At 30.8% G+C, this 115,343-nt stretch carries 101 protein-coding genes (1 of these 101 only partly in view); 53 read left to right on the top strand and 48 right to left on the bottom strand.

What is annotated here, in order from left to right; translation table 11 throughout:
* From BTO16_RS10785 to BTO16_RS10750, 8 genes are all read left to right on the top strand, one after another.
* On the top strand, positions 1-820 hold the 3' portion of the coding sequence (locus BTO16_RS10785) for a 2-isopropylmalate synthase (RefSeq protein WP_105022889.1). Its footprint begins 356 nt before the window's first position; the window shows 820 of its 1,176 coding nt (coding positions 357-1,176); its start codon lies beyond the left edge, outside the window; it ends in the stop codon at positions 818-820.
* Positions 821-913: 93 nt separating this feature from the next.
* A complete protein-coding gene (gene leuB / locus BTO16_RS10780) occupies positions 914-2,035 on the top strand; it encodes a 3-isopropylmalate dehydrogenase (protein WP_105021695.1) in 1,122 nt (373 codons plus the stop codon).
* 334 nt (positions 2,036-2,369) lie between these two features.
* Positions 2,370-4,046, top strand: a complete 1,677-nt coding sequence (ilvD, locus tag BTO16_RS10775; RefSeq protein ID WP_105021694.1) for a dihydroxy-acid dehydratase — start codon at positions 2,370-2,372, stop codon at positions 4,044-4,046.
* A gap of 104 nt (positions 4,047-4,150) precedes the next feature.
* Positions 4,151-5,884: a biosynthetic-type acetolactate synthase large subunit gene (ilvB, locus tag BTO16_RS10770; protein WP_105021693.1), complete on the top strand. Its 1,734-nt coding sequence runs from the start codon at positions 4,151-4,153 to the stop codon at positions 5,882-5,884.
* 100 nt (positions 5,885-5,984) lie between these two features.
* A complete protein-coding gene (gene ilvN / locus BTO16_RS10765) occupies positions 5,985-6,515 on the top strand; it encodes an acetolactate synthase small subunit (protein WP_105021692.1) in 531 nt (176 codons plus the stop codon).
* Positions 6,516-6,637: 122 nt separating this feature from the next.
* Positions 6,638-8,113: a ketol-acid reductoisomerase gene (gene ilvC, locus BTO16_RS10760; protein ID WP_105021691.1), complete on the top strand. Its 1,476-nt coding sequence runs from the start codon at positions 6,638-6,640 to the stop codon at positions 8,111-8,113.
* A gap of 75 nt (positions 8,114-8,188) precedes the next feature.
* Positions 8,189-9,451 (top strand): threonine ammonia-lyase IlvA, encoded by a 1,263-nt coding sequence (gene ilvA / locus BTO16_RS10755; RefSeq protein ID WP_105021690.1) that lies wholly within the window; start codon positions 8,189-8,191, stop codon positions 9,449-9,451.
* A gap of 206 nt (positions 9,452-9,657) precedes the next feature.
* Positions 9,658-11,250: an NADP-dependent glyceraldehyde-3-phosphate dehydrogenase gene (locus BTO16_RS10750; protein WP_105021689.1), complete on the top strand. Its 1,593-nt coding sequence runs from the start codon at positions 9,658-9,660 to the stop codon at positions 11,248-11,250.
* Between the two features lie 218 nt (positions 11,251-11,468).
* On the opposite strand, the gene BTO16_RS10745 is transcribed toward BTO16_RS10750, so the two are convergent.
* The 5 genes from BTO16_RS10745 to BTO16_RS10725 all read right to left on the bottom strand — a co-directional run bounded on the left by BTO16_RS10745 (position 11,469) and on the right by BTO16_RS10725 (position 15,507).
* On the bottom strand, positions 11,469-12,422 hold the full coding sequence (locus tag BTO16_RS10745) for a Fic family protein (protein WP_105021688.1): 954 nt from the start codon (positions 12,420-12,422) through the stop codon (positions 11,469-11,471).
* A gap of 171 nt (positions 12,423-12,593) precedes the next feature.
* The gene (locus BTO16_RS10740) at positions 12,594-13,064 is read right to left on the bottom strand and encodes a GtrA family protein (RefSeq protein ID WP_105021687.1); all 471 of its coding nucleotides are present in this window, start codon (positions 13,062-13,064) and stop codon (positions 12,594-12,596) included.
* Between the two features lie 212 nt (positions 13,065-13,276).
* Positions 13,277-13,684 carry a large-conductance mechanosensitive channel protein MscL gene (gene mscL / locus BTO16_RS10735; protein ID WP_105022888.1) on the bottom strand — a complete coding sequence of 136 codons (408 nt, stop codon included), beginning with the start codon at positions 13,682-13,684 and terminating at the stop codon, positions 13,277-13,279.
* Between the two features lie 51 nt (positions 13,685-13,735).
* Positions 13,736-14,836: an alanine racemase gene (gene alr, locus BTO16_RS10730; RefSeq protein ID WP_105021686.1), complete on the bottom strand. Its 1,101-nt coding sequence runs from the start codon at positions 14,834-14,836 to the stop codon at positions 13,736-13,738.
* A 14-nt stretch (positions 14,837-14,850) separates the two neighbouring features.
* Positions 14,851-15,507, bottom strand: coding sequence for a thymidine kinase (locus tag BTO16_RS10725; protein ID WP_105021685.1), 657 nt, complete (start codon positions 15,505-15,507; stop codon positions 14,851-14,853).
* Between the two features lie 92 nt (positions 15,508-15,599).
* Here BTO16_RS10725 and BTO16_RS10720 point away from each other — a divergent pair, with 92 nt between their 5' ends.
* The 4 genes from BTO16_RS10720 (at position 15,600) to BTO16_RS10705 (ending at position 18,604) form a co-directional block, all read left to right on the top strand.
* Positions 15,600-16,406, top strand: a complete 807-nt coding sequence (locus BTO16_RS10720; RefSeq protein ID WP_105021684.1) for a hypothetical protein — start codon at positions 15,600-15,602, stop codon at positions 16,404-16,406.
* Positions 16,407-16,517: 111 nt separating this feature from the next.
* Positions 16,518-17,501, top strand: a complete 984-nt coding sequence (locus BTO16_RS10715; RefSeq protein ID WP_105021683.1) for a glycosyltransferase family 4 protein — start codon at positions 16,518-16,520, stop codon at positions 17,499-17,501.
* 12 nt (positions 17,502-17,513) lie between these two features.
* The gene (locus BTO16_RS10710) at positions 17,514-17,987 is read left to right on the top strand and encodes a hypothetical protein (protein ID WP_146105388.1); all 474 of its coding nucleotides are present in this window, start codon (positions 17,514-17,516) and stop codon (positions 17,985-17,987) included.
* Positions 17,988-18,127: 140 nt separating this feature from the next.
* Positions 18,128-18,604 (top strand): DUF4252 domain-containing protein, encoded by a 477-nt coding sequence (locus tag BTO16_RS10705; protein ID WP_105021681.1) that lies wholly within the window; start codon positions 18,128-18,130, stop codon positions 18,602-18,604.
* 119 nt (positions 18,605-18,723) lie between these two features.
* Here BTO16_RS10705 and BTO16_RS10700 read toward each other — a convergent pair whose 3' ends face one another.
* Entirely contained in the window at positions 18,724-19,071 is a 348-nt protein-coding gene (locus BTO16_RS10700; protein WP_105021680.1) for an arsenate reductase family protein, read from the bottom strand.
* A 130-nt stretch (positions 19,072-19,201) separates the two neighbouring features.
* On the opposite strand from BTO16_RS10700, the gene BTO16_RS10695 reads away from it, so the two are divergent.
* The 3 genes from BTO16_RS10695 to BTO16_RS10685 are packed head-to-tail and all read left to right on the top strand — an operon-like array spanning position 19,202 to position 22,095.
* On the top strand, positions 19,202-19,657 hold the full coding sequence (locus tag BTO16_RS10695; RefSeq protein WP_105021679.1) for a DinB family protein: 456 nt from the start codon (positions 19,202-19,204) through the stop codon (positions 19,655-19,657).
* Positions 19,658-19,663: 6 nt separating this feature from the next.
* A complete protein-coding gene (locus BTO16_RS10690; RefSeq protein WP_105021678.1) occupies positions 19,664-20,905 on the top strand; it encodes a cation:proton antiporter in 1,242 nt (413 codons plus the stop codon).
* 41 nt (positions 20,906-20,946) lie between these two features.
* Entirely contained in the window at positions 20,947-22,095 is a 1,149-nt protein-coding gene (locus tag BTO16_RS10685; protein ID WP_105021677.1) for a cystathionine gamma-synthase, read from the top strand.
* Positions 22,096-22,186: 91 nt separating this feature from the next.
* Here the strand turns inward: BTO16_RS10685 and BTO16_RS10680 are convergent, their stop codons facing one another.
* Together BTO16_RS10680 and BTO16_RS10675 are read right to left on the bottom strand one after the other, a co-directional pair.
* Positions 22,187-23,803: an Ig-like domain-containing protein gene (locus BTO16_RS10680; RefSeq protein WP_105021676.1), complete on the bottom strand. Its 1,617-nt coding sequence runs from the start codon at positions 23,801-23,803 to the stop codon at positions 22,187-22,189.
* 54 nt (positions 23,804-23,857) lie between these two features.
* Complete coding sequence (locus BTO16_RS10675) at positions 23,858-24,544, bottom strand: ComF family protein (protein WP_105021675.1); 687 nt, start codon at positions 24,542-24,544, stop codon at positions 23,858-23,860.
* A gap of 71 nt (positions 24,545-24,615) precedes the next feature.
* Here BTO16_RS10675 and BTO16_RS10670 point away from each other — a divergent pair, with 71 nt between their 5' ends.
* Both BTO16_RS10670 and BTO16_RS10665 read left to right on the top strand, forming a co-directional pair.
* A complete protein-coding gene (locus BTO16_RS10670) occupies positions 24,616-25,158 on the top strand; it encodes a class I SAM-dependent methyltransferase (protein WP_245892101.1) in 543 nt (180 codons plus the stop codon).
* A 45-nt stretch (positions 25,159-25,203) separates the two neighbouring features.
* Entirely contained in the window at positions 25,204-26,745 is a 1,542-nt protein-coding gene (locus BTO16_RS10665) for a glycine--tRNA ligase (RefSeq protein WP_105021673.1), read from the top strand.
* Between the two features lie 85 nt (positions 26,746-26,830).
* On the opposite strand, the gene BTO16_RS10660 is transcribed toward BTO16_RS10665, so the two are convergent.
* The 7 genes from BTO16_RS10660 to BTO16_RS10630 all read right to left on the bottom strand — a co-directional run bounded on the left by BTO16_RS10660 (position 26,831) and on the right by BTO16_RS10630 (position 38,104).
* The gene (locus tag BTO16_RS10660; RefSeq protein WP_105021672.1) at positions 26,831-27,334 is read right to left on the bottom strand and encodes a hypothetical protein; all 504 of its coding nucleotides are present in this window, start codon (positions 27,332-27,334) and stop codon (positions 26,831-26,833) included.
* Positions 27,335-27,407: 73 nt separating this feature from the next.
* Positions 27,408-27,992 carry a DUF3575 domain-containing protein gene (locus BTO16_RS10655; protein WP_105021671.1) on the bottom strand — a complete coding sequence of 195 codons (585 nt, stop codon included), beginning with the start codon at positions 27,990-27,992 and terminating at the stop codon, positions 27,408-27,410.
* 195 nt (positions 27,993-28,187) lie between these two features.
* Positions 28,188-29,324: an efflux RND transporter periplasmic adaptor subunit gene (locus BTO16_RS10650; RefSeq protein ID WP_105021670.1), complete on the bottom strand. Its 1,137-nt coding sequence runs from the start codon at positions 29,322-29,324 to the stop codon at positions 28,188-28,190.
* A 3-nt stretch (positions 29,325-29,327) separates the two neighbouring features.
* Positions 29,328-33,647, bottom strand: coding sequence for a CusA/CzcA family heavy metal efflux RND transporter (locus BTO16_RS10645; RefSeq protein WP_105021669.1), 4,320 nt, complete (start codon positions 33,645-33,647; stop codon positions 29,328-29,330).
* Positions 33,648-33,712: 65 nt separating this feature from the next.
* On the bottom strand, positions 33,713-34,102 hold the full coding sequence (locus BTO16_RS10640; protein WP_105021668.1) for a hypothetical protein: 390 nt from the start codon (positions 34,100-34,102) through the stop codon (positions 33,713-33,715).
* 63 nt (positions 34,103-34,165) lie between these two features.
* Positions 34,166-37,519 carry a hypothetical protein gene (locus BTO16_RS10635; protein ID WP_245892100.1) on the bottom strand — a complete coding sequence of 1,118 codons (3,354 nt, stop codon included), beginning with the start codon at positions 37,517-37,519 and terminating at the stop codon, positions 34,166-34,168.
* A gap of 81 nt (positions 37,520-37,600) precedes the next feature.
* Entirely contained in the window at positions 37,601-38,104 is a 504-nt protein-coding gene (locus tag BTO16_RS10630; protein ID WP_105021666.1) for a methylated-DNA--[protein]-cysteine S-methyltransferase, read from the bottom strand.
* Between the two features lie 212 nt (positions 38,105-38,316).
* On the opposite strand from BTO16_RS10630, the gene BTO16_RS10625 reads away from it, so the two are divergent.
* Positions 38,317-39,258, top strand: a complete 942-nt coding sequence (locus BTO16_RS10625; RefSeq protein ID WP_105021665.1) for a DUF4382 domain-containing protein — start codon at positions 38,317-38,319, stop codon at positions 39,256-39,258.
* Positions 39,259-39,433: 175 nt separating this feature from the next.
* Here BTO16_RS10625 and BTO16_RS10620 read toward each other — a convergent pair whose 3' ends face one another.
* Both BTO16_RS10620 and BTO16_RS10615 read right to left on the bottom strand, forming a co-directional pair.
* On the bottom strand, positions 39,434-40,528 hold the full coding sequence (locus BTO16_RS10620; RefSeq protein ID WP_146105387.1) for a hypothetical protein: 1,095 nt from the start codon (positions 40,526-40,528) through the stop codon (positions 39,434-39,436).
* A gap of 4 nt (positions 40,529-40,532) precedes the next feature.
* Positions 40,533-41,297 (bottom strand): TatD family hydrolase, encoded by a 765-nt coding sequence (locus BTO16_RS10615; protein ID WP_105021663.1) that lies wholly within the window; start codon positions 41,295-41,297, stop codon positions 40,533-40,535.
* Positions 41,298-41,397: 100 nt separating this feature from the next.
* On the opposite strand from BTO16_RS10615, the gene BTO16_RS10610 reads away from it, so the two are divergent.
* On the top strand, positions 41,398-42,750 hold the full coding sequence (locus BTO16_RS10610; protein WP_105021662.1) for a DEAD/DEAH box helicase: 1,353 nt from the start codon (positions 41,398-41,400) through the stop codon (positions 42,748-42,750).
* Positions 42,750-43,115, top strand: coding sequence for a Na(+)-translocating NADH-quinone reductase subunit F (locus tag BTO16_RS10605; RefSeq protein WP_105021661.1), 366 nt, complete (start codon positions 42,750-42,752; stop codon positions 43,113-43,115). Before BTO16_RS10610 ends, BTO16_RS10605 begins: the two co-directional genes overlap by 1 nt.
* A 281-nt stretch (positions 43,116-43,396) precedes the next feature.
* On the opposite strand, the gene BTO16_RS10600 is transcribed toward BTO16_RS10605, so the two are convergent.
* Entirely contained in the window at positions 43,397-43,984 is a 588-nt protein-coding gene (locus tag BTO16_RS10600) for a hypothetical protein (protein ID WP_146105386.1), read from the bottom strand.
* A complete protein-coding gene (locus BTO16_RS10595) occupies positions 43,977-44,483 on the bottom strand; it encodes an RNA polymerase sigma factor (protein ID WP_105021659.1) in 507 nt (168 codons plus the stop codon). Before BTO16_RS10595 ends, BTO16_RS10600 begins: the two co-directional genes overlap by 8 nt.
* A 276-nt stretch (positions 44,484-44,759) precedes the next feature.
* Between BTO16_RS10595 and BTO16_RS10590 the strand changes: the two genes are divergently transcribed.
* The gene (locus BTO16_RS10590; protein WP_245892099.1) at positions 44,760-45,056 is read left to right on the top strand and encodes a Na(+)-translocating NADH-quinone reductase subunit F; all 297 of its coding nucleotides are present in this window, start codon (positions 44,760-44,762) and stop codon (positions 45,054-45,056) included.
* A gap of 142 nt (positions 45,057-45,198) precedes the next feature.
* Here BTO16_RS10590 and BTO16_RS10585 read toward each other — a convergent pair whose 3' ends face one another.
* From BTO16_RS10585 to BTO16_RS10575, 3 genes are all read right to left on the bottom strand, one after another.
* Positions 45,199-45,783 carry a hypothetical protein gene (locus BTO16_RS10585; RefSeq protein WP_105021658.1) on the bottom strand — a complete coding sequence of 195 codons (585 nt, stop codon included), beginning with the start codon at positions 45,781-45,783 and terminating at the stop codon, positions 45,199-45,201.
* 18 nt (positions 45,784-45,801) lie between these two features.
* Complete coding sequence (locus BTO16_RS10580) at positions 45,802-46,395, bottom strand: GNAT family N-acetyltransferase (RefSeq protein WP_105021657.1); 594 nt, start codon at positions 46,393-46,395, stop codon at positions 45,802-45,804.
* A gap of 109 nt (positions 46,396-46,504) precedes the next feature.
* On the bottom strand, positions 46,505-47,233 hold the full coding sequence (locus tag BTO16_RS10575; protein ID WP_170064443.1) for a DUF6090 family protein: 729 nt from the start codon (positions 47,231-47,233) through the stop codon (positions 46,505-46,507).
* Positions 47,234-47,562: 329 nt separating this feature from the next.
* Between BTO16_RS10575 and BTO16_RS10570 the strand changes: the two genes are divergently transcribed.
* Together BTO16_RS10570 and BTO16_RS17860 are read left to right on the top strand one after the other, a co-directional pair.
* Positions 47,563-48,021 (top strand): helix-turn-helix domain-containing protein, encoded by a 459-nt coding sequence (locus tag BTO16_RS10570; RefSeq protein ID WP_105021655.1) that lies wholly within the window; start codon positions 47,563-47,565, stop codon positions 48,019-48,021.
* Positions 48,022-48,154: 133 nt separating this feature from the next.
* A complete protein-coding gene (locus BTO16_RS17860; RefSeq protein WP_245892098.1) occupies positions 48,155-48,367 on the top strand; it encodes a hypothetical protein in 213 nt (70 codons plus the stop codon).
* Between the two features lie 248 nt (positions 48,368-48,615).
* Here the strand turns inward: BTO16_RS17860 and BTO16_RS10560 are convergent, their stop codons facing one another.
* Positions 48,616-49,650 (bottom strand): serine hydrolase domain-containing protein, encoded by a 1,035-nt coding sequence (locus tag BTO16_RS10560; protein WP_105021654.1) that lies wholly within the window; start codon positions 49,648-49,650, stop codon positions 48,616-48,618.
* 155 nt (positions 49,651-49,805) lie between these two features.
* On the opposite strand from BTO16_RS10560, the gene BTO16_RS10555 reads away from it, so the two are divergent.
* Entirely contained in the window at positions 49,806-50,132 is a 327-nt protein-coding gene (locus BTO16_RS10555) for a Na(+)-translocating NADH-quinone reductase subunit F (protein WP_105021653.1), read from the top strand.
* Between the two features lie 58 nt (positions 50,133-50,190).
* Here BTO16_RS10555 and BTO16_RS10550 read toward each other — a convergent pair whose 3' ends face one another.
* Together BTO16_RS10550 and BTO16_RS10540 are read right to left on the bottom strand one after the other, a co-directional pair.
* Positions 50,191-51,144 carry a calcium/sodium antiporter gene (locus BTO16_RS10550; protein WP_105021652.1) on the bottom strand — a complete coding sequence of 318 codons (954 nt, stop codon included), beginning with the start codon at positions 51,142-51,144 and terminating at the stop codon, positions 50,191-50,193.
* A 569-nt stretch (positions 51,145-51,713) separates the two neighbouring features.
* A complete protein-coding gene (locus BTO16_RS10540; protein WP_105021651.1) occupies positions 51,714-52,565 on the bottom strand; it encodes an OmpA/MotB family protein in 852 nt (283 codons plus the stop codon).
* A 115-nt stretch (positions 52,566-52,680) separates the two neighbouring features.
* Here BTO16_RS10540 and BTO16_RS10535 point away from each other — a divergent pair, with 115 nt between their 5' ends.
* Entirely contained in the window at positions 52,681-53,676 is a 996-nt protein-coding gene (locus BTO16_RS10535) for an FAD:protein FMN transferase (protein ID WP_105021650.1), read from the top strand.
* A gap of 3 nt (positions 53,677-53,679) precedes the next feature.
* Here BTO16_RS10535 and BTO16_RS10530 read toward each other — a convergent pair whose 3' ends face one another.
* The 6 genes from BTO16_RS10530 to BTO16_RS10505 all read right to left on the bottom strand — a co-directional run bounded on the left by BTO16_RS10530 (position 53,680) and on the right by BTO16_RS10505 (position 58,482).
* Complete coding sequence (locus BTO16_RS10530) at positions 53,680-54,450, bottom strand: class I SAM-dependent methyltransferase (protein ID WP_105021649.1); 771 nt, start codon at positions 54,448-54,450, stop codon at positions 53,680-53,682.
* A gap of 49 nt (positions 54,451-54,499) precedes the next feature.
* Complete coding sequence (locus BTO16_RS10525) at positions 54,500-54,877, bottom strand: GxxExxY protein (protein WP_105021648.1); 378 nt, start codon at positions 54,875-54,877, stop codon at positions 54,500-54,502.
* A 203-nt stretch (positions 54,878-55,080) separates the two neighbouring features.
* On the bottom strand, positions 55,081-55,884 hold the full coding sequence (map, locus tag BTO16_RS10520; protein WP_105021647.1) for a type I methionyl aminopeptidase: 804 nt from the start codon (positions 55,882-55,884) through the stop codon (positions 55,081-55,083).
* A 177-nt stretch (positions 55,885-56,061) separates the two neighbouring features.
* Positions 56,062-56,676 (bottom strand): thioredoxin family protein, encoded by a 615-nt coding sequence (locus tag BTO16_RS10515; RefSeq protein WP_105021646.1) that lies wholly within the window; start codon positions 56,674-56,676, stop codon positions 56,062-56,064.
* A 2-nt stretch (positions 56,677-56,678) separates the two neighbouring features.
* On the bottom strand, positions 56,679-58,196 hold the full coding sequence (gpmI, locus tag BTO16_RS10510) for a 2,3-bisphosphoglycerate-independent phosphoglycerate mutase (RefSeq protein WP_105021645.1): 1,518 nt from the start codon (positions 58,194-58,196) through the stop codon (positions 56,679-56,681).
* A gap of 46 nt (positions 58,197-58,242) precedes the next feature.
* The gene (locus BTO16_RS10505) at positions 58,243-58,482 is read right to left on the bottom strand and encodes a hypothetical protein (RefSeq protein WP_146105385.1); all 240 of its coding nucleotides are present in this window, start codon (positions 58,480-58,482) and stop codon (positions 58,243-58,245) included.
* 200 nt (positions 58,483-58,682) lie between these two features.
* Between BTO16_RS10505 and BTO16_RS10500 the strand changes: the two genes are divergently transcribed.
* The gene (locus tag BTO16_RS10500) at positions 58,683-60,428 is read left to right on the top strand and encodes an aromatic amino acid hydroxylase (protein WP_105022887.1); all 1,746 of its coding nucleotides are present in this window, start codon (positions 58,683-58,685) and stop codon (positions 60,426-60,428) included.
* Positions 60,429-60,439: 11 nt separating this feature from the next.
* Positions 60,440-60,748 carry a rhodanese-like domain-containing protein gene (locus tag BTO16_RS10495; RefSeq protein WP_245892097.1) on the top strand — a complete coding sequence of 103 codons (309 nt, stop codon included), beginning with the start codon at positions 60,440-60,442 and terminating at the stop codon, positions 60,746-60,748.
* 127 nt (positions 60,749-60,875) lie between these two features.
* Here the strand turns inward: BTO16_RS10495 and BTO16_RS10490 are convergent, their stop codons facing one another.
* Together BTO16_RS10490 and alaS are read right to left on the bottom strand one after the other, a co-directional pair.
* Complete coding sequence (locus tag BTO16_RS10490; RefSeq protein ID WP_105021643.1) at positions 60,876-61,823, bottom strand: GSCFA domain-containing protein; 948 nt, start codon at positions 61,821-61,823, stop codon at positions 60,876-60,878.
* A gap of 195 nt (positions 61,824-62,018) precedes the next feature.
* Positions 62,019-64,637, bottom strand: a complete 2,619-nt coding sequence (gene alaS / locus BTO16_RS10485; protein ID WP_105021642.1) for an alanine--tRNA ligase — start codon at positions 64,635-64,637, stop codon at positions 62,019-62,021.
* 149 nt (positions 64,638-64,786) lie between these two features.
* Between alaS and BTO16_RS10480 the strand changes: the two genes are divergently transcribed.
* The 16 genes from BTO16_RS10480 (at position 64,787) to BTO16_RS10405 (ending at position 81,897) form a co-directional block, all read left to right on the top strand.
* On the top strand, positions 64,787-65,752 hold the full coding sequence (locus BTO16_RS10480) for a M23 family metallopeptidase (RefSeq protein WP_105021641.1): 966 nt from the start codon (positions 64,787-64,789) through the stop codon (positions 65,750-65,752).
* A 12-nt stretch (positions 65,753-65,764) separates the two neighbouring features.
* Entirely contained in the window at positions 65,765-66,094 is a 330-nt protein-coding gene (locus BTO16_RS10475; protein ID WP_105021640.1) for a MerR family transcriptional regulator, read from the top strand.
* A gap of 203 nt (positions 66,095-66,297) precedes the next feature.
* Positions 66,298-68,112 (top strand): acyl-CoA dehydrogenase, encoded by a 1,815-nt coding sequence (locus BTO16_RS10470; protein ID WP_105021639.1) that lies wholly within the window; start codon positions 66,298-66,300, stop codon positions 68,110-68,112.
* The gene (locus BTO16_RS10465) at positions 68,112-68,888 is read left to right on the top strand and encodes an SDR family NAD(P)-dependent oxidoreductase (RefSeq protein ID WP_105021638.1); all 777 of its coding nucleotides are present in this window, start codon (positions 68,112-68,114) and stop codon (positions 68,886-68,888) included. Before BTO16_RS10470 ends, BTO16_RS10465 begins: the two co-directional genes overlap by 1 nt.
* A gap of 79 nt (positions 68,889-68,967) precedes the next feature.
* On the top strand, positions 68,968-70,188 hold the full coding sequence (locus BTO16_RS10460; protein ID WP_105021637.1) for an acyl-CoA dehydrogenase family protein: 1,221 nt from the start codon (positions 68,968-68,970) through the stop codon (positions 70,186-70,188).
* A complete protein-coding gene (locus BTO16_RS10455; RefSeq protein ID WP_105021636.1) occupies positions 70,185-71,243 on the top strand; it encodes a phosphotransferase family protein in 1,059 nt (352 codons plus the stop codon). The genes BTO16_RS10460 and BTO16_RS10455 overlap by 4 nt, the downstream gene beginning before the upstream one ends.
* A 129-nt stretch (positions 71,244-71,372) precedes the next feature.
* The gene (locus BTO16_RS10450; RefSeq protein WP_105021635.1) at positions 71,373-71,753 is read left to right on the top strand and encodes a hypothetical protein; all 381 of its coding nucleotides are present in this window, start codon (positions 71,373-71,375) and stop codon (positions 71,751-71,753) included.
* Between the two features lie 189 nt (positions 71,754-71,942).
* On the top strand, positions 71,943-72,695 hold the full coding sequence (locus BTO16_RS10445) for an SDR family NAD(P)-dependent oxidoreductase (RefSeq protein WP_105022885.1): 753 nt from the start codon (positions 71,943-71,945) through the stop codon (positions 72,693-72,695).
* A 57-nt stretch (positions 72,696-72,752) separates the two neighbouring features.
* Positions 72,753-73,361: a LemA family protein gene (locus BTO16_RS10440; RefSeq protein ID WP_105021634.1), complete on the top strand. Its 609-nt coding sequence runs from the start codon at positions 72,753-72,755 to the stop codon at positions 73,359-73,361.
* Between the two features lie 5 nt (positions 73,362-73,366).
* Entirely contained in the window at positions 73,367-73,804 is a 438-nt protein-coding gene (locus BTO16_RS10435; protein WP_105021633.1) for a TPM domain-containing protein, read from the top strand.
* Positions 73,801-74,649: a TPM domain-containing protein gene (locus BTO16_RS10430; protein WP_105021632.1), complete on the top strand. Its 849-nt coding sequence runs from the start codon at positions 73,801-73,803 to the stop codon at positions 74,647-74,649. The genes BTO16_RS10435 and BTO16_RS10430 overlap by 4 nt, the downstream gene beginning before the upstream one ends.
* 100 nt (positions 74,650-74,749) lie before the next feature.
* A complete protein-coding gene (locus BTO16_RS10425; RefSeq protein ID WP_245892096.1) occupies positions 74,750-75,568 on the top strand; it encodes a hypothetical protein in 819 nt (272 codons plus the stop codon).
* Positions 75,569-75,583: 15 nt separating this feature from the next.
* The gene (locus BTO16_RS10420; protein WP_105021630.1) at positions 75,584-76,309 is read left to right on the top strand and encodes a VIT1/CCC1 transporter family protein; all 726 of its coding nucleotides are present in this window, start codon (positions 75,584-75,586) and stop codon (positions 76,307-76,309) included.
* 363 nt (positions 76,310-76,672) lie between these two features.
* A complete protein-coding gene (locus tag BTO16_RS10415; protein ID WP_105021629.1) occupies positions 76,673-78,541 on the top strand; it encodes a tetratricopeptide repeat-containing sensor histidine kinase in 1,869 nt (622 codons plus the stop codon).
* A complete protein-coding gene (locus tag BTO16_RS10410; RefSeq protein WP_105021628.1) occupies positions 78,538-79,287 on the top strand; it encodes a LytR/AlgR family response regulator transcription factor in 750 nt (249 codons plus the stop codon). The genes BTO16_RS10415 and BTO16_RS10410 overlap by 4 nt, the downstream gene beginning before the upstream one ends.
* A 96-nt stretch (positions 79,288-79,383) precedes the next feature.
* Positions 79,384-81,897, top strand: a complete 2,514-nt coding sequence (locus tag BTO16_RS10405; RefSeq protein ID WP_105021627.1) for a T9SS type A sorting domain-containing protein — start codon at positions 79,384-79,386, stop codon at positions 81,895-81,897.
* Positions 81,898-81,955: 58 nt separating this feature from the next.
* On the opposite strand, the gene BTO16_RS10400 is transcribed toward BTO16_RS10405, so the two are convergent.
* The 13 genes from BTO16_RS10400 to msrB all read right to left on the bottom strand — a co-directional run bounded on the left by BTO16_RS10400 (position 81,956) and on the right by msrB (position 99,951).
* Complete coding sequence (locus BTO16_RS10400; protein ID WP_105021626.1) at positions 81,956-82,333, bottom strand: DUF423 domain-containing protein; 378 nt, start codon at positions 82,331-82,333, stop codon at positions 81,956-81,958.
* Positions 82,334-82,341: 8 nt separating this feature from the next.
* Positions 82,342-86,025, bottom strand: a complete 3,684-nt coding sequence (locus BTO16_RS10395) for a metallophosphoesterase (RefSeq protein ID WP_105021625.1) — start codon at positions 86,023-86,025, stop codon at positions 82,342-82,344.
* A 10-nt stretch (positions 86,026-86,035) separates the two neighbouring features.
* Complete coding sequence (locus BTO16_RS10390) at positions 86,036-86,626, bottom strand: nucleotidyltransferase family protein (RefSeq protein WP_105021624.1); 591 nt, start codon at positions 86,624-86,626, stop codon at positions 86,036-86,038.
* Positions 86,627-87,649: an XdhC family protein gene (locus BTO16_RS10385; protein ID WP_105021623.1), complete on the bottom strand. Its 1,023-nt coding sequence runs from the start codon at positions 87,647-87,649 to the stop codon at positions 86,627-86,629. It abuts the gene before it with no gap.
* A gap of 119 nt (positions 87,650-87,768) precedes the next feature.
* On the bottom strand, positions 87,769-90,057 hold the full coding sequence (gene tamL, locus BTO16_RS10380) for a translocation and assembly module lipoprotein TamL (RefSeq protein ID WP_105021622.1): 2,289 nt from the start codon (positions 90,055-90,057) through the stop codon (positions 87,769-87,771).
* 7 nt (positions 90,058-90,064) lie between these two features.
* Positions 90,065-95,098 (bottom strand): translocation/assembly module TamB domain-containing protein, encoded by a 5,034-nt coding sequence (locus tag BTO16_RS10375; RefSeq protein ID WP_245892095.1) that lies wholly within the window; start codon positions 95,096-95,098, stop codon positions 90,065-90,067.
* Positions 95,099-95,336: 238 nt separating this feature from the next.
* Positions 95,337-95,609, bottom strand: a complete 273-nt coding sequence (locus BTO16_RS10370; protein WP_105021620.1) for a hypothetical protein — start codon at positions 95,607-95,609, stop codon at positions 95,337-95,339.
* Between the two features lie 2 nt (positions 95,610-95,611).
* Positions 95,612-96,142: a peptide-methionine (S)-S-oxide reductase gene (locus tag BTO16_RS10365; protein ID WP_105021619.1), complete on the bottom strand. Its 531-nt coding sequence runs from the start codon at positions 96,140-96,142 to the stop codon at positions 95,612-95,614.
* Positions 96,133-97,077, bottom strand: a complete 945-nt coding sequence (locus BTO16_RS10360; protein ID WP_105021618.1) for an aldo/keto reductase — start codon at positions 97,075-97,077, stop codon at positions 96,133-96,135. The genes BTO16_RS10365 and BTO16_RS10360 overlap by 10 nt, the downstream gene beginning before the upstream one ends.
* Before the next feature lie 12 nt (positions 97,078-97,089).
* Positions 97,090-98,646 (bottom strand): protein adenylyltransferase SelO, encoded by a 1,557-nt coding sequence (locus BTO16_RS10355; RefSeq protein ID WP_105021617.1) that lies wholly within the window; start codon positions 98,644-98,646, stop codon positions 97,090-97,092.
* Entirely contained in the window at positions 98,643-98,879 is a 237-nt protein-coding gene (locus tag BTO16_RS10350) for a glutaredoxin family protein (protein ID WP_105021616.1), read from the bottom strand. Before BTO16_RS10350 ends, BTO16_RS10355 begins: the two co-directional genes overlap by 4 nt.
* Position 98,880: 1 nt before the next feature.
* Positions 98,881-99,417 carry a peptide-methionine (S)-S-oxide reductase MsrA gene (gene msrA / locus BTO16_RS10345; RefSeq protein WP_105021615.1) on the bottom strand — a complete coding sequence of 179 codons (537 nt, stop codon included), beginning with the start codon at positions 99,415-99,417 and terminating at the stop codon, positions 98,881-98,883.
* An 87-nt stretch (positions 99,418-99,504) separates the two neighbouring features.
* A complete protein-coding gene (gene msrB, locus BTO16_RS10340; RefSeq protein WP_105021614.1) occupies positions 99,505-99,951 on the bottom strand; it encodes a peptide-methionine (R)-S-oxide reductase MsrB in 447 nt (148 codons plus the stop codon).
* Between the two features lie 261 nt (positions 99,952-100,212).
* Between msrB and BTO16_RS10335 the strand changes: the two genes are divergently transcribed.
* The 5 genes from BTO16_RS10335 (at position 100,213) to BTO16_RS10315 (ending at position 107,182) form a co-directional block, all read left to right on the top strand.
* Entirely contained in the window at positions 100,213-103,536 is a 3,324-nt protein-coding gene (locus tag BTO16_RS10335) for a CotH kinase family protein (RefSeq protein WP_105021613.1), read from the top strand.
* Between the two features lie 53 nt (positions 103,537-103,589).
* Complete coding sequence (locus tag BTO16_RS10330) at positions 103,590-104,354, top strand: polyphosphate polymerase domain-containing protein (RefSeq protein WP_105021612.1); 765 nt, start codon at positions 103,590-103,592, stop codon at positions 104,352-104,354.
* 2 nt (positions 104,355-104,356) lie between these two features.
* A complete protein-coding gene (locus tag BTO16_RS10325) occupies positions 104,357-104,974 on the top strand; it encodes a DUF4956 domain-containing protein (protein WP_105021611.1) in 618 nt (205 codons plus the stop codon).
* Complete coding sequence (locus BTO16_RS10320; protein WP_105021610.1) at positions 104,971-105,684, top strand: DUF2490 domain-containing protein; 714 nt, start codon at positions 104,971-104,973, stop codon at positions 105,682-105,684. The genes BTO16_RS10325 and BTO16_RS10320 overlap by 4 nt, the downstream gene beginning before the upstream one ends.
* A gap of 289 nt (positions 105,685-105,973) precedes the next feature.
* Complete coding sequence (locus tag BTO16_RS10315) at positions 105,974-107,182, top strand: Pycsar system effector family protein (protein ID WP_105021609.1); 1,209 nt, start codon at positions 105,974-105,976, stop codon at positions 107,180-107,182.
* A 2-nt stretch (positions 107,183-107,184) separates the two neighbouring features.
* On the opposite strand, the gene BTO16_RS10310 is transcribed toward BTO16_RS10315, so the two are convergent.
* Together BTO16_RS10310 and der are read right to left on the bottom strand one after the other, a co-directional pair.
* The gene (locus BTO16_RS10310) at positions 107,185-109,572 is read right to left on the bottom strand and encodes a GAF domain-containing protein (RefSeq protein ID WP_105021608.1); all 2,388 of its coding nucleotides are present in this window, start codon (positions 109,570-109,572) and stop codon (positions 107,185-107,187) included.
* A 77-nt stretch (positions 109,573-109,649) separates the two neighbouring features.
* Positions 109,650-110,960, bottom strand: coding sequence for a ribosome biogenesis GTPase Der (gene der / locus BTO16_RS10305; protein WP_105021607.1), 1,311 nt, complete (start codon positions 110,958-110,960; stop codon positions 109,650-109,652).
* An 81-nt stretch (positions 110,961-111,041) separates the two neighbouring features.
* Here der and BTO16_RS10300 point away from each other — a divergent pair, with 81 nt between their 5' ends.
* The 5 genes from BTO16_RS10300 to BTO16_RS17630 all read left to right on the top strand — a co-directional run.
* Positions 111,042-111,566 (top strand): GTP-binding protein, encoded by a 525-nt coding sequence (locus tag BTO16_RS10300; RefSeq protein ID WP_105021606.1) that lies wholly within the window; start codon positions 111,042-111,044, stop codon positions 111,564-111,566.
* Positions 111,567-111,885: 319 nt separating this feature from the next.
* Positions 111,886-112,356: a T9SS type A sorting domain-containing protein gene (locus BTO16_RS10295; RefSeq protein WP_105021605.1), complete on the top strand. Its 471-nt coding sequence runs from the start codon at positions 111,886-111,888 to the stop codon at positions 112,354-112,356.
* A gap of 2 nt (positions 112,357-112,358) precedes the next feature.
* Positions 112,359-113,276 (top strand): DUF1566 domain-containing protein, encoded by a 918-nt coding sequence (locus tag BTO16_RS10290; protein ID WP_105021604.1) that lies wholly within the window; start codon positions 112,359-112,361, stop codon positions 113,274-113,276.
* A gap of 18 nt (positions 113,277-113,294) precedes the next feature.
* The gene (locus BTO16_RS10285) at positions 113,295-113,855 is read left to right on the top strand and encodes a response regulator transcription factor (RefSeq protein ID WP_105021603.1); all 561 of its coding nucleotides are present in this window, start codon (positions 113,295-113,297) and stop codon (positions 113,853-113,855) included.
* 174 nt (positions 113,856-114,029) lie between these two features.
* On the top strand, positions 114,030-115,343 hold a 1,314-nt coding region (locus BTO16_RS17630), incomplete at its 3' end, for an immunoglobulin-like domain-containing protein (protein ID WP_170064450.1).

The following is a 115,343-nucleotide window of genomic DNA, read 5'->3' as shown; positions in this document are numbered from 1 at the left end:
TATAGAGCGTGCAGTAAAAGCAGTTTCCTATTCAAAAAGTTTTGTAGAAGATGTAGAATTTTATGCAGAGGATGCTGGTAGAACAGATAATGAGTTCTTAGCAAGAGTTTGTGAAGCAGTGATAAAAGCAGGTGCGACTGTTTTAAATATTCCTGATACTACTGGTTATTGTTTGCCAGAAGAATATGGCGCAAAAATGAAATATTTACGTGAAAACGTAAAAGGGATTGAAAAAGTAATTCTTTCTTGTCATTGTCATAATGATTTAGGAATGGCAACTGCAAACTCAATTGCTGGTGTTATAAATGGTGCTCGTCAAATTGAATGTACTATTAACGGAATTGGAGAACGTGCAGGAAATACCGCTTTAGAAGAAGTGGTAATGGTGCTTAAGCAACATCCATATTTAAACCTTGAAACAAGTATTAATACAAAGTTATTGTACGACACAAGTATTTTAGTGCGTGAAAGTATGGGAATGCCTGTACAACCAAACAAAGCAATTGTTGGTGCAAATGCATTTGCACATAGTTCTGGAATTCACCAAGACGGCGTTATTAAAAACAGAGAAACTTACGAAATTATGGATCCTGAAGATGTTGGGGTTACAGAAAGTGCAATTATTTTAACTGCAAGAAGCGGAAGAGCTGCGTTGGCTTATAGAGCAAAAAAAATAGGGTATGAGCTAACTAAAGTACAGTTAGATGTTGCTTATACTTCTTTTTTAGAGTTTGCTGATAAACAAAAAGAAATAAAAGATGATGATATTCACGCTATTATGAAAGTAGTGAATAAAATCTCTAAAATAGTAATGGCATAAAAATACGAAAGAAATTTTGTCTTCAGTAATAGTTATATTACTTTTGATTTAACTTCTATCTTTCAATGAGATAAGTTTTAATTATCAGATATAATGAAATTAACAATTGCCGTAATTCCAGGAGATGGTATTGGACCAGAAGTAACCGCACAAGCAAAAAAAGCTTTAAATGCAGTTGCAGAAGTTTATGACCATATTTTTTTATACAAAGAAGCTCAAATGGGCGCTTGTGCTATTGAAGCAACAGGAAACCCCTTACCAGATGCAACTATTAAAATTTGTAAAAAAGCAGATGCTATTTTATTTGGTGCAATTGGCGAACTTAAATACGATAATGATCCATCAGCAAAAGTAAGGCCAGAGCAGGGTTTGTTTCGATTGCGAAGAGAACTAGGTTTGTTTTGTAACATAAGACCAGTAAAGTCGTACGACAAGTTAATTAAAAATTCGCCTCTAAAAAAAGAAGTAATTTCAGGAACTGATATTGTTATTTTTAGAGAACTTACTGGCGGAATTTATTTTGGAAATAAAGAAATAAGTGAAGATGGTAAAACTGCTTCTGACGTTTGTTCATACACCTACGAAGAGATTTCAAGGGTTACACATTTAGCGTTTAAAGCAGCACAAGACAGAAGAAAAAAAGTAACTTTAATTGATAAAGCAAATGTTTTAGAAACTTCTCGTTTATGGAGAAAGACAGTTACCGAAATCGCTAAAGAATATTCAAATGTAGAACTAAATTTTATGTTTGTAGATAACGCCGCAATGCAATTAGTTTTAAATCCAACACAGTTTGACGTTATTCTTACAGAAAATTTATTTGGCGATATAATTTCTGCTGAAGCTAGCGTTTTTGCGGGTTCTATTGGTTTGTTAGCTTCATCTTCAATTGGAGATAAATGTGCGTTATTTGAACCAATACATGGTTCATACACGCAAGCAAAAGGTAAAGATATTGCAAATCCGTTAGGGTCAATTTTATCCGCAGCAATGCTTTTAGAGCATTTAGGTTTGCGTGAAGAAGCAGATGCAATAGTGCGAGCTGTAGAGAAATCTTTAGCTTTAGGTATTACAACGCAAGATATTAAAGGCAAAAATCAATATGCAGCATCTACGGCAAAAGTAGGAGATTTTATTGCTGATTACATTGCAAATCAAGAAGATAGTAATATGAATTTTCAAAATATTCATATGGGACAAAGTACCATTATATAAAAAAATTAGGATTTATAATTATAAATCCTCAACATTTAATTGATGAAAAAACAGTTAGTAAATATTATTTTTATTCTAGATGTCATCGTAATTAGTACGACATGATAAGGAAGTGATATTTATTTTTAATTTAAATAGAACCTTCCTGATAAACGGAAGGTTTTTTTTGATTTTATTTCAAAGATTGAGTGTCATAATTAAGTAGATTTAAATAGTTAATAAACAGTGGTTTAGATGTTTTTTTTAATGCCTGAATTTAAAGAGTCTCATTGAACTTTATTCAGTAAAAATAGCCAAATAGCCTAATTTAGACAACGAATTGAAGAATAGATACATGGAATTAAATAAACATAGCAAAAGATTAACACAAGATGAATCTCAGCCAGCATCGCAAGCAATGTTGTATGCCGTAGGTTTAACGGATGAAGATATGAGCAAAGCTCAAGTTGGTATTGCAAGTACAGGTTATGATGGTAACCCTTGTAATATGCACTTAAATAATTTGGCTGCAGAAGTAAAGATTGAAACAAAAATTGCAGGTTTAGTTGGTCTAGGATTCAATACAATAGGTGTTTCTGATGGAATTTCTATGGGAACTTCAGGGATGAATTATTCGCTAGTTTCTAGAGATATTATTGCAGATTCTATAGAGACAGTTATGAATGCACAAAGTTATGATGCATTGGTTTCTGTAGTTGGTTGTGATAAAAATATGCCAGGCGCAGTAATTGCAATGTTGCGTTTAAATCGTCCATCAATTATGATGTATGGTGGTTCAACAGCATCAGGAAATTACAAAGGGAAAAAATTAAATATTGTTTCTGCTTTTGAAGCTTTAGGTCAAAAAATGGCTGGAGAAATTGAAGAAGAAGAATATAGAGAAATCATAAAAAGAGCAATTCCAGGAGCGGGTGCTTGTGGCGGAATGTACACAGCAAATACAATGGCTTCTGCTATTGAATGTATGGGTTTTGCATTGCCTTACAACTCATCAATTCCTGCAGAAAACCCTAATAAATTATCCGAAGCAGAAAGAACCGCTTTGGCGATTAAAAACTTATTAGAATTAGATTTAAAACCTTTAGATATTATTTCTAAAAAATCGTTAGAAAACGCAATCGCAATTGTAAATGCATTGGGTGGATCTACAAATGCAGTATTGCACTTTTTAGCAATTGCGCATGCTGCGGATATCGAATTTACCCTAGAAGATTTTCAAAAAGTAAGTGATAGAACGCCGTTAATTGCAGATTTAAAACCATCAGGAAAATACTTAATGGAAGATGTTCATGGAGTTGGAGGTACGCCAGCAATTATGAAATATTTATTGCAAGAAGGTTATTTGCACGGTGATTGTATGACGGTTACGGGTAAAACATTAGCAGAAAATTTAGCAAATGTAAAAGCGATGGAATTTGATGAACAAGATGTTATTTATCCGAAGGATAAAGCATTAAAATCATCAGGAAACATTCAAATAATTTATGGAAACCTTGCAACCGAAGGAGCTGTCGCAAAAATTTCTGGAAACGAAGGTTTATTGTTTGAAGGAAAAGCAGTGGTTTATGACGGTGAACAAGCTGCAAATACAGGAATTGCAAATGGCGAAGTAGAAAGAGGCGATGTTGTTGTAATAAGATATGTTGGGCCAAAAGGTGGACCAGGAATGCCAGAAATGTTAAAACCAACCTCGTTAATTATGGGAGCAGGTTTAGGGAAGTCTGTCGCATTAATTACGGATGGTCGTTTTTCTGGAGGAACACATGGTTTTGTAGTGGGTCATATTACACCAGAAGCACAATCTGGAGGAACTATCGGGATTTTAAAAACGGGTGATATTATTAGAATTAGTGCAGAAGACAATTCTATTAATGTTTTAATTTCTGATGAAGAAATAGCAGAAAGAAAAGCAAAATGGATAGCACCAGCTTTAAAGCATACAAAAGGAATTTTATACAAATACGCAAAAATTGTAGCATCAGCATCTAAAGGATGTGTTACAGATTTATAAAATAAAAATTAAGAAACAAGAAATAAGAGCCAAGAAAAAAGAGAGTATAGAAAATGTTTATCCTTATTCTATAAATCTTTATTCTTTAATCTAAATAAGAAAGCATGGAAACAGTAACCATAAAAAACACAGAAGTAGCAACAAAAGTTACAGAAAGAATTTCTGGTAGCGAGGCAATTGTAAGATGTTTAATAGCAGAAGGTGTAAAAATAATTTATGGATATCCTGGAGGAGCAATCATGCCAGTATACGACGAATTATATAAATACAAAGACCAAATACACCATGTTTTAACGCGACACGAACAGGGCGCAACGCATTCTGCGCAAGGATTTGCAAGAATTTCTGGTAAAGTTGGGGTTGCTATTGCAACTTCTGGTCCAGGAGCAACAAACTTAATTACAGGTATTGCAGATGCACAAATAGATTCAACACCAATGGTCTGTATTACAGGTCAGGTTCCTTCTCACTTATTAGGAAGTGATGCGTTTCAAGAAACGGATATTGTTGGTATTTCTACGCCAGTAACAAAATGGAACTGTCAAGTAACCAAAGCTTCTCAAATTCCTGCTGCAATTGCAAAAGCTTTTTACATCGCTAAAAGTGGAAGACCAGGACCTGTTTTGGTTGATATTACAAAAGATGCTCAGTTTGAAGAATTTGATTTTGTGTACGAAAAATGTACAAAAGTAAGAAGCTATTTTCCTATTCCTAAAACAGATATTTCTACTGTTGAAGCAGCAGCAAAAATCATTAATGCTGCAAAAAAACCATTTATTGTTTGGGGTCAAGGAATCATTTTAAGTGAAGCGGAAGAGCAACTAAAAGCAGTTGTTGAAAAAGCTGGAATTCCTGCTGCATGGACAATTTTAGGTGCTTCTGCTTTGCCAACTTCACACCCATTAAATGTTGGTATGTTAGGAATGCACGGTAATTATGCACCAAATAAGTTAACAAACGAGTGCGATGTTTTAATTGCAATAGGCATGCGTTTTGACGATAGAGTTACTGGTAGTTTAAGCACATACGCAAAACAAGCAAAAGTAATTCACTTTGAAATTGATGCAGCAGAAGTAGATAAAAACGTAAAAACGGATGTTGCTGTTTTAGGTGATGCAAAAGCGAGTTTAGAGTTATTATTGCCATTATTAAATGAAAATTCGCACCCAGAATGGCATCAGCAATTTAAAGATTTGTATGCTATTGAATATGAAAAAGTAATTAAAGAAGATTTATATCCTACCAAAGAAGGTTTAACGATGGGTGAGGTTATAAAAGAAATTAACATTCAAAGTAAAGGAGAAGCTGCAATTGTAACGGATGTTGGTCAGCACCAAATGATTGCGTGTAGATATGCTGAATTTAATAAAACAAAAAGTAATATTACTTCTGGCGGATTAGGAACCATGGGCTTTGGATTGCCAGCTGCAATTGGCGCTAAAATGGCGGCTCCAGAGCGTGAAGTTGTTTCTATTTCTGGTGATGGAGGTTACCAAATGACCATTCAAGAATTAGGTACTATTTTTCAGCAAAAAGCGGCCGTGAAAATTGTTGTTTTAAATAACGAATTTTTAGGAATGGTGCGTCAATGGCAACAACTGTTTTTTGACAAACGATATGCCTCTACAGAAATGGTAAACCCTAATTTTGTAGCAATTGCAGAAGGATATTATATCAAAGCAAGAAAAGTTACCAAACGAGAAGAATTGGCAGAAGCGGTTGCAGAAATGATGGCAAGTAAAGAAGCTTATTTTTTAGAAGTGCGTGTAGAAAAAGAAGGAAATGTATTTCCGATGGTTCCTTCAGGAGCAAGTGTTTCTGATATAAGGTTAGAGTAATAATTTAAGAGGATAGACAATAGAATAAAGAAAAAAGATAGTTTTAGAGAAGTAGTAATGCCTACTTTATATCATCTTTCTCCCAAAATCTTTTAAAAACATGAGTACAGAAAAACAATTATACACAGTATCAATTTATACTGAAAACAATATTGGATTGTTGAACAGAATTTCGGCAATTTTCCAGAGAAGACACATCAATATAGAGAGTTTAAATACTTCTCCATCAGAAATTGAAGGTGTTTCTAGATTTACGATTGTTGTAAATATGACAGAAGTAAACATGAAAAAAATTATTGGTCAGATTGACAAACAAGTAGAGGTAATTAAAGCGTTTTATCATACAGATGACGAAACCATTTACCAGCAATCTTGTATGTTTAAATTCAGATCTAATTTATTATTTGAAGAACGTAATATTCAAAATATTATAAAAGATAGTAACGCAAGAATTGTTACGGTAAATAAAGAGTTTTTTGTGATTGAAAAATCAGGAAAAAAAGAAGAAATAGATCAATTATACGATGAATTAAGTGTTTTTGGTATTATGCAATTTACACGTTCAGGACGAATTGCTGTTACAAAAGACGAAATGAAAATAACAACATTATTAGAATCATTCAACAACTAAATACAGGTCAAAGAAAAGAGAATAAGGAGAAGAGACAGCATAAATATCTAATATAGTACGGTTTGTCTTTCTTCTTCTTTCTACAATCTTTAGTCTAAAATCATCAAACAAAAATAAAAACAATGTCAAATTATTTCAACACATTAACATTAAGAGAAAAATTAGAGCAGTTAGGAAAATGTAGATTTATGGATGCTTCAGAGTTTGAAGACGGCGTAAATGCATTATTAGGGAAGAAAATTGTAATTGTGGGTTGTGGAGCGCAAGGTTTAAACCAAGGTTTAAACATGAGAGATTCTGGTTTAGACATTTCTTATACGCTAAGAAAAGCAGCAATAGAACAAAAAAGAGAATCGTATATAAATGCAACTTCTAACGGATTTACTGTTGGAACTTATGAAGAATTATTGCCATCTGCAGATTTAGTAATCAATTTAACACCAGATAAACAACATACAAATGTTGTAAATACAATTATGCCTTTGTTAAAAAAAGGAGCAACATTAAGCTATTCTCATGGTTTTAATATTGTTGAAGAAGGGATGAAAATTCGTGAAGATTTAACGGTAATTATGGTAGCGCCTAAATGCCCAGGATCTGAAGTTCGTGAAGAATATAAAAGAGGATTTGGTGTGCCAACATTAACTGCAGTGCATCCAGAAAATGATCCGCAAGGAAAAGGTTGGGCAGAAGCAAAAGCATATGCAGTTGCAACTGGAGGACATAGAGCAGGAGTGTTAGAATCTTCTTTTGTTGCGGAAGTAAAATCTGATTTAATGGGCGAACAAACTATTTTATGTGGTTTGTTACAAACAGGTGCAATTTTATCTTTTGATAAAATGGTAGAAGAAGGAATAGAACCAGGTTACGCGGCTAAATTAATTCAGTATGGTTGGGAAACTGTAACAGAGGCTTTAAAACATGGAGGAATTACCAACATGATGGACAGATTGTCTAATCCTGCAAAAGTAGAAGCTTTTAGAATATCAGAAGAATTAAAAGACATTATGCGTCCGTTGTTTCAAAAACATATGGATGATATTATGACAGGTCATTTCTCTAAAACCATGATGGAAGATTGGGCAAATGATGATAAAAACTTATTAACTTGGAGAGCTGCAACAGGAAATACTGCTTTTGAAAAACAACAAGTTACCGACAAAGAAATTTCTGAACAAGAATATTTTGACCACGGTACTTTATTAGTTGCTTTTGTAAGAGCGGGTGTAGAATTAGCTTTTGAAGCAATGACAGAATCTGGTATAATTGCCGCTTCTGCTTATTATGAATCTTTGCACGAAACGCCATTAATTGCAAACACAATTGCACGTAAAAAATTATACGAAATGAATCGTGTAATTTCTGATACTGCAGAATATGGTTGCTATTTATTTGATCATGCTTGTAAGCCTTTGTTAACAGATTTTATGAAAACTGTAAAAACGAATGTTATTGGTCAGAAATTTACAAATTCGAATGATGTTGATAATAAAGAATTAATTAGAATTAACAGCATTATTAGAAATCATCCGGTAGAAAAAGTAGGAGAAAGATTAAGAGCTTCTATGACAGCAATGCAAGTAATAAAATCTGCATAATTCATAAAGATTTTAACTTTTATAGAAACCTGTCAGATTTTAAAGCCTGACAGGTTTTACTTTTATATCCAAATAATGAAAACCCAAGATATTTATTTTCCTAGTTTAGAAAACATTAAACAAGCTGCTTTAAATTTAAAAGACGTTGCTTATGTTACGCCATTAATTCAGAACCAAAATCTGTCTAAAGAGTTTCAGTCCACTATTTTATTTAAAAGAGAAGATTTACAAGTAGTTCGTTCTTATAAAATTAGAGGCGCTTATAATAAAATTTCTTCTTTAACTTTGGATGAAAAACAACGAGGAATTGTTTGTGCTAGTGCAGGAAATCATGCGCAAGGTGTTGCTTTATCTTGTAAATTATTAAAAATAAAAGGCACTATTTTTATGCCTTTACCAACTCCAAATCAGAAAATAGACCAGGTAAAAATGTTTGGTGAAGACTTTGTGGAGGTAGTAATTGAAGGCGATACTTTTGATGATGCTTTTAACGCAGCAACTTTAGAATGCAATTCTAAAAACAAGACGTTTATTCACCCTTTTAATGACGAAAAAGTAATTGAAGGTCAGGCTACGGTTGGTTTAGAAATTTTAAATCAAACAACCGAAAAAATTGATTACCTGTTTGTAGCTGTTGGAGGTGGTGGTTTATCATCTGGATTGTGTGGGGTTTTTAAAGAATTATCACCAGAAACAAAGATAATTGGGGTAGAGCCAGAAGGGGCGCCGTCGATGCTAACATCCATCAAAAATAAAAAAGTTACAGCTTTAGAAAATATAGATTCTTTTGTAGATGGCGCTGCCGTTAAAAAAGTAGGCGATTTAAATTTTGCAATTTGTGAGCAACGTTTACACGATATGATTACGGTTCCCGAAGGTAAAACCTGTCAGACAATTTTAGATTTGTATAATAAAGATGCTATTGTTGTGGAGCCTGCAGGTGCTTTAAGTATTTCTGCATTAGATTTTTTTGCTGATGAAATTAAAGGGAAAAATGTAGTCTGTATTGTTAGCGGTAGTAATAATGACATTACAAGAACAGCAGAAATTAAAGAAAGAGCCTTATTATATGCAAATCTAAAACACTATTTTATTATTAAATTTCCGCAAAGAGCAGGAGCTTTAAAAGAATTTGTAGCAGAGATTTTAGGGCCAAGTGACGATATTACGCATTTTGAATATACCAAGAAAAGTAATCGAGTTAATGGTTCTGCGGTTGTTGGTTTAGAATTAAAATCAGCAAAAGATTTAGAACCTTTAATCGTTAAAATGAAAGAAAGAAATTTCTTTGGCGTTTATTTAAATGATAAACCAGAATTATTTGATTTTTTAGTTTAAAAAAAATTAGGGTTTAATCTGCTTCACAAAAACGAATCGAATAAAATAGTTCTGTTGCTCAAAACCCGAAAACCATTTCGTTTTTTAAGATAGAAATACGGTATTTTATGTTTATTTTTAGTTAATTTTGATGGGTAAAATAATAACCCAATAGTTTATTAACTTTTAAGCAATGATGTTGTTTGTTTCATTGTAAAAATCAATTTATGAAGAATACATTTAAAGAAGTTCCGAACGAATATAAAATTATTTCATTAGTAAACCAAAACACCTATTTAGTAGGAGGTGAGTTAAAAGAGTGGAAAGGTGCCACTGCTGAGGTTTATTCAACAATTTCATCAACCGAAAATTACCAACCAACATTATTAGGAACCGTTCCAGATTTAGGAGAAAATGAAGCTTTAGAGGCTTTAAGTTCTGCTGTAAAAGCATACGGAAAAGGGCAAGGTTTGTGGCCAACAATGAAAGTTGAAGGAAGAATTGCAGCCATGGAAAAGTTTGTGGTTCAAATGAAAACCAAGCGTACAGAAATTGTAAAACTATTAATGTGGGAAATTGGGAAAGCCTTGGCAGACTCAGAAAAAGAGTTTGATAGAACGATAGAATATATTTACGATACGATTGAAGATTACAAACAAATGGACAGAGATTCTGCTAAATTCGAGAAAAATAGCGGAGTTCATGCACATATTAGACGTGGACCTTTAGGTGTTGTTTTGTGTTTAGGACCTTATAATTATCCTTTAAACGAAACTTTTGCTTTGTTGATTCCTGCTTTAATTATGGGGAATACAACCGTTTTTAAACCAGCAAAACATGGTGTTTTATTATTATCACCATTATTAGAAGCGTTTAGAAATAGCTTTCCAGAAGGTGTTGTAAATATTATTTACGGTAGAGGTAGAACTTTGGCTACGCCAATTATGAAAACTGGTAAAGTAGATGTGTTGGCTTTAATTGGTAACAGTAAATCTGCCAATGCAATACAAGCAAATCATCCACAGAAAAATAGATTGCGTTTAGTTTTAGGTTTAGAAGCTAAAAATCCTGCAATTGTTTTAGAAGACGCAGATTTAGACTTGGCAATTAGTGAATGTGTTTCTGGTGCAACGTCTTTTAACGGTCAAAGATGTACTGCTTTAAAGGTTATTTATGTGCACGAAAATATTGTAGAAGAATTTAACAAACGTTTTTCTGATAAAGTAGATGCATTAAAATTTGGGAACCCTTGGGAACAAGGAGTGCAATTAACACCTTTGCCAGAACCAGGTAAAACGGCTTATATTCAAGAATTAATTGACGATGCAACCAGTAAAGGCGCAAAAATTATCAATAAAAAAGGAGGCGAAACTACAGAAAATTATATTTTTCCAGCAGTTTTATACCCGGTTTCTAAAGACATGAGAGTGTATGAAGAAGAACAATTTGGACCAGTAACGCCTATTTTATCCTTCAAAAATATTGAGGAGCCCTTGGATGATATGGCGGAATCTAATTACGGACAACAAGTAAGTGTTTTTGGAAGTGATGTAAATACCCTATCGCCTTTAATAGATACACTTGTAAATTTGGTTTGTAGAGTAAACTTAAATAGTTCTTGCCAACGTGGACCAGATGTGTATCCTTTTACAGGAAGAAAAGATTCTGCAGTTGGAACCTTAAGCGTGCACGATGCGTTGCGTTCTTTTTCTATTAGAACCTTTTTAGCGTCAAAAGACACAGATTATAACAATGCTATTTTAAAAGAATTGTTAGATAAAAAATCGTCTAATTTTATTAGTACAGATTATATTTTGTAAAATAAATTAGAAATAGACTAAATTTTAAAAACCTCTTTTTACTGATGTGATTTCAGTAAAAAGAGGTTTTTTTTAGGGTTCGCTCGCGTTGTTGTGTATTAAATGTTGCGTGTTTTAAGCAATAAAGTTAGTAAATAAAACACGAACCAAGAAAATACGCTAGGATTTTCGTAAGTAAGCTATTACTAGTAATTTTTTTTATACGGTGTTGTGCCCAGTTATTTTAAACGATAGATTGTTTTGTTTTTTTCTCCTATTTTTTTAAACAAATCTAATTCAGTTCCTTTCTTTAAATCTCTACTGGCAGTTGCAGAAGAAATGTCTTTAAAAATATCCATATAATCTTTTCTTGTAAATTCAGTTTTATTTAATGAAACATAGTAATCTAATCTGTCTTTTTCATTTAACGTTCGATTATTAAAATTTAATAATTCACTTATTGAAATATCAATCACGTTTAACATATATTCAATAAATTTAGTTGATTTTCCAGATTTATCACTTTCAGCTAAAGCTTTGTAATATTTTTCTTGGTCTTTACTGATTAAAGTTTCAAAAGGCAAAAACTCAAAGATTGGATATTTTTCCATTAAAATTAAAGTTTGCCATAATCTTCCCATTCTGCCATTTCCATCCAAAAATGGATGTATAAATTCCATTTCGTAATGGAAAACACAACTTTTAATTAATTCAATTTCATCAGACTTTTTCAAATATTCAAAAAGGTCTTTCATTAAATATGGCATATTTCCAAAAGGTGGTGCTAAATGCTCAATTTTTGATCCTTTTACAATTCCGACACTTTGATTTCTATATTTTCCAGAATTTTCAATTAAACCATCCATTAAGTTTTGATGTGCTTTTAAAAAGGATTTTTCATTAGAAGGATTGTATTCATCTAAATTTTCATAGATTTTAATTGCATTTAAAACTTCAAGAACATCTTTTTTAGGACCAATAACTCTTTTGTTTTCAAGAAGTGCTGTTATTTGCTCTTCTGTAAGTGTATTTCCTTCTATTTTTAATGAAGAATGAATAGTTTTGATTCTATTCTGTTTTCTCAATTTAGGTGAAGGTTTGTCTAAAAAATTAGCATTTACTTCTCCAATTTTCTCCGAAATTGAAGTTATTAATTTTAAAATTGAAGATGTTATTTCGTAAGGTGGTTTCATTTTCGATACTATCATTTGATACTATCAAAGATACAATCATTTAATTTTAATTTTGTGATGAAACGGATTTTTTAATTAGCTACAATTTAACACTAAAGCGTTAGTGAAGTTCTATTTTTTTAAGTTAAGAATCAAACTAAATTGCTTTCTCAAATTTAATTTATTCTTGCATTATTCAACTTTAAAGCTAAATTTATTTTGCATGATGTAACTAAATATCACAGTTATTATAATTGTTATAAAACGAGATGGTGTTGGATAAAAATCAAATACATCTACCAGTAATTTCATGCAAATATAACTAAGCAACAACGCGATTAAAGCAACTGATAAGTATCTTAAAAATTGAGTTTTAAATGATAATTTTGATTCAGAAAAGACAATGAATCGGTTTAATAAGAATCCTATAAAAAAAGTGATCGGAAACACAAAAAATAAAGAAGCGATGTGCGGACTTAAAACCACAACAAATAAGTCTAAATTTTGTTTATCAAAAATAAACTGAAAGCTTATAAAATACAATGTAATATCTAACAATAAATTACTACCGCCACAAATTGCATATCTATACGTTTTAAGAGGAATAATTTTTTTAAAAATGAAATAGCCAGCGTCTATTATTTTAAGCAGAAAATCTTTCATAAGTACTTTACTAGAATCTAATTTTTTAAAGGAATTGTAAAATGCATATTTGGTAACCGTTCTAATACTGCGTTATACTTAGATTCACCATTAACGATAGGTATTGAATTTAGCTAGTTTATTTTTTAAATTAAGAAACAAACTAATTTACTATCCATAGTAAAACCCAAGCGGCTTGCTTGGGTTTATACTATATATACTAAAAACAGCTGTTATTTTTTAGCTAATAAGTCTCTTATTTCTGTTAATAAATCTTCTTGGCTTGGACCCGATGGTGCTGGTGCTGGAGCAGCTTCTTCTTTTTTCTTCATTTTGTTTATCCCTTTTACAATCATAAACATTACAAAAGCAACAATTATAAAATCGATAACATTGGTTAAAAAATCACCATACAAAACAGCAACTTCTCCAGAAACTGAACCAGTTGCATCTGCGACTCCTTCTTTAACAATAAGTTTCATGTCTTTAAAGTCGGCATTAAATAGTAAGCCAACAAGTGGCGAAACAATTCCGCCAGTAAAGGATGTAACTACTTGTTTAAAAGCAGCACCCATAACAAAACCTACTGCAATATCTATAAGGTTTCCCTTCATTGCAAAGTCTTTAAATTCTTTAACCATTCCCATTTTAAATTGATTTTTAATTTGTTAGGCTGTAAATGTACTAAAAATTTATTTTGTTAATATTTTCTTTACCCGAGGTGAAATTGCTGTAAGTGTTTCATAAACAATAGTTTCTGAAAGCATAGCGATATTTTTTATCATTTCTTGGTTGTTAAAAATAATCACATTGTCGCCTTCTTTGCACTCAATTTTAGTAACATCAACCATAATCATATCCATACAAACATTGCCAATAATTGGTGCTTTTTGATTATTAATTAGTACAAAACCTTTTTTATTGCCTAATCGTCTAGAAATTCCGTCTGCATGACCCACAGGAATTGTAGCAGATTTTACAGTCTCTGTGGCAATAAAAGCTCTGTTGTAACCTACTGTTTCACCTGGTTCAATAGAATGAATTTGAGAAATAATTGAAGTTAAATTATGTGTATTTTTTAATTGAGATGTTTCTTTTGCATCATTTCCAAAACCATACAAACCAATACCAATACGTACCATATTAAACTGAGCATCAGAATAATTTACTACGCCCGAAGTATTTAAAACGTGCAAAATAGGCTCATAGCTTAAGTTTTTGTAAAATTCTTGGGCTACATAAGTAAAATTAGCAATTTGATTAGTCGTAAAATCTCTTTCATTTAGATCTTCACTTGCTGCCAAATGAGAAAATAAAGACTGTACTTTTATGTGATTTGTTTCTTTTAAGCATGCTAAAATTTTAGAAATATCTGCATGTTTAAAACCCAATCTATTTAAGCCAGTATTAAACTTTAAATGAATGGGGTAATCGATTAAAGACTCTTCATCTGCTAATTTTAAAAAAGCATCAAAAACTTTAAAACAGTATAAATTTGGTTCTAATTTATATGTTACAATATCTGCTAAAGTTGGTATTTGTGGATGTAGCACAAGAATAGGAGTATTTATATTTGCTTCGCGCAAGGCAATTCCTTCAGAAGCATATGCAACTGCAAAATAATCTACTTTATCTTTTAAAAAATCAGCAACTTTAACACCATCACTTCCATATCCGAAGGCTTTAACCACGGCTAAAATTTTGGTTTCTGGTTTTAATTTTTGCTTAAAATAATGTAGGTTGTGTTCTAGCGCATTTCCATCAATCTCTAAAACGGTTACATGATTATTCATAGATATGTAGCACTTTATTCAATGTCTTTCAAGCCTAATTCAGGATCTTTTGAAGCCGATTTATTTTCTTCGGATGACAAGATATGTTTTTGTTTATTTTTGATAGCTTTATAGTAAGCTGCTCTGCTTAAAGGCTCATATTCTTGAGTTTCGCCTAACAGTACTAATTTGTCATTTTGCGCTTTTCTAAAACTATAATGCGCCAAATTACCTGTATGTGTACAAACAGCATGTACTTTTGTTACATATTCTGCTGTTGCCATTAATGCGGGCATTGGTCCAAAAGGATTTCCTTTAAAATCCATATCTAAACCAGCTACAATAACTCTAATTCCGCTATTTGCCAAATCGTTACAAACGGCAACAATTTCATCATCAAAAAACTGAGCTTCATCTATGCCAACAACATCTACATCATTTACTAACAAACGTATGTTAGAAGCAATTGGCACAGGCGTTGAACGAATTCTGTTATCGTTATGAGACACCACTTCTTCATCGTCATAGCGAGTGTCAACAGCAGGTTTAAAGATTTCTACGCGTTGTTTTGCAAACTGTGCTCGTTTTAAACGTCTAATTAGTTCTTCTGTTTTACCAGAAAACATAGAGCCGCAAATAACCTCAATCCAGCCAAATTGTTCTGTGTGATTTACTGTATTTTCAAGAAACATTTTGTAATTTTAAGCGTTCTAAATTTGCGTTACTTTGCATCTTGCAAATTTAAGGATATTTACTAGTAAAAAATAAAATCAAACAACAACTTATGCACAAAAAATTAGAGGCAGATTTAATAAGCTTAGCGCACAGTATTCTACAGATGAAGAATAAAGACAATGTGTTCTTACTAAAACAAAAATCAAAAGAAATTTATGAAAAATTATCTGTTCTGGCATTCGTTGAAGAATATGTAAACTCAACACCAGGATTAAAAGAAACAAAAGAAGAGTTATTAGAAAAAGTTGAACAAGCTTTTGAAGTAAAAGAAAATAGTTTTGTTGCTGAAATTACTACTAAAGAATCCATTTCTGTTGAGGAAAAAGTAGTTTACAGCCTCGTAGATGAGTTTGATGAAGAAGAAATAATTCAAGAAGTAAAACAAGAAGTAATCATTGAAGAACAGATAGCGGTTAAAGTTGAAGAAATTGTAGAGCAACCTTTTGATGAATTAGAAGAAATCATTTTTTCTGAAACTAAAACAGAGGATTTGTTTACAAGCGAAGTAATAACCGTTGAAGTAAATAAAACAAAAACCTTAGAACAAGAACTTCAAGATACTTTTTCTGTAGATTTAATGGCAGATTTTTTTGAAAATGCACAGCCAAAGTCTTTGAACGATAAATTTGCTGCAAATATTCAAATAGGATTAAATGATAGAATTGTTTTTGTTAAAAATCTTTTTAACAATCAGCAAGAAGATTATAACAGAGTAATTTCTCAATTAAATACTTTTAAATCTGTAGAAGAGTCAAAAGAGTTTATTAATAAAATGGTAAAACCAGATTATAATTGGTCTAAGCACGAGGAATTAGAAGCTCGTTTTTTAGAAATTATAGAACGTAAATTTGTTTAAATATGCGTAAAATGTTAATTGTGTAACTGTTGTTAGTTGCATTTTTATTGTCAATATTTTTTTAATGAGATGCAAAAATAAACAAGTATAACTTACTAAAAACACAAATCATTGAAACCATTTTTAATCCATACACATTTTCATAAACGAAAAACAGGACTTACAAGAAGCATAGAAAATGTGTTGCCTTTTTTTACGGATGAGTTTGAAACTTATGTATATGGTTCAAATATCGACGGATCTCAAATTACAAGTTCTAAGCTAAGATCAATTTTATTTTCTGATGTAAAAACCGTAGTTCATTGTCACAGAAATAATGAAATTATGAGAATGTTATTATTTCGTTTTTTAGGGGCGAAATTTACATTAATTGCCACAAGACATTCAGAAACCGCTCCGTCTGGTTTAACTAAATTTTTATTAAAAAAAGCAGACAAAGTTATTACGCTTATTAAGAGTATGAGCGTTAATTTAGGGATCAAAAACACAATGGTGGGCCACGGAGTTCGAGTTGATGAATTTGTGCCAAACTCAAAAAAAAAGGTAGAAAACGTATCACAAGAAAACATTATTTTAAATGCGGGTAGAGTTCGAAAAGCAAAAGGACAACTTGTTTTACTAGAAGCGGCAAAAGTATTAAAAGACCACAAAAATTGGGCCTTGGTACTTGTTGGTAAAGTTGATAAACCTGCTTTTTTAGAAGAATTAAAAGCAATTGCTAAAAAATACCAAATAGAAAATCAAGTGTATTTTGTGGATGAAACGAGAGACATTATTTCATATTATCAAGCAGCGAAAATTGTGGTTGCGCCAAGTTTCTCTGAAGGATTTTCTTTAGTTACCGCAGAAGCAATGTCTTGCGAATGTGCCGTAATTGCCACAAAAAATGTAGGAGTTCATTCCGATTTAATTGCTCATCAAAAAAATGGTTATTTGTTTGAAGCAGGAGATTCATCAGCATTAGAGAACCTTTTATTAAAAGCGATGAAAAATGAAATTCTGGATCTAGGAAAACAAGCAAGAGAAGAAATACTAAAAAATTGGAGCGCAAAAAAAGAAGCACAAAACGTAATAATGGTTTATAAATCAAATTAATTTTTTAAAAAAATGAAAAAGATAGTATTCGCAATGTTCGTTGCAATTTTTACATTTTCAAATGTAAATGCTCAAAAAATTGAACTTAAAAAATCTTTTGGAGAAAATTTATTTTATCAGAATGGAGAGAAGTTAACTAACAGACAACTTACAAATATTCTAAAAAGTAATAATGAAGCTTTCAATTTAATAAAATCGGCTAAATCTAACTATACATGGGCAACCATTTTAGGAGTCTCTGGAGGAGCATTAGTTGGTTTTCCTATCGGAACAGCCGTTGGAGGCGGAGATCCAAAATGGGAATTAGCAGGCGCCGGAGCAGCTTTAATTTTAGTTGCTATTCCTATTTTAAATAATTACAATAAAAAATCGAAGGCTGCAGTAGCACTTTACAATGCAGATTTGCCAACAGTAAGTTCAAGCTTTAAACCAGTATTTAACTTAAATTTTAAGGATGTAAACTTGGGGATAACGATGAGTTTTTAGAAGGGAAATTTGTTTTTCGAATTATTAATTTTTGTTGTTTAAAACAATAAAAGTTCCTAGTAATTTTTAAAACTTCGTTCTATAAAAACGGATATTTGTAACAAAATCTTTTTGTAGTCGTCTCAAAATAAACAAACCATATGAAACGACTTACAACAATTTTATTTGTATTTTTTATTGGAAGTGTAACAGCACAAGAAGTAGCTTTTCAAAAATTTTATACTGTAAATAAAGATAAATCTACTTTTTCAATCAATTTATCTGCTTCTTTAGCGGGGTCATTTTTAGATGACGAAAAAGACGGAGATTTAATGAATATCATAAAAAAATCGACCGATTTTCAAGTCATGATTTTTGATAATGAAGACAATAATATCTCTAAAGATTTTAAGAAATTTACTAAAAAAAATCAATTAAAAACCTTTGCACGCATAAAAGACAACGGTAGTAAAGCCGAAATGTATTTTATTGAAAAAGATAATTACATTAGAGAAATTATTATTAGAACAAATAGCAATAACGATAAACTTGTTTTATTTGGCTTAAAAACTAAGATCACTAAAGATGAATTAGCCGCTATGATTTCTTCTTCGGATATTAAGATTTCTTCAAATTAAAGTTGTCTGGTTAAATAGTATTACAAGTTTGTGAATTCGAGGAGGTTTCCCCCAACAATATACCATTTCCTCGAATTTTTATTAAAAGTATTTTAAATATTGACTTAAAATAGTAAATTTTATCCAATCTTCTTTTTCAATTCTTCAATAACTTTCTTACTATTTCCAATAAAAATTTCATTAGCAACTATAAAAACAGGGCGTTTTAAAAACGTGTATTCATCCAAAAGAAACTGTTTGTAATCCGTTTCAGACAAAGACTGGTTTTTCAAACCCATCGAAGTATACAACTTTGCGCGTTTGTTAAATAATGCTTCATAACTTCTAGAAAGTTGGTGCATTTCTTCTAATTGAGCCGCATTCACCGGATTCGTTTTTATTTCTTGACGCTCAAAACCATCTGTATTTACCTCCTTTAAAATTCTTCGGCAGGTATCACAAGTTTGTAAAAAGTAGACTTTCTTCATTTTATTAAATTATATTTACATCTTCAAAATTACACATAAAAAAGTAACATCCAAAACTTAAAATTTCATCAGAAATAAAAACGGTACTAATGTTTTTGTGTATGATAATTTTTAAAAAAATAAAGAAGATATGAAAACACAATTTGATATTTTAAGAGTATCTAGAGAACTTGTTGTAAAAGAATTAGAAGGTTTAACGTTGGCTCAAATTCACGAAATTCCAACAGGTTTTAAAAATAGTATTGCTTGGAATGTTGCACATTTAGTGGTAACGCAACAATTATTGCATTACAAATTAGCCGAGTTAGATTGTCTATGTCCAGATGAATTAATAGAAGGTTATAAAAAAGGAACAGCACCAACAACACCTTTTACAGAAGAAGAATTTGAGGAAGTAAAAGAGTTGTTTTTAGGTTTGCCAGATACGTTAGAAGAAGATTATGAAGCAGGTATTTTTGAGACTTTTTCAGAATACCCAACAAGTACAGGCTTCGTTTTAACATCTATTGAAACAGCAATTGCATTTAATAATTTTCATGAAGGAATTCACTATGGAATTATTAGATCAATCAAAAAATTTGTGTAATATTTTATGGATTATTTTTTAATAGCCACCGTTTTAATAGTGCTTTCAGCCATTTTTGGTTACATAAATACGCGGTTTTTAAAATTGCCAAATTCAATTGGCTTAATGCTGATAACTATTTTGTTTACGCTAGCAGTTTTTTTGTTAAGTTATTTTGATGATACGCTGCTTCTTAAAGAACGAGAATTGATTACAAGTATCGATTTTAAAACGGTGCTTTTAGATATAATGTTAAGTTTTCTGCTTTTTGCAGGCGCTTTACATACCAATTTTCAGCAGTTAAAAATCCAAAGAAAACCGGTACTTATTTTTGCAACTTTGGGAACTTTAATTTCTACCTTTTTAACAGGAATTCTCGTTTTTTATGCACTTAAAATTATAAATCTTGATGTAGATTTTATTTATTGTTTACTTTTTGGAGCCTTAATTTCACCAACAGACCCTATAGCGGTTTTAGGGATTATGAAAAAAGTAGGTGCTCCAAAAAAACTGGAAACAAAAATTGTTGGAGAATCTTTATTTAATGACGGAGTTGGCGTAGTAATTTTTCTAACTATTTATCAAATTGCAAGTGGCGGAACTGATGTTTCTGCTGGCCATATTGTAGAATTGTTTTTTGTAGAAGTTGTTGGGGGAATTATATTCGGACTAATTATTGGATGGATTACGTACCGTTTGCTTAAAAGCATCGATGATTATGATACAGAAGTAATTATTACGCTTGCAGCAGTTATGGGCGGAACTTTAGTTGCACAACATTTTCATTTATCTGCGCCATTAGCGATGGTTACAGCTGGTTTATTGGTAGGAACGGATACTGTTAGAAAGAATTCTATGAGCCAAGTTACAGAAATGTATGTAGATAAATTTTGGGAACTTATTGACGTTCTTTTAAACACGGTTCTTTTTGTATTGATAGGAATGGAAATTTTAGTTTTAACATTAGATACTACTTATATTTTAGCAGGATTTATGGTAATTCCTTTACTCTTACTAGCCAGATATGTTTCACTATTATTGCCGATTAAATTATACGCAGAGAAATTAGATTTTGTTCCGAAAACAAATTTAATTATGACTTGGGGAGGTTTACGGGGCGGAATATCGATCGCACTAGCATTGAGTTTAACGCAAGATATGGAACGTGATTTATTTTTAGTAATAACTTATATAGTAGTCGTTTTTTCAATTTTAGTTCAGGGTTTAACGGTTGGCAAATTGATAAAAAAATTCACGCAAGAGATTTAAGATTAATTGACAGTTAATTGATAATTCGTAAAAATAAAAAAATGAAATTTAACACTAAAACGATTCACGGAGGTCAAAAACACGAAGAAGCTACAGGTGCTGTAATGCCACCGATTTTTCAAACATCTACGTATGCACAATCGAGTCCTGGAGTTCATAAAGGATATGCATATTCTAGAGGTGCAAACCCTACAAGAACAGCTTTAGAAGATAGTTTTGCAGCTTTAGAAAATGGCACGCATGGTTTTGCTTTTTCATCTGGATTGGCGGCAATAGATTGCATTTTACGCACATTAAGTCCTGGTGATGAGGTAATTGCTGGTGATGATTTATACGGCGGAACCTACAGAATGTTTACAAGATTATTTATGAAATATGGCATAGAATTTTGTTATGTAGATATGAATGTTGCAGCGAATGTTGGCGCTGTAATTACAGAGAAAACAAAATTAGTTTGGATAGAAACACCTACAAATCCGTTAATGAAAATTGCAGATATTGCAGCGATTTCATCCGTGGTAAAAGGTACAAATTCTGATATTTTAATTGCAGTAGACAATACGTTTGCAACGCCTTATTTACAGCGACCTTTAGATTTAGGAGCAGATATTGTAATGCATTCTGCAACAAAATATTTAGGAGGTCACTCAGACTTGGTAATGGGTGCTTTAATTGTTAAGGATGCAAAATTAGCAGAAGACATACATTTTATTCAGTTTGCAGCTGGTGCAATTGCAGGACCAATGGACTCTTTTTTGGCTTTAAGAGGCATTAAAACATTGCATATTAGAATGCAAAGACATTGTGAAAATGGTAAAGTAGTTGCTAATTTTTTAAAGAATCATCCAGAAGTAGGAATGGTTTATTATCCTGGTTTTGAAAATCATCCAAATCATTTAGTTGCTAAAAAACAAATGAAAGATTTTGGAGGTATGGTTTCTTTTAAATTAAAAGATGATAGCAAAGAAGCGGCTTTTAAGTTCTTAGAAAGTACAAAGATATTTACGTTGGCAGAATCTTTAGGCGGCGTAGAAAGTTTAGTGAGCCATCCAACAACGATGACACATGGATCAATTCCGGAGCCAGAAAGATTAAAAATAGGAATTACAGATTCTTTAATACGTTTAAGTGTTGGTATAGAGGATGAAGAAGATTTATTGGCAGATTTAGAATATGCGTTAAATCAATAAAAAAACATGATTTAAGTTTTATCACAGTCGAAAACTTTTAACCAAAAAAAATCTGAAAGTTTTAAATTCTTTCAGGTTTTTTTAATAATTTTTACTCCACAATAAAATTTTCCTCTAGAAAATAATTGGCTCTTAAATCTGCATTATTGATTTCTTTATGATACAGAATAATTTCGGGAAGTTGCCTTTTTAGATAATTACCAGTATCCCATTTGTTGTTTTTATTTTCATCAATAATAACTCTAATAGTATACTTTTTGGGCTCTAGTAAATCAAAAATAATAGACTGAGACGTGGATATAAAGTTGCGTTGTACAACTTCAAATTTCTTAGTTCCTGTGAGCAATTCAATAATTAAATTTTTAGAATTTACATTAGTAACATTCATAGTGATTCTGCCATAATCTTCTTTCTCTTTGGTAGAGAAACGATATCTTAAGGTGTCATTTTTAACCAAATACACATCATTAAAGGCATCTGGTAAAGCAGTAAAAATATATTTTTCTACGGGTTTCTTATCAAAAATAAACGCTATTTTATTTTCCTTTTCAGAAAGAAATGCCTTATATTTTACAGCGATGGTATCTTTATCAAAAAGGCTTATTTTACTTGTATCAATCTTTATAATTGGGTTGTTGCTCTTTAAAAATAAGGTGTCTCTAAAATGTAAAACATTACTTACGGATGAGTTTATAACTAAAGAATCAATTTTATTTTTTCGCAATCTTACCGTCAAAGTGTCTAAAAAATTATTGTTTGAAACTGCAAAATTTAAAGAATCTGCTTCAAAAGGAGTAAACCAAAAGTTTAACGTGTCTTTTTCTACTTCAAATTTTGAGAAACTTTTAAAATTATCAGGAACTTTAGAAAGTACTTTTATTTGCATGTTTTTTGCAGCGCCTTCAAAACCAAATTCTATTTTTCCTTTACTAACTTCTTTGGCTCTTTTAAATTGATAAGGTTGTTCTTCTTTAAATAAAATAATCGGTTTTTTAACGACACTATCTCTTGGAAATTGGATGGTATCTGTGCTAAAACCAATTTTTTCTGTTACCGGATTAAAGATATAATCATTAACAGACTCTTGCAAAGCCAACATTAAATAGTTCCCTTTTCTAAGATTCGTAAACTTAAAAATAGTAGTATCTAAGGTGCTTGTAATATAATTAGGTTTTTTCTTATAAATAATAGAATCCGTAAAAGAACTGTCTAATCGATACAATAGAATATTAATATTTTTAGGAGCTTCAATAAGCTTAGCATCTTTAATACTGCCAGACGTTGTTAAAGAATCGATATACGTTCCTGTTGAAAAAACATATTTAAAATTCTCTAATTTATTACCTTCATTATTGTCTTGAACTGCGTTTCCAAAATTAAAAATATAGGTTGTATTTGTTTGTAAAGTATCTAAAATCTGAATTTTTATATATTCGCTGGATGAACCCTGCGGAGAAATTAACGGAGGATTTTTCATTGGCGGGGAAATTACCAATTGGCTGTTTAAATCTTTTAAGACGATGTATTCATTAAAGTTGATTTTAATTTCTTTTTTATTGAATTTTACAGTTTCGTAAGGCGGAATAGAAGTTACAAATAAAGGTGCTTTTTCATCCTTTGGGCCACCTTCTGGTCTACCTGTTCTTGCGCAATTGGCAGCAAAGAGTAGTAAGAGGGTTAATAAAAGAAATCGATAAACTATTTTCACAAAATTAAATTTGATACAAATTAACGATAATTTTTGAATATAAAATCATAAAAGTTACTCTGTATAGCCCATGGTTAAAATATTTATGGTACAGTTTTTAGATTTTAGAAATTCTTTTGCACAGGCCTCTAAAGTTGCACCAGTTGTAATAACATCATCAATTAATAAAATGTTTTTATGATCAAAAAAAGAAGGATTTGTTAAAAGAAATTTTGTTTCAATATTATTAAAACGTTCAAAACGTGCTTTAAAAGTTTGGGTTTTGGTTGATGAAATCCTGATTAAATAATTTTCTAAATACTCAATTTCTAAATGCTTACTTAGTGTTTTACCAAACCTTGTAACTTGGTTATACCCTCTTTCTCTTAGTTTTTTTGGATGTAAGGGCACAGGAATGATATAATCAATAGTTGCAAATTCGTTATTTTCTTTTAGAATTTCACCTAGCCAATCACCAAAGAAAACGCCAATTTCTTCATTTCCTTTGTATTTTAAGTCGTGAATTAATTTTTGAGTGCTTCCTTTTTTTCTGTAAAAAAGTAAAGAAAATGCTTTTTCTATAAGTATTCTGCCATAAAATGTTTGGGTAACTTTATTTTCTTTGTAATCTGTAAAATTAGTTAAAGGCAAATCGTGTCTGCAAAGTGTACAAATAGTAGTTTCGTTTTCTACTAAGTTATCTTCGCAAACAACACATAATTTAGGATAAAAAAGATGGAATAAGTCTTTTAAAAGTCTCATCTTTACACAACAATTTTTTAGAAATATACTTAATTAATAAGAAATAACAAGTGTCTAGCAGAATAAATTTTTTGAAAGAAGCCCTAAAAAACATCAACACATTAGGCACTATTACTCCCAGTTCAAGGTTTTTATCAAAAAGAATGTTGCGAGAAATTAATTTCTCTAAAGCAGATGTTATTGTAGAATTGGGCCCAGGAAATGGAGCAATTACTAAATATATTTTAGAAAACTTATCACCAAACGCAACCTTAATTTGTTTTGAAATTAATGATAATTTTTATCAGCAATTGCAAGAATTACAAAATCCACAATTAATTGTTTTAAAAGCATCCGCAGAAAAAATTGTTGGCGAATTAGAGAAACTAAACATCTATAAAGTAAATTATATTATTTCTAGCTTACCACTTACCATTATTCCAGATCAAGTTTCTAATCAAATATTAGAAAAATCTTTTGAAGTTTTAGAAGAAAATGGCAGTTTTATTCAGTATCAATATAGCCTAAGCTATTTTAAAAAATTAAAAAATGTGTTTAAAGAATCTATATCCTTAGAGTTTGAGCCTTTAAATATGCCGCCAGCATTTATTTATCGCTGTAAAAAAGTCGTTTAGATTTTTCTTGAAAAATTTCTCTAAACGTGTATCTTTGCGACCATTATGGCAAAACAAGAAGATCACTTTAAAAAAGTTTTATCGCACGCAAAAGAATACGGTTATGTATTTCAATCATCCGAAATATATGACGGATTAAGTGCGGTTTACGACTATGCTCAAAATGGAGTTGAGTTAAAGAAAAATATTAGAGATTATTGGTGGAAAGCAATGGTACAAATGCATGAAAACATTGTGGGTATTGACGCTGCAATTTTAATGCATCCAACAACCTGGAAAGCTTCTGGACATGTTGATGCTTTTAACGATCCTTTAATTGATAATAAAGACTCAAAAAAACGATATAGAGCAGACGTTTTAATCGAAGATTATTGCGCTAAAATTGAAGGTAAAATAAATAAGGAAGTAGACAAAGCTGCAAAACGTTTTGGCGATGCTTTTAATAAAGAAGAGTTTTTAGCTACAAATGCAAGAGTTGTTGGTTATCAAGAACAAATAACTACCATTTTAGCAAGAATGGGTTCGTCTTTAAGTAACGAAGATTTAGCGGATGTAAAATTGTTGATTGAAGAGTTAGAAATTGCAGATCCTTTAACGGGTTCTAGAAATTGGACAGAGGTTAAGCAATTTAATTTAATGTTTGGAACTCAAATTGGGGCATCCGCAGAAAATTCTACACAAGTTTATTTAAGACCAGAAACGGCGCAAGGTATTTTTGTAAACTTTTTAAATGTTCAGAAATCTGGACGAATGAAAATTCCTTTCGGAATTGCGCAAACAGGTAAAGCCTTTAGAAATGAGATTGTTGCAAGACAATTTATTTTTAGAATGCGCGAATTTGAACAAATGGAAATGCAATTTTTTGTAAAACCAGGCACTCAAAAAGAATGGTATGATCATTGGAAAGAAACGCGTTTAAAATGGCATTTAAGTTTAGGTATGGGTGCAGAAAATTATCGTTTTCATGACCATGATAAATTAGCACATTATGCAGACGCAGCAGCAGATATAGAGTTTAACTTTCCTTTCGGATTTAAAGAATTAGAAGGAATTCATTCACGTACAGATTTCGATTTAAAGGCACATGAAGAACATTCTGGTAAGAAATTACAGTATTTCGATCATGAAGAAAATAAAAGTTATACGCCGTATGTAGTAGAAACTTCTATTGGTTTAGATAGAATGTTCTTAGCTATTTTCTCTAATTCTTTGGTAGAAGAAGATTTAGAAAACGGAACAACAAGAACTGTTTTAAAATTACCATCAGTTTTAGCACCTTTTAAAGCAGCAATTTTACCTTTGGTTAAAAAGGACGGCTTGCCAGAAGTTGCCCGTGAAATTATGGAAGATTTAAAATGGGATTTTAATGTTTTTTATGATGAAAAAGACGCTGTTGGTAAACGTTATAGAAGACAAGATGCAAACGGAACGCCATTTTGTATTACGGTAGATCATGATACATTAGTAGATAATACGGTAACAATTAGATATAGAGATTCTATGGAACAAAAACGGGTTGCAATAGCAGATTTAAAAGGAATAATTAAAGAAGCAGTTGCAGTTAAAACTTGGTTGCAAAAGATGTAGAAACATTGTTCTTAAAGCATAAAAAAATCCGTTAGAAATTATTTCTAGCGGATTTTTGTTTTTTAGTAAAGTTTAAAGTGAGTGTTTAGAATCTCCAACCAATATTTAAACCAACTCTTGGCACTAAGACAGGAGAATTTGTGCCAAATAAATTACGACCAATTCCGCCATATAAATCAATAGTTAAACCACCAGTTGCAATGTATTTTGTACCAACAGCAACACCTAAAGCACCGTCTGTATATTTTTCATAGCTTATTTCTTGACTAGCTTCATCTGTAACCTCATACTTGCCAGAATTTATCCCAAAAAAACCTTCACCAAATAAATTCCATTGAGAGTTTGTTGTAAAATAATGACGATAGTAAGGCGTTATCATAGTGTTTTCATTGTATCTAAAATCGCTTGATTGTTTTGCTAAATTGAATAAAGCAGAAACTCCGATAGAAGATTCATCAGTTAAATATTTTTCGTAAGAAAACTCTAAGCTTTTAACAATTAAAGCATCTGCGAGGTCTAATTTTATTTCTTGTTGTGCAAAGCCAAAAGAACCAATAAGTAATGTAATAATTAAGATTGTTTTTTTCATGGGTATTATTTTTATTTAATAACGTTTTTTTTAAAAATTATGGTGCAAAAATACATAATTTTAGCAGGATTTTTTAAAATCTGTATCCTAAAGAAATTCCGCCTCTAGTAATTATATTATTTTCAAAATTGTTATTATTGTTGTCATTGTTGTTAAAAAGATTTCTACCAACACCTGCGTATACTTCTGCAGTAAAGCCAGATTTTATAGTAAATTTACCACCAACAGAAACACCTAAAGCAAAATCTGTTTCACTTATTGCTTTGTTGTTATTTATATAATTTCCATTATTGTCATAATAACCATAATTTATATCTTCATACGTGTTTAGCATTCCAAAACCTTCTACAAAGAAACCTCTTGCTAACGTTTTTTCAGTAAAAAACCATCTATAATAAGGTGTTAAAGAAAACTTTTTTGGATAATATAACTCATTATTTATGTCGTTAAAATTATAGAAAACACTTACCCCAAAAGAAGAATCTTTGTTTAATAAATATTCGTAAGAAACATCCAAAGAAGAAAATACAATTAAGCTAAATGCATTTAATTTTAATTCATGTTTTTTGTTAATATCCTGCGGATATTGTTCTGCTCTTTCTTGAGCAAATGATATTGTAGTTGTAAATAAAAAAAGTAGTAAAGCAATTTTTTTCATAGTTTATTATTTTAGATTTAATTAAACAAAAGTATACAAAAAGCATTCCAAGAAAATAAAAAAAGGTCTTTTAATTGTGTTTTTTTTGCTCGAATTGTTTAATTATCTTTTTTTTACTTAATTGGTTGCTAATTATGTTTAAAAAAATGAATCTAATTTTTTATTATATAATGAATCTAGTTTAAAATAGGTTTTTTATTCTTCAGAAAAATTATTCAACAGCATAAAAACACCTTTGGTAAGAACTTTTTTGTTTTCTAGTACCTCATAATTTTTTACTTGAACATAGTTTTCATCCTGCAAGCCAATAGTTAATTTAACCTTTTTAAATTGATACTTATTTTCCTTTTCATCCGCTAAAATTAAAGCAAAATAGTTGTTTTCATCCTGAATAATAGCACTTTTTGGAAGCGAGATTTCTTTTTTAGAATCGCAAATGATATCTGCTTCTACAAACATTCCTGTAATAAATTTCATTTTTTCTTCTTCATGTATATGACCATGAACTTTAATAGTTCTATCATTATTGATAGATGTGCCCACCAAATACACTTCTGCATCATACATTTTATTGGATGTTTCAGAAACTTTAAAAAGTATTTTTTGTTCCTTTTTAACCTTTAAAATATCTTTTTCAAAAACAGATAGTTCAAGATGAATATGATTGGTATTCACAATTTCTAACAGCTCACTTGCAGAAGATACAAACGAACCGTTACTAACATTTACCTTTGTAATATAACCACTTATTGGTGCGTAAATATTTATGGTTGATGTAATTTGTCCGCGATCAACAGCAGTAGGATTAATATTTAGCATTTGTAATTTTTGACGTAAACCATTATAAGTAGCTAAATTACTTTTGTATGCACTTTCTGCTCTTAAGTAGTTTTTTTGAGATGTAATTTGTTCGTCAAATAACGTTTTTTGTCTGATATATTCATTTTTTAAATACGCAAGTTGTTCCGAAATTTCTAAATATTGTTGTTGCATTTCTACAAATTCAATATTCGTTAAACTAGCTATTAACTGACCTTTTACTACTTTATCACCAATTAAAAGCGGAATTTTACTTACATATCCACCAACAAAAGTACTAACACTCGCTTTGTTTTCTGGCGGAACGTCTATCATTCCGTTTGTTTTTATTACCGTGTTAAAAGCTTGTTCAGAAATTTGGCCTATTTCCATTTTTTCGCTTTCAAACTGTGCTTTTGTAATAGTAATTTCACTTTTGTCAACGGTAGTTTCTGTCTTGGTATTCGTATTTTTTTCTTGATTTCCACACGCTAAAAAAGCGAATGAAAATAGCATTATATATAAGTTTTTCATTTTTTAAAAAGTATTTAAAATAAGATGATTAATGTTAATTACAGTTTGGTTGTGCGCATTTAGATTTTCTAAATAAGAAATTTCAATATCTTTTGCAGTTTCTAAACTTTGGATGTATTGAAAAAAGTCTATTTCTCCTTCTTTATATGTAAGGTTGGCAGTTTTTATTATTTCATCTTTAAGGATTTCTCCTTCATTTTCATAATAACTTACAGCCTGTTGATATTGTTTTAAGGTTGCTAAAAGCGCATTGTATTGGGTTTCTAACTTTGTTTTGTAATCTTGCTTTTGTTCAGAAACAATTTCTTGAGCAATCTTTGAAGCTTTAATTTTTGAACTATTACCAGAAAATAATAACGGAATTTTTAAACCCAATTGATACCCTTGTATATTTCTATTTAGTTGGCTATTCGTTCCTTGAAAATACTCTAAACTAATATCTGGCAATAAATTTTGTTTCTCTTTTTTAGTCAAAGCCTGTTGATAGTTTTTTACATCTTCAAAATAGCGCAAACCTAAATTGTCTGGCGTAGCAATAGTTTCAATTTTTAACTTTTGAAGCGGTTGGTCTATAATATGTAAAGAATCTATTTGTACTACTGCTTTTAATTGTTCCGATGAAAAAACAACCTCTTGCAATGCTTGATTATAGGCTGTTTCAAGTTGCTTTTGTTTTGATTTGGCAGTAATCATTTCTAAATAATTAGTTTCACCTAATTCAAATTTCCGTTTCGCTTTTTTAGCAAAATCAGCATATAAACTATCTAAAAAACGATAAGTTTTAACTTTATTTTTTGCATAACTAAGCTGATAATACTTACTGTAGACAGCCTTTTTAATTTGTAAAAACTGAATATTATAATGAGTTTCCTCGATACTTACTTTTGCTTCCTGCACTTTTTTATCAGCAAAATAAACTGTCGGAAATTTAAAATCTTGGGCTATCCCAAAAACTTTTAAAGGTTGATTATTTATAGCCAAGTTATTTTCGTCGTAACTATAATAAACAGCAGTTTTATCAAAATTAAATGCGTTTCCAACAAGTGCATTACTTTCTGCTACTTTTAGATTAGAAGCTTTTAAACTCGCATTATTTTTAATAGCTAACGCTAAAGTTTCGTCTAAAGTTAGTTTGCTTTGTGCAGAATTACTTAGGATAAAAAAGAAACCAAGAATAGTTAAAACAGCATTTTTATTCATTTTAATAGCTTTTTTTTCCTCGAACCACGCATATAAAACGGGTAAAACAATTAATGTTAAAATGGTTGCAGTTACCAAACCACCAACAACCACTGTTGCTAATGGGCGTTGTACTTCGGCACCTGCATTTGTAGAAATTGCCATTGGTAAAAAACCTAATGCAGCGGCAGCAGCCGTTAACAAAACAGGTCGTAAACGTTCTTTTGTTCCTCTTTTTATGCGTTCTTCAATATCTTCTACACCTTCTGCTTTAAGTTCTTTAAAATGTTCAATTAAAACAATTCCGTTAAGAACCGCAATTCCAAAAAGTGCAATAAAACCAACACCGGCAGAAATGCTAAAAGGCAAGTCTCGAATCCAAAGTAATAAAACACCACCAACTGCAGAAAGAGGAATGGCAGAATAGACTAGTAAAGCCTCTTTTACAGAACCAAATGCAAAGTATAAAAGCAGAAAAATTAAAGCTAAAGCAACAGGAACAGCTACCATTAATCGTGCTTTTGCACTTTGTAGGTTTTCAAATTGGCCTCCATAGGTTACTTTGTAGCCAACTGGTAATTTTAGTTTACGATCAACAATAGCTCTTACATCATTAACCACCGATTGTAAATCTCTATTTCTAACGTTTACGCCAATTACAATTCTACGTTTTGTATCGTCTCTTGAAATTTTGGCAGGACCTGTTGTATATTTAATTTCTGCTAATTCGCTAAGCGGAACTTTAGTTCCGTTTGGAGTATCAATATATAAATGTTGCAGGCTTTCTAGATTTTTTCTATTGTTTTCATCTAAACGAATTACTAAATCGAAACGTTTTTCACCTTCAAAGACGTTGCCAACTGTACTGCCGGCAAATCCCATGGTAATTATCTCATTTACATCCGCAATATTTAAACCATAGCGTGCAATTTTACTTCGGTTAAAGGTTACGCTCATTTGTGGCAAACCTTCTACTTTTTCTATAATAATGTCAGAGGCACCTTCAATATTTTTAATAAGCTCTTTTACTTCGTTTGCTTTGCTAGCTAAAACAGATAAATCATCACCAAAAATTTTAATGGCAACATCTGCTCTAACACCTGTAATTAACTCGTTAAAACGCATTTCTATTGGTTGCGTAAACTCTACTTCCATACCAGGTATTATTGATAAGGCTTCTTTAAATTTATCTGCTAATTCGTCTTTACTTTCTGCAGAAACCCACTCGTCTTTTGGTTTTAATTTGATAATAACATCGCTTTCTTCCATAGACATTGGGTCTGTAGGAACTTCTGCAGCACCAATTCTACTAACTACTTGATCAACTTCTGGAAAATTATCTAAAAGAATTTGTTCAATTTTAGTGGTAATTTCTATGGTTTTACCAAGTGATGTTCCTGTTTTTAATACAGGTTGAATCACAAAATCACCTTCATCTAGCGTAGGCACAAATTCGCCGCCCATTCTACTAAATAGAAACACGCTAGATGCTAATAAGAATATTGCAAAGCCGATCACGATTTTTTTGTGCTGCAATGCCCAATTAATTGATGGACTGTACCAAGAGTTTAAAGCTTTCATTAGCCGAACAGAAATGTTCTTTTCGCTTTGTTTTTGAGGTTTTAAAAAGAGTGAAGACACAACCGGAACGTACGTTAAACACAACAACATTGCACCAATTAAGGCAAAGCTAAAAGTAAGTGCCATAGGTCTAAACATTTTACCTTCTACGCCACTTAAAGATAAAATAGGAATGAAAACAATTAAAATGATTAATTGTCCAAAAATGGCAGAATTCATCATTTTTGAGGCGCTTTTAAGTGTAATTGCATCAATTTCTTTCTGTTTTACTTCTGTCGATAGCGATTTTAGTTTGTCACTTTCGCTAATTATCTTAAAGGCAATAAACTCGACAATAATTACAGCACCGTCAATGATAATTCCGAAATCGATGGCGCCCAAACTCATTAAATTGGCATCAACACCAAACACATTCATCAGTGAAATTGCAAATAATAAACTTAAAGGAATTACAGAAGCTACAACTAAACCAGAACGTAGATTTCCTAATAATAAAACGACCACAAATATTACAATTAATGAGCCTAAAATCAGGTTTTCTGATACTGTAAATGTAGTTTTATCAATCAGTTCACTTCTTTCTAAAAATCCGTTTATATAAACGCCTTCGGGTAAACTACTTTGTATTTCGGTAACGCGTTCTTTTACAGCGTCAATAATTGCTTTAGAATTTCCATCTTTCAGCATCATAATTTGGCCAAGCACTTTTTCACCTTCACCATTTCCTGTGATGGCGCCAAAACGTGTAGCGCTTCCAAAACCAATTTTAGCAACATCTTTAACGTAAATAGGTACGCCTTCATTTTTAACCACAATATTGCCAATATCATCTAAACTTTTTATCAAACCTTCGCCACGAATAAAAAATGTTTCGTTCGTTTTTTCAATATAACCGCCACCTGCAACACTGTTGTTTTTTTCTAAAGCATCATAAATTTCGACTACAGAAATTTGCATGGCATTTAGTTTATTCGGGTTTATAGCAACTTCATATTGCTTTAAAAGTCCGCCCCAAGTATTCACTTCTACAACTCCAGGAATGCCGGATAGTTGACGTTTAACAACCCAATCTTGAATGGTACGCAGCTCGGTAGTTGAATATCTATCTTCGTAACCTGGTTTTACATCTAAAATATATTGGTAAATTTCGCCCAAACCGGTTGTTATTGGTCCCATTGTTGGTGTGCCAAAACCTTGAGGTATTTTTTCGGAAGCCGATTTAATTTTTTCTGCAATTAATTGTCTTGGTAGATAAGTGCCCATATCGTCATCAAAAACAATAGTTACTACCGATAATCCAAATTTTGAAATTGATCTAATTTCTTCTACACCCGGTAAATTAGCCATTTCTAGCTCAACTGGGTAGGTTATAAATTGTTCAATATCTTGTGTAGATAAGTTACGCGATGTAGTAATTACTTGCACTTGGTTATTGGTAATATCTGGCACAGCGCCAATAGGTATTTGGGTTAATGAGAAAATACCAAAACCAATAATAAATGCTGTAAAAATGAAAATAAGCAGCTTATTTTTTAAGCTGAATTTTATAATGTTTTCTAACATAATCCATAAATAATTTAAGAAATAATAAAAGCCTATTTAAAAATAGGGTTAAAATCTAAAATAATTTAGGCATGTTTGGGTGGCTGAAAAATAGAAGGTTTTTCGAAAAATGAAAGTGATTCTTTGTAAGAATAATTGGGTTTAGCTTCTAAAACAATATTATTGCTTATTTCAAAAAGTAAATTATTGAAGCTAAAATCTGTAATGTGGTGCGTGCAATTGTGCGTGTGCTGCTTAAAAGGTAAGTCTTTATGTTCTTTATGATTTTTTTTAGCTACAAGATCTTGATCTCCATAATGTTCATATAAAAATTCAAAAAAACTATCACCATACTTTTCTTGATGATACTGCGCGTGTTCTAACAATACATTTAGTTTAGTAAATGATGCAACATCAATATTTAGACTCTGAAGTAGAATCAAATTTGATAATAGTATTGTTATTAATTTAGTCATTCACTGCAAATTTAATTATTTATTACATATAAATAAAATATTTCAACTTAGAAAATGGTTCGTTTAAAAATTTGCTCTTAATTGTACACTTCCAATATGGATAGTTTTAGAATTTTCGCTTTTTCTGCCTAAGTAATTCAGGTTTAAGTTTAAAAAAGAATTTAGTTTCTGATTAAATAATAAACTCCAGGTATAATTTTTTCCATTTTGCAATCCTTCTAACATTTGATAAGCAACGGGCGTATTTACACTTCCTGTAAAATCATTTAAAAACACATTAAGATTTGCAGAAATCTGATTTTGCTTTTTACTGATATAAAAATATTCCACTCCGAATTTTTGTTGCTTTAATACTTCGAAATCTTGCAGTTTGTTTTGCTTGTTTTTAAAGTGATAAAACGCAGAAAATCGGTTGTTATCATTGTATAAAAAAGTGAGTTTTGGCTGAATTTCTTTTGCATCAATTTCGTAATTTCTGTTGATAAAATTCTCAGTTTCTAACGTGTTTATAGCTGTTTTACCCAAAAGGTCTATCAACCAAAAATCTGCAAATTTATGAGCGTATTCTAGTTGATAAAGTTTTATGTTATTTTCTTGATTACCAATAAAATACTGTTGTTTTATTTTAGAATCACCGTAGGTCAAAGTTACACTGTTTTTTTGTAAATCTTTATTGAAAAACAAACTGTTTCTAAAACTTAGATTTAAGCCAATTAACGAGTTTTCATCAAAATTAAAAGGATTTAATTGAAACGAATTTTCTCCTCTTTCTTGTTCGTTTGCCACGGATAAAAAACTCTGATTGTAAAAATGAGAAATCAGTTTTTTAAAACCAGTTGTATTTGACCATTTTCTTGGGTTTACTGTTACATTTTGCTGAAATTTTGCGCGTTGTGTTGCCAGAAAACGCAAGTTTGGTTTTGGCAATCTAAGATAATTGGCTTGGTCTTGAAATTGTGCAATTTCAAACTCATTAAAATCTTGCACGCCGTCATTATTGTAATCAATCCATGTATAATAACCAAAGCCAGGCTCGGTTTTTACATACATATAATCTTGTCTTGGAACATTGCCCGAAGAGGTTTCATACACAGAACTTAAAAGAATAAATTCATTAAATAATTTCTGATTAAAAACAATTCTTGAATTCAAGTTTTTTTCGTCTTCTGTAAAGTTATTTTTTGTGATTCTGTAATTTGCAAACACACTTAAATCAGTATTTTTATTTTGGATGAGTTTACTGTTAATATAAAACGTTTTTCGGTTGTTAATTTCAGTAAATTCATTCAATTTGATGCTGTCATTATTTCTGTAATTAATCCCGATTTTTGCAAAAATTTTAGTAGAATCTCCAACGCCAAAATAACCTTCATATTCTTTAAAACGATGACTTGTAGCTACAAAATTTTGAGTATCAATATTTTTTCTGCTATTCGTTTCAAAATTTACAAAAGCGCCAATCCAAGATTTTTTTAAACTTTGCTCTGCTTTTGCGCTGGCTCTAAAAAAGGAATTGTCTTCTAGTGTAGAGGTGTTTTCTAAAAAACTTCCATCAACAAAAACAGCGGTATTATTTAACTTTAATTTCGATTTTAGTTCGTGTTTAGTTCCGTTAAAAACATCCGTATAATTTAGATTGTTAAAGCGATACAGTACAAAATCATCTTTTTTGTTTTGCAAACGTACTTCGGATTGAAAATAGTTTTTTGTAGCTGTATTGGTTAAAATATTCCAATCTCGATTAAACTCTACGGTTTCCCAACGCTGAATTGTTCTAAAATTTTTGTGTGCAAACTCATAATTGATGTTACTTTTTAACTGCCATTTTTTATCAATTAAAACTTGTTGCCAACCAACTTTTGCCGCCAATGCTTTATTTTGATTGTCATCTATGTTAGAAAATAAATTGGCATCGTTATTACTCAATGCAATTTCTGAATTAAACCGCGTTTTTTCTGTTGGATTATAATTTGATTTTACAATAAAAAATTGCGATTTTGTTGGCGCAATTAAATTTACAATAGGTTGGTAATCTCCTTGATTTACCCCAACAAAAACAAAAATATTGCCAATAGCGATGCTTCTATCTAAATTATAATCGCCATTATTTGCCCCAACATTTGTAAAAGTTACGCTGTACAATTCATCGGTTTCAATTTTGGAATATTCAAAGTTTTCTACAGCTCCTGTTGTTACTTTCTTATACAAAATTTTGTTCTCATTATAAGTGTCTAAAAAAGCACTTTCAGAAAACATAGCATCTGTATTGTTGCCAGCATTTGCTAAAATTTGTTTTTGTTCTATGGTTAAATTTTGTTGTATTGGCTGATTTTTAGCATCGTTTTCCGAATAAAAATAACCCGCAATAGTTAGTTTTTCACTTTCATAAGATACTTTATCATAAGTAATAAAACGGGTGTAATTTCTATCCGAATATTGAAATTCTACCGTAATTCTCATATCATTTGTAATAGGAAAAATAGTATTAAAAGAAATTTCTCCTAAATTATAGTTGACAGTAAAGTCTCCATTTTCTCCGCGCTTTAAAGGAATTCCGTTTACATAAACACTTTCACTGCCTTCAATAATTAAAATTGCAGCTTCATTATTTGCACCAAAAAGTTTATACGGCCCTTGATTTCCTTCGACGCCAACAAATCTAAAATTATTAAACTTTCCTCTAACAACTGCGCCAGATGCAGCAACTTTTAAGTTTTCGTTGATGTTTGCTTCAACCTCTAAACCAGCAACTTGTTTTGTAAAAGGTAAAAAGAAACTCTTGTTATTTTTAAGTGAAATATCACCTGCTTTTACACGCCAATTATCGCTGAACATTTCAATAAAAATTCGATCAAAATCTGTGATATTTTGCGAATATCCATTTTCTTGAATCGGAATATTAGTGTCAAAAATATTAGCTCTTAAAGTAACATCCTTAGAAAGTTTGCCAGATATTTCTAAATCTAAAGCCGAGTTTGTAACTGCATTTTGGTTGTTGCCAGAAGTAAGGCCTCTTGTAATAAAACCTTTGGTTTCTAAACCTTCAAAGAGCTTTACTTCGGATGCTTTTTTATTAGTGGTTAAACTATATAAAACGCCATTATTAGTGGTGTTTTTTATGATGAGTTTTTCATCAAAAGGAGCATAGGTTTTTGTAACAAAATCTGGTAATCTAAAATATTCTACGGTAATTTTTGAGTATTTTTTTGAGTTTATAATTAAGACTGCTTGGTTAAAATCTATTTTATAATCCGAAGAAAAAAGCTCTTTTTTTGAAACATCAAGGATTTTAAATCTTTGAGAATTGATAGGAACAGAATCTAATTGAATGGTATCTGTTTTTACTTCAATAACTTTTTTTCTAAAATCTTTAGATATTGTTTGCGATTGGATAGAAAATCCAATAAGAAAAATCAAAAAGAAAATATTTTTTTGAAACATATAAAACAATACCTAATGAACGTAAAAATATGTTTTTTATGTTTTAATAGATTTAATTTAAAAAAGAGATTGCTGTTTTACTGGATTTTCATGAGCTAATAACCATTTTTTACGCCAAATTCCGCCTGCATATCCTGTTAACGAACCATCCGAACCAATAACTCTGTGACACGGAATAATAATCCAAATTGGGTTTTTACCATTTGCAGAGGCAACGGCGCGTATCGCTTTTACATCACCTAAAGCCTTACTTTGTTCTAAGTAACTTTTGGTTTTACCATAAGGAATGTCTAGTAAAGCTTGCCATACTTTTATTTGAAATTTAGTTCCTTTAGGGTTAACTGTTAAATTAAAACTAGCCCTTTGTCCGTTAAAATATTCTTTAAATTGTTTAACGCATTCTTGTAAACACTTGTGGATTTCTGCATTAAGTAGTTCATCAGAAATTGCGTCATCATCTAAAACAGAAACAGACTGAATTCCGTTTTCATTGCCAATAATTTTTGCAATTCCTAAAGGTGTTTTGTAATAAGTGGTATGTGAATTCAAATTATAAGGCATTTTCAGCATCAAAAGTAATAAAAACTATTCGATTTCTTGTAAATCCTTTGTAAAACACATTTATTTTTTAAATATTCAAATAGCTTAAAATCAATCTATTAAATTTTTTTTCTAAAAGTTATTTATTTATTTGGTAGGGTAAAGCTAAACGAAATACATTAATAAACAGAAGCACGAATCAATAAGTAATAACAATTTAAAAATCAATAATTATGAATAATTCAATATTAAAAACAGGAATTTTAGCTTTACTACTATCATTTGCATCTTGTTCTGAAAACGGAGAAAGTATGGCAGATGATTCACAAACAAGAAACACAAAAGTTTCTATTACAGATGCACCAATTGACAATGCAGAAGTAAGTGGCGCTTTTGTAACGATTACAGATGTAAAAGTTGACGGAGTCTCTATTCAAGGATTTACAACGACTACAATTGATTTAATGACTTTGCAAAATGGAACAAAAAAAGTATTAGGCGATTTAGATTTAAAAGTAGGTGCAATGTCTAGTGTTAGCTTAATTTTAGATTGTGATATGGATGCGAATGGCAATGCTCCTGGAAGTTATATTAAAACAAAAAATGGTTTAAAACACAAATTAGAAGCTTCTAGTAACGAAATTAAGATTTCTGATAAAGTAGAGGTTTTAGCAAGTACTGCAAACGAAATTATTATTGATTTCGATTTAAGAAAAACAATAATTGCATCGAATAGCATTCAAAGTAATTTTGATTTTGTAACTGATTTTGAATTATCTAAAGGTGTAAGAGTGGTAAATAATGAAGGAGCTGGTACGGTTTCTGGTTCTGTTTCTGATAGCAATAATACAGCGGAAACTATTGTAGTATTTACCTATAAAGCAGGTGTTTACACAGAATCGGAAGCGAGTGGGCAAGGAGCAAGTAATGTACAGTTTGCAAATGCAACTACAAGTGCAATTGTAGCTTCAAATACTACTTATGAATTAAATTTTTTAAAGGAAGGCGATTATGAAATTAAGTTTGCTGCTTTTGAAGATTCTAATAATGATGGCAAGCTAGCGTTTAAAGGAATGTTAAACGTAGAAAGCACATTAGGACTAAATGTAAATAGTTTAAATGTATCCTCAAACGCTAACGTTAATTTATTGATAAATGTAAAAGGGATGAAATAATATAACCCCCAACTTTTATTTGATTGAAACCCGATTTAAAAATCGGGTTTTTTTGCTTTATTATAAAAGTTTTGTAGTTCTGTAGAAATTATTTTTTTATAAAATATTGAAATTTTGAACCTCTTTTTCTACAATTTTTAGAGTCACTACGGATGTTATATTAGATGATATCAAATTATTTTTTTGATAAAAAACGACCTTCAATACCATAAGACAAACCAATGTTTATACTGTAACCTTTTAAATTTGGGTTAAAATTAGAATTACTCATAAAAATACGTGCTCCAAAATAACTGTTTCCTTCTTCTCTTACATCAAAAAAGGTGGGCGTAAAATTGATGGTTTTTTTGTTTTTAAAGTCAAAGTTTACTCCAAAGATAGAAGTTGCTGCCGAAGTTTCTTGCTTGTTTTCTTGGTCTCCTACTTCTCCAAAAAAGGTAACACCATAGCCTGCAAAAGGTACAATTCTAAATTTTTTTGTTTCATAAACAGGATATCCGAAATAGCCATTTAAAAGTCCGATGGTACTTTTTTCTCCTTCAGGAATCATTAAAGAATCGTCCATTAAATCGGTATTTAATTTACTGTTCGTAAAGCTCATATTTAATCCCATAAATACTTTTTTATACGAAAACTCAAAACCAAGCGACATTGCAATTGTGTTGTTAAAAATTTCGCTGTAGGTATCGCCATAAAAACCAAAATCTACACCACCATACAAACCATAAGTCCAATTACTTTTTCTAAAATCGGGTAGTTCAAATGAGCTAGAAGCCGCTAATTCTTCTGTTGTTTTTAAAAGCCATTGATCTGTAACTTCTCTTTGAATTCCGTAATTTCCTTCTTCTTGAAAATCAAGAACCTCTCTTTCTAACTGACTTTTGCTGTCGCTAAATAAAGGGCTCATATCAAAAATATTATCTATAGTGTAAATTCGTTTTTGTAATTTTCTTTTATGAATTTCTACCAAGTTGAAAATTACTTGATTGTAATTTAAATGATAGTCATCTTTTAAATTTTGATGAACAAATGACAAAGACTTATCGATATATGCATCTGCAATAACACCAAAATAGGTAACGTCATCCACTACTTTTTTATCCGTTTGATATCGTAACACATATCCAAGATATGTTGGATTATTTTTGGTTGGTTTTGCCTGAAAATCATCCCAAGTTAGTTTGCCTTCATTCCAATATTTTCTATATTCTTGTGAATTAATTGTACTAGAAAATGCAAATAAGATTATAAATACACAGTATTTTTTCATAAAATTAAACATTAAAGATATCTTTAGAATTTTGAGTAGTAATTTTTGCAATTTCATTAAAACTGATGCCGTAAATGTCTACTAATTTATCAATAACATTTGTTATATAAGAACTTTCGTTTCTTTTTCCTCGAAAAGGTGTGGGTGCTAAATAAGGCGAATCCGTTTCTAAAACAATGTGTTTCAAATCTATTTCGTTTAAAAATGTATCTATTTTTCCGTTTTTAAAAGTAGCAACTCCGCCAATTCCTAATTTCATATTGTACGAAATAGCTTTTTCTGCTTGTTCTAAAGTACCCGTAAAACAGTGGAAAATCCCTCGTAAATCGTCACTTTTTTCAGATTCTAAAACTTCAAAAATTTCATCAAAAGCATCTCTACAATGAATTACAATTGGCAATTTTTTTTCTTTTGCCCATTTAATTTGAGTTCTAAAAGCCTCTTGTTGCTGTTTTAGAAAACTTTTATCCCAATATAAATCGATGCCAATTTCACCTATAGCAAAAAAATTTCTCTTATCAATCCAATTTTTTACATGCGCAAGTTCTTCTAAATAATTTTCTTGTACAGAAGTTGGATGCAAACCCATCATTAAAAACACAGCATCAGGGTTTTCTTTTTCCAACAAGAACATGCTTTCTGTGTAAGAAGAATCTATGGCCGGTATAAAAAAACGAGAAACGCCAGCATCTTTTGCACGCTGTATCATGGCTTTTCTATCGTCATTAAATTGTTCTGAATATAAATGTGTATGCGTATCTGTAATCATTTTTTAGTTTGATTTTCATCAACAAAACTACTAAATATTACTGTTTAGAATACTATTGTTGTACATTTTATAAAACGTACCTTTGCAAAAAATTAAAAGAATGACTTTTAAAGATTTAGACTTATCAAATCAATTACACTATGCGATTGAAGATTTGCGTTTTGAAAACCCAACGCCAATTCAAGAGCAAGCATTTTCTGTAATTAGATCTGGTAAAGATGTTGTTGGAATAGCCCAAACAGGAACAGGAAAAACATTTGGTTATATGTTGCCAATTTTAAGAGATTTAAAATTCTTAAAAACGCAGCATCCAAGAGTTTTGGTGTTAGTTCCTACGCGTGAATTGGTTTTACAAGTTGTAGATGAAATAGAAAAACTAGGAAAATACTTAAATATTCGTGTTTTAGGAGTTTATGGTGGTGCTAATATCAACACTCAAAAGCAAGGAATTGCACAAGGTCAAGATATTATTGTAGCAACGCCAGGTCGGTTATATGATTTAGCGTTGAGCAATGTTTTAAAGCTAAAAACGATTCAGAAATTGGTAATTGACGAAGTGGATGTCATGTTAGATTTAGGTTTTAGATTTCAGCTGATGAATATTTTTGATTTGTTACCAGAAAGAAGACAAAATATTTTATTTTCTGCAACAATGACAGAAGATGTAGATGCTTTGATTGATGATTTCTTTAAAAACCCAGAAAAAATTTCGGTAGCAGTTAGTGGAACTCCGTTAGATAATATTGAGCAAGTTTCTTACAATATTCCTAATTTTTTTACGAAAGTAAATTTATTACATCACTTTTTAAAAGACAGACAAACGTATCATAAAGTATTAATTTTTGTAGCTTTTAAAAGAACTGCAGATTTACTTTTTAAACATTTAGAAGAAGTTTTTGGAAGCGAATTGTGTATTATACATTCTAATAAAACACAGAATTACAGAATACGTTCTATTCGTCAATTTGATGAAGGAAAAAACAGGATCTTGTTAGCTACAGATGTAATGGCGCGTGGTTTAGATTTTGATAACGTGAGTCATGTTATCAATTTTGATACACCCGATTTTCCTGAAAATTATATGCACAGAATCGGTAGAACCGGTAGAGCAGAAAAAGCTGGTAAAACCATTTTGTTTTCTACAGAAAAAGAGCAGGAAAATAAAGAGACTATAGAGGAATTAATGGATTATAAAATTCCGGTTTTAGAACTTCCTGAAGCTTTAGAGATTTCAAAATTATTAACGGAAGATGAACGCCCTAAAGAAGATAGCCAACAGTCTAAAAACAGAACAGCTTTAGAGTTTGTGCCAGGAGCTGCTTTTCATGATAAGAGCGAAAAGAATAGTAAAACCAATCAAGGAGGTTCTTATAGAAGAGAAATTGCTAAAAAATACAAGAAGCCAAAAACAAGAGGAGATAAAAACTACAATTTACGTAATAAGAAAAAGTAATGCATATTTTAAAAGCGCAAGAATTGCACAATTTGGCAATGAACATCGTTGGCGAAAAGTTACAAGCGATGGGTTATGAGTTTCAAGCAATTAATAGCCAGTTAAAAAGGCATCCACAGTTTGTATTATTTAAAAAAGGAGAACCAACCATTTTTGTGTTGGTAAAAACATCCAGTAATTTGCAAGATCCAAATGAGTATGATACCGTTTGGATGGAAACTTTTAAAGAACACGCCAAAAAACAAAATGCCAAAGTTTGGTTTGCTGGCGTAGGTATTGCCAATGCAGAAAGTGTAGAAAATCCTGTTTTTAAAGACCAACCGTATTATGTGGCTTTTGAGGATTTTGTTAAGATTTTGGAGTAGGTTCGTTTAGCGCTGTTGTGTATGATTTGTTGTGTGTTTTAAGCAATAAAGTTAGTAAATAAAACAGAACCAAGAAAGTCCCAAAGGACTTTCTTAAATTGGCTAAAACCAGCAATAAATTATACACGTTGTTGCCATTAGTACTTTTTAGTCCCATTTTGACTTCTTTTTTGTTTGATTGTTTCTCTTCTTGTTTTTGAAGTTGTAAAACTCAAAATTTTTGACAACTGTTCTAATAAGTCTTTTGAAACTTTTGAAGGTCTATATTTGGATATCATTTGCTATTGTTCTAATTGATTTATTAATTCATTAACTCTAGATATTCTTGGGGTTATTTCTTTTTTTACTCTTTTTTTATTTAAGAAATATCCATAAACACCTATTCCGATTGTAGCCACATTAATAAGGATAATTAAGTATGCTGGAACTTTTCCCCAAATGCTGATAGTAAATAACAACATTATTGGGTAAACTGGCAAAATTCCCCAGTAAGCATATGTTTTAAGGAATTTCTTTTGCGTTTGAAGATATTCCCTGTTCTTTTTGAGATAATTTAGATAATTTTCTTCCAAGTCACTTGGCTTAAATTTTTTCACACCTTGATATTTGATTATTAAATAAATAGCACAAATTATCATTAATGCTAATGCTATTTTTATCAGAATGAAAGGAAGCTTGAAAAATAAAAGGATAGATAATAAAACTCCAAATACAGCTAAAATCGATTCTGAAAGTTCTAAATAGTTCCACCATCTGTGTAAACGTTTTAAACTTGATTGTAATTCTAACATCAATTTAGATTTCTCAAATTTAATAAGTTCCTGTTTACTGGACGATTGCCAGATTTTAATTAATTCATCTTCAATCATAATATTCATTTATACAGTTAAACAATTTTGATTTTATCCGCTTGATTTTTACGGCTAAGTGATTTTCAGATAATCCAAGTATCTCTGAAATTTCTCGGTATGCTAATCCCTCTAGGTACAGAGCAACTATTGCTTTGTCTCCTTCATTCAATTTTTTGACACACTTTCTTAAAGCTATTAGTTTTTCACTATCCGTTTCGGTAGTTTCTTCAGAACCTATATTAGAAATAGATATACTGTCTAATCTTATAAATCGATTTTGGTTCTTTCTGTGTTTAGATTTAAAACGAAGGCAAACATTTAATGCTATCCTAAACATCCAAGTATCAATAGATGAATTACCTTTAAATGAATTCATTGACTTCCAAATGTGAATTAAAACTTCTTGAAATAGATCTTTAGAATCTTCATTACTATCTGAATAAATAGCGCAAATTCTATATAACTTATCCTGATTTTCTTTTAATGCAGAAAGAAATGTGGTTTTCTGTTTTTTCATTTTTAATACTTCCCTTTACTACTTTAGTTACCAAAATTTCCTAAATATGACACTTTAGTCGTGTTTTTAGTAGAAAAAGATGATAAAACTGTTATTTAAGGTCGTTCGGTCAGTATTAATGGCAACTATTATAATATGACATCGTTTTAATGTTTTATATCAGGACTTAAACGAAGTTAATTGTTTTTTTTTGAGAAAGTCAAGTGTTCTCTAAATTAGCATATAAAAGAATTGCACAATTTAGCCACGAATATCTTTGGCGAAAAGTTACAATAAATGGGTTATGAGTTACAATCAATTAATATCCAGTTAAAAAGACATCCACAGTTTGTATTATTTAAAAAAGGAGAACCAACTATTTCTATGTTGGTAAAAACGTTTAGTAATTTGCAAGATCCAAATGAGTATGATACCGTTTGGATGAAAATTTTTAAAGAACATGCCAAGAAACAAAGTGCCAAAGTTTGGTTTGCTAGCGTAGGTATTGCAAATGCGAAAAGCGTAGAAAATCCTGTTTTTAAAGACCAACCGTATTATGTGGCTTTTGAGGATTTTGTTAAGATTTTTGGGTAGGTTTTAACAGTTAGTTTAAGTAAAGTAGGGCAATCGGTAAGCGATGATCTTTCGGTTAAGCACAAAGTTAGATACGAGCAAAAAACCTTTAATTTATTACTGTTTCACCTATTTTATATAGATTGTTAGCTACTGGTATTTTCTACTTTTCAATATTTGAATTAATTTTTTTTTCGGCAATAAATTTTGAATATCCCTCTACCATAGCACGGACACATGCTTTCGGTGTTGTACCGTCTTCCCAAATTCCCTTACAAGGCTCATTAATTAATTCGGGATAGTTTTTTCTTATCCATTCTTCTGCTTCATAAAAAATGGGTGGGTCATTAGATGAAGTAGTAATAGAAAATATTTTTTCGTTTTTTATAACAATATGAAAAGTATCAGTTACATTTAAATTTAGTTCGAGTGCCTTAATCAAATCATCTTTAACGGTTACAGGACAAATAATTAAAGTGTCATTTTTTACTTCACAAGGATATCTTTTAACAATCTCATAGTTACCGCCTTCTGCCCATCCTTGATAGTATAAAATTTCCGATTTAGAATTTTCTGCATATTTTAACATAGGCAACAATTCATTAGAATTGAAAGAATAAAAAGCATCGATAAAATTATTGGCAATAGTAAGTTGCTGTTCTAAATTGACCTTAGATTCTGGATTTGATGAATTCTTACAACTACAAAATGAAAAAATAAGCAGGAATAATAATGGCTTAACACTCATTGTTTTAAATATATTTGATTAGTCGGTTTTTTTAAGCGTCTCCCATTTGTCCCAAGATATCTCTCTTCCTGGATAGGCTACGTTTTTAAATGGCCATTCATTATCAACCCAATTTTTTACATTATCAAACAAGATTTTATCCATTCCTTTTTCTAATAAACCTGTTCTTACCCACATATAGATTACTGCATCAAAATTCCCATTGTTCTTTTTTGGTGTGCCAATATCAAAATCACTCATATAAAATGGTAAAATATATACGCAACCAAGTACTTCGCCTTCATCTAAACTGACTACTGTATAAGTAAAAGAACTTCTCATTTGAAATTCTGACTGATGCCACCCTAAATCAATTAAATCTTGTTCTAAAGTTAAATTTTTTGGCCATCCAGCCCAAGTTGGGAACATTTCCTGTAATTCTTTTGAACTTGACATAACAGCATCATAATCCTTAACAACATCATTAATTGTTAGGGCTCTTAATCTAAAATGTTCATATTCTTTTGATTTAGGAACAACAAAATCTGTTGGTACTAAAGGGGTAAATTGAGCAATGGTATTATTACAGTATCCAAATAGTAGGATGCAAATTATTAACTTATATTTTTTCATTGTTTATTCTTTAGTTTATTGAGTTTTGGTTTTTTTTCTTGAGGCTAACTGTTATGATATTAAATCGTTTATACACGGTGTTGTTTTTTAGTTGTTTTTATTTTATTTCTCATTTTTTTAATTCATTATTAATTTGAGAAATAAGTTCCATACATTTTTTTTTCATTTCAAAAAAAGTTCCATTCATACTTCCAAAATTAAGAGATGCAAAAGCAAAACCATTCTTTTGTTTTTGGTCATTAAATATATCTCCAAAGGATTCTTTGGTTAAATTTCCACGAACTCCCATTTTTCCGTTCGACAGTTGAAATACATAGTTTTTTGACATAGAATTGATATCATGTTTTTCATAACTTCCTGGATGAAGTGTTTGTTCAGCATCATTTCTCCAGTGGTTTTCATTGTTTTTTAATTTTTTATAGAGTAAATCTAAATTCAGTACACCATTTTTTATCGAATCATTTGAGATTATTGCAAAATTCCCTGAATACTTAAGCTCTTGGTAAGTGTTGTCTATTAAATAAAAACTTTGCCAAGTGTAGATGTCTACAAGATGTTTGTTGAATGAATTCCAATTATTTACTTGTTTGCCGTTAAAATGACCCATTACAGTGTTTGCTGAATTAATTAGGGAGTTTCGCCTATCAACGAACTGATCGATTTCTATAATTGATAGTTGCAAATCCCTTTTAATATTATTTAGATATACAACTTCGTTTTCTCTTATTTTTCTTTCTTCGTTCCAATTATTAATTGATAATGCAATCAAAATTCCAATAACAACAAGAATAATTTCTCCGATTGCATATTTAAAATATTTTCCAGTTTTATTTTCCATGAGCAAGTTTTGGCGAATTTTTCTAAAGAATTTTATCATTAGTTAGTAGTTTGTCAAAATGAAGTACAACGTGTTTTGTATGATTAATTGCGGTGGTTGGAACTAAATTAGTAAAAGAAAACGAACTAAAGCTAAATCCGTAGGATTTTCTTAGTAAACACAGAGCGAGCAATTAATTATACATATTGTTGTGCCTAGTTTTTATTTGAAGAATTAGTGTCACACAACTGTCATATAATTGTCATAGCAGCGTCTCATCGTTTTCAGTAATAAAGAATAGGCAATAGTTATCTTTGTTCAATAATTAATATTAAATACATAGAAAAATTATGAAGCCTGATGCAATTAATTTGAGAGATACTAAAAAAATGAGATTGGAGCGCCATTGGTCACAAGACCAATTGGCAGAAATGAGTGGGTTAAGTATAAGAACTATTCAGAGAATTGAAAATGGAGAGAATGCAGGTTTAGAATCTTTGAAATCTTTAGCAGCAGTTTTTGAAATCAATATTACTGATTCAGATAAGACAGAGGAAAAGGAACAGATTAGAAAAGAAGAAGAGTACCTTCAAAATGTTAAGGGGTTTTATAAGCTTGTTGCAATTTCAATTTTAAGTTTGGTAGCTCCATTTATTATTGCAGTTAATGATTCATCCAATTGGAGTGTTTTTTTATGGTTACTGCTTTCTTGGGGAGTAATATTGGGAATCTATTCTCTTAATGTTTTTGACTTCTTTGGAGAAGAATGGAAAAGAAAAATGATTGATAAGAAATTCAAAAAGAAGTAAGGATTTTTAATTAGGCACAACTATTATAATATGAAATCGGTTTTATGTTTTATATCAGAAGAAAAATGAAGTTAGTTGTTTTTTTTAGAAAGTCAAGTATTCTTTAGATTAGCATATAAAAGAATTGTACAATTTGGCAATGAACATCATTGGCGAAAAGTTACAAGAAATTGGTTATGAATTTCAAGCAATTAATAGCCAGTTAAAAAGACATCCACAGTTTGTATTATTTAAAAAAGGAGAACCAACCATTTTTGTGTTGGTAAAAACATCTAGTAATTTGCAAGATCCAAATGAGTATGATACCGTTTGGATGGAAACTTTTAAAGAACATGCCAAAAAATAAAATGCCAAAGTTTGGTTTGCTGGCGTAGGCATTGCCAATGCAGAAAGTGTAGAAAATCCTGTTTTTAAAGACCAACCGTATTATTTGGCTTTTAAGGATTTTGTTAAGATTTTGTAGTAGGTTCGTTTAGCGGTTACTGCATGTTTAGTGGCGTTTTAAAGAGTCGAAACTTTCAGTTTATTAAAGAATTTTGAAAAAAGAACTGAACTTCAAATTTAACACTATGTAGCCATTAACTATACAGATTGTTATGAGCTTTTTTTATTTCTAATTATTTTTACTATTCGGTTATATACAATTTCTGCCAAATTCCACATATATAGTTTAGAATCTGTTGTGTTATTAAACAGAACAACAACAGTATCAATATCTTCATGATATTCGGAAAAACTCTGATACCCAAGAACCCACCCCGAATGTTTGTACACATAAATTGAAGAATAGATTTCTTGTTCGCCTTCATCAAACACTGAACCATTGTTTAGTGCTCTTAAAAAAATTCCAACATCTTCTGCTGTAGCAAACATTCCACCATATTCCGCTTTTAAATCGGATTCATAGCCAACATGATAGCCACTCATAATATCATCTATATTTACTTCATTAAGAGAATTGAATGTATTGTTTAGCTGGAGTGGTGTCAAAATTTTCTCCTTAATATATTGGTTACGACTATAACCTAAGACCTTGTCCATGAGTTTCCGAAGCAATAAATAATTCGTGTTTGAATAACCATAATCTTCACCTGGCTCAAAATTGGCTGGCAAATCAAGTGCCAATTCAAGAGTTTCTTTACGACTTTTCGGTCGGTTATCCCAATAACCATAATCCGTATAATTTGGAATACCACTCCGATGTTGTATCATCAACCTCAGAGTAATTTTTTCTGCATTTTCAATTCTACCCACAAGTTCTGGAAAGTAATCAGCGAGCGTTTTATCTAAAGATAAATGTTTGTCTTTAACTAATTTCGTGATAGCAACAGCGACATATAGCTTACTGATACTGCCAATATTGAATAAGGCTTGCGGGTAGGTCGGTATTTTGTTTTTTCGGTCTTTCCAACCACTTGTATAAAATGCTGGCGGTTTACCTGCTTCGTCCACATAAACAATCATTCCATCAAATCCATAATCAATTGCCTTATTTACTTGTTCTTCAACAGTATCAGGTAGTGGTAATATCCAAGCTTTTACCAAAGTCCATGGTACGAGCCACAAAGAAGATATACTTACAATAATAAATATTATTCTGAGTATTCGTTTTGTTTGTTTTTTTGTCATTCTATTTCAGGTGAATGTTTTTTTAATTGCTCATAACTGTTATAATATGAAATCGTTTTAATGTTTTATATCAGGAGTTAAACGAAGTTAGTTGTTTTTTTTAGAAAGTCAAGTATTCTTTAAATTAGCATATAAAAGAATTGCACAATTTGGCAATGAACATCGTTGGCGAAAAGTTACAAGCGATGGGTTACGAGTTTCAAGCAATTAATAGCCAATTAAAAAGACATCCACAGTTTGTATTATTTAAAAAAGGAGAACCAACTATTTTTATTTTGGTAAAAACGTTTAGTAATTTGCAAGATCCAAATGAGTATGATACCGTTTGGATGGAAATTTTTAAAGAACATGCCAAGAAACAAAACGCCAAATTTTGGAGCGCTGGCGTAGGTGTCGCCAATGCAGAAAGTGTAGAAAATCTTGTTTTTAAAGACCAACCGTATTATGTGGCTTTTGAGGATTTTGTAAGGATTTTGGAGTAATTTAAAGATTAGTAGTTAATTTTTAAAGACTAAGTTTTTCTGCTATTCACAAAATATTTTATAGTTCTTTAGACACTAAATAGGTGGTGTATGTTAAATAGAAGGTAATTAATATGAGTGCTTCCCATCTATCTAATTTTCTTTTTTTACCTGTAAACATTGCTATTATCAAGAAAATTGTACCTCCAATCAATATTGCTAAATCTTGATTAAAAATCTGATTGTATTTTATAGGGTTTATTAAAGAACTAACAGAAAGAATTAATAAAATATTAAAGATGTTAGAGCCAATAACATTCCCAATTGCAATGTCGCTATTCTTTTTAAAAGCAGCTACTAACGATGTTACCAACTCTGGTAATGAAGTGCCGGCAGCAATGATTGTTAATCCAATTATTTTTTGACTAATTCCAAGTTCTGTTGCAATTTCAATACTATTATCTACCACTAACTTCCCACCAATAATTAGCCCAACAAAACCAATTAAAATTAAACTCCAAATTTTTGAGTTTGATTTTTTTTCATAGTGAATTACTGCTGGTTTTTCTGATTTCATTTGTTTAAACATATAGTATAAAAAACAGAAAAAAGAGAAAAGTAGAAGCATACCATCGAGTCTTGATATCTCTGAATTTTGATTCATAAAAAAATCGTTTGCAAGTGCGAATAAGACTAATGAAATTATTAATGAGATCGGAATTTCTCTCCAAGCAGTTGAAGACTGCACTGTAATTGGATACACTAAACCAGCGATACCAAGTATAATAAATAAGTTAAAATTATTACTACCAATAACATTTGCCAAAACGATATCTGAAAGTCCGTCAACAGATGCAACAGAATTCACTACCAATTCAGGTGCAGAAGTACCAAATGCAACGATTGTTAAACCAATTACAAGATCCGGAATATTGTTTTTTTTAGCCAAAGAAGAAGAACCTTCTACCAGCCAATTAGCTCCAAAAATTAATCCTAAAAAACCAACAGCAATTAACATTAACGAAACAATCATTGTAAATATTTTTTTTATAACTGTATCAAATGTAATACAAAACCAATATTGATTTATAGACTGTGCAAACTTTATTATTTCATTTTAATCATCTGTTTATCAAAATTTTAAAAATAAAATATCCTCTAAAATTAAAAATGAACAAGTAGCTGATTACTTTAATAATGCTAAGAATTACATAATTAGGCAGAGAACATCGTTGCCGAAAAGTGTAAGAAAAAAATAAGGTTTTAATAAATGGATAGTCAGCTAAAAAGACATCCAAAGTTTGTATTGTTTAAAAAAGAGAATTCACTGTTTTGTATTGATAAAAGTGTCTAGCAATTTGCAAAACCTAAATGAGTATGATACCGTTTGGAAGGAAACTTTTAAAGAACAACCATATTATGTGACTTTTGAAGATTTTAGAGTAAGTTTGTTTAAGAGTAATTTATAAGATGAGTTTCAATTTAGCAGCATTTATGAGAAACTAGCAGATTTTTCTCAGAAAGCCAAGTTTTTACCAAATAGAAAACAAAAAAAAACCAACTCAAAAAGAGTTGGTTTACTAATATAAAAAGTTTTAAAAATTATTTTTTAGTAGCATCTTGCTCTAACAATTCAAAGAATTGATTTAATTTAGGCATGATAATAATTTTCGTTCTTCTGTTTATAGATCTATTTGCAGCAGTATCATTTGGTCCTAAAGGAATATATTGACTTCTACCCGCAGCGATTAATCTTTCTGGTAATACACCATATTTATATTGTAAAATTCTTGTAATAGAAGTTGCTCTTAAAGCAGATAAATCCCAGTTATCTTGAATGATATCTCTTTTTATAGGAGTTGTATCTGTATGACCTTCAATCATAACTTCCATGTTTGGTTGGTCATTAATTACTTTTGCAATTTTTTCTAAAACAGTGTATGCTTTATCAGTTACGTTATAGCTTCCACTTTTAAATAATAATTTGTCTGAAATTGAGATAAAAACAACCGTTTTTTCAACATTAACTTCGATATCTTCATCTTGAATACCAGCTGTTAAGTTTTTAGTTAAATGAAACTTGATAGCAAGATTTAAAGAATCTTTTTGAGTCATTGCTTTTCTAATACCATTAATGTACTTGTCTTTTTCACTTAATTGAGAAATAACAGTTTTAATATTATCAGATGAAGATTGAGTTAAAACCGTTAAGTTTTCAACTTGCTTTAAAGCTGTTTTCTTGTCTTCTTGCAAATATTTTATTTGCTCTAATAAAGTAAAAACCTTGGTAGATTCTCTTTCATTGTCAATTAAACATTTTTGTAAATTAGCTTTTAAATCTACTAATTCTGTTTTAGCTAAATCGTGTTTTGATTCTAAATCAACAAATTTTTTCTTAGAAACACAAGAACTTACTAAAATAGCTGTTAATAATAATATTGATACTTTTTTCATCTTTATATTGATTAAATTCGTCTACAAATTTAACAAAATGAACCAATAAAAAGCGTGTTTAACAATAAATTATGAAAAATTTATAGACTATTTTTACTCAAAAATTAAGAAATTCATGAAACTTAAAAAAATAATCACTTTTCTTATCATTTTATTAATTTTAATAGCTTGTAAACAAGAAATCCGAAATAAAGATTTTACACTTCAAGGTCTTGTTTTTGGTACAACTTATAAAATAACCTATTTAGACGCGGCTACTAACTACCAAAACTCTATAGATAGTTTGTTTTTACTAATAAATACAGCAACATCAACGTATATTTCTACTTCAGATATTTCTAAAATAAATTCTGGTGATTCAACCATTGTTGTGGATGCAATTTTTTCTGAAGTTTTTCAAAAGTCAAAAAAGATATATAAAGAAACGGACGGTTTTTTTGATCCAACAGTTGGTAATTTGGTAAATGCTTACGGATTTGGGCCAAAAAATGAAAGAAAAGATTTAACGGAAGATGAAGTTAAAGAACAAATGCAATTTGTTGGTTTTGATAAGGTTTCTTTAAAAGATCGAAAGATTATTAAACAAGATTCAAAAATTTATTTAGATTTTAATGCTATTGCAAAAGGTTTCGGAATTGATGTAGTTGCTCGTTTTTTTGATGAAAAAAAAATAGAAAATTATTTAATTGAAATAGGAGGAGAAATAAGAGCAAAAGGGACAAAAAATAATCAGAAACCTTGGTTAATTAGAGTAGTCGACCCTACAAATGCAGCAGAAAACGAGGGTTTTAAAAACATAAATCTCTCTAACAAATCAATGGCAACTTCTGGCAATTATAGAAAGTTTAGAGTTACTGCGGATGGAAAAAAATATGTGCACACCATAAATCCTAAAACAGGTTTTGCAACAGAAAGTAATCTGTTAAGCGCATCTGTAATTGCTAGCGCAGATTGTGCAGATGTTGATGCGTATGCAACGGCTTTTATGGCGATGGGTTTAGAAAGAACAAAAGCTTTTTTAAAGAATCATCCAGAACTAGAAGTGATACTTTTATTTTCTAATACCGAAGGAATTATTGAAGAATATGCAACGTATACATTTCATCAATAGTTTTTATTCTTTGTAACAAACAGGAAGAATTTCGTTCTTCATTAAGCAAAATCGTTCTAGTTTTTCTGGAGCGATTTTTTTTGTATAATCAATTTCAGCTACCTTAAAACCTACAGAACGGAGTTTGTTAAAGTAATCTTTGCCATAAATGCGTACATGATCATATTGACCAAAAATTTTAGCACGTTCTTTTTTATCGGTAATAGAATCGTCTTCAAAAGTAGTTTCTCTTGATAGGTCTTGCGGAATTTGAAAAACACCAAATCCGCCTTTTTTCAGTACTCGAAAAAGTTCTTGCATTGCCTTTGTGTCATCAGAAATATGCTCTAAAACATGATTGCAAAAAACAACATCAAAAGAGTTGTCTTCAAATGGTAAATCGCAAATATCTGCTTTTACATCGGCAATTGGCGATTCTAAATCGGATGTTACATAATCAAGGTTTTTTTGCTTTCTAAAGATGTCTAAAAAACATTGTTCTGGTGCAATATGTAGGGTTTTTAGTGTGCTTTCTGATGTAAAGAAAGCAGTTTCATCCTTTAGAAAAAGCCACATCAATCGATGTCTTTCTAATGATAATGTTGAGGGAGAAAGTGCGTTTTCTCTTTGTTTTCCGTATCCGTATGGTAAAAATTTACGAAAACTTTTGCCGTCTATTGGGTCTGTAAATTTATCACCGCTTAAAGAAAGTGCAATTATTGGGCGCACTAAATAACTAGCTTTAATTAGCCAAGGTCTTGGGATGGTATTTAAGATGGATTTGAATATTTTCATGGTTGTTACACAGAGAATCGCAGAGTTTTTGCACAGAGTTTCTCGGAGTTTAATATGTATTTATAAATCTTTTAATTCCGTTTTTTAATAGTTTCGTATGGAAATTAACTAATAATCCTAGTGGATAATTTCCCAATTTCATATAAGTTAAAATTTGAGCAGAATGGACTTCTGTAAATTTTTCAACAGTTTTTAATTCTAACACAATTTTTTCTTCAACTAATAAATCAATTCTGTAACCATGATCTAATTTTATTTCTTTGTAAATAATTGGAAGTGAAACTTCTTTTTTTACGTTTAATCCAATTGATTTTAGCTCAAAAAATAAACATTCTTGATACGCAGATTCTAATAAACCAGGACCTAAAGCTCTATGTACTTCAATTGCAGCTCCAATAATTTTTTCCGTAATTTTATTATCCTCCATAATTTCTCTGTAGAACTCTTTAGCATTTCAATAAAATAAACTCTGCGAATCTCAGTGTAATAACTTTTTTTCTCTGTGAAACTCATTTATTAAGTCAACAAAATAACCTCCGTGGATCTCTGCGTAATAATTTTTTTTCTCTGTGAAACTCTTCAGAATATCATGAAATAAAACTCTGCGAATCTCTGTGTAATATGTAATAATTACTGTCTAAACTCATCCTCAATATCAGTTACAATCCCTAATGACTCGTTTACATATTTAAAAGTTGATAAAAGCTCTGGTTTACCGTTTACAATAGCCACATCATGCTCAAAATGAGCCGAAGGTTTGTTATCAAAAGTAGTAATGGTCCAACCATCAGAATGCTGTCTTATTTTGTGAGTTCCTAAGTTTGTCATCGGTTCAATGGCAACAACCATACCTTCTACAAATTTCTTTCCTCTTCCTCTTTTCCCGTAATTTGGCATTTCTGGATCTTCGTGCATTTCGCGTCCTAAACCATGGCCAACAAGTTCTCTTACAACTCCGTAACCATGTTTTTCTGTAAAATCTTGAATTGCAAAACCAACATCGCCTACTCTATTACCCGCTTTAAATTCTCTGATACCTACATATAAACTTTCTTTGGTAACGTCTAATAATTTTTGAACTTCCAAATCAATTTCTCCGATGGCAAAAGTGTATGCGTGATCACCATAAAAGCCGTTTTTTAAAGCACCACAATCTATCGAGATAATATCTCCTTCAATTAAAGGTTTTTTATTCGGAATGCCGTGAACAACTTGAGAATTAGGACTCATGCAAAGTGTGTTTGGAAAATCGTACAAACCTAAAAAACCAGGAATTGCTCCTTGTTCTCTAATAAATTCTTCTGCAAGTTTGTCTAAATATAAAGTAGAAACACCCGGTTTTACCTCTTTTGCAAGCATCCCTAATGTTCTAGAAACGACCAACGCACTTTCGCGCATAAGTTCTATTTCTTCTCTGGTTTTAATCTTTATCATTATAAAAAATTGAAATGCAAAGTTACCATTAATTATTAGGAATTAATTTTCTTGAGCAAACAAAGGTGGTTAAAATGGCTTTAAAAAAATAAGACACAAATTTCACAAAGGTTTACAGATTTTTTTCTGTGCTCGCCTGTGAAATCCGTGTCAAAAAAATTCTTGAAATCAAATAAATTATTCGCTTCTGTCGTAAGAATGTTTGTACGGTTTGCCCGTTACAATTTTTAAAATATCTTTCTCTAAAGTTTCTCTAGGATACTCTACATAACGGCCAACTTCTTCGCCATCTTTATAAAAAATAAATGTTGGCACTCTTATAATATTTAAACCTTCTTGAAGATTGTCAGGCGTTTTTTTACTTCTGTCCACTGTAATTAGTTCAAAATCATTTTGATTAAAACCAGTTTCATCTAAAAGTTTATAAAAACGAGGTGTTTCTCTTCTGCTATCTCCACACCAACTACCCATAAATCCTTTTATAGTATAGCCTTCAAGAGCTGTTTTAAGTTTGCCAATTGTTTCTTTATCAGTTGTGTATTCTTCATATCTACTGTTAAACCAACTTTTAAAAGCTTCATCTTGAAAAGTTTCTTTGTTAGCGATGCCTGTTAAATATCCATCTGCGTCTTTTTTAGCATTTATTTCTCTAGCAACTTGTTTTACTTTTTTAGGTGCCGCTTTTTGAACTTCAACTTTTTTGGTTTCAATTGTGTTTGTTTCTGTAACTTTTTTTGTTGAATTACAAGCAGCAAAAAGTGTTACTAAAGATAAGAATAGTATTTTTTTCATAATTATAAAAGTGATTTTTGTGTCATTTCTTTTGGTTGATCAACGCCCATTAATTCTAAAATTGTAGGAGCAATATCGCCTAAAACGCCACTATTTATTGATTTTATTTCCTCATCAATTAAAATAAAAGGAACAGGGTTTGTTGTGTGCGCTGTATTTGGAGAACCATCAGGATTCATCATCGTTTCGCAATTACCATGATCTGCAATTAACAAGATAGAATAACCGTTTTTTAAACCAGTTTCGATTACTGCTTTTGCACAAATGTCTACAGTTTCGCAGGCTTTTATAGCAGCTTCCATAATTCCTGTATGTCCAACCATATCGCCGTTTGCAAAATTTAAACAAACAAAATCTGCTTCGCCTTTTTCTAAATCTTCACAAATGGCATCTTTTAATTCGTATGCAGACATTTCTGGTTGTAAATCGTAGGTAGCAACTTTTGGTGAGTTTCTTAAAATTCGAGATTCACCTTTAAAAGGAGCTTCTTGACCGCCAGAAAAGAAGAAAGTTACATGTGGGTATTTTTCTGTTTCCGCAATTCTAATTTGCTTTTTCCCAGCTTTTGATAAAACTTCGCCTAACGTATTTTTAATATTATCGTTGTTGTAAATAACATTGATGCCTGTAAAAGATTCATCGTACAAAGTCATTGTTGTGTAATACAAATCTAACTTTTTCATGTCGAATTCAGGAAAATCATTCTGACTTAGCGCATTCGTTAATTCACGTCCTCTATCAGTTCTGTAGTTGAAGAAAATTACAGCATCTCCTTCTTTTATTTGTGCTTTTGGTGATCCATCTGCATTTGTAATTACAATTGGTTTGTGAAACTCATCCGTTAAACCAGCCTCATAATTTTGGTTGATGGTTGCTAAAATATCCGTAGTTTTTGTACCAACGGCATTAACAATTCCGTCGTACGCAATTTTAACGCGTTCCCATCTATTATCTCTGTCCATGGCGTAATAACGACCAGTAACTGTGGCTAATTCGCCCGTGCTTTCTTTCATATATTCTTGCACTTCGTTGATAAAAAAGGTACCCGATTTTGGGTCGCAATCTCTACCATCTGTAAACGCATGCAAGAAAACGTTTTTTACATTATTTTTTTTGGCAACATCTAAAATTCCTTTTATATGATCTATGTGTGCGTGAATTCCTCCATCGGAAACCAATCCTAATAAATGTACATTTTTGTTGTTTTCCTTGGCGTATTTAAAAGTATCTAATAATACTTTTTCTTGGCCTAATGTTTTTTCTCGAACCGCCTTGTTTATTCTTGCTAAATTTTGATACACAATTCTACCAGCACCTAAATTCATGTGGCCAACTTCAGAATTCCCCATTTGTCCTTCTGGCAAACCAACATGTTCTCCATCCGTCCTTAATTGAGCGTTTGGATATTTGTCATATAAACTATTAATAAATGGAATTTTAGCGTTGTAAATTGCGGATACTTTTGGGTCTTGTGTAATTCCCCATCCGTCTAAAATCATTAGAATAACTTTCTTGTTCATTTTTCTGTATTATATTGTAAAAATAAGAAATATTTTAAAGCTTTTTTTAAAATTTCACGAAACCGATACCGTAAATCACCATAGAAATAATGGCAATAATGATCAAAAGATTCCTTTTTAATAATTTTTTATTTTTTTCTTGAGGTTTCTCCTTAATTTTTTTGAGCTTATAGGGAGATCCTTTTTTATCAAAAGCAACTTGAATATTTTTTCCCTCCTTAAAATTTTTTAACTTATCAAAAGTTGAAACACGAGTTCTTTTATTGTTTTTTAAACTGATAATCATTCTGGAGATTGAACTCATAGTAGAAAGTCTTTATTCTGTAAGTAGTTGAAAATCAGTAAATATTACAAGATACTACTTTTTAATTTTCGATATTTCTTTCTGATGAATTTAAAGATACATAAAAGATCTTTTAACAAGAAAACAAGCGTATTAAATTGTAAAATTCGTAATTTTGTAGTGTAAATTTTATGAAATCTTTAATGGAAGCACATTTTGAACTTAATGAAGTAACAAGAAAGTTACCCAAACATTTGCACAAGTTTGTTGTAAAACAACCTTACAATGAATATACTCCTCAAAATCAAGCGGTTTGGCGATATGTAATGCGAATGAATGTAGCTTATTTAAGCAAAGTTGCGCACAAATCGTACATGACTGGACTTCAAAAAACCGGAATTTCTATTGAAAACATTCCGCATATGGAAGGCATGAATAGAATTTTAAAAGAAATTGGTTGGTCTGCAGTTTCTGTGGATGGTTTTATTCCGCCAAACGCTTTTATGGAATTTCAAGCTTACAATGTTTTGGTAATTGCTTCGGATATGAGAACCATTAACCATATAGAATATACGCCTGCGCCAGATATTATTCATGAAGCAGCAGGTCATGCACCAATCATAGCAAATCCAGAATATGCAGAATATTTAAGACGTTTTGGAGAAATTGGTAGCAAAGCAATTTCATCTTCAAAAGATTATGAAATATATGAAGCAATCCGGCTTTTATCCATCTTAAAAGAAAACCCAAGTTCTACAGAAAAAGAAGTAGACGAGGCGCAAGAAAAAGTAGAATGGTTGCAAAATAATATGGGCGAATTGTCCGAAATGGCACAAATTAGAAACTTACATTGGTGGTCTGTAGAATACGGTTTAATAGGTACCTTAGAAAACCCTAAAATTTATGGAGCAGGTTTATTATCATCAATTGGTGAAAGTGCTTGGTGCATGACAGATGAAGTTAAAAAAATGCGCTATTCAATAGATGCAGCAACTATAAATTTTGATATCACAAAACCCCAACCTCAATTATTTGTTACTCCAGATTTTGCTTATTTAAGTTTGGTTTTAGACGAATTTGCAAATACAATGGCGTTACGAACTGGTGGTTTAAAAGGTGCTCAGAAACTAGTAAATTCAGCCAATTTAGGAACGGTAGAATTATCAACAGGAATTCAGATTTCTGGCGTTTTCACAAAAGTAATTCAGTACAAAAACAACAAAGTTGCCTACTTGCAAACAACAGGTCCAACGGCGTTGTCTAACAGAGATAAAGAATTAATTGGCCACGGAATTACAACGCACGCAGGTGGTTTTGGAAGTCCTGTTGGAAAATTAAAAGGGATTAATTTGCCAATTGAAGACATGAGTCCGAGAGATTTAAGGGCGTACGGAATCTATGAAGGCGAATTTATGACCTTAGAGTTTGAAAGCGGAATTATAGTGAAAGGAAAAGCAATTACCGGAACAAGAGATTTAAGAGGTAAAATTTTAATTATTTCTTTGGATGATTGCACGGTAACTTATAAAGATGAGATTTTATTTCAACCAGAATGGGGAATTTACGACATGGCAATTGGTAAGGAAGTAATTTCTGTGTATTCTGGTTCTGCGGATGTTGATTCTTTTGCAGATACAAGCAAAGTATCCGAAGTAAAAACACATAAAATTACGTATTCAGAAACTGAGAAGGAATTATATGGTTTATACGACCAAGTAAAACAAATGCGCGAAGGGAATTCATCATCCGAAGAGAAAATAACAGCTATTTATAATCAGTTAAAAACAAAATTTGCGAACGATTGGTTATTGCTTTTAGAGCTGTATGAATTGGCGAAAAGAAATGATTTTTCTATCAAAATTGCTATTTTAAAAAGTCTAAACGATTTAAAATGTACTAAAAGTTACACAAAACTTATAGAAAATGGCTTAAATTTGCACGAACAATAAAAATAGACAACATGGGTTTTTTTGACATGTTTAAAAGAAAAGATATGAGTGCAGGTATTAAAGAATATTTAGAAAAAGACGCCGTAATTTTAGATGTAAGAACACTAGATGAATGGAATGAAGGTCATATAAAAAGTGCAAAACACATCGTTTTAAATTTAGTTCCTTTAGAAATTGAGCAGATAAAATCTTGGAATAAACCTGTAATTGCTGTTTGTAGAAGCGGTGGTAGAAGTGGTCAAGCGGCACAGTTTTTAAAACAAAACGGTGTTGATGTTATCAATGGCGGTCCTTGGCAAAATGTGGATCAACATTTATAGTTAGAACCTTTTATAAATAATTTTTTTAGCAATCATTATAGCTTTCAGTTTACTGATTGTTTATAATGATTTCTAGGTTTAAAATGTAGTGTTTAACCTAAGAAATAGATAGGTTGAATTGCGTATTTTAAAAGTGTATAAATGAAAATTCTTTCTGAATCTTTTCTTTTTTAGCTTCTAAATTTATAAGAAATTGTTGATGTTGCGCAGTGTTTTCTTGAAAAGGTCTGTGTAGAATTCCTTTTTGAATAACATCAATTTCTTTCATGGTTGCAGATGTATCATCAGAAAACCAAGTATCAACAAATCGTTCCCAAATATAATTGATCGCCGTTTTATTTGGGTGAATCATGTCTTCGGCGTAAAAACGATAATCGCGTAATTCATCCATCATAATTTCGTAAGAAGGAAAATAAGATACATTTTGGTGCTCGAGTACCTGATGAATTCCAGCAATTAAATGCGCTTTGCTTTGCGTATTTTCTACAAAGCCGTCTTTTAAATGTCTTACTGGCGAAACTGTATATAGTACAGAAATATCTTTATTTACAGATTTTAAAAGCACAATGATAGCTTCTAAACTTTCTGCGATTTCAGCAACAGTTAAAAGTTCTTTTAAGAATTTTTTCTGCGGAACTTTATGACAATTGGCAACAATAGTATCCGTTTCTATAAATCTATAAACCCAAGAAGTACCTAGCGTAATTATAATGTGTGATGCTTCTTTTAGTGCTCTATTTGTAATAGAAATCGATGCGTTTAATTTACTTAAAAGTTCATTTTCTTTTATTGCACTTAAACTAGAATGCGCATCAAAAGAATGCCAAGTTTCATTTTGGAAGATAAAATCTTCGCTACAATACTCCTTTTTATTGATGGTATTTGTAATAAAATTTTCTATCGCCTTTGGATGAAACAAAATACCAAACGGATTTTGAGCAGACTGAAATTTAAAGTAACTCAACTTATCGCCAATGTTTTCTGAAAAACAAGAACCTAGCAACAAAATTTTAGATTGATACGCTATTTGGTTTCTAGTTTCCTTTTTTAACGGAATTTGAGTTTGGAGTTTCATTTTGAAAAGGCGTAATTTTTAGTAATTTTAATTTGCATGTTTTTTCTCGAAAAGACGCTAATTCATCAAGTTTTTGTAAGTTGAATGTTTTAATTTATTTGAACTTTTTATTATTACCTTATTCTTTAAGTATAAATTTAAAAGAACAATTTCATTCCGTCTCCGCCTCTTTCCGAGATATTTTTTTGAGGTAAATTACACCAAATAATCTTGCGCTCTTTCTAAAGCTTTAGGAATTCCGCCAGGATTTTTACCACCTGCAGTTGCATAGAAATTCTGTCCACCACCACCACCGTGTATTAATTTACCTAATTCTCTTACTATTTTCCCGGCATCATAACCACGTTCGGTTGCTAATTCTTTAGATATATAACACGTTAACATTGCTTTGTCTTTATTCTCTGAAGAAGCAAAAAGCAAAAACAAGTTGGTGTGTTCTTTCCCAATTGTAAAAGCGAGGTTTTTAATTCCGTTTTGATCTAAATCAACTTTTGTTGCTAAAAATTGAACCCCATTAATTTCTTGCAATTCATTTTTTAAATCGCCAATTAAATTCTGTGCTTTATCTTTTAATAATTGCTCAATCTGTTTTTTAAGTGCCGTGTTTTCTTCTAGTAAAGTGCTTACCGCTTTTACCGGATTTTTAGCATTATTTAAAAGGTCTTTAACCTCAAACAAAGTGCTGTTATTTTCAAAATAAAAATCTTTTACAGCATCATTTGTAATTGCTTCAATTCTTCTAATTCCTGCCGCAACTGCGCCTTCCGATTTTATTTTAAAATGCCAAATATCACTCGTATTTTTTACATGCGTTCCTCCACAAAGTTCTATCGATTTACCAAATTTAATTGCTCTTACGGTATCACCATATTTTTCGCCAAACAAAGCCATCGCGCCATCATCAATTGCTTGTTGCATTGGTATGTTTCGTTTTTCAATTAAAGGCAGTTTACCTTCAATTCTTCTGTTTACAAAATCTTCTACTTCACGTAATTCATCCGCAGATAATTTAGAAAAATGAGAAAAATCGAAACGTAAATATTTTGAGTGCACAGCAGAACCTTTTTGCTCCACATGCGTTCCTAAAACTTCTCGTAAAGCTTGATGCAATAAATGAGTAGCCGTATGATTACACTCTGTTCTATGGCGTTGTTTTACATCGACAACCGCTTTAAAACTTTCGCTTAAATTTTTTGGTAAATTTTTTGTAAAATGGATAATTACATTGTTTTCTTTCTTGGTATCCAAAATATAAACAACATCACCTTGAGGTGTTTCTAAATATCCTTTATCACCAACTTGACCACCGCCTTCTGGATAAAAAGGAGTTAAATTAAAGACAAGCTGATACATTTCGCCATCTTTTTTAGAAGTTACTTTTCTGTATCTTGTTAATTTTACAGCCGTTTCTAGCGTATCATAACCAACAAATTCTTCAACAGCATCATCACTTAAAATCGTCCAGTCTTCGGTCGTCATTTCACTAGCTGCGCGCGATCTTTTCTTTTGTTTTTGAAGCTCAGCCTCAAATCCTTTTTCGTCTAAAGTATATCCTTTTTCTGATAAAATTAAAGCAGTTAAATCTATCGGGAACCCAAAAGTATCATACAATTCAAAAACTTTATCGCCAGAAATTTCTTTAGTTTCTGCGGATGAAATAATGCCATCTAACAAAACTAATCCTTGGTCTAAAGTTCTTAAAAACGAGGTTTCTTCTTCTTTAATTACGTTTTCTATTAATTGTTTTTGAGCTTTTAATTCAGGAAAAGCAGTTCCCATTTTATCACTTAAAACAGCTACTAATCTATAAATAAATGGTTCTTTTTTATCTAAAAAGGTAAAACCATACCTCACAGCTCTTCTTAAAATTCTACGGATTACATAACCAGCGCCTGTGTTACTCGGTAATTGACCATCTGCAATAGAAAAAGCGACTGCTCTTACGTGATCAGAAATTACACGAGTTGCAATATCTTGTTCTTTATTTGAACCATATTTTGTGTCTGTAATGGTTTCAATTTCGCTAATAATCGGTGTAAAAACATCCGTATCATAATTAGATTGAACACCTTGTAAAACCATACACAAACGTTCAAAACCCATTCCGGTATCTATATGCTTATTGGGTAAGTTTTCTAGAGAACCATTTGCTTTTCTATTGAATTGCATAAAAACCAAGTTCCAAATTTCTACCACATGTGGATGATCTTGGTTTATTAAAGTTCGTCCATCAACCTTTGCTTTTTCTTCTGCAGAACGAATATCAACATGAATTTCAGAACAGGGTCCGCAAGGTCCTTGTTCGCCCATTTCCCAGAAATTATCTTTTTTATTTCCTTTTAAAATGCGGTCTTCAGAAATAAATTGTTTCCACAAATCAAATGCTTCTGTATCCATTTTTAAATTATCGTCATCATCAGATCCTTCAAAAACAGTAACATATAATATGTCTTTATCAATTTTGTAAACATCAACTAACAATTCCCAAGCCCAAGCAATTGCCTCTTTTTTAAAATAATCGCCAAAAGACCAGTTTCCTAGCATCTCAAATAAAGTGTGGTGATAGGTGTCATAACCAACTTCTTCTAAATCGTTGTGTTTACCAGAAACACGCAAACATTTTTGAGAATCTGCAATTCTATTATTTTTCGGAGTTCCGTTTCCTAAAAAATATTCTTTAAAAGGTGCCATTCCAGAATTCACGAATAGTAAAGTAGGATCATCTTTGGTAACCATAGATGACGAAGGCACAATTAAATGGGATTTTTCTTGAAAATACTTTAAAAAAGTAGCACGAATTTCTTGAGATTTCATAAAAAAGAAGGTTCCAACAAGTTGGATTTTTGTTAATTTATTTTTAAAAAACTACTTAAAAAAAGCAGTTGTAAAACATTTTGTAAATTTGTGAGTTGTTGTAAATGTAAAAACCCAATTAAAAGAACAAAAATAGTATATTTAGCAATATGGCAAAAGTAAAATATTATTATGATGAGAATGCCCTTTCTTACAGAAAAATTACTGTAAAAAAAGGGGATAATTATAGAAGAATGTTTTTAATTTTTTTAGCTCTTATTTTAATAGCCTTTATTGGTTTTATAGGTTTTAGTCAAGTTATAGTTTCGCCTACAGCGCTTGCTCAAAAAAGAGAGTTAGATAATTTAAAGTTTAATTTTGAGTTACTAAATAAAAGATTAGAAGAAAGTTCTGTAATTTTATCGCAACTACAAGAACGAGATAATAATATTTACAGAAGCTATTTTGAGGCAAATCCTATTACAGAAGAACAACGTAAGGCAGGTTTTGGCGGAATAAATAGATATAAAATTTTAGATGGTTATGACAACTCTAAGTTAATTAAAACCATTACCAAAGAGGTTGATATTTTGTCTAAGCAAATGGTTGTACAATCTAAATCTTTAGATGAAATTGTTGCTTTAGCTAAAAAGAAAGAAAGTATGTTGTCTTCTATACCAGCAATATTGCCCATTAAAATAGAAGATTTAACGTCTGTAGCATCTGGTTATAAAATGAGAATGCATCCTATTCTTAAAATTAATAAGTTTCATAAAGGAATGGATTTTACAGCCCGAATAGGAACACCAATTTATGCATCTGGAGATGGTAGAGTCGTTATCGCAGAAAGAAGTAGCACCTATGGTAATGTTGTATATATAAGTCATGGTTATGGGTATAAAACTATTTATGCGCACATGAGTAAAATTAAAGCTAGGCGAGGGCAAATAGTAAAAAGAGGAGATTTAATTGGTTTTGTTGGTAATACAGGTTTATCAGTTTCTGCACATTTACATTACGAAGTTCAAAAAAACGGGATATCTTTAAACCCGATTAACTTTTATTATGGAGATTTATCTTTGGATGAATTTGCGGCGCTACAGAAAGCATCCGAAGAAAGTCAATCTTTTGATTAATCCTTATTATTTATGTACGTAGAATTACCCGAAAAAAGATACTATAAAATAGGTGAAGTAGCCAAGGCTTTTCAAGTAAATACTTCATTAATACGTTTTTGGGAAAAGGAATTTGCCATTATAAAACCCAAAAAAAATGCAAAAGGAAATAGGTTATTTACTCAAGAAGACATTACTAATTTTAAATTAATCTTTAATTTAGTGAAGGAGCGAGGATTTACTTTGGAAGGTGCGAAGCAAAAACTCAAGAAAAATCCCGAAGGAATGTTTAATAAACACGAAATTATTAGTAGACTAGAAGCTGTAAAAGCGGAACTACAAAAAATTAAAAATCAACTGTAAAACTTAAATTTTACAGTTTTTTTGATTTAGAAACTCTTCGGTATAGATATTAATAGTGCCAAGAAGTAAATTTTAACGTATTAAGTATGCATAGTTTTTATTATTTACTATGCATGCATAATATTTTTTGTTATATTTGGATATATGTAAGCTGTTTAATCAGTATACAAACTCATTAAAAACAACTATAAAATTTAAAAAAAATGCCAAAAAAGTATATAGACCTCGAAACACTTAAATATATACTTTATGATATTCATAAATTAGAAGATTTATTAACTAGAGAAAGATTTAAAGAACATGATTTAGAGTCTTTAGATTTATTTATAGACTCCGTAAAAGAATTTTCTGATAGAGATTTGTATCCCTATTTCAAAGAAATGGATCAAACACCTGCATATTATAAAGACGGAACCGTTATTGTTCACGAACAAGTAAAAACAGTAATGCATAAATCTGGCGAAATGGGCATCATTGCAGCCTGTTTTAACTATGAAGACGGTGGTTTACAAATTCCGTTTTCTGCTTTGCAAGCCGCTGCATATATTATGGATGCTGCAAATAATCAATTACCAGGATATCCAAGTTTAACGCAAGGTGCAGCTGAATTAATTGTAGAATTTGGAGCTGATTCTCTAAAAGAAACGTATGTACCAAATATGTTATCTGGCGTTTGGGGCGGTACCATGTGTTTAACAGAACCGCAAGCAGGAAGCTCGTTATCGGATATTGTAACCAAAGCAACACCAACTGACGAAGGATTTTATAAAATCTCTGGTCAGAAAATATTTATTTCTGGTGGCGATCATCAGTTTGCAGAAAATATTGTGCATTTAGTGTTGGCAAGAATTGAAGGAGCACCAGAGGGAACCAAAGGAATTTCTCTTTTTGTAGTTCCTAAAAACAGGTTAAAAGAAGACGGTACTTTAGTATATAATGATGTAATGACAATTGCCGATTTTCAGAAAATGGGACAAAGAGGTTATTGTACAACACATTTAGGTTTTGGAGATTCTGATGATTGTAGAGGTTGGCTTGTTGGTGAAGAACACAAAGGTTTAAACCAAATGTTTTTAATGATGAATGGCGCAAGAATTGCGGTTGGTAGAGGAGCGGCGGCAATTGCAATGGCGGCGTATAGAACGTCTTTACAGTATGCAAACGAAAGACCACAAGGAAGAAAATTATCTGCGGATGGAAAGAAAAATCCAACAGAAAAGCAGAGTTTAATTATAGAACATCCAGATGTTAGAAGGATGTTATTATTGCAAAAAGCAATTGTTGAAGGTTCTTTAAGTTTGGTGATGTTGGCTTCTAAATATCAAGATATTTTAACGACAGCAACATCCAAAGAAGAAAAAGAAAAGTACCATTTATTGTTAGAAACTATTATTCCTATTGTAAAAACATATCCTTCGGAAGCGGGAGCAGAAGCTGTAGATAACGGATTGCAAGTGCTTGGTGGTTATGGTTTTTGTACAGATTTTAGCTTACAGCAATATTATAGAGATATTCGAATTTTTGCTTTGTATGAAGGTACAACCGGAATTCAATCTCAAGATTTATTGGGTAGAAAAGTAACCATGGAAAATGGAAAAGGATTACAATTGTTGTACGCAGAAATTTTAATAACCATAATTGCAGCATCCAACGATGAAGATTTAAAGCCCTACGCTACTATTTTAGGTGAGAAATTAAAACTTTCCGAAAAAATATTGGGTCATTTAATGCCTTTTGCAATGAAAGGAAATTACGAGCGCTATTTAGCGGATGCAAATTTATTTATGGAGTATCTAAGTACTGTTGTTTTAGGTTGGTTGTGGTTAGAAATGGCTGTTGATGCAAAAAGAGAACTTGATCATGCGGATAGAAAATACTCAGAAACTTTCTATGAAAGTAAAATTCATACCATGAAATTTTACTTTAAATATGAAGTTCCGAAAACAAATTCATTGGCAGAATCTTTACTATCTGACGAAATGCTAACGATTAAAAACGAAAAAGAATACATTATATAATGACATATATTTCAGCACAATTTAATTTAGAACATAAAGTAGCCATTATTACTGGCTCTAGTAAAGGAATCGGAAAAGCAATTGCAAAAGGGTTAGCACAAAACGGAGCACAAGTTGTTATTTCTAGCAGAAACCAAGAAGCTTGCGATGCTGTTGTAAAAGAATTTACAGACGAAGGTTTAAAAGCGATTGGCATTGCCTGTCATATTGGCGATGAACAGCAACGTCAAAATTTGATTGCTCAAACAGTAGAAGCTTTTGGGCGAATTGATATTTTGGTAAACAATGCAGCAATAAATCCAACATATGGGCCAATTGAAAATGTAGATCCATCAATTTTTGATAAAATAATGGATATCAATGTAAAAGCTCCTTGGGCTTTATCCAACTTGGTTTTGCCACATCTTCAAAAACATAAAAACGGCAGTATTATAAACATTGCTTCGGTAGAAGCTTTAACTCCGGGTTTTGGTTTAGGAATTTACAGCACCAGTAAAGCTGCCATTTTAATGTTGACTAAAAATCAAGCAAAAGAATGGGGACAACACGGAATAAAAGTAAACGCAATTTGCCCAGGATTAATTAAAACTAAGTTTAGTGCAGCTTTGTGGCAAAATGAAAAAATGCTGAACAAGTTAGAAAAAACCATTCCTAGCGGAAGAATGGGAATGCCAGAAGAAATGGTTGGTTTGGCGTGTTTATTAGCTTCGGATGCAGGAAATTATATGACTGGTGGTGTTTATACTGCCGATGGTGGTTATATGATTGCAGGTTAGTCAATTAACATTTAACAATAATAAATTGTCAGTTTTTCATTTTCCGATAATTGATAATTGATAAAAGAACATTGAATAAATGAATTTCGAATACTCACAAAAATCAAAAGATTTACAACATAAATTATCTGCTTTTATTGAAGAACATATTGTGCCTATAGAAGCGGAATATATTGCTTTTCAAAGTGATGCAAATAATCAATGGACACGTTTTCCTAAGATAGAATTGCTAAAACAAAAAGCAAAAGAAGCTGGTTTATGGAATCTTTTTCTTCCAAAAGACTACGGAACTTTAAGTCCGGGTTTAACCAATTTAGAATACGCTCCTTTAGCAGAAATAATGGGAAGAAAAATCTGGGTTTCAGAAATTTTTAACTGTTCTGCGCCAGATACAGGAAACATGGAGGTATTAGCAAAATACGGAAATGAGGCTCAGAAAAAACAGTGGTTAATACCTTTAATGAACGGCGAAATCAGGTCTGCTTTTTTAATGACAGAACCACAAGTTGCTTCTTCGGATGCTACAAATATTGAAACTTCTATTGTTTTAGAAGGTGATGAATATGTAATAAACGGAAAAAAATGGTGGTCTTCTGGAGGCATGGATCCTCATTGTAAAATTGCTATTGTAATGGGGAAAACAGATACTACAAAACATAGACACCAGCAACAAAGTATGATTTTGGTTCCTATGGATACACCTGGGTTAAAAATAGTGAGAGCACTTTCTGTTTTTGGATATGTAGATTCGCCAGAAGGACATGCAGAAATTATTTTAGAAAATGTAAGAGTACCAAAAGAAAACCTAATTTTAGGTGAAGGCAGAGGTTTCGAAATTGCCCAAGGTCGCTTAGGTCCAGGAAGAATTCATCATTGTATGCGTTTGGTTGGTATGGCGCAATATGCGCTAGAACTCATGTCTCAAAGAACTTTAGAAAGAGAGACTTTTGGAAAAAAGTTTTACGAGTATAGCAGTATCCGACAAGAAATTGCAAAATCGGCTTGTGAAATTGAACAAGCGCGTTTGTTAACACTTTCTGCTGCTGATAAAATGGACAAAGAAGGCAATAAGGAGGCGAAAGATATTATTGCAATGATTAAAATTGTGGCGCCCAATATGGCGCAAAAAGTAATTGATAGCGCAATTCAAGTTTTAGGAGGAAAAGGAGTTAGTCAAGACACCTATTTACCACATTATTTTGCAATTGCAAGAATCTTGCGTTTGGCAGATGGACCAGATGAAGTGCACATGTATCAATTGGGTAAAAGTTGTATTCAAAAATATGGTAAAAACTCATGAGCAATCAAAAAGTAAGAGAGGGTGAAGCGTTACCAGAAGTAGCACTTAAAAAATATTTACAAGAGATAAAGCTTATAAAATCTGTTGAAAGTGACTTGTTTGTAGAACAATTTACACACGGCTTTTCTAACTTAACCTATTTGTTAAAAATAGAAAATAAAGAATTTGTTTTAAGAAAACCACCAAAAGGAGCCATAAAAAGAGGTCATGATATGCATCGCGAATTTAAAGTGCAAAGTGCGGTGCAAAAAGCATTTTCGAAGGTTCCAAAAATGTATGCTTTTTGTGATGACGAAACTATTTTAGGAAGTGATTTTTACATCATGGAAAAAGTAGAAGGCATCATTTTAAATTATAAAGAAGCACATAAAAGAAAGATTTCAAGTTCAGATTATAAAACCATTGCAAATTCTTGGCTAGCTACTTTAGTAGAATTACATTCTGTTGATTACAAAGCGATTGGTTTAGAGAATTTAGGGAAACCAGAAGGTTATGTAGAAAGACAAGTTGCTAACTGGGGAAAGCAATATGTAAAAGCTAAAACAGCCGAAGTTCTAGAGGCAGAAATGGTAATGAATTGGATGGAAGCCCATCAGCCAAAAAAATACGAACATTGTTTAATTCATAATGATTTTAAATACGATAATGTTGTTTTTAAAGATGATTCTTGGCAAGAAGTTGCGGCAGTTTTAGATTGGGAAATGGCTACTTTAGGCGATCCATTAATGGATTTAGGAACGTCTTTAGGGTATTGGACCGTTGCCACAGACCACGATTTTGTAAAACAAGGAATTCCGTCGCCAACTATTTTTGAAGGGAATCCAATACGAAGTGAAATTGCAAAAATGTATGCCCAAAAATCTGGTAGAAATACAGATAATTTAGTTTTTTATTATGTTTTTGGATTGTTCAAAATTGCAGTAATTGCCCAACAAATTTATTTTAGATATGCAAAAGGATGGACGACAGACCCTCGTTTTGCAAACCTGAATAAAGCATCAGAATTATGTTGTAAATTGGCTTTGAAAGCGATAAAAACGAAATCAATAGATTGATAAAATAATTGTTAAAATGTTAGCTCGAGTGATTTTTGAGGAACGAAAAAATTGTATTGAGAACTCATAAAACTTCTCGATACAAAATTCTTAAAAAAGAATTCTATTCGAAGTGATAAAACTAAGAAAATGCAAGAAAATCATCAAGAATTAAACAAAGAAGGATTGGTAATTTTATCAACTTTTGATGAAAATATGCCTGTTTTTATGATGAATTATCTCAGCTATAAAAAACGAGTTTCATCCACAGGAAAAACGGGGAAAGAAACCTATAACGAATATCTAAAAGCTGCATTTCCATTCTTTCAAAAAATTGATGCAGAAATTATTTTTAAAGGAAAACCAATGGCAGCAATAATTGGCTCATCCGAAGAAAAATTGTGGGACGAAGTTTTAATAGTAAAATATGCTACCAAAAACGAGTTTTTTAAATTGATGGAAATGAAAGAATATCCGGCAGAATTAAGAGCATCGGGATTATCAGATTCGCGTTTGATTTTTTGTAAATAATGACTTTTTTCTGCAAAGTTTTTAAAACACTTTAGGTGTAAAAGACGAAATTTATTCATAAAAAACGAATTTGCGTTAGGGATTGAAACAACATCCTTTTTGCTTTTTGCAAAAAGATATAGTGAAAAGCCCGGCCTTTATCCTGAATGCTTTCAGGATAAAGGAACGCCCAAATTAAAATTAAAAGATATGGAAGTAAAAAACAAAATAATCATTATTACAGGCGCAGGTTCTGGAATAGGAAAAGCAACTGCAATTCTTTTTGCAAAACACGGAGCAACTGTGGTTGTTTCTGATATCAATTTAGAAAGTGCTCAAAAAGTTGCTGATGAAATTGTTGCAAATAAATGGAAAGCGCTAGCTATAAAAGTAAATGTAGCCAAGTTTGAAGAAGTAGAAAATTTAATAAATACTACGGTCGAAAATTTTGGGTGCTTAGATGTAATTGTAAACAATGCAGGAATCGGTCCTAATTTATTAAGAACACACGATTCGCTTTTAAAAGATTGGGACAGAGTAATTGCTGTAAATCAAACAGGTGTTTTTTATTGTATGAAAGTAGCTTTGCAACAATTTTTAAAGCAAGGTCACGGAAATATTGTAAATATTGCTTCTTTGGCGGGTTTAAAAGCATCGCCAAATAACATTAGCTACAGCGCAAGTAAATTTGCGGTTGTTGGCATGACAAAGTCTGCCGCGATGGAGTATGCAACGAAAAATATTAGAGTAAACGCCGTGTGTCCTGGGTATACAGAATCTGCATTATTAGATCAATTATTAAATGCAAAACCAGAAATGGACGCAATTTTAAAAAGTGTCATTCCGATGAAACGCTACGGAAAAGCAGCAGAAATTGCAGAAGCAGTAGTTTGGTTGGCTTCGGATAGCACAAAATTTATAACAGGGCAAACGATTACTTTAGATGGCGGAACATCGCTTTAAAAGTGAATAATAATCCGTAAATTTGTAGAACAAAAATCAAATTAAAATTTAGAAATTATGAAAAAATGGTTAATTCCGGTAATAATAATAGTTATTGTAGTATTCGGATTCTATAACTGGGGAAAAGGTTTTAATAACACAGCAGTTGTTTTGCAAGAAGACGCAAAAACTACTTGGTCTAATGTAGAAAGTTCTTACCAACGAAGAAACGATTTAATTGGCAATTTGGTAAAAATTGTACAAGGAGCTGCAGACTTTGAGAGAAGTACGTTAACAGAAGTAATAGAGGCAAGAGCAAAAGCAACGTCTACAACTATAGACGCAAATAATTTATCTCCAGAAAATATGGCGCAATTTCAACAAGCGCAGAGTGGTTTAACTGGCGCAATGTCTAAATTGTTAGTTTCTGTAGAGCGCTATCCTGACTTAAAAGCAAATGCAAATTTCTTAGAATTACAAAGCCAATATGAAGGCAGTGAAAACCGTATAAATGTTGCTAGAGACCGTTTTAACGAAGGGGTTAATAATTATAACAAGCATATAAAAGTATTCCCAAATTCATTTTTAGCAGGTTTGTTTAATTTTGATGAAATGAATCGCTATACGGCGGATGCAGGTTCTGAGAAAGCACCAGATGCTAGCTTCGATTTTAATAAGAAAAAATAATAAAGATGTCTAAAGTAGAAGCGTTTCTTACTAAAGAAGAAGAAGAAGAAATTATTTCTGCTATTAGAATTGCAGAGAAAAATACTTCGGGTGAAATACGAATTCATATGGAAGCTTCTTCAAAAAAAGATCCTTATGAGCGTGCACTAGAAGTATTTCAGCTCTTGGAAATGCACAACACAAAAGACGCAAATGCCGTGTTAATTTATGTTGCTGTAGATGATAAAAAGTTTGTTATTTGTGGTGATACAGGAATTAATGATGTGGTACCAAAAGATTTTTGGAATACTACAAAAGATGTAATGCAGAACCATTTTAAAACAGGGAATTTTAAACAAGGAATTGTTGACGGAATTTTAAAAGCTGGTGAAGAATTACAAGATCATTTTCCGTATCAAAAAGATGATGAAAACGAACTTTCAAATGAAATTTCTAAAGGATGATATTCAGTAAACAGTTTTTAGTTGGCAATATTAAGTCTGTTGTTTTTAATAGAAAAGTATTGTTTTTTTTAGCTTTTATTTTTTCTGTAAATATTTTCTCTCAAGGATTTGACATTCCAGAGAAACCAGAATTTCAAACGAGTGTTTACGATTATGTAAATCTCCTTACAGCTTCTCAAAAAACAAGTTTAGAAACTAAATTAGTTCGGTATTCAGATTCTACTTCTACGCAAATTGTGGTTGCAATTATTGCATCCACCGAAGGTGAAAACATTAATTATTTAGCAGCCAATTGGGGAGAAAAATGGGGAATTGGTCAAGCTAAAGAAGACAATGGTATTTTATTTTTATTGGCTAAAGATGATAGAAAAATTGCAATTCAGGTTGGTAAAGGTGTCGAATACTTAGTAACCGATTTTCTGTCAAAAAGAATTATTGAAAGAGTTATTATTCCGGAATTTAAAAAGGGAGATTATTATAGCGGTTTAGACAAAGGATCTGACTATATTTTTAAAACTTTAAATGGTGAATTTAAAGGTTCTCGTAAAGAAGAATCTAAAGGATCTAATTTTTCAACAATTATTTTTATTTTAATCATTGTTGTATTTTTTATTTTAATTTCTAAAGGGAATAAAAATAATAAAGGTGGTGGCAGAAACAATAGAACAGGTTCTTTATCTAGTACTATTTTTGATGTTATACTTTTAAGTAGTTTAGGTAGAACTGGCGGTGGTTTTGGTGGTTCTTCTGGCGGTGGAAGTAGTGGCGGTTTTGGCGGCGGCGGCTTCGGCGGTGGTTTTGGTGGTGGAAGTTTTGGCGGCGGCGGCGCATCTGGTGGCTGGTAATAAAATCGATACTAACCTTTTGAAACCAAATAAATAAACAGCTTTTAAAATTTTAATTTAGATGTTGAAAAAAATAATTTACGCATGCATTTTTTTTCTTTTGATAAGCTGTCAAAATTTTGGACAATTAAATTTACTTGCAGATTTACCAAATGAATTAAAAGAAGTTTCAGGGACTGAAGTTTTAAAGAATTCAAACCTTATTTGGATGATTAATGATGGAGGAAATAAATCTACATTGTATGGAGTCTCTAAAAAAGGAAAAATAAAAAAAGAAATTGATGTAAAAGCTAAAAACACCGATTGGGAAGACTTAGCTGCCGATGAAAAAGGCGCTATTTATATTGGTAATTTTGGTAATAATACAAACACTAGAAAGAATTTAAGAATACTAAAAATTGATAAAAAGTATTTAAGTAAAAAAAATGCAGAGGTTGAAGAAATTGAATTTGAATATGAAGAACAGCATGATTTTCCTCCTAAAAAGAAAGAACTATTTTTTGATGCAGAGGCATTTTTTTACTTTAAAAAGCACTTTTATATTTTTACCAAAAGCAGAGTAGACAAGGAATTTGGAAAGACTTCAATGTATAAGTTTTCTGCAAAAAAAGGAAAGCAAATTGCTAAATTAATTGGTAAATTTGATAATGGGAATGATTTAGAAAGTTGGATTACATCTGCTGATATTTCTTCGGATGGAAAAAAAGTAGTGCTTTTATCACAAAAAAATATTTTAGTTTTTACTGATTTTAAAGGCGATAACTTTTTATCAGGAAAGGTTAAACGAATTGAGTTGCAGAATGCATCTCAGAAAGAAGGAATCTGTTTTAAAGACAATACAACTTTACTAATTACCGATGAAAAATCTCGTGGAGAAGGCGGCAACTTGTATGAACTAAAAATTGATGTGGACAATTAAAATCATAGCATACAAATGAAAGAAAAAGCAGAAAACAAAGCGGAATTAGATGATTATTTAGACAATCATTATATACATAGAAGTAATTGGTTAAGAGCTGCGGTTCTTGGTGCAAACGATGGTATTTTGTCAACTGCAAGTTTGGCAATTGGTGTTGCTGCCGCAAGCGATTTAAGAGAGCCTGTTATATTAGCCACTTTAGCAGGTTTAGTTGCGGGCGCATTGTCAATGGCAGCAGGAGAATACGTTTCTGTAAGTTCACAAACCGATGTTGAAAATGCGGATATAGAAAGAGAAAGAATAGAATTAGAAGAAACACCAGAATTAGAGTTGCAACGTTTGGCAGATATTTATGAATCAAGAGGTTTAAAAAAAGAAACGGCTCTAATTGTTGCGAAAGAATTAACGGAAAAAGATGCGTTGGCTGCGCATGTTAGAGATGAACTAGGGATAAATGAAATGAATCAGGCAAATCCAATTCAGGCAGCATTGGCTTCTGGTGCTGCATTTACGATTGGCGGGTTGCTTCCTTTTTTAGTGACTGTTTTTCTTCCTTTAAAAAGTATGGAATATTCTATTTATGGTTCTGCTATTCTCTTTTTAATAATTTTAGGTGCATTAGCCGCTAAAGCGGGTGGTTCAAAAATAGGAATTGCCGTTATGAGAATTACTTTTTGGGGAACAGTTGCCATGGGTTTAACGGCCGCAGTTGGTTATATGTTTAATGTAGATGTGGTTTAAAAGAGTTGTAATTAAACTTAATAAGTAGTTAAATATTTTGACAATTATTATTTTAAATATTAAAATTTAAGCTTTCAAACAAAAAGGCAAAAGAAGTAATCTGGTTTTTAGATATCATAAAGCTACTAATTATGATAGAAAACACAAGGAAAAAAATGGTGATTTCTATGAATTAAAAATTTAATTCTTTAACTTTATAAGTTCAAAAGCAATCTTCAGAAGTTCAATTTGCGGTATTATCAATAATTAAATGATATTTGTTGAGTCAAAAAACTACGTTTAGAAACTCAAAACAGCATTTCAGCAACTCATTTACAGTTATTCGTAACTTTAAAAGTATTTTTACAATATAACTGACTAGCTATGAGAAAAATAATTACACTTTTGTTTATTATCAATTTTCTGCAAATTTCTTTTGCTCAAGAAAAAGAGTTTGAACGGATTAAACAATTGGAAAAAACCTATAAGAAAAGAGATACAATAAGGGTTAATTTTTTAAACCAGTTAACTAAATTTTACACTACTCGAAATATTTTAAAAAATGAATCTATATTAAATGAGGCAATTGAAATTAGTAAAGAGATTGGTTATATTCAAGGTCTTACAGATTCTTACACAAATTTAACGTCATTTTATATACAGTCTGGAAATTATGATGAAGCATTAGTACTAGCGTTAAAAGTTAAGAAAACTCAAGATAGTATAAATGATGTTTCAGGTTTAATTTATACAAATAGCAGCATTGCAAGAATTTATAATCATTTAGAAGAATCTAATAAATCAATAGAAATACAATTAGAAAATTTAGAGCTTTTAAAAGAAAACCCTAATAAAAATATACAAGCACAGGTTCATTTTTATCTAGCTACAGCTTATTCTGAAGTTGAAAAATATGATGAAGCTGAAATACAGTATAAAGCAGCAAAAGCAATTGCTAGCGATGTTGACTTTAAAACAGGAGTAGCTATTGCAAATTCATCTTTAGGAGTTATTGAGAATAAAAGAGGTAATTATAAATCTGCAATTAATTATTTGAATCAATCTTTACTATTTTTTAAGGAGAAAAATCAACAAGCTAACATTGCTCATACAAATTTAGAACTTGCTGTAGCTTATGCAAATACAGGAAGAATAAATGATGCTATTGTGGCTAATAATGAAGCTATAAACATTTATAAAGAGCAGAATAATTTAAAAAATTTAAGTAGAACTTATTATGAACTAAGCAATTATTATAAACAAAAAAAAGATTACTTAAATTCTATTAAATATCTCCAAGAGTATTATAAATTAAAAGACAGTATTTTTTCTAAAGAAAAAATTTCAGTTGTTAAAGAAATGCAAACTAAATACGAAACTGAAAAAGCTTACAAGCAAAAAGAATTAGCAGAACAAGAAACTGCAATATCTAAATTAGAAAGCCAGAAAAACAAAGGTTTATTTATAGGTTCTTTAATTATAGGTTCTTTAATTTTTATAACATCGTTATTTTATTTTAGCAGATTAAAAGCCAAAAAGAAAGCAGAATTTATAGCTATAGAACTTAAAGAAACCCAAAAAAGATTAGCTTTAGAAAAGCAATATAAAGACTCTGAACTAAAGGCATTAAAAGCACAAATGAATCCTCATTTTATATTCAATGCACTTAATTCTATTCAAGATTATATTGTTTTAAATCAGAAGAATTTAGCAAGCGATTATTTAGGGAAGTTTGCTGATTTAATTCGTAATTACCTTCATTTTAGTGATACTGGTTTTATTTCTATTCCAGAAGAAGTACATAATTTAAACTTGTATTTAGAACTAGAAAAATTACGTTTCGAAGAAGAATTAGAGTATACTTTTAACGTAGATGAATCTATTAATTCTGATATAATAAAAATACCTACAATGTTGATTCAGCCTTATGTAGAAAACGCGCTAAAACACGGTTTGCTGCATAGAAAAAAAGATAGAAAATTAATGGTTTCTATGCACAAATATTCAGATGAAATTATAGAATGTATTATAGAAGATAATGGTGTTGGAAGAGAAAAAGCGAAAGAAATTAAAGCTAGAAAAGTAGTGCAACATCAATCATTTGCATCTAAAGCAACAAGTGAGCGTTTAGACTTATTAAACTTTGGAAAAGAACAAAAAATAGGAGTTTCAATTTTAGATTTAAAAGAAGGAGACATTGTTTTAGGTACAAAAGTAGTTTTAAAAATCCCCATTATTAAAAAGCAGATATGAAAGCATTAATTATTGATGATGAAAAAAAAGCAAGACAAGTTTTACATATTTTGGTAGAAGAGAATTGTCCAAAAATCACCCAAATTTTAGAAGCTGACAATTTATTATCTGGTGTAGAATTAATCAAAAAAGAATCACCAAATATTGTTTTTTTAGATATAGAAATGCCTGAACATTCTGGTTTAGAAATTTTAAATTTTATCGAAAAAGAAGTCTATAATTTCGAAATAATTTTTACAACAGCTTATAGTGAATATGCTATACAAGCGTTCCAATTATCAGCCATAGATTATTTATTAAAACCAGTTAGACCCAATCAAGTTAAAGAAGCTGTAGATAAGGCAATTGCTTTTTTAGGCAATTCTCAAATAAACAAAAGGCTATCAGAATTAAGAGAAAGTTTACAGAATGCTAATTTCAAAAAAATTGGTTTGCCAAATGCAGATGGCATTAAATTCGTTAATTTTAATGAAATCATATCTTTAGAAGCAGATGGTATGTACACCAAAGTTTCTACTGTAAATGATAGTACTATTTTAGTTAGCAAACCTTTAAAGTTTTTTGTTGATTTACTTCAAAATATGAAAACTTTTTATCGACCACATCGTTCTTTTTTAATCAATTTAATGTACATAAAAGAATACATCAAAAAAGATGGAGGTTATATTTTAATGGAAAGTGATAAAACTATATCGATTTCTAAAGATAAAAAAGACGAGTTTTTAACCATTGTTCAAAATATTTAAGTGCTTTAGCAACTCAAAACGGCATTTCAGAAAGTTGCCTCTAAATTATTTATGATTTAGAGGCATTTTTGTTTTATAATTATAAAAAAAAATATTATGAAAACAAGATTATTTTTAATGCTACTTTTTGTGAGTAGCTTCGTATTTTCACAAAACTGGACTCAAGTTGGAGTAGCTCAATTTTCAACAAATTCTGCATTAAATGGAGAAATTGCTTTTAAAAACTCAGGTGTCCCTTACGTACTTTATGAAGATCCAACTGTAAGTAAAGTATTTGTGATGACTTTTAATGGCACAAATTGGTTAGATGTAGGTTCAGGAGCAATTTCAAACGAAAATTATAATAACCTAGCAATTAAAATTAACCCTGTAACAAACCAACCTTGGGTTGCTTTAAAAGCACAAGCTAATGGTGCTGCAAGTAATATAGATGTATTTAGTTTTAATGGTACAAACTGGGTTAGTGAAGGATCGAATGTTGGAGGTAGTTTTTATACCTATGGCATTCAATTACAATTTAGTACTACAGGAACCCCAAGAGTTGTTGGTGTAATAAGTTCAGGAGGTTCTGATAGAAGACCGCAGTTTTATTCTAAATCTGGTTCTAATTGGACATTTATTAATGGAGAAGAAGGTTTAAATGCTAGAGTAGATTTTAATGATTTTGAATCTTATACTTTGGCAGATTCTAATGGAAGAGTCAGAAGATATAATATTGGATCAGCTGCTAATGCTACTCACACAAATTCTTCTGTTGACTATAGAGAGGTTACAAGTGCTTTTGGTACAGATTATTATGCTGCAAATAATGTAACAAATAATACAATTGAAGTAGGTAAATTTAATACTTCTATGACACAACCATCAGGAGTTACCAATAATACAAATAGTATTATCAAGTTTAGCGAAAGTAAAACAGATAATCAATTTTACTTAATGTATTCAGACAATTCAGACAATTTAGTTTTTCAGAAATATAAGAAAACAGATTCTTGGTCTGTATTACCATCTATAGGGGTAGCTACAAATACAACAGATTTTTTTGTAAAAATGGAAATGAATTCTACAGATGGTAATATGTATGTATTGTATAAAGATGGAGGTAAAATGTCTGTAAAGAAATTTACTGTAGAACAACCATTAAATTTACCTATAATATATGTTGATGCAAATGCTTCAGGAACTGGAGATGGTTCTTCTTGGGCAAATGCTTACACAGATATAAATAATGCATTAGCAGATGTTTATACAAATACAACAGAAATTTGGGTTGCTGCAGGAACTTACAGTCCAGGTTCAGAAAGAGAAGATTCTTTTGATTTTAATATTGATGACCTTTCTATTTATGGTGGTTTTGACGGGACAGAAACAACTATTTCAGAAAGAGATATTAAAGGGAATCCAACAATTTTATCAGGAGACGTTAATGGTAATGATGCTGTTGTAGATTTTGCAACAACTGCTGGAAGTTCAAGAATAGATAATAATCATCAGGTTGTAAAAATATCTGCAGATAATGTAACTATTGATGGTTTTAAAATTGAAGATGGTGATGCAGTGCAAGCTACAAAAGGTTTCACACAAGGAGCAGCAATACTAATTAATCCTACAGCTTTGAATCCTAAAATACAAAATTGTGAAATTAATAATAATGTTACTTATAGCGGAGGTGCAATAGCTGTACGTTTTGAGGTAAGTACAACACTTTCAATTGTTAATTGTATTTTTAACAATAACGTTTCTAGATATGGTAGTGGTTTGTATATGTTAATTATGGCAAATGTTAGCATTGATTTGAATATAACAAATTCATTATTTATTAATAATTCCTCTAAAAACTATTATTCTACCAGTGATGGTTATACAGGAAGTGCTGCTTGGATAAGAGCAAATACAGCAGGTGCTAACTTAACTACTACAATAACCAATTGTACTTTTGCAAATAACAATGATATTGGCACAATATCTGGTGTTGCAGAAAGAGGCCCTTTAGCACTGGGTAGACGTGTAGATGGTTCTACCACACATAATGCTACAATTAATAATAGTATTTTCTATAATAATACAGGTACAAACGGATCTACAACAATAGCTATAAATAAAGGTCACGTATCATTACCAAACCTAACAACAGTTAATAACTCAATATCTGAAGATAGTTTTTCAAATCTTACTTATTTAACAAATACAAGTAGTGTAGATCCTTTGTTAACTTCAAGTTTTGAATTACAAGCAAGTTCTCCTGCAATAGATACAGGAGATAATACAAAAATTCCTACTGGAATTACAACAGATTTATTTGGAAACCAAAGAATATTTAATACAACTGTAGATATGGGAGCTTTTGAGTTTGGTTCAGTTCCTTTAAGCACTGAAAACATTTCTTTGTTAAGTGAAACAACTATTTACCCAAATCCTGTAAGTAATAACTTAACGATTAAAAGCAAAGAAAATATCCTAAAAATAGAAGTTTACAATCTATTAGGTAAAAAGCTCATTGAAAAAGAGAATAGTAGTTTTATTAATCTTTCTAATTTAAAACCAAATATGTATTTAGTTAGAATATTTTCTGCAAATAGCAGTATTTCTAAAAGAATTATTAAAAATTAGTTTTAAGAAGGATTTTGTAAAAATAAGAATCTCTAGAAATGCTATTTCTAGGGATTTTTTATTGTATAAACTTTAAAAGCAACAAAACCCAACCAGCACACAAAACCAAACCTCCTAAAGGTGTGATTGGTCCTAAAAATTTTAGTTTTTTATTTTTTGCAGATGACAAAACCAAACCATAAATAGAAAACGAAAATAGAAATGTACCAATAATAAATGCGTACACTATATACCCATTAACAGTAGCAGAAATATCTAGTTGAAAACCTAAAACCAACAAAACAATGGCATGGTACATTTGATATTTTACGCCAGTTTCAAAACTTTGTAATTGATCTGAAGTTAGTTTTTTCTTTAATAAATGTGCGCCAAAAGCACCAAATATTACTGCTGTACATCCAAATAAGGAACCGAAAATTAATGCTGTTTGTGTCATATAAATTATTAAAAAGTAAACCCGAAAGTAAAAGCAACTCTTAAACCGTCATCGCTATTGAATGTGGAAATATTTCCAGAAATCATATTTGCCGCGTTAAAGAAAACTCCGCCTCCAACAGAAGTATTAAATTTACTATTTTTAAAAGTTGAGTTTTGTTGTCCCCAAGTAGTTCCGTAGTCAAATCCTCCAAATAACCCAATATTTAAAGGAATTAAACTGGTTTTAAAACGGCGTAAATTTAAACGAATATCAGAACTGTGGTAAAAGGAGTTTTTATCCGTAAAACGCTGATTTCTAAAACCTCTTAAACCATCATTTCCGCCAATGCTTGCTGCTTGGTAAAATTGATACGAATTGCCAAAAGTATAATGAGATTTTAATTTAGTTGCGAATACTAATTGTCCGCTTGGAATTAATTTGTGTTGAAAGGATATAGACGGAATTAAATACCCAAAATCACCATCATTGTTTAGGCTTGATGTATAACCCATAATTAAATCGGTTTTCATTCCCATTGTGGAAAAAGCACTATTGTCTGTGTTTTTAAAATGATAACTTGCTTCTGTATTGATGAATTTCTGAGTATCAAAAATAGCATTAGTAGCGCCAAATTCATCGGACACGAATCTGCCAAGAGTATTATCAACTTTAAATGTTTGATAGTTAATGTCTAGTTTTATTTCTGCATCTAAATCACTTTTCCATTTTATAAAAGTACCTGCAATAAATTTGCTGATTTTTACTCTATTATAATCTTCTTCTTCTAAATCATCTGCTTCAAGATTTACAGAGTTGTTGCCGAATCCAAAATAATTCATTGCAAAATTAGGACTTGTAAACGTTGCGTTTACTCCTAAATTCCAACTTCCAAAAACATTTGCAATTTCTGAAGAATAATTAAACTCAAAACCATTGGTAGCAAAGTAATACGCTCCAGAGAATATATGCTGAGAAGTAAAAGGGTTCCTTTCAAAACCATATGCGGTATACATATTTGAAAGCCCTATTTTTACGCCGTCATCCGGATTGTAACCAACTATTGGATTTATGATGTTTTGGCTGCTTTTAAACTTCTTATAATCATAGACATTTGTTTCATAAGCATCGGTTAATTTCACTCTTACACTGTTGCCTTTGAAACTGTTTTTCTTTGATTTATAATCATAAATAATTATTTTTTTACCATTTTCTATTTTGTATTTATCATTGTTTTGACCGCCAATAATCCGAAGTTTTATAAGATCTTTTCCATCCCCTTTTACAACAAAAACATCTTCATCGTCTAGGCCATAAATCCAAATTTCTTTAGTTTCAGACTCATTGTATGTACGTTGATGAAAAACAGTGTCTTTGTCTCCATTTTTTATCCTATAGCCTGTAATTTTTGTTTGGCCGTTTTGTAATCTTTCAATTTCAAACCAATCATCTTTCTGAGTGCCTACAATAATTTGAAACTTGTTGATATGATAAAAATAAGCATCCGAAATTTTCTGCAGATTGCGCCTTCTTCCTTGTAATTTTCGTTTTATTTCTTGTATCGTTTCATCTTTTACTTCATCAGGGAATTCTGTAAAAGCATCATCAATTACAGCATTGGTTATATTGTCGATAATCAATTTAACTTGCGTATCCCAAACAATTTTTGTAGACCTAGAAATTAAAACCATGTCTAAAGGATACGGTTCTAAATTAAACCATTCTGGACTCTTTAATTCATCTTCATAAGACTGCATTAAACGCAACGCAGGCACTAATTTTGTTACAGTATTTAACAAAGCTCCATCACCAAAAATAGAAAATGCTTGATCTCGATCTCTAGGAACTGGCCTGTAAATAGTTTGTTTATTTTCTTTAAAAACCGCCCACCTCCATTGATCTTCATGTCGGTCCCAATCACCAATTAGCATGTCAAATAATCGTGCTTTTATATACGCTTCTTCATCTAAAACGTGGTTTTCATTCTTGTTTAAATTTTTTAATAAATCGTCTGTACTTACTAATTCATCAGAGAAACCAAAGCTGGCTTTATCTCCATGACCAGAATCTGTACGTTCTTCAATCATGTACAATTCATTGCCAAAATCATCATTAAACTGACCTAAGCTTTTCTGTTTAGGAACGTAATACAGCACCGGGTTTGTATGATAAACGCCAATAGCATCAGACAATTTAGCAATTGTAAAAGGAGCATATGGGTGCGAACCAGTAAAAACGTCTGACAATAAATTTTCTGCGGCAGTATCATCAAATTGCCCCTCTATATATTGATCTTTAAAGGCTACAGCTTGTAAATATTGCACCGCATTTTTACGCAAAGCACGCATTACATATTCGCGGCCTTTTTTATCGCGCAATCTTAACGATTTCGATTGATGGCCACCACCTTTGCGAACTGGTTTTAATCCGCCAAAAAGCGTATCTAAATCAACTGTTGATGCGTTTACTTTTGTGCCAAAATACTTTCGATATCGTTCTCCCCATAAATAACGATACAATTTACTTTTTGTAATTTCTTCTTGCGTATAAATTGATGCTTTTTTTTCTGTTATATCTTGTAAAGGAAATGAGGAGTAATTTTTCTTTTCATCTTCTGATAAAACTTGACTTTGATACACCATTTTATCATCTTTTACAGCATAAAAACGTACTACGGATGAACCATCTTTATACACATCTAGTTTTGCAAAGCCTTGTGCACCATAAGTAAATTTTGCGCCTCCAGATAATTTTGTAGCGGTTGTTTTAGAACCAGAACCACTCACAATTTGAGGAATATTATCTTGAATGATATATTGCAAATTATGATCATGACCAGAAACAAAAATGGTTTTATCATTTTCTTGCGCCAATGTTACGATGCGTTTTTTAAGTGCATTGTATTTTTTATTTTGAATGTCTGTATTGGAAAGACCAGATGTTTGTCTGATTAAATTTTTTAAAGAACCCAAAATTGGCAAGGGATTCATATGGCTAGCAAACGAGTATTTCCCTCCATGAGAACCATTGGTAAACATGGGATGGTGCATAGCAATAATGGTCGTTTTTCCGCTAGCTTTTTTAATTAAACTTTCAAACTCATCAAAGAATTTTGTTCTTGTTTTTATCTCGCAATTGTCATTTATAGTTGGGTGGTTGTCCCAGTTTGTTAAATACCAATGTGTATCTACAATAATTAGAACAATGTTTTTAGAAATATCTACGGACTCTAGAGGGCAGCCGTTTTGCGGAAAGAATGACCTCTTTCCTAATGCTTTTTCTACTAGTTCTTCTTCTCTTTTTAAGCCGTCCAGACCATTATACCAATCATGATTTCCTGGAATAAAAATGGAATTCCCATTAAATTTTTCCGCTACATCCGTTTGTGCTTCTAACCTTCTTTTTGCTAATTTATATTTTTTAGATTTTTTTTTCTTCGGAATTCCTGTTTCATAGACATTGTCACCTAAAAAAATTAAAGTTGATTTTTTGGATGCATTTTTTATTTTCTTTTTTAAATATTTTAAAGCAGGTGAATCTTTTTTTAAAGTTGAATTACCAGCATCACCAATTAAATAAAAAGTATGTTCAATTTCGGCCGTGCTTTCTTTAGTTTCAAAAACCTGATTTTCGGCAACTTGAAGTTTCATTGTAGCGCAGGCAGAAACCAAGAAAAGGACACCTAAAAAGAATGGTTTTTTAAATAATTTCATAAATGTAAAATTAACTATTTTTAAATAGCTCTAGGTCTTCTTTAGTATCAATATCAAAGAAGTTTGTGGATAATTCTGGACTAATAACCTCACTTTTTCTTTCTTTGAGAAATTCTTTTGCGCCTTTATCGCCCCTTATCAATAGTAATTCTGGAAAATATTTTTTTGGAAAAATAGCAGGAACTCCTAATTTATTTCCATAGTTGGATGCAATAATTGTGTCCTTATGTTCTTGAAATAATAGAAGTAAAGATTCTAAATAAACAATTTCAATTCCTGGTTGATCTGCTAATAAAATGTAAATGCCGTCAAAGTTTAACGCCTCTTTGTTAAAGTATTCAATTCCAGAAACAATACTAGAACTCAGCCCTTTTTCATAGTTTTGGTTCTCAATAAATTGGATGTTTTTTGAGGTGATTTCAGCTTTTATTTTATCCGCATTTGCGCCCAAAACACAATAAATTTTATCAGAAAAAATGCTTTTTAATTTCTCTAAAGTGATGTCTAAAAGCGTTTTGTTATTAATTTTTTCAAGCTGCTTTATGCCATCCATTCTTGACGATTTTCCGGCAGCTAAAACTAATATTGCAATATTTTTCATTTAATGACTGTGAATTTTTCCGTTAATTTTGCGCAAAGAAAAAGGTTCTTTATTTCTAATTACAGCTAATATTTCGGCAAGAATAGAAAGCGCAATTTCTTCTGGAGTTTGTGCACCAATATGCAAACCTGCGGGCGAATAAATAGTTTCTAAAAAATCTTCTGATATAGTAGGTACAAACTCAAAAAGCTCATTAAATAAGCGTTCTCTTTTGCTTGGTGCGCCTAAAACACCAATATATTTTGGTTGATATTCAGAAAGTTTTACCAAATATTTTAAATCTTGAACATAACTATGATTCATAAGTACGATGGCAGTATTTTGTTGAATATCAGAAAACTGAATTGTTTCTGGAGCATCACCAATTACAGCATGGGCTCCGGGAAAATCTAAGAGTTGTTTGCTGTCTTTTGCAGAAGTAATTACAGCAATTTCCCAACCTAAATTTGATGCTATTTTACACAATTTTACAGCATCATGTTCACCACCAATGATAATCAATTTAAAACTTGGTGCTAAGATCTGAGTAAAAATTGCTACCTCATCTTTTTGTTGATGAATGAAAGTTTCAGAAAACACAAATTGTTCATTATTTTCAAAAGTAACAACAGTTCCAAAATTACCAGAAGCTTCATCTTCTTTTGTAAAATGACTTTCAATTTTTAAAGATTTTCTGTTTGTATTTGATTTAGAAAACGTATTTATGAATTCATCAGAAATAAAAAAAGGCTCAATTAAAATGTATAAAATACCTTCGCAACCTAATTTGTATCGACCATCATACGTTATTATTTTTGGTTTATTATCAGCAAAAACACTTTTAGCTCTATGAATAATTTCTTTTTCAACACAGCCACCACTAACGGCGCCTACAGAATTTAAATCCTCAGAAATTAACATTCTAACGCCAGGCTTTCTATAAGACGAACCTTCTAAATGCACCACAGTTGCCAACACATTTTTCAATCCTTTTTGTTGGTTGATACTAGTTTGATTGATAATTTCTTTAAGTTCGTGAATCATGGATGAAAACTAAATTAAGCCTAAATATAAAGATTTTAAAGTTATAACTTTTCAGAATGTTTACAAAGTGTAATTTAAGTTTCCATGATTTTTTTTAACCACAAAGCATCTTCTTAAATCTAAAAAGAATACCCGATTGCAAAGTTAAAAACAGGTTCATCAACTCTAAAATCCCATCTTTTGTCTAATGCTAATGCAGGATCATGAAAAGGAGCAGCCAAATCAAACCGAATTACAAAACCTTGCACATCTACTCGCAAACCAATACCTGCGCCCATACCTAGTTCATTTATAAAGTTAGACGTAAAGGTGTCTTTCCCTTTAAAATCTGGGTTTGCAACAGAGTTCCATACGTTTCCAGCATCCGCAAAAACAGCACCTTTAAAGAAAGAATAAATAGGAAATCGATATTCGATATTTGCTTCTAAACGAATATTACCAGTTTTATCAAAAAAAGAACTCGCATTTTGAGCGTTGTTTTCATCGTAAGTTCCGGGTCCTAAAGACCGAATATTAAATGCACGAACGCTATAAGGTCCGCCAGAAAAATATTGTTTTACAAACGGAATAACATCAGAATTACCATACGCCAAACCATAACCGGCAAACAATCTAGCAGCAATTGTTTGTTCGTTTTTATCGCCAAAATTATAATGATATCTTGCATCAAAATCTGCTTTTGCATATTGGGCATATTCCAATCCTAAAAATTGTTTGGACTTGCCAACTTCTTTTTCTTTGCTTAATAAACTAATTGAATTCCCAGCAACATCTAATGTGGATTGCAGGTAAAATTGATGTGATTTGGCAGAATTTATCATTTCATTATAGGTATAAGAAAATGTAAGACCGCTTATAAACTGCTGGTCAAAACTGCTTTTTAAAAAGGAGTTGCTATTTAAAATATCTTGAAACTCTGTGGTAGTATTTGATAAACTAGTGTAATTTACAGAAATAGGATTAAATTCGTAGGTAGTATATTTATTGGCATTCCATAAATAACCAAAAAGTGCACTACCAGATAAAAGTGTGTATAATTTACTTCTGTTTAAATACGTTGTACTCAAACTTATTTTTGTTTTGGGAATAGAATATTCAAAAAAATCTTCTCTTATAGAAAACGGAGCAATAACTCTAGGAATAATAAGTTCGCCTTTTAAACCCAGCTCTAAACTACTTAAACCCGAATTGCTACCACTAGAAATTTGCGTTTCATAACCAATATTTGTACTAATATTTAAAGTTTCGCCGCCATTAAATAAATTTCTATTGCTGTAGGTTAAAGTCAGTTCTGGTCCTGCAAAATTATTAGATTTTGTAACTGCTTGCAATTCTGCTCTTATGGCGCGTTTTGTTAATGGTGATAAAAAAATTGAAGCTTCTAAGTTGCCTAAAGTATCTGTTAACGAGTCTTTTATTTCATTATACTGAATGTTAACAAACTTATATACGCCAATTGTAGAAAGTCTTCTCGCGGTGTTTTTAGAGGAAATAGGATTAAAAAATTCACCTTCTTTTAAGGTAATAAATTCATCTAAATATTTTGGTTCAAAAAAGAGGGTATCTTGATGATAGGTTTTGTCTTTAAATCGAGTGGTTTTTACTTTTGTAGAATCATTTAAATTATAATTCGGAAAAATATTTATTTTTCTGATTTTATACGGAATTATTGCTTTTTTTGGAACCTTTGCTTTTAATGTTAAAAATAAATCGAACTGTTTGCTCTTGTTTTTATACTGATTTGTGTCTGCTTCAAAAAGTAAAAAATCTGGATTAAAATTATAATAGCCTTTTTGTTTTAATTCGGTATCTAACCGTTCTCTTTCTAATTTTAAATTTCCTAAATCGAAGCGCGCATTTTTTTGAAACGGAGAAGTTTGGGTTAAATTTTTTATATCCTCATAAATAGGTGACGCCATACTGTCTATTTTATAGCTCGCCATTTTATAAGGTGCAGGAATTTTTAAACGGTAAATTAAGGATGCCTCTTTTTTCTTAACTTTAAAACTAGAAGAAATAGTGCTGTAGAAAAAGCCATAATTTTCTAATTTATTCCTTAAAATATCTTCATTTTCTAATTTGTTTATAGCTGATTTATAAACAGGTTTTTGCCCTATTTTTTTATACAACCACTTGTTTAAAAAATTAGATTTTCCTTGCTGATTTTTATAGAAATAATAAAGTCCAAGATGCATTCCAAGTAATTTTGTATTCTCTTTTGGTCTTAATACGTTGGCTAAATCTTTTCGTAAATCATCAACTCTTTGTGTGGTAGAATCTGCTTCAATTTCTATGGATGCGCCTGTGTATAAATGCTCACCTTTTGGTATGTATTTTTTGATACTGCACGCGTAAAAAGACACGAATACAAGTATTAAAATAGGATATTTTTTAAGGGATGTTCTCAAAATTTATTTAGTTTTCTATTTTATCTATATTCTTAGTTGATTTTTTGGCTGCTTTGTCTGCCTTTTTCTTTGCTTTCTCGTTTTCAGAATTTAAAATTGAATTCCAAAGTTGCTGAAATTCATTAAATTCCTTCGTGAAAATTAAGGCGATTCCGCTTACAATAGTTTGACCATCAATTACATTTTCGAATTCACTTTTTCTAAAACCTCTAATTCGATATTTGCCATCTTCGGTAATTTTATATTCTAGACTTACATTGCCAATTAACGGAGATTTTTCTTCCGTTTGGCTACTTCCTTGAATGTCTACTTCGCTACCAATTCTTACAACAAGCCGATCATTAAATAATTTTTTTTGAGCTGCAATATCTAATTGTGTTCTATCTGTTGGCGCATTGCCTTGGTAATCTGTAAAACTATTTAAGCCAAAATCTAATTGAATGCCAGAACCTCCCAAAATTTTATCAGAAAAAGTATTTAATTGTCCAGAAACAGCATCATTTAAATTATTTTTAGCAATCGATGCAAAACCACCCGAACTACCGTCACTACCAGAATCTGGATAAAATCTACTTAAAACTAATAAAGAAAAAACTTGCCTATTTAACTCGTCTTCGCGCTGATTAATTTGCTGTACACGTCCGTAAACTTGCCCGCTAATTGCTCCTTGCACATCTTCTGGCATGTCTAAATTAAAAGATATTTTTGGTTGTAATAATTCGCCTCCAATATTTAAATATACATTAAAAGGCAACACCTGTTTGTACTTGTTTTTTATAGAAGAATCTTCGCCAGAAACTTGTGAAGCCATTAAAGCAGAAGCAGAAGTTTTTAGCGTGTAAATTGCTCTAACGTCTAACTTTGCATCAAAAGGATCTCCTGCCCAAGAAATACGACTACCTGGTGCTAAGGCAAATTTTCTATCTACAATATTGTATAAATTAAGTTCATAATGTCCGTTGGAAACTTCATAACTACCCGTTAAAGACAAACGACCATTTGGATTCATTAAAAAGATAAAATCACCTTCTCCAGAAACCTTAAAATTGTCACCAGTTTCCTTATTTATAATAATAGTTACTGCGGCTTTTTTGTCTATTTTTAGAAATGCTTTTATATCAAAACCACTAACTGATGCAGTTTGTTCTTGTTTCTGAGTTAAGATTGCATCCGGATTTTCTCTATTCACAAAAGCAACAACACCTTGTCTTTCTTCTATGTTTGCATAACTAGAAGGCATTACATACGTAATGTCTGTGTCTGAGCCTACTACTAATTTTGCGTCTAGTTTAGGGATTTGTAAGTCTCCAGTTAGTTTTGCATCCGCATTAAAAGAAACTTTACCATAAAGAGCTTCATTGTCTTCTTTTGTAGCATTTAATACTCTAAAATTATTGGCTTTGATATCTAAATCAAATGTAGGATTTATAAAACTCCTCGTTTTAATTGCGCCGGAAAGAATAAGTGAATTCTGTTGCGCATCTAATATTGTGAAATTAGACATACTAAGACCACTGTTGTCAATGTTTAAAGTTTCATTTGGTAAGTTGAATTTTGCATTTAGTTTGGCAATATTAAAAATTGCATTTGTAAAATTTAAACTTCCTGTATAAGTAGGATCACTTGTTTTTCCTGTTACTTTAAAAGCGCCAGAAAAACTACCTGAAGTTTCTTTTATTTCGTCGGATAAAAGCGTGTTTAAGGCTTTCATCTTAAATTCATTTATCAGTAAATCTAAGTTTAAGTTTGTTTCATTATTTTCTACAAAATAATCTCCTTTAATATCTAAATCAATATAACCGCCTTTTAAAGTAGTCTTAAAATTATATTTTCCATTTCCTAAAGATTTGGCATCTACATTTAATTTACCAAAATCTGTTTTTAATACTTTTAATTGGCTAATTGATAGGTTGGCAATAATACCCGTGTCTGCAAAAGGTTGTTCTAAAATAAAGTCGCCATTTAAAATTCCTGATGCAATTTCTTTAGTAGGACTTAAATAATTAAAGATTTCATTAATATCAAAATTATTATAATTTACCGCAATATGATCTTTTGAAATACGTTGATTGTTATCTGTAATTTCGATAGATTGCTTGTCTTTACTTAATTTAAAATCTGTAAAAGATAATTTATTTTTCTCAAAAACAACTTCATTAGTTTTAGGGATTTTCCAAGCGTAACTATTTAATAATAAGCTGTCTTGGTTTACTGTGAATCTTAATTTATCTCTGTTACCAGTAATCTTGGTGTTTATGTTCATCAATTTTTTTCCTTGATGGAAACCTAAAAAACTAAGCGATAATTCATTGTTTTTTTGTGTGCCCGTAATTATTGTTTCAGGCACATTTAAAGAGCCTACAATTAGCTCTTTAAACCCTAAATTAAAATTGAAATCGTCTTTATTTGTATTCATAGAAAAAGCCAACCCCTCTATTTTATTATCGTTAAAGTTTATAAAAGGAGCTGTAATATTGGCTGTTAGTTTACGTTTTTTCTCTTTAAAGTCTATGGCGATTTTTATAGTATCTAAGTCTTTTAAGTTAACCAGAAAAACATCTTTTAAAAGTGGCGTTTGAGATATTTTAGCTTTTAATAGTAAATTTACGGGGTTTTCAATAGAGTCTAAGAGAGCAACATCTCTGTAAAAATAATTAGAAATATGACGTTTTATTGCAGTGCTAAATGTTTGCGGATCTGTGTTTGATTCTAAACTTAAATCAATCATTTTGTTTTTTACAGAAACTGCCGTTGTGTCTTTGTCAACATAGGCGTTTGCTGATAATTGCCCCAGCAAATACGTTCTATTATCGTATACAAATACACCGTTTTTTACGTTGCTCTTTAGCCTGTAATTCTTAGAGTTTCCTTCAAAATTTAAAGAAAGTTCCATTCCTGTTTTTACTTTACGATTTACAAAACCAAGTGCCTCTAAATCTGCACCAATTAGGTTTAAATTTATGGTTGCTTTTGTGTTTACAGTATCTAAATTTACAATTGCATTTAAATTTAAATTAAGGTTTTCATCTTTATACAGCGCAGTTATATTTCCCTTCCCTTTTTTTAAATCTCCAGTTATATTTAGGTCTTTAAGTAGATAATTTTCTATTTGAAACTTAGAAATATTGGTTTGTAAAGTAGCGTCTAAATTGTTAGTGTTTTTACCTTTTCCGGCGGATTTTAAAGTAATGCTTAATTCGCCAAATTTAGGGTTCTTTAAAAGTGAGCCAACATTATAATTATCAATTTTTACTTCTGTGTTGTAACTAATTACATCTTTATTTTCAAAATTCCCTTTAATAGTTGCAACTCCTTGGCTTGTAGTTATTTTTGCATTTGTGGTTATTGTATTTAAAGTACCATTGGCATTTATTGCAATTAAAATATCTTCTGGTATATGAATTCCGAATGCTTTTTCATCTACAATTTGCAAAAGATCATTTCGTTTTGTCTTAGCCTTAAAATTGGGTAAACTAAGGGTTAATTTAGTTGTATTTGTAATGTTTTTGATATTCGCATCCAAGGAAATTTTAGTTGAATTTCCCCAATTTAGGTGAGTGTTAGTGATGTTTAAATCAGCTAAAATTCCGTTTACATTTGCTTTTCCAGAAAGCTCTTTTTTACTTATTTTGTTTAAGTATTCATTTTGTTTTAAACGAGGTTGAAACGTAAAAAGCTCCTCTAACCAGATTGAAAATTGCGGAATTTTTAATTGAACGCTCGTTTTTTCTGGTGATGAAATTAATTGAGTAAGCGATTTGTATTTTGCCAAAACAGCACCAGAAATTTTACTCTTATTTAAAGCGATTGTAAGATCTGAAATTTCTAATTCAGTATCCGTTACTTGTGCATTTAATGCAAACTTCTTTAAACGAAAACCTGATTTTTCTTTAAAATTAAATTCAGACAATTGCAAGCCTGCTTTTTTATCTTTCAAAAAAATATCAGATGCTTTTATGGTTACATGTTCTAATGCAATTGCATTTGGATTAAATCTGTTTTTCTTAACTTTTGCTTTGTCAACAAAATAATTAATAGTGTTATTTTCTAGTTCGACTTCATCAATTTGAACGGTTAATTTTGGCCAAATTATTTCTGATGAATTAGACGGATGTATCTTTTCATCCGAAGTTATATTTGTAGATTTTGAGGCTGTTTTAAGATTTATTACAGAGTTTTTAAGCTGAATAGTATGTAACTTAAAATTATTAGTTGCTAAATTTATTTGCGGAATTTCTGTGTAAAAGTTATCAATTTTAACATCAGCAATTAATTTATCTGCGCTTGATGCATAATAGGCGTTTACATTATTTAACGTAATATTATTTGCAGATAAAATTGGCAATTTCGTTTCCTCTGTTGAGGTTTGTGTGTTAACTGGCTTTTGAATCACCTTAATTGTTGCGTTAGAAATCGAGAGCTCATCTGCATTAAAAATCATTTTCTGAACATCAATTTTTTCTAAAGTTGTAGTTAGGTTTCCGATTTTAAAATGGCTATTAATTCCTAAAACTTCATCGTTAAAAACAATATTAATATTTTTAAAATTAAGGTTTCCAATATTAATAGCTATCGGTTTTGCTATGGTGTCTGCTGCAATTTGTGTAGTGTTTTTAGGTACAAAAGCATCAATTAAAAACTGAAAATTATAACCAGAAATGGTGTCTTTTCTTTTAATATTTGCGCGTAAACCGTTCCACTCTAAATCGTCAACACCAATGGCATCGCCTTTAATTAGTGCCCAAATGGGTAGATTTGCTTCTAGAGATTTAGAATAAATTAGCGTGTCTCCTTTGGTGTCTTCTAGATATAAACCGTCTAATTGCAAGCCACCTTTAAATGTTAAAAAAAGTTTATCTATAGCAACTTTAGTGTTAGTTTTATCTGAAACATAGTTGACTACTTTAGTAACAATAATATTTTGTCCCCAAGCACTTCTAATAAAAAGTATAAACAAACTAATAAAAACAAAAAATACAGCAAGAATCCTTAAAAATCTTCTCAAAAAGCGATATTTTCTCTTTTGTCCTTTTTTAGACACAATATATGTTGGTTTTAGCGCTGCAAATATAACTAGCTAATTTTATTCAAATTACCCTATTATAATATTCTTTTAACTCTTTTGCTAAATTTTAATTATTTCTAAAGGCGAATTTTGTTCAATTTTAATGATGATAAAAAAATAAGTAAAATAATTTAAAGCTGTATTTTACAGGTTTTTGATGGATGTTTTGTTGGCTTTATTTAGTAAATAATAATCTTACTTAAAGGGTTTAAACTTATTTTTTATAGTTTACGTTACAAGTTTCGCAGTCATAAGAATCTTCTTTTATCGTAATTCCTTCAATATTGTTTTCTACAATTTTATGGATGAAATTTGTATAGGTTTGGTCATTACCAACCAATTTATTTCCTTTATTTAATTTGTAAAATTCACCTTCCCATTCTTGTTTTCCCCAGCAATTTGGGCAAATTCCAACTGGTGCTTTTTCTAATGTATTTCCTTCTGCTTTAGAATTAAAATAATTTTTGATGTTCTGTAGTATGTTCATAATTAATGTGTTTCTTCAATAGTCGAAATAAAGTGAGAAACTTTACTTTTTTCGATTTGAGTAGCGAAGTTTTGCGCTAAAAATTTCAATTTAGGATTGATGTAAGTTTCACAGAATGGTTTGTTAGGATTTGATTGATAGTAATTTTGAAAGGCTACTGCAGAAGGTTTAAAAGAGGTAAATGATACTACTTTGGTAATAATTTTATCCTTGAAACTTGATTTTAATTCATCGATTATTTTTAAACTTTCTTCTTTTTGAGAAATAGAATAATAATAAACTGCAGAACGATATTTGTTTCTCATAGAGTGATTACTCGTACTTTTATGGGTGCGTAAATGAATTTCAATAAGTATTTTTAATTCAATTTTTTTAGCTTCAAAATGTACAATTACAGCTTCAGAAAAAGTGTTGTTTTCGTCTGTGGATGAAATAAAACCTTGCTCAACTTTATGAACGCCTATTAAAGCTTGAAAAACAGCTTCCGTGCACCAATGACAACCACCACCAAAAGCTATTTTTGTTAATTCCATTGTAATTTTTTGCGTTCTGACCAGTAAAATTCTGGAGCAACTTTAAAAGAATTTAACAGCTCAATTTCATCAGAAGAAAGAGAAAAGGAATTCATTTTTAAATTCTCTTCTAGTTGTTTAACGTTACTCGCTCCGCTTAAAACAATACTTTCTGGGATTGTTTGCTCACAATATTTTAAAGAAATTGCATCCACACCAACCTTGTGTTTTTTGGCTAGATTTTCTACAATTGTATGCATTTTATTGTAGTGAGGATAGTTTTTATTTTTAAAAATTCTGCCATTGGCCAAAGCTTCTTTAATAACAATCGATTTATTTTGACTGGTTAATTCCTTTGAAATAGCTAATAAACTTTGATCTAAAAAATTATAAGTTACTTGGAATAAGTCAAAAATTTGTTCACCATCAACCAAAACAGTTAACGCTTTTTTAATGACTTCAATTTGATTTGTTCCGGTGGTTGTTAAACCAATTTTTAGGTTGTGTTCCTTTTTTAAAAAAGCCAGTTGCTCTAAAACTTGCTTATTTTCTAAAACGCCAGTTTCTAACGTTGCAGAATGAATTTGATATACTTTTAAATAAGGTAGAAGTTGTTTAGAAAAGTTCCATTGTTCGTTTAATTTTGAAATACTGTGCTCTTTTACTTCATGTACTATTGCCTTTTTATCAAAATTTGCGGTGTATGTGTATCCCCATTTTGTAGCAATTTCAATGGATTTATCATCTTTTGTTTGCAACCACTCTACTACTAATGCTTCTGCCAAACCATAACCAGGAGCGGTGTCAAAATATCTGATTCCTGAATTATAAGCAGCCTCTAAAACAGAAAAACTGTGTTTTCTGAATTCGGCTAAATCTGAGTTATCACAAGTTTCTTGACGAACATTTATGTATTGTGGTCTTCCTAAAGCTGCAGTTCCTAATCCTAATTTCATGTTTTTTTGTTTTTAAGAACTACAAGATAACATAGAGCAACCTACTTTATTTCGTGCCCATTCTGGTCTTTTCGCAAACCATTTTTCATTTTCTGGTTGCGCTGCATACGGATTTTTTAAAAGTTGAAATAATTCATCAATTAAAGTGTAATTACCTTTATCAGCTTCATCAATTGCCATTTGCGACATGTAATTTCTAAGCACATATTTAGGGTTTACAGCATTCATTTTTTCTTTTCTTTCTTCGGGTGAAATTCTATCAATTTCAAGTCTTTCGGCATATTTTTTGAACCATTCGTTCCACTTATTTTTCACATCCTCAGAAATATTTTCAAGGTCATAAAATGATTTTTCTATCAAATTAAAACCAGAATTTGCGTCAGAAAAATCACTTAAGTTTCTAAAGAAAATGGTCATGTCTGTTTCTACTAATTGTAAAGTATCTTCTAAATTCTGAATTAGTTCAACATCATTTTCATCCGAAGAAAACAACCCTAATTTCGATTTCATCATCTGTAAAGATTTCAATTCAAAATCGAGCTTGTATTGTTCCAAAATAGCATTTAAAGGATCTACTTCTTCAATTATTGGGTACAAAGAGTTTGCTAGTTGGTATAAATTCCATAAACCCATATTTGGCTGATTTCCATATCTGTAGCGCTTGTGTTGACTGTCGGTTGTATTTGGCGTCCATCCAAAATCAAAACCTTCCAACCATCCGTAAGGACCAAAGTCGATGGTTAAACCCAAGATTGACATATTATCTGTATTCATTACACCATGCACAAAACCAACACGTTGCCAATCAATTATCATGTTTAAAGTACGCTCTGAAACTTCCTTAAAAAAAGCAATATAATTTTCTTTGGATGGTTTTCCTAAATGTGAAAAATGATGTTTGATGGTATAATCAACTAATGCTTTTAAATTTTTTACATCTTTTCTGGCTGCAAAAATTTCATAATTACCAAAACGTAAAAACGAAGGTGAAATTCTTGAAACAATTGCTCCTTTTTCATATGCAGGATTTCCATCATATAAAAGATCCCGTAAAACCGAATCTCCAGACAAACTTAAAGACAAAGCGCGGGTGGTTGGTACGTTTAAATGAAACATTGCTTCACTGCATAAATATTCTCTCACGGATGAGCGCAAAACCGCTAAGCCATCCGCAGTTCTAGAATATGGCGTTTCGCCAGCGCCTTTTAATTGTACTTTCCAGTTTTTAGTATTGTGTTCAACTTCAAATAGGTTAATTGCTCTTCCGTCTCCTAATTGCCCCGCCCAATTGCCAAATTGATGACCACCATAACACATAGAATAAGGTTTTGTATTTGGATACACTTCATTACCAGTAACTATATTTTTAAAGAATTCTGATTTTGTTTCTTCTTCAGAAATATGTAGTGCAGAAGCCATTTCTTGCGAAACGTGCAGTACTTCAGGGTTTTTAGTTTTCTTAGGATTTACAAAAGAAAATACGGCTTCAGTTACTTGTCTTCTCGAGTTTTCTGTGTTTTTATCAGCAGGGTTTTCAGAAATAAAAGTGTCTTTAATGTGTAGTTTCATAATTTATTAATCCATTTTTGGAGCTCTTTATCAGAAGGATTTCTTAATTTTTTATCAAGAATAGTAATAGTAGGAAAATTTAATTTTCTATTTTCATACAAGTTACGCAATTCTTCTGCGTTTGCCTCATTTTGTGTAATATCTAAAAACGCGTAATCTACATTACGCGTTTCTAAAAATATTTTATAATATCGAGTTTTATGACATTTTTCTGTGCCATATAATTTAATCATATTACTTTAATTTATCTGCATGTAGTTTTCTTAATTTGGCTAATTTTGGCTCAATTACATAACTACAATATCCTTGTTGTGTGTTTTCTAAATAATAATTTTGATGTTCTTTTTCCGCTTCGTAAAAGATAGGCATAGCACTTAACTCTGTGGTAATCTGATCAGTATAATAAGGTTGTATTTGTGTTAATACTTCTTCTGCTATTTTTCGTTGAATTTCGCTGTGATAATAGATTACAGAGCGATATTGTGTACCTCTATCTGCGCCTTGTCTATTTAAAGTTGTAGGATCGTGAGTGGTCATAAATATGACTAAAATATCTTCTAAAGAAATCAAATTAGCATTAAATGTAATTTGAATTACTTCGGCATGCCCGGTTAATCCTGAACAAATTTCTCTATACGTTGGTCTTCCAGGAGCATTGCCGCCTGCATAACCAGAAACCACTTTTTCTACACCTTTTACTTTTTGAAATACAGCTTCTGTACACCAAAAACAGCCACCACCAATAGTGGTAATTTGTATGTTTTTACTCATGCTAATATTTTTATAATTGCGAGAAAATAAAACGAATACATTTGTAATTTAAGTTTAAGATTGCTTCGTGAACTCGCAATAACGTTTTTATTTTTTATCTAAAACCATCGATTCAGAATTGATGCAATAACGCAAACCACTTGGTTCTGGGCCATCAGGAAAAATATGTCCTAAATGTGCATCGCAAGTATTGCACATCACTTCAACTCTAATCATGCCTAAAGAAATATCTTTGTGATATTTAATAGCATTTTCTTTAATTGGTTGCGTAAAACTTGGCCATCCAGAGTTAGAATCGAATTTAATTGTAGAGTCAAATAAAGGCGTATTACAACAAATACAGTTGTATTTTCCTTCATCGTAAATACTACATAAAGCACCAGAATTTGGTCTTTCTGTTCCTTTTTTTCTGGTAATTCTAAATTGCTCTGGAGTTAATAGTTCTTTCCATTCTTGTTCTGATTTTTCAACTCTTTTATTTGGAGTTAAATTCCCTTTAATTGTGAAGTTGATAACTTCTTTCCATGTAATCATATAAAGTGTAGCTTCTTGGTTGTTTTGTGGTTATAAAAAGAGGTTCTAAATTATAGTCGAAAATTTTATAGTAAATATACAAAATATACTTATATTATTTGGTTATAGTGTTTAAGTAAAGAACATTCACAAAAAAAAAGTTCAATAATATTCTTATATTAGAAATTTTTATTAGTTTTGATGTTTAGAGCAAAATTTCTTTTTTTAGAATTTATTTTTGCTGTTTACCCCAACTTCTTTTAACTTTTAAAACGATACGACATGATTAATTGTAGATTATTCTATATTATGTTTTTGTTTGTAATTTTTGGTGTACAAACTAATGCGCAACAAGTTGCTATTAATGAAGTTATGACTTCAAATAGCAAAACGATTGCAGATGAGGATGGTAGTTTTGAAGATTGGATAGAAATCTATAATTATGGCACTACTGCTGTAAATTTAGGAGGTTATGGTTTAACAGACGATGCATCAAATCTTTACAAATGGGTTTTTCCTACGTATACACTTCAGCCAAAACAATTTGTTTTAGTTTGGGCTTCTGATAAGAATAAGACAGTTCCTAGCCAGCCATTGCACACGAATTTTAAAATAAAATCTTCTGGAGAACCTATATTGTTAACAAACTCAAGCGGTACTACTATTAATGATGTGCCCGCAATTGCGCTTCAAGCAGATGTTTCATACGCAAGAAGCCCAGATGGCACAGGAGATTGGTTATTTTTTACAACGGCAACACCTTTAGCTTTAAATACTAATGCAGGTACACCAGAATTGTTAGAGCCACCAATATTCTCGCACGAATCTGGCCTTTACACATCAACGTTTAACCTTTCATTATCAACGACTGTTCAAAATGCTCAAATTATTTATACGTTAGATGGTTCAGAGCCAAGGTTAGACAACTTATCTGGCACAAATTTTACGTACAAAAACCTATACCCTTTGCTTCCAGGTGATCCTTATGGAGATTTATTAACAGATAGTTATAAGTCGAACGTATACTCATCTGCAATTGTTATTAGAGATAAATCTGGAGATGCAGATAAACTAGCCATAAAAAACACAAATCAATATGCTCTTCATATACCTCCAAATCCTGTAAGAAAAGCTACAGTGATTAAAGCAAAAATATTTGTAAATGGAAAAGGTTCAGAATCAATTTCAAAAACATTTTTTGTTTGGAGTGGTGGTAATCCATTTAACATTCCTCTAGTTTCGCTGCAAATTCAAGAAAATTTATTATTTGATTATAACGATGGTATTTATACTTCAGGTGTCGATTTTGATACATGGAGACAACAAAACCCAGATAATACGCAATCTTGGAGACCAAATATTAGTAATTATGCCAGAAGTGGTAGAGATTGGGAATACCCTGTAAATGTAGAACTCTTTGATGCAGTTAATTTAAATTCTATTCAAAGCATTAATGCAGGATTAAGAATACATGGAAACAACTCTAGAGGATTACCAATTAAAAATTTAAGATTATATGCAAGAAGCGAATATGATAGTAAGAATGAGTTTGTTCACGGTTTTTTTGATAACTCAATACCAAATGCTGCAAATCTATACAATAAAGAATATAAAAAATTCTTTTTAAGAGGAGACGGAGAAGGAGGGTCAATTGCTTATGATGTAGCCTTTAGTAGAGCGATGCAACCTGTATTTAATGGAGTTACTAGAATTAAACCGGTTATTAATTTTATAAATGGTGAATATTGGGGAATTAATGCAGTTAGAGATCGTTTAGATGACGATCATTATGAACTTAATTTTGGAGTCAATGCAGATAACTTTATTCAAGTTAGCTGTAACGGTTCTCAATGTGAACTTGATGAAGGGGTCGCTGGCGATTATAGCTCTTATATAGATATGAGAGACTTTATAATCAACAATGACATGGCAAATAATTTAAAATATTTAGAGGCTGCAGAAATCTTAGATATGGAGTCTTTTTTGAACCATGCAGTGATGATCATTTATGCCTCTAATAATAGTTATGAACGAAAATATTGGAGAGCTAGAACACCTCAAAATAATTCTCATGCTGATGGTAAATGGAGATTAAACGTGCAAGATTTTGAAGCTTCTTTAAGTACAAATACAAACTGGTTAGAATATTTAGCAGATTTAGGTAGGTCTGATAACAACTCATTATTGGCAAATTTATTAAAAAATGAAGGTTTTAAGAACCAGTTTTTAAATCGATTTGCAGATATCATGAACACTGTATTTACTAAAGAAAACTTTGATAAAGTTATAAATAAAACTTTTGATGAGATTAGTCCATTTTTAACAGAAGATAGAAACCGTAGCTCTAGAGCTAATTTTTACGAATCTTCTGAAAAGCAAAATTTACTAGATTGGTCTAAAAATAGACCAGCAGTTCAAATACAACTTATAAAAAATCAATTTAATATATCTGAAACTATTGACGTTGGCTTAAGTGTTTCTGATATAGAAGCGGGTTTTATTAAAATAAATACAATTAAGATACATTCAGATACTCCTGGTGTAAATGAAAATCCTTACCCTTGGTCTGGTTTTTATTTTAAAACGATACCATTAACAGTTGAAGCAGTTACATTACCTGGGTACGTTTTTTCTCATTGGTCTGGTGATATTAGTGGCACAAATGCAATACAAACATTTACTCCAAATGGTTCTGTTCAAATTCAGGCTAATTATAATCCTATAACCAACTTTAAACACCTTATGTATTTTTGGCTTATGAATGCTGATATTCCAAATGACGCGCCCTTACAATCAGTCAATGCTACTTTTTCTAGAACGAGCTCAAGTGCTGTCATAAATTATAAATCATCTTTAACTGGTTATCCTTTTAATAATGCAAATGCTAGTTGGAGAAAAGCGTCTCTAGAAAGAAAAAATGAGCCTACAGCATTAAACTATTTTTCGAACGGAAATCATAATATTGCGTATGACCCTTTTATTATGAGAGGTGTGCAAATAAAGCAACCTTTTAAGAACGGAAATAATGAAAACACGTTAGAATTAAACTTTCCAACAAGTGGTTTTAGAGATGTAAAATTATCTTTTGCAATTTTCTCAAATGGTGCAGCTCAAACTGTTTTGGTTGATTATTGGAACGGCTCTAGTTGGTCTAATGCTAATCTTACGAATCCCAATTTAAGTATTAGTGATGCTTATGCAATTAAAGAGTTTGATTTTTCTAATGTTACTATTGCTGATAATAACGCAAATTTTAAAGTTAGAATTCGTTTTAACGGAACGAATATGACTATCGAAGACAATAAGCAGGTTTTTATTAATAACATAGCTGTTGAAGGAGTAGATACCACTTTATCTTCGGATTCATTTACACAATTGCAGAACCTTAAAGTATACCCTAACCCAACAAGTGGTGACGTTAAAATTCAATCTAACCAAATAATAGACAAGGTTTTAATTTATAATGTATTTGGTAAACTTGTGTACAAGGATTCTCCTAAATTTTCTAATATTCAGTTGAGTATGGAAAACCTTTCGAGTGGCGTTTATGTGCTAAAAGTTTTTTCAAATAATGCAACTATCACAAAGAAAATAATAAAGAAATAGTTTTAAAATAGTAACTTTCTATTTAAAATAGTTAATAACTTGATAATTAGTTAATGGACTTAAGTAAGAGATATGAGAATCTAAAGAGCGTAATACATCAATTTGATAGTGTATCTTTAAATGAAATGAACAGTGTTGCCTTAATGAAAAGAACTGACACTAAATTTATTGTTAATATTTCTTACCTAACTTCAATTTTAAAAGAATTACAAAAATCCTACAGGGTTTTAGAGATTAAAGATAAGAGGATAATGGATTACATGTCATTATATCTTGATACACCAGAATTTAAGTTTTATCATGATCATCATAATGGTATTGTTAATAGAACAAAAATAAGGCAACGTAAATACGTTGATTCCAACCTAACTTTTTTAGAAATTAAACAAAAAAACGGTAAAGGAGAAACGAAGAAATCTAGAATTAAACTAAAGGATTTTGAAGCGGATTTATCTACATCCTCAAAAGATTTTATTTTTAAAATAACACGTCAAAATTTTGAATTAAAGCCTAGTTTATGGAACCGTTTTAATCGAATTACATTAGTAAATTTAGAGGATAAAGAACGAGCTACTATCGATTTAAAATTAACCTACTCTTCAGATAATACAGAGAAAAGTTACGAAAACTTAGTAGTAATTGAAGTAAAGCAAAGTAAATTTGATAGAACGGCCACAATTGTTAAAGTATTAAAGAAATTTAATTACCTGCCTTACAGTATAAGTAAATATTGTATTGGGGTAACTCATATTTATCCAAATTTAAAACAAAATTTATTCAAAAATAAATTACTTAAAATTAATAAAATAATTGCTTAACTATGGATTTTTTAAACATCCCTTTATTTGATGATGATTTTTTTAAATTGTCAATAATATTCTTAATGAATATGTTTTTTTTAACATTAATCATTAGATGGTTGTATTACAGCTCTAGTGGAAGGAAAGACTATTTGTTTACCTATTATATGATAAGTATTATTGTTTTCTTTCTATGTTTTACGCTAAAGAAATTTAAATTAGACATAGGTTTAGCCCTTGGTCTTTTTGCCATTTTTGGTATCATTCGTTACCGAACAGAATCCATACCGATAAAAGAAATGACTTATTTATTTGTAGTGATTGGTGTTTCTATCATGAACTCATTTGTGAATAAAAAGATGAGTTATTTTGAAATTATTTTTGCTAATTCGGCTATCGTCTTCGCGATCGTAATTATTGAAAAAGTATGGCATTTAAAGCATGAAATTACAAAAGTAATTATTTACGAAAACATAGAAAATATTAAGCCAGAAAATTATGAGCTGCTTAAATCTGATCTAGAAAATAGAACAGGTATTGCAATTAATAAGCTAATAATTGGTGATATAGATTTTTTAAAAGATAGTGCAACCATTACTATTTTTTACAACAATCAAGTAATTAAAAAAATAAAATGATTAAGTTTAAAATAAACAGATTACAAATAGTATGTTGTTTTCTCTTAATTTATAGCTCAATATTTTCTCAAGTAGATACTTCAGATTTTGGAATATGGAGTTCTTTAGGTGTAGATTATTCGCCAATAAAGAAATTAAAAATTAGTGTAGAACAGAGTTTGAGACTAAAAGAAGATGCAGCAGTAACAGACGAGTATTTTACAGAAGTAGGCCTTCAATACGAAATAATAAAAGATTTTGAAATTGGTGGAGGAGCTCGATTTATAAAAGAGAATGACAACGTAGGTAAAAAACAAGGTTATGAGAGTCATTTTAGATTTAATATAGATGCAAGTTTTAAATACGATATAGAAAGGTTTACGTTATCGCACAGGTTGCGTTACCAAAATAAAAAAGAATTAAATCTACCTACCACAGAAGTCAATTTACCAAAAGAAACAGTGAGATTTAAAACAGATTTAGAATATAACATACGTAAATGGGCATTAGATCCAGAGTTTTCTGTAGAACTTTTTAGCGGATTAGAAAATGTACAACAAGTTAGAGAATTAAATTTAGATAAAATAAGATTAACTTTTGGTACAGACTATAAGTTTAAAAATTTTGGAAAATTTGGCATTTATTATCGTTATGAAGAAAATATAATAAAATATTTTAAGAACGAAAATTTACATATTCTTGGCTTTAGCTATTCTTATTCAATTAATTAAATTAATGATTAAAGCTCCCTTTTTAAACTAAATACATACTATTAATAGAGTTTAATTAATCGTAAAGTTCTCGTTAGTTGTTTTTTTAAAAAAAAACTAATAATCAGTATTTTGAGTATTAATAAAAGCTGTAAAATTAATTTTCTACCATATTTCTAATTAAAGAACTTCTCACCTTTAATAAATTATTCAACTTCAATTTCTTAGAAAGCATAGTTTAAATTCATAATAAATTAGCAAGGCAAATAAGCAAATTTTAATTGCTTATTTTTGTTTTAAATACATTTATATGAGCCTATTTTTAGTTGATGCAGAAAATTACGTTATCGATTTATTAAATGAACAGTTAGCTACTATTTATGTATACCATAATTTAGTGCACACACAAAGTGTTTTAGAAAAAGCAAATGAACTAGCAAAAAATTTAAAAGTTGATGAAATTTCTTTCGAAAATTTGCAACTAGCAGTTTGGTTTCATGACACTGGCTTTATAAAAGGAGCACAAAATCATGAAGAAGAAAGTGTGCGAATTCTGACTCATTTTTTAACGCAGCATGCTATTGAAACCAAAAGAATAGAAATAATTTCTAACATTATTTTAGCTACAAAAAGGGGTTATAAACCTATAAACGATCTAGAAAAAATAATTATTGATGCAGATTGTGCACACTTAGGTAGTAAGAACTTCGAGAGCAAAACAGCATTATTAAGAAAAGAATGGGAAATTACTGAAAATAAAATGTATTCTGATGAGGAGTGGACTACTATTAATTTGGAGTTTTTAACACAGAAACATCGCTATTATACTAACTTTGCGTTAAAAAATTGGTCTATAACTAAAAGTAAAAACATAGCAATTTTATTAAAAGATTTAAAGAAAATTAAAGAAGAAAATAGAAAATTTAATCAGAAAAAGGAAGCACTAGATCTTAAAAAAAATAAAAGTAATGTGCCAGAAAGAGGGGTGGAGACCATGTTTAGAGTTGCCTTAAAAAACCATATGACTTTAAGTAATATTGCAGACACAAAAGCTAATATTTTACTATCGGTAAACGCAATTATTGTTTCTTTGGCGTTGTCTAATTTATTGCCAAAACTAGATAATACGTCTAATAATTACCTAATTATACCAACTATTGTGTTTGTTACTTTTACGGTGGCTTCTATTATATTATCAATTTTAGCAACAAGACCTAATGTTACTCGAGGCAAGTTTACAAAAGAAGATGTAGCCAATAAAAAAGTGAATCTTTTGTTTTTTGGAAATTTCCATCAAATGAAATTAGGTGACTTTGAATGGGGAATTACAGAAATGATGCAAGACAGAGACTATTTATATGGTTCTTTAACCAAAGATTTATATTTTTTAGGATTGGTGTTAAATAGAAAATACAAAATATTAAGAATTACCTATACCGTTTTTATGATTGGGATCATTATAAGTGTGCTTGCGTTTGCGATTGCATTTAAAATAAAGGAAACAGGGACTTTTTTATAAAACTAAGCCTCAATTTCTTTAATTAAATCATTAAAAGTAATGGTGTTTTTTGCATCAAAATCTTTTTGATAAATCACTTCAACTCTCAATGCTTTTAAGCCAGTAACGCCTTGTAAATCCTCTAATTCTAGGTTTTCAATTACACCTAATTGATTTTTAGATTGTAAATAAGAAATGTATTTTAAATACTCTAAAGCATCTTTTTCTTGAGAATATACAATGGCAATTTTACCAGGTACTGTTAAGCGTTCGTTTGTGCCTTTTATATTAGCTTTGTCTATCCTTTTTTTAATGATTTCGTATCTAATATTGTAGGCGCCATCAACGTCAAATTGTTTTTCATCCATCCTGAATTTAATAGCCATTGGGCTACTGTGAACCAAAATTAAGGAGGCAACTCGTAAATCTGCAATCATATTTTTACGTTCAGAAAAAGCAACATTTTCCATTTCGCACATTATTTGCAATTGCCATAAACGTAAATTGTACAAGTAAATATCATCAAAAGAATCTTCTTTTGTAATAGATTGTCCAATATACATGTTGTACTCTACGCCATCTGTTTTGTATCTTTCAAAATAATGAGGATACATTTCTTGTGCCTGAATTTGCTTTTTATCAATAAATTTAGAAAGTTTATCGTTTAAAAGGTTTACACTATTTTCATACTCTTTTCTTTTTTCATAAACAACACCTAACTCACTGTCTAGGCGTTTCATATAAATGAAAACCTGTTCAGAAAGTGCTGAATTAATTGTTTTTACATGATTGAAAATAGGATAAATTTCGCGTTTTAAAAAGTCTAAAATTGTTATTTCATCACCAGCATTCAAACCTTTTTTTACATCGGATAAATAAGCGGAAACACGAAACATTAGTTCATCATAAATAGGTAAAGTTTCATATTTGCAAGCATCTTTAAGAACATTAATTGCCAAACTAAGTTGCGTTGTTAAGTCTTCTTTGATCGCAATATTTCTTGCGTCTGATGAGCCTTTTATATCACTTTGTCCAAATAGAGGATACACATCATTAAAAATAATTTCGTCTAATTTTGCGTTTTCATCACTTTGAGAATCTAAATGATATTGTTCTGCAGCTTGATAGAATCGCCATTTTACAGAACTATGAATAGACGTGTAATTTGCTTGAATGGTTGCTTCTAAAACATTTTGACGCTCTTCTGCGGTTCTTTTTACGGCTGCTTCAAAAACAGGAATAATGTCTTTTAATTTATTTACGTTTACCGAGTTTAATTCGTAAGCTCTTGGTGATGCGATTTCTAGCAATGCTAAATCACCATTTGCAGTCGCTTTTATTGGTATTAAGATAATGCTTTTTATGCCTACTAATTTTAGATTTTGATAAAACGGGTTTTTGTTAGTTGCTAAACCATATTCTTCGATATCAGAAATAATAAACGTTTCATGATTCTTGAATACTTTTTGTAGAACTGCATCACAAAAATAATTAGAATCACATTTAATTTCTGCGTGGTTATTTAGAATAATACTGTTTGATTTTTTTACAATTGTTTCGCAAATTTTTGCATTGATATTATCAAAAATAGAATAACCTAATTTTAAATCTTTAATTCCGTAAAAATCTATTAAATTATTTTGAAGATGATATAATAAATGTGGGCCGCCAGCTAATAAATTTGCTTTAATAGATGACAACATTTCTTCTGCAGTAACATCAAATAAATTAATCAATCCGAAGCCTCTAAAAATATAGCTATTTGGCGGAAATTTTTCTTTCCATAAATCAATGTTGTCAAAATTATTTAAGAGCTCTTTAAAGTCTTTTTCTGTTATTTTTGGAGCGTTTTCTGTGGCTGTAATTTCAGAAAAATCTGCATTAAAAGTAGTTCTGTAATACTTCATTGTTCCAGTTGTTTTGTCTGGAATATCAAAATAAAAAGGTCTTTTTAAATCTACATTATAACCATACACAAAGCCTAGAATAAAAGTACATGCCATAATATACATATCATCATCCTCAAAATTACGAACGTTTAATTCGTAGTCTTCACCAGCATTTTTTAGAATGTTTTCAAACCGTTCTGTAAATTTAAATGAAGTAAAAGAAAAAGGAATACTTGCTGCTTTTATTTCGTTCAAAAGCAGCGGTTCTGGAAACAAAGGATCTAATACTAAATTTATTTGAGTTTCGTATTTTTTAAATAATGATATATCAGAGAATCCGTTAAGCAGTTCTGGATGTTCTTCAAAAATACGCACCATTTCTTTTGCTGCACCATGATATGGATGATGCGCATATTCGGTATTTGTGTATTTTTGAAACAACACAAAAACTTTCTGAAAAGAAATGTTTAACTGTAAGGGTAATTCTTTTTTTGAAACGGAACTAGGTGCTATGATTTTCATTCTATAGTATTGTTACCGCAAATTTACGTAAACTAATTTTGTAGACGTAATTGAGATACAATCCTTTCAAATAAAACCTATTTCTGTCTAAAATAGATGGTGATTGGCACTCCAGAAAAATTATAAATCTCACGTAATTTATTTTCTACAAAACGTCTGTAAGGATCTCTTACATATTGCGGTAAATTACAGAAAAAAGCAAATTGTGGCGTTAATGTAGGCAGTTGCATACAGTATTTAATTTTCACATATTTACCTTTTGTTGCTGGTGGCGGGTATGTTTTTACAATCTCTAACATTGTATCATTAAATTTACTAGTAGAAATTTTAGTTTTTCTATTTTCAAAAACTTCAACAGCAGTTTCTATAGCTTTAAATATTCTTTGTTTTGTTAGTACAGAAGTAAATATAATTGGTACATCTGTAAAAGGTTGTATTTGCTTTCTAACCATTGCTTCGAAATCACGCATGGTATTTGTTTCTTTCTCAACCAAATCCCATTTATTAATTAGGATAACAACACCTTTTCTGTTTTTTTCTGCTAGCCAAAAAATATTTTGATCTTGACCTTCAAATCCACGAGTAGCATCAACCACTAAAATAACTACATCCGAATATTCAATGGTACGAACAGCACGCATTACAGAATAAAATTCTAAATCTTCTTTTACTCTTGATTTTTTACGGATTCCTGCGGTATCCACTAAATTAAAGTCGAAACCAAAACGATTGTATTTTGTGTCAATAGAATCTCTAGTGGTACCAGCAATATCTGTTACGATATTTCTTTCTTCGCCAATTAAAGCATTAATAAAAGATGATTTTCCTGCATTTGGTCTTCCAACCACCGCAAATCTTGGTAACGCTTCTGCTTCTAAATCAAGAGGTTCTGGTTCTGGCATTTCTGCAACTAAAGCATCTAATAATTCTCCTGTTCCGCTACCGTTAATAGAGGCAATTGTAAAATATTCGCCTAAACCAAGATTGTAGAATTCAACAGCATCTGGCTCACGCATTGCATTATCAACTTTATTAACTACAGTAAAAATTGGTTTTTTTACCTTACGCAAAAGTTTTGCAACTTCAGCATCCATAGGTGTAATACCGTCTTCTACATTTACTACAAAAACAATTAAATCGGCTTCTTCTATGGCAAGTTTTACTTGTTTTCTAATTTCTTCTTCAAAGATATCGTCAGAGCCAATAGAGTATCCTCCTGTATCAATAACAGAAAAATCTTTTCCATTCCAATCAGATTTTCCATAATGTCTGTCCCTTGTAACTCCGCTAACAGAATCTACAATTGCTTCTCTTCTTTGAACCAATCTATTAAAAAGTGTCGACTTTCCTACATTTGGTCTTCCTACAATGGCAACTATGCTATTCATTTGAATTGAAATTTTTTGCAAAGATACAATTTACTAAACGAAAAATTATTGTAAATTTAAACAGTTATAAAATGGGTTTTTATGGATGAAAAATTGAATATTTTAATTGAAACGAGAAATAGCGAAATTTTTCTAAGACCAAGGTTTACAATACCTTTAGATGAAAATTGCGATAAAATACTTCAAAAATTTTCTGATGAATTTAAGAAAGTAGACTGTGCTTTTTTAGGGAATATTGTAGATGGTCATGTTTTTATTTCTGTTTCTAAAAAGGATGAACACTTTTGGTCGCCACAATTGCATCTAGAAATCTTAGAAGAAGCAGAAAATAAATCACTCTTAAAAGCATTATTTGGACCCAAACCACAAGTTTGGACACTTTTTATGTTTTTTCATTTTATAATTGGTGTTTCTTTCTTGGGGTTTGGTGCGCTGCTCTATACAAATGTATCGTTAAATGAGCCTATTTTCTTTCCTTTAATGATGGTTGTCTTTTTGCCATTAATTTGGATACTGTTTTATTTTTTAGGTAAAATAGGAAAAGATACTAGTAAAAATCAAATGACAAAGTTGCATCATTTTATGATAAAAGTAATTAATAATTAAACGGTTAGTCTTTTGTGTTTTAAACTTTTAATGCTAAGAAGTAAGATTTTTTCTTTTTCTTCAGGGGATTTTCCCCCTTTTTTTTGATTTTATTTAAAGTTAATAACCCTGTAAAACATACTTAAAAATCTGTTTATCATGTTTTTAGGTTTTTTTTAAAATGAAAGGATTAGAAACTTCATACCCTATCTTTTATCATTTGTACTTTTTTTTGTTTATTATTGTATACCAAACTTAAAGTATTAATCTCGTTAATTAAGTTACTGTTCTTTTCTTAAAGACCATAAACAATTATGTTTTTAGTATGTAATCCTCACTTATGAAAACAATTTTACTAAGCATTATCTTTGTATCAACAACTTTTTTACTCTTTGCTCAACAAACAATTGCTACTGCTGGTGGTGATATAGCCGCTAGCGGTTCAGTTAGTTATACTATTGGCCAAATGATTACTACTACTAGTTTGGGTAATAATGGCTCTGTTACGCAAGGCATTCAGCAAAGTATCGAATTATTTACCTTGGTAAATCCAGATTTAAAAACGCTCACTTTACAAGCTATTATATACCCTAATCCTACCAAAGATAAAATTGTTTTGGCTTTAACAGATCATAATTTAACAGCATTAACATATCAAATATTTGATGTGGGTGGACGATTGATTAAAAAAGGAAATGTAGAGAAAGAGAATACAGAGGTAGCAATGAAAGATTTTTCTGTTGGTGTGTATTTTTTAAAAGTGAATCAGAATAACAAACAGCTTAAAGTTTTTAAAATTATAAAAAATTAATTATGAAAAAAATATTTTTAATATCCATGCTAGCTATATCAGCAATTTGTTTTTCTCAAACTCCAGAAAAAATGAGCTATCAAGCAATTGTTAGAAATGCGGATGGTAATTTGGTTAGTAATCAGTCTGTAGGTATTCAAATAAGTATTTTAAAAGGTACGCTATCAGGAGCTGCAATTTATGTTGAATCTCATTCGGTAACAACGAATGTTAATGGCTTAGTAACCATAGAAATTGGTTTCGGCGGAAAAGTTACAGGTGATTTCTCTACAATAGAATGGGGCGCTGATAAGTATTTTATAAAAACAGAAACTGACCCAACAGGAGCTACAAATTACACCATTTCAGGAACCAGCCAATTATTAAGCGTGCCTTATGCATTGCATGCAAAAGCGGCAGATAATGTGCCAAATTATCAAGTAGGTGATTTTTTATATGGAGGTGTCGTTTTTTGGGTTGATGAAACTGGTCAACATGGTTTAGTTTGCTCAAAAAAAAATCAAATTAACGCTATAAAATGGTTTGCAGGTACTTTTGGTAGCACACAGGCAAAAGGAAATGGACTTTACGCTGGTAAAGCAAATAATTCAATTATAATTTCTACACACGTTATTTTAGGGGATGATGGAGAGCTTTATGCTGCAAGACTCTGCAATGAATTAGAAATTACAGAGAACAATAGGACTTATGGAGATTGGTATCTGCCTAGCAAGTTTGAACTATATTTAATGTATGAAAATAAAGAAATAATAAATCTTACAGCTATAGCTAATGAAGGTGAGAGTTTTGTAAATGATGTTTACTGGAGCTCAACAGAAAATTCAGTTAATGATGCATGGGGTCTTGATTTATCTAACGGACAAGAATCAATTATTTTTAAAAGTTTTGCAAATAATGTAAGAGCAATTAGATCTTTTTAAAATAATTAAATTTTTCAGATGGAAATAATAAAAGCAGTTTTAATTGACTCAGAAGAAAACTCTCTACTAGGGCTTAAAACCCTTCTGTCAAAATTTAATGAGGTAGAAATTATTGAGATTTTTGATGACGCTAATAAAGGATTAGATTTTCTTTTAAAAAACGATGTAGATTTGGCTTTTGTGCAGATAGAAACGCCAAGTATATCGGGTTTAGAACTTGCGGAAGAAATTAATAAATACAGTAAAGAAGTAAAAATAATATTGGTTTCACCACATTCTCATTATGCTATAAAAGCATTAAAAGTTGCAGTATTTGACTATTTAGTAAAACCCATTTCTATAGACGAGTTAAAAAAATCTTTACATCGATTTAATGCAAAGTTTAAGATAAACTTAAATAGTAGGGAGTTAGAAATTATTAGAGAAATGTCTCATGGCTTAAGTAGCCAATGTATTGGAGAAAAGTTATTTATTAGTAAACATACTGTAGATACATATAGAAGAACTATGTTGGAAAAAGCTAATTGTCAAAACACTGCGCAACTTATAAGCTTTGCAATAAAAAGCGGATTAATTTAATCTTTTTCGATAAATAGTTATAATGTAGCGTTAGATTACTCATTAATGAGGTTCATTAACATTGTATATGATGTGGGATTTGTAATTTTTTATTGCGAATTTTGTAAACTACTAAGGTTAAGCCCTTTGTAAAGTTTGCTTTGAAAAGAATTAAAGTATAAAAACCCTACTATCATGAATAAAAAAATTACACTAGTTTTTGTAAGCTTCTTGTTTGCAATTTCAACCACTTTTGGTAATAATGACAATTTCTTTTTTGAGAATGACATTTTTACAGTTGTTAAAAATGACTTTAAAAGTAATCAAAAGACCGTATCTGATTTTGCTGCGGTAACTACAACATCACCTATAATTTCGGGATTTAGTTCTCTTGAACAATATAATAACAGTAGTTATTATATTTCTGATATCGCATATACTTGGGACGATGCTATAATAGCAACAAATGCTGTTGGCGGTCATTTAGCAGTTATTACTACTACTGCTGAAAATGATCATATATTTGCTCAGATGCAAGCGCAGGGTAATCAAGATAATCTTTTAATTGGCGCGTTTGAGTCCTCAGAAGGGATTTTTGAATGGGTTAATGGTGAGCCATATACAAATAATATAGGTGGAGCGGTTGATAACATTCCTGCCGGACTTAACTCTTTTATTGTTAGAAATGATAACGGTGGTTGGATGGATTATTTTGGTCCAGGTTCAAGTGTAACAATCAAAATTATAATGGAGGTTCCTATACCAGATACCATAAAGCCAGTAATTACTTTATCTGGTGCTAACCCACAAATAATTGAAGTAGGCACAAATTATACAGAATTAGGAGCCACGGCAACAGATAATGTTGATGCTGCTAATACTTTATTAGTAGTGTCAACTGTAAATAATCAGGATACAGGAGTTGTTGGTAGTTTTACCGTAGATTATACCGTTTCTGATGTAGCAACTAATGCAGCAATAATAGTAACAAGAACAGTAAATGTGGTAGATGTTACAAAACCTGTAATTACTTTAGCAGGATCAAATCCACAAACAATAGAAGTTTTTAGTGTATATGATGATTTAACTGGCGCAATTGCCACGGATAATTATGATGATAATGTTGCTTTAACAGCTAACATTCAAGTAATTTCAAATGTTAATAGTTCATTAGTTGGCACTTATACTGCTACTTATAATGTGGTAGATTCTGAGTCGAATGTTGCGGATGAAATTACAAAAACAGTTCATGTAGTAGATACAACTCTACCAGAAATATTTTTAGTTGGACTTAATCCTCAAATTGTAGAAATAGGAAAAGGATATAATGAGTTAGGAGCAACAGCAACAGATAATTATGACCCTGATTCAGCCTTAATAAGCAATATTACAAATACATCAAATGTGAACACTGCTACTGCAGGTAGTTATCTTGTTTCTTATAATGTTACGGATGCAAATTCTAATACTGCAATAACTGTTGAAAGAATAGTTATAGTAAAATCGAAT

This window comes from Polaribacter glomeratus, from assembly GCF_002954665.1.
Lineage (GTDB): Bacteria > Bacteroidota > Bacteroidia > Flavobacteriales > Flavobacteriaceae > Polaribacter > Polaribacter glomeratus.
Note: the sequence above shows the minus strand (reverse complement) of the source record. Positions and strands in the feature narration are given on the sequence as shown.

Excerpts from the sequence above, each read along its gene's own strand:
- leuB (WP_105021695.1), top strand. The coding sequence starts at position 914 with ATGAAATTAACAATTGCCGTAATTCCAGGAGATGGTATTGGACCAGAA.
- ilvD (WP_105021694.1), top strand. The coding sequence starts at position 2,370 with ATGGAATTAAATAAACATAGCAAAAGATTAACACAAGATGAATCTCAG.
- ilvB (WP_105021693.1), top strand. The coding sequence starts at position 4,151 with ATGGAAACAGTAACCATAAAAAACACAGAAGTAGCAACAAAAGTTACA.
- ilvN (WP_105021692.1), top strand. The coding sequence starts at position 5,985 with ATGAGTACAGAAAAACAATTATACACAGTATCAATTTATACTGAAAAC.
- ilvC (WP_105021691.1), top strand. The coding sequence starts at position 6,638 with ATGTCAAATTATTTCAACACATTAACATTAAGAGAAAAATTAGAGCAG.
- ilvA (WP_105021690.1), top strand. The coding sequence starts at position 8,189 with ATGAAAACCCAAGATATTTATTTTCCTAGTTTAGAAAACATTAAACAA.
- BTO16_RS10750 (WP_105021689.1), top strand. The coding sequence starts at position 9,658 with ATGAAGAATACATTTAAAGAAGTTCCGAACGAATATAAAATTATTTCA.
- BTO16_RS10745 (WP_105021688.1), bottom strand. The coding sequence starts at position 12,422 with ATGAAACCACCTTACGAAATAACATCTTCAATTTTAAAATTAATAACT.
- BTO16_RS10740 (WP_105021687.1), bottom strand. The coding sequence starts at position 13,064 with ATGAAAGATTTTCTGCTTAAAATAATAGACGCTGGCTATTTCATTTTT.
- mscL (WP_105022888.1), bottom strand. The coding sequence starts at position 13,684 with ATGGTTAAAGAATTTAAAGACTTTGCAATGAAGGGAAACCTTATAGAT.
- alr (WP_105021686.1), bottom strand. The coding sequence starts at position 14,836 with ATGAATAATCATGTAACCGTTTTAGAGATTGATGGAAATGCGCTAGAA.
- BTO16_RS10725 (WP_105021685.1), bottom strand. The coding sequence starts at position 15,507 with ATGTTTCTTGAAAATACAGTAAATCACACAGAACAATTTGGCTGGATT.
- BTO16_RS10720 (WP_105021684.1), top strand. The coding sequence starts at position 15,600 with ATGCACAAAAAATTAGAGGCAGATTTAATAAGCTTAGCGCACAGTATT.
- BTO16_RS10710 (WP_146105388.1), top strand. The coding sequence starts at position 17,514 with ATGAAAAAGATAGTATTCGCAATGTTCGTTGCAATTTTTACATTTTCA.
- BTO16_RS10705 (WP_105021681.1), top strand. The coding sequence starts at position 18,128 with ATGAAACGACTTACAACAATTTTATTTGTATTTTTTATTGGAAGTGTA.
- BTO16_RS10700 (WP_105021680.1), bottom strand. The coding sequence starts at position 19,071 with ATGAAGAAAGTCTACTTTTTACAAACTTGTGATACCTGCCGAAGAATT.
- BTO16_RS10695 (WP_105021679.1), top strand. The coding sequence starts at position 19,202 with ATGAAAACACAATTTGATATTTTAAGAGTATCTAGAGAACTTGTTGTA.
- BTO16_RS10690 (WP_105021678.1), top strand. The coding sequence starts at position 19,664 with ATGGATTATTTTTTAATAGCCACCGTTTTAATAGTGCTTTCAGCCATT.
- BTO16_RS10685 (WP_105021677.1), top strand. The coding sequence starts at position 20,947 with ATGAAATTTAACACTAAAACGATTCACGGAGGTCAAAAACACGAAGAA.
- BTO16_RS10675 (WP_105021675.1), bottom strand. The coding sequence starts at position 24,544 with ATGAGACTTTTAAAAGACTTATTCCATCTTTTTTATCCTAAATTATGT.
- BTO16_RS10665 (WP_105021673.1), top strand. The coding sequence starts at position 25,204 with ATGGCAAAACAAGAAGATCACTTTAAAAAAGTTTTATCGCACGCAAAA.
- BTO16_RS10660 (WP_105021672.1), bottom strand. The coding sequence starts at position 27,334 with ATGAAAAAAACAATCTTAATTATTACATTACTTATTGGTTCTTTTGGC.
- BTO16_RS10655 (WP_105021671.1), bottom strand. The coding sequence starts at position 27,992 with ATGAAAAAAATTGCTTTACTACTTTTTTTATTTACAACTACAATATCA.
- BTO16_RS10650 (WP_105021670.1), bottom strand. The coding sequence starts at position 29,324 with ATGAAAAACTTATATATAATGCTATTTTCATTCGCTTTTTTAGCGTGT.
- BTO16_RS10645 (WP_105021669.1), bottom strand. The coding sequence starts at position 33,647 with ATGTTAGAAAACATTATAAAATTCAGCTTAAAAAATAAGCTGCTTATT.
- BTO16_RS10640 (WP_105021668.1), bottom strand. The coding sequence starts at position 34,102 with ATGACTAAATTAATAACAATACTATTATCAAATTTGATTCTACTTCAG.
- BTO16_RS10630 (WP_105021666.1), bottom strand. The coding sequence starts at position 38,104 with ATGCCTTATAATTTGAATTCACATACCACTTATTACAAAACACCTTTA.
- BTO16_RS10625 (WP_105021665.1), top strand. The coding sequence starts at position 38,317 with ATGAATAATTCAATATTAAAAACAGGAATTTTAGCTTTACTACTATCA.
- BTO16_RS10620 (WP_146105387.1), bottom strand. The coding sequence starts at position 40,528 with ATGAAAAAATACTGTGTATTTATAATCTTATTTGCATTTTCTAGTACA.
- BTO16_RS10615 (WP_105021663.1), bottom strand. The coding sequence starts at position 41,297 with ATGATTACAGATACGCATACACATTTATATTCAGAACAATTTAATGAC.
- BTO16_RS10610 (WP_105021662.1), top strand. The coding sequence starts at position 41,398 with ATGACTTTTAAAGATTTAGACTTATCAAATCAATTACACTATGCGATT.
- BTO16_RS10605 (WP_105021661.1), top strand. The coding sequence starts at position 42,750 with ATGCATATTTTAAAAGCGCAAGAATTGCACAATTTGGCAATGAACATC.
- BTO16_RS10600 (WP_146105386.1), bottom strand. The coding sequence starts at position 43,984 with ATGATTGAAGATGAATTAATTAAAATCTGGCAATCGTCCAGTAAACAG.
- BTO16_RS10595 (WP_105021659.1), bottom strand. The coding sequence starts at position 44,483 with ATGAAAAAACAGAAAACCACATTTCTTTCTGCATTAAAAGAAAATCAG.
- BTO16_RS10590 (WP_245892099.1), top strand. The coding sequence starts at position 44,760 with ATGGGTTATGAGTTACAATCAATTAATATCCAGTTAAAAAGACATCCA.
- BTO16_RS10585 (WP_105021658.1), bottom strand. The coding sequence starts at position 45,783 with ATGAGTGTTAAGCCATTATTATTCCTGCTTATTTTTTCATTTTGTAGT.
- BTO16_RS10580 (WP_105021657.1), bottom strand. The coding sequence starts at position 46,395 with ATGAAAAAATATAAGTTAATAATTTGCATCCTACTATTTGGATACTGT.
- BTO16_RS10575 (WP_170064443.1), bottom strand. The coding sequence starts at position 47,233 with ATGGAAAATAAAACTGGAAAATATTTTAAATATGCAATCGGAGAAATT.
- BTO16_RS10570 (WP_105021655.1), top strand. The coding sequence starts at position 47,563 with ATGAAGCCTGATGCAATTAATTTGAGAGATACTAAAAAAATGAGATTG.
- BTO16_RS10560 (WP_105021654.1), bottom strand. The coding sequence starts at position 49,650 with ATGACAAAAAAACAAACAAAACGAATACTCAGAATAATATTTATTATT.
- BTO16_RS10555 (WP_105021653.1), top strand. The coding sequence starts at position 49,806 with ATGAACATCGTTGGCGAAAAGTTACAAGCGATGGGTTACGAGTTTCAA.
- BTO16_RS10550 (WP_105021652.1), bottom strand. The coding sequence starts at position 51,144 with ATGATTGTTTCGTTAATGTTAATTGCTGTTGGTTTTTTAGGATTAATT.
- BTO16_RS10540 (WP_105021651.1), bottom strand. The coding sequence starts at position 52,565 with ATGAAAAAAGTATCAATATTATTATTAACAGCTATTTTAGTAAGTTCT.
- BTO16_RS10535 (WP_105021650.1), top strand. The coding sequence starts at position 52,681 with ATGAAACTTAAAAAAATAATCACTTTTCTTATCATTTTATTAATTTTA.
- BTO16_RS10530 (WP_105021649.1), bottom strand. The coding sequence starts at position 54,450 with ATGAAAATATTCAAATCCATCTTAAATACCATCCCAAGACCTTGGCTA.
- BTO16_RS10525 (WP_105021648.1), bottom strand. The coding sequence starts at position 54,877 with ATGGAGGATAATAAAATTACGGAAAAAATTATTGGAGCTGCAATTGAA.
- map (WP_105021647.1), bottom strand. The coding sequence starts at position 55,884 with ATGATAAAGATTAAAACCAGAGAAGAAATAGAACTTATGCGCGAAAGT.
- BTO16_RS10515 (WP_105021646.1), bottom strand. The coding sequence starts at position 56,676 with ATGAAAAAAATACTATTCTTATCTTTAGTAACACTTTTTGCTGCTTGT.
- gpmI (WP_105021645.1), bottom strand. The coding sequence starts at position 58,196 with ATGAACAAGAAAGTTATTCTAATGATTTTAGACGGATGGGGAATTACA.
- BTO16_RS10505 (WP_146105385.1), bottom strand. The coding sequence starts at position 58,482 with ATGATTATCAGTTTAAAAAACAATAAAAGAACTCGTGTTTCAACTTTT.
- BTO16_RS10500 (WP_105022887.1), top strand. The coding sequence starts at position 58,683 with ATGGAAGCACATTTTGAACTTAATGAAGTAACAAGAAAGTTACCCAAA.
- BTO16_RS10495 (WP_245892097.1), top strand. The coding sequence starts at position 60,440 with ATGGGTTTTTTTGACATGTTTAAAAGAAAAGATATGAGTGCAGGTATT.
- BTO16_RS10490 (WP_105021643.1), bottom strand. The coding sequence starts at position 61,823 with ATGAAACTCCAAACTCAAATTCCGTTAAAAAAGGAAACTAGAAACCAA.
- alaS (WP_105021642.1), bottom strand. The coding sequence starts at position 64,637 with ATGAAATCTCAAGAAATTCGTGCTACTTTTTTAAAGTATTTTCAAGAA.
- BTO16_RS10480 (WP_105021641.1), top strand. The coding sequence starts at position 64,787 with ATGGCAAAAGTAAAATATTATTATGATGAGAATGCCCTTTCTTACAGA.
- BTO16_RS10475 (WP_105021640.1), top strand. The coding sequence starts at position 65,765 with ATGTACGTAGAATTACCCGAAAAAAGATACTATAAAATAGGTGAAGTA.
- BTO16_RS10470 (WP_105021639.1), top strand. The coding sequence starts at position 66,298 with ATGCCAAAAAAGTATATAGACCTCGAAACACTTAAATATATACTTTAT.
- BTO16_RS10465 (WP_105021638.1), top strand. The coding sequence starts at position 68,112 with ATGACATATATTTCAGCACAATTTAATTTAGAACATAAAGTAGCCATT.
- BTO16_RS10460 (WP_105021637.1), top strand. The coding sequence starts at position 68,968 with ATGAATTTCGAATACTCACAAAAATCAAAAGATTTACAACATAAATTA.
- BTO16_RS10455 (WP_105021636.1), top strand. The coding sequence starts at position 70,185 with ATGAGCAATCAAAAAGTAAGAGAGGGTGAAGCGTTACCAGAAGTAGCA.
- BTO16_RS10450 (WP_105021635.1), top strand. The coding sequence starts at position 71,373 with ATGCAAGAAAATCATCAAGAATTAAACAAAGAAGGATTGGTAATTTTA.
- BTO16_RS10445 (WP_105022885.1), top strand. The coding sequence starts at position 71,943 with ATGGAAGTAAAAAACAAAATAATCATTATTACAGGCGCAGGTTCTGGA.
- BTO16_RS10440 (WP_105021634.1), top strand. The coding sequence starts at position 72,753 with ATGAAAAAATGGTTAATTCCGGTAATAATAATAGTTATTGTAGTATTC.
- BTO16_RS10435 (WP_105021633.1), top strand. The coding sequence starts at position 73,367 with ATGTCTAAAGTAGAAGCGTTTCTTACTAAAGAAGAAGAAGAAGAAATT.
- BTO16_RS10430 (WP_105021632.1), top strand. The coding sequence starts at position 73,801 with ATGATATTCAGTAAACAGTTTTTAGTTGGCAATATTAAGTCTGTTGTT.
- BTO16_RS10420 (WP_105021630.1), top strand. The coding sequence starts at position 75,584 with ATGAAAGAAAAAGCAGAAAACAAAGCGGAATTAGATGATTATTTAGAC.
- BTO16_RS10415 (WP_105021629.1), top strand. The coding sequence starts at position 76,673 with ATGAGAAAAATAATTACACTTTTGTTTATTATCAATTTTCTGCAAATT.
- BTO16_RS10410 (WP_105021628.1), top strand. The coding sequence starts at position 78,538 with ATGAAAGCATTAATTATTGATGATGAAAAAAAAGCAAGACAAGTTTTA.
- BTO16_RS10405 (WP_105021627.1), top strand. The coding sequence starts at position 79,384 with ATGAAAACAAGATTATTTTTAATGCTACTTTTTGTGAGTAGCTTCGTA.
- BTO16_RS10400 (WP_105021626.1), bottom strand. The coding sequence starts at position 82,333 with ATGACACAAACAGCATTAATTTTCGGTTCCTTATTTGGATGTACAGCA.
- BTO16_RS10395 (WP_105021625.1), bottom strand. The coding sequence starts at position 86,025 with ATGAAATTATTTAAAAAACCATTCTTTTTAGGTGTCCTTTTCTTGGTT.
- BTO16_RS10390 (WP_105021624.1), bottom strand. The coding sequence starts at position 86,626 with ATGAAAAATATTGCAATATTAGTTTTAGCTGCCGGAAAATCGTCAAGA.
- BTO16_RS10385 (WP_105021623.1), bottom strand. The coding sequence starts at position 87,649 with ATGATTCACGAACTTAAAGAAATTATCAATCAAACTAGTATCAACCAA.
- BTO16_RS10370 (WP_105021620.1), bottom strand. The coding sequence starts at position 95,609 with ATGAACATACTACAGAACATCAAAAATTATTTTAATTCTAAAGCAGAA.
- BTO16_RS10365 (WP_105021619.1), bottom strand. The coding sequence starts at position 96,142 with ATGGAATTAACAAAAATAGCTTTTGGTGGTGGTTGTCATTGGTGCACG.
- BTO16_RS10360 (WP_105021618.1), bottom strand. The coding sequence starts at position 97,077 with ATGAAATTAGGATTAGGAACTGCAGCTTTAGGAAGACCACAATACATA.
- BTO16_RS10355 (WP_105021617.1), bottom strand. The coding sequence starts at position 98,646 with ATGAAACTACACATTAAAGACACTTTTATTTCTGAAAACCCTGCTGAT.
- BTO16_RS10350 (WP_105021616.1), bottom strand. The coding sequence starts at position 98,879 with ATGATTAAATTATATGGCACAGAAAAATGTCATAAAACTCGATATTAT.
- msrA (WP_105021615.1), bottom strand. The coding sequence starts at position 99,417 with ATGAGTAAAAACATACAAATTACCACTATTGGTGGTGGCTGTTTTTGG.
- msrB (WP_105021614.1), bottom strand. The coding sequence starts at position 99,951 with ATGATTACATGGAAAGAAGTTATCAACTTCACAATTAAAGGGAATTTA.
- BTO16_RS10335 (WP_105021613.1), top strand. The coding sequence starts at position 100,213 with ATGATTAATTGTAGATTATTCTATATTATGTTTTTGTTTGTAATTTTT.
- BTO16_RS10330 (WP_105021612.1), top strand. The coding sequence starts at position 103,590 with ATGGACTTAAGTAAGAGATATGAGAATCTAAAGAGCGTAATACATCAA.
- BTO16_RS10325 (WP_105021611.1), top strand. The coding sequence starts at position 104,357 with ATGGATTTTTTAAACATCCCTTTATTTGATGATGATTTTTTTAAATTG.
- BTO16_RS10320 (WP_105021610.1), top strand. The coding sequence starts at position 104,971 with ATGATTAAGTTTAAAATAAACAGATTACAAATAGTATGTTGTTTTCTC.
- BTO16_RS10315 (WP_105021609.1), top strand. The coding sequence starts at position 105,974 with ATGAGCCTATTTTTAGTTGATGCAGAAAATTACGTTATCGATTTATTA.
- BTO16_RS10310 (WP_105021608.1), bottom strand. The coding sequence starts at position 109,572 with ATGAAAATCATAGCACCTAGTTCCGTTTCAAAAAAAGAATTACCCTTA.
- der (WP_105021607.1), bottom strand. The coding sequence starts at position 110,960 with ATGAATAGCATAGTTGCCATTGTAGGAAGACCAAATGTAGGAAAGTCG.
- BTO16_RS10300 (WP_105021606.1), top strand. The coding sequence starts at position 111,042 with ATGGATGAAAAATTGAATATTTTAATTGAAACGAGAAATAGCGAAATT.
- BTO16_RS10295 (WP_105021605.1), top strand. The coding sequence starts at position 111,886 with ATGAAAACAATTTTACTAAGCATTATCTTTGTATCAACAACTTTTTTA.
- BTO16_RS10290 (WP_105021604.1), top strand. The coding sequence starts at position 112,359 with ATGAAAAAAATATTTTTAATATCCATGCTAGCTATATCAGCAATTTGT.
- BTO16_RS10285 (WP_105021603.1), top strand. The coding sequence starts at position 113,295 with ATGGAAATAATAAAAGCAGTTTTAATTGACTCAGAAGAAAACTCTCTA.